Annotated in this window: 99 protein-coding genes and 1 riboswitch (2 of these 100 running past the window's edge); of the genes, 79 read left to right on the forward strand and 20 right to left on the reverse strand. The window is 41.1% G+C overall.

Annotated features, from left to right (window positions below; all coding sequences use genetic code 11):
* The 12 genes from iolB to iolE all read left to right on the forward strand — a co-directional run.
* A protein-coding gene (gene iolB, locus C1A12_RS15445; RefSeq protein WP_101845215.1) for a 5-deoxy-glucuronate isomerase crosses the window boundary here: on the forward strand, positions 1 to 714 show its 3' portion. 105 nt of this gene lie to the left of the window's left edge; 714 of the gene's 819 nt are visible here — the last part of the coding sequence; its start codon lies off the left edge, out of view; it ends in the stop codon at positions 712 to 714.
* Between the two features lie 48 nt (positions 715 to 762).
* Positions 763 to 2,676 (forward strand): 3D-(3,5/4)-trihydroxycyclohexane-1,2-dione acylhydrolase (decyclizing), encoded by a 1,914-nt coding sequence (gene iolD / locus C1A12_RS15450; RefSeq protein WP_101845217.1) that lies wholly within the window; start codon positions 763 to 765, stop codon positions 2,674 to 2,676.
* Positions 2,677 to 2,793: 117 nt separating this feature from the next.
* On the forward strand, positions 2,794 to 4,206 hold the full coding sequence (locus C1A12_RS15455; RefSeq protein WP_101845219.1) for a sugar porter family MFS transporter: 1,413 nt from the start codon (positions 2,794 to 2,796) through the stop codon (positions 4,204 to 4,206).
* Between the two features lie 18 nt (positions 4,207 to 4,224).
* A complete protein-coding gene (locus C1A12_RS15460; RefSeq protein WP_101845221.1) occupies positions 4,225 to 5,259 on the forward strand; it encodes a Gfo/Idh/MocA family protein in 1,035 nt (344 codons plus the stop codon).
* An 86-nt stretch (positions 5,260 to 5,345) separates the two neighbouring features.
* Positions 5,346 to 6,209 carry a sugar phosphate isomerase/epimerase family protein gene (locus C1A12_RS15465; protein ID WP_101845223.1) on the forward strand — a complete coding sequence of 288 codons (864 nt, stop codon included), beginning with the start codon at positions 5,346 to 5,348 and terminating at the stop codon, positions 6,207 to 6,209.
* Between the two features lie 81 nt (positions 6,210 to 6,290).
* On the forward strand, positions 6,291 to 7,133 hold the full coding sequence (gene iolI / locus C1A12_RS15470; protein ID WP_101845225.1) for a 2-keto-myo-inositol isomerase: 843 nt from the start codon (positions 6,291 to 6,293) through the stop codon (positions 7,131 to 7,133).
* Positions 7,134 to 7,151: 18 nt separating this feature from the next.
* Positions 7,152 to 8,030 (forward strand): class II fructose-1,6-bisphosphate aldolase, encoded by an 879-nt coding sequence (fba, locus tag C1A12_RS15475; RefSeq protein ID WP_101845226.1) that lies wholly within the window; start codon positions 7,152 to 7,154, stop codon positions 8,028 to 8,030.
* Between the two features lie 72 nt (positions 8,031 to 8,102).
* Positions 8,103 to 9,041 carry an aldo/keto reductase gene (locus C1A12_RS15480; RefSeq protein WP_101845228.1) on the forward strand — a complete coding sequence of 313 codons (939 nt, stop codon included), beginning with the start codon at positions 8,103 to 8,105 and terminating at the stop codon, positions 9,039 to 9,041.
* An 81-nt stretch (positions 9,042 to 9,122) separates the two neighbouring features.
* On the forward strand, positions 9,123 to 10,490 hold the full coding sequence (locus C1A12_RS15485) for a hypothetical protein (RefSeq protein WP_101845230.1): 1,368 nt from the start codon (positions 9,123 to 9,125) through the stop codon (positions 10,488 to 10,490).
* A gap of 212 nt (positions 10,491 to 10,702) precedes the next feature.
* Complete coding sequence (gene iolC, locus C1A12_RS15490; RefSeq protein WP_101845232.1) at positions 10,703 to 11,704, forward strand: 5-dehydro-2-deoxygluconokinase; 1,002 nt, start codon at positions 10,703 to 10,705, stop codon at positions 11,702 to 11,704.
* A gap of 59 nt (positions 11,705 to 11,763) precedes the next feature.
* On the forward strand, positions 11,764 to 13,230 hold the full coding sequence (locus C1A12_RS15495) for a CoA-acylating methylmalonate-semialdehyde dehydrogenase (RefSeq protein ID WP_101845234.1): 1,467 nt from the start codon (positions 11,764 to 11,766) through the stop codon (positions 13,228 to 13,230).
* Between the two features lie 301 nt (positions 13,231 to 13,531).
* Complete coding sequence (gene iolE, locus C1A12_RS15500) at positions 13,532 to 14,425, forward strand: myo-inosose-2 dehydratase (protein WP_101845236.1); 894 nt, start codon at positions 13,532 to 13,534, stop codon at positions 14,423 to 14,425.
* Positions 14,426 to 14,700: 275 nt separating this feature from the next.
* On the opposite strand, the gene C1A12_RS15505 is transcribed toward iolE, so the two are convergent.
* Positions 14,701 to 15,705: a tRNA-dihydrouridine synthase gene (locus C1A12_RS15505; RefSeq protein ID WP_101845237.1), complete on the reverse strand. Its 1,005-nt coding sequence runs from the start codon at positions 15,703 to 15,705 to the stop codon at positions 14,701 to 14,703.
* A gap of 417 nt (positions 15,706 to 16,122) precedes the next feature.
* Here C1A12_RS15505 and C1A12_RS15510 point away from each other — a divergent pair, with 417 nt between their 5' ends.
* The 28 genes from C1A12_RS15510 (at position 16,123) to C1A12_RS15640 (ending at position 53,490) form a co-directional block, all read left to right on the forward strand.
* Complete coding sequence (locus C1A12_RS15510; protein WP_101845239.1) at positions 16,123 to 16,638, forward strand: pyridoxamine 5'-phosphate oxidase family protein; 516 nt, start codon at positions 16,123 to 16,125, stop codon at positions 16,636 to 16,638.
* A 255-nt stretch (positions 16,639 to 16,893) separates the two neighbouring features.
* The gene (gene nagZ, locus C1A12_RS15515) at positions 16,894 to 18,555 is read left to right on the forward strand and encodes a beta-N-acetylhexosaminidase (protein ID WP_101845241.1); all 1,662 of its coding nucleotides are present in this window, start codon (positions 16,894 to 16,896) and stop codon (positions 18,553 to 18,555) included.
* A 242-nt stretch (positions 18,556 to 18,797) separates the two neighbouring features.
* Positions 18,798 to 20,183, forward strand: a complete 1,386-nt coding sequence (locus C1A12_RS15520) for an aspartate aminotransferase family protein (protein WP_101845243.1) — start codon at positions 18,798 to 18,800, stop codon at positions 20,181 to 20,183.
* 19 nt (positions 20,184 to 20,202) lie between these two features.
* On the forward strand, positions 20,203 to 21,063 hold the full coding sequence (locus C1A12_RS15525; RefSeq protein ID WP_101845245.1) for a MurR/RpiR family transcriptional regulator: 861 nt from the start codon (positions 20,203 to 20,205) through the stop codon (positions 21,061 to 21,063).
* Positions 21,064 to 21,399: 336 nt separating this feature from the next.
* On the forward strand, positions 21,400 to 21,768 hold the full coding sequence (locus C1A12_RS15530) for a metalloregulator ArsR/SmtB family transcription factor (protein ID WP_101845247.1): 369 nt from the start codon (positions 21,400 to 21,402) through the stop codon (positions 21,766 to 21,768).
* Positions 21,769 to 21,792: 24 nt separating this feature from the next.
* A complete protein-coding gene (locus tag C1A12_RS15535) occupies positions 21,793 to 24,378 on the forward strand; it encodes a heavy metal translocating P-type ATPase (RefSeq protein ID WP_101845249.1) in 2,586 nt (861 codons plus the stop codon).
* Positions 24,379 to 24,478: 100 nt separating this feature from the next.
* Complete coding sequence (locus C1A12_RS15540; RefSeq protein ID WP_101845251.1) at positions 24,479 to 25,291, forward strand: AraC family transcriptional regulator; 813 nt, start codon at positions 24,479 to 24,481, stop codon at positions 25,289 to 25,291.
* Between the two features lie 105 nt (positions 25,292 to 25,396).
* A complete protein-coding gene (locus C1A12_RS15545) occupies positions 25,397 to 26,548 on the forward strand; it encodes a Gfo/Idh/MocA family protein (RefSeq protein ID WP_101845253.1) in 1,152 nt (383 codons plus the stop codon).
* 14 nt (positions 26,549 to 26,562) lie between these two features.
* Entirely contained in the window at positions 26,563 to 27,747 is a 1,185-nt protein-coding gene (locus C1A12_RS15550; protein WP_101845255.1) for a dihydrodipicolinate synthase family protein, read from the forward strand.
* Positions 27,744 to 28,565 carry a sugar phosphate isomerase/epimerase gene (locus tag C1A12_RS15555; RefSeq protein ID WP_101845256.1) on the forward strand — a complete coding sequence of 274 codons (822 nt, stop codon included), beginning with the start codon at positions 27,744 to 27,746 and terminating at the stop codon, positions 28,563 to 28,565. The genes C1A12_RS15550 and C1A12_RS15555 overlap by 4 nt, the downstream gene beginning before the upstream one ends.
* 87 nt (positions 28,566 to 28,652) lie before the next feature.
* Positions 28,653 to 29,747, forward strand: a complete 1,095-nt coding sequence (locus C1A12_RS15560; RefSeq protein ID WP_101845258.1) for a Gfo/Idh/MocA family protein — start codon at positions 28,653 to 28,655, stop codon at positions 29,745 to 29,747.
* Positions 29,748 to 30,938 carry a Gfo/Idh/MocA family protein gene (locus tag C1A12_RS15565; RefSeq protein WP_101845260.1) on the forward strand — a complete coding sequence of 397 codons (1,191 nt, stop codon included), beginning with the start codon at positions 29,748 to 29,750 and terminating at the stop codon, positions 30,936 to 30,938.
* A 288-nt stretch (positions 30,939 to 31,226) separates the two neighbouring features.
* On the forward strand, positions 31,227 to 32,300 hold the full coding sequence (locus C1A12_RS15570; RefSeq protein ID WP_235001630.1) for a TRAP transporter substrate-binding protein: 1,074 nt from the start codon (positions 31,227 to 31,229) through the stop codon (positions 32,298 to 32,300).
* A 12-nt stretch (positions 32,301 to 32,312) separates the two neighbouring features.
* Complete coding sequence (locus C1A12_RS15575) at positions 32,313 to 32,822, forward strand: TRAP transporter small permease (protein WP_101845264.1); 510 nt, start codon at positions 32,313 to 32,315, stop codon at positions 32,820 to 32,822.
* Positions 32,813 to 34,120: a TRAP transporter large permease gene (locus tag C1A12_RS15580; RefSeq protein ID WP_101845266.1), complete on the forward strand. Its 1,308-nt coding sequence runs from the start codon at positions 32,813 to 32,815 to the stop codon at positions 34,118 to 34,120. The genes C1A12_RS15575 and C1A12_RS15580 overlap by 10 nt, the downstream gene beginning before the upstream one ends.
* A gap of 340 nt (positions 34,121 to 34,460) precedes the next feature.
* A complete protein-coding gene (locus tag C1A12_RS15585; protein ID WP_101845268.1) occupies positions 34,461 to 35,675 on the forward strand; it encodes an MFS transporter in 1,215 nt (404 codons plus the stop codon).
* 211 nt (positions 35,676 to 35,886) lie between these two features.
* Positions 35,887 to 37,335: a CDP-glycerol glycerophosphotransferase family protein gene (locus C1A12_RS15590; RefSeq protein ID WP_101845270.1), complete on the forward strand. Its 1,449-nt coding sequence runs from the start codon at positions 35,887 to 35,889 to the stop codon at positions 37,333 to 37,335.
* A 47-nt stretch (positions 37,336 to 37,382) separates the two neighbouring features.
* Entirely contained in the window at positions 37,383 to 38,786 is a 1,404-nt protein-coding gene (locus tag C1A12_RS15595; RefSeq protein ID WP_101845272.1) for a hypothetical protein, read from the forward strand.
* Between the two features lie 219 nt (positions 38,787 to 39,005).
* On the forward strand, positions 39,006 to 40,478 hold the full coding sequence (gene betB, locus C1A12_RS15600; RefSeq protein WP_101846478.1) for a betaine-aldehyde dehydrogenase: 1,473 nt from the start codon (positions 39,006 to 39,008) through the stop codon (positions 40,476 to 40,478).
* A gap of 153 nt (positions 40,479 to 40,631) precedes the next feature.
* Positions 40,632 to 42,314 (forward strand): choline dehydrogenase, encoded by a 1,683-nt coding sequence (betA, locus tag C1A12_RS15605; protein ID WP_101845274.1) that lies wholly within the window; start codon positions 40,632 to 40,634, stop codon positions 42,312 to 42,314.
* A 382-nt stretch (positions 42,315 to 42,696) separates the two neighbouring features.
* On the forward strand, positions 42,697 to 44,175 hold the full coding sequence (rlmD, locus tag C1A12_RS15610) for a 23S rRNA (uracil(1939)-C(5))-methyltransferase RlmD (protein ID WP_101845276.1): 1,479 nt from the start codon (positions 42,697 to 42,699) through the stop codon (positions 44,173 to 44,175).
* Positions 44,176 to 44,693: 518 nt separating this feature from the next.
* On the forward strand, positions 44,694 to 45,815 hold the full coding sequence (proB, locus tag C1A12_RS15615) for a glutamate 5-kinase (RefSeq protein WP_101845278.1): 1,122 nt from the start codon (positions 44,694 to 44,696) through the stop codon (positions 45,813 to 45,815).
* Between the two features lie 322 nt (positions 45,816 to 46,137).
* A complete protein-coding gene (locus tag C1A12_RS21140; RefSeq protein ID WP_159462209.1) occupies positions 46,138 to 46,305 on the forward strand; it encodes a hypothetical protein in 168 nt (55 codons plus the stop codon).
* A 211-nt stretch (positions 46,306 to 46,516) separates the two neighbouring features.
* On the forward strand, positions 46,517 to 47,674 hold the full coding sequence (locus C1A12_RS15620) for a Gfo/Idh/MocA family protein (RefSeq protein WP_235001631.1): 1,158 nt from the start codon (positions 46,517 to 46,519) through the stop codon (positions 47,672 to 47,674).
* Between the two features lie 40 nt (positions 47,675 to 47,714).
* A complete protein-coding gene (locus tag C1A12_RS15625) occupies positions 47,715 to 48,785 on the forward strand; it encodes a Gfo/Idh/MocA family protein (protein WP_101845280.1) in 1,071 nt (356 codons plus the stop codon).
* Positions 48,786 to 49,257: 472 nt separating this feature from the next.
* A complete protein-coding gene (locus C1A12_RS15630; RefSeq protein WP_101846482.1) occupies positions 49,258 to 49,887 on the forward strand; it encodes a 2OG-Fe(II) oxygenase in 630 nt (209 codons plus the stop codon).
* 189 nt (positions 49,888 to 50,076) lie between these two features.
* On the forward strand, positions 50,077 to 52,212 hold the full coding sequence (locus C1A12_RS15635; protein ID WP_101845282.1) for a type IA DNA topoisomerase: 2,136 nt from the start codon (positions 50,077 to 50,079) through the stop codon (positions 52,210 to 52,212).
* Between the two features lie 93 nt (positions 52,213 to 52,305).
* Entirely contained in the window at positions 52,306 to 53,490 is a 1,185-nt protein-coding gene (locus tag C1A12_RS15640; RefSeq protein ID WP_101845283.1) for a DHHA1 domain-containing protein, read from the forward strand.
* A gap of 63 nt (positions 53,491 to 53,553) precedes the next feature.
* Here the strand turns inward: C1A12_RS15640 and C1A12_RS15645 are convergent, their stop codons facing one another.
* Positions 53,554 to 53,751 carry a hypothetical protein gene (locus tag C1A12_RS15645; RefSeq protein WP_101845285.1) on the reverse strand — a complete coding sequence of 66 codons (198 nt, stop codon included), beginning with the start codon at positions 53,749 to 53,751 and terminating at the stop codon, positions 53,554 to 53,556.
* Between the two features lie 203 nt (positions 53,752 to 53,954).
* Between C1A12_RS15645 and C1A12_RS15650 the strand changes: the two genes are divergently transcribed.
* From C1A12_RS15650 to C1A12_RS21530, 3 genes are all read left to right on the forward strand, one after another.
* The gene (locus C1A12_RS15650) at positions 53,955 to 54,476 is read left to right on the forward strand and encodes a DUF1456 family protein (protein WP_101845287.1); all 522 of its coding nucleotides are present in this window, start codon (positions 53,955 to 53,957) and stop codon (positions 54,474 to 54,476) included.
* A 204-nt stretch (positions 54,477 to 54,680) separates the two neighbouring features.
* Positions 54,681 to 56,288: a C40 family peptidase gene (locus tag C1A12_RS15655; protein ID WP_159462210.1), complete on the forward strand. Its 1,608-nt coding sequence runs from the start codon at positions 54,681 to 54,683 to the stop codon at positions 56,286 to 56,288.
* A gap of 367 nt (positions 56,289 to 56,655) precedes the next feature.
* Entirely contained in the window at positions 56,656 to 56,790 is a 135-nt protein-coding gene (locus C1A12_RS21530) for a hypothetical protein (RefSeq protein ID WP_255408423.1), read from the forward strand.
* Positions 56,791 to 56,940: 150 nt separating this feature from the next.
* Here the strand turns inward: C1A12_RS21530 and C1A12_RS15660 are convergent, their stop codons facing one another.
* The 5 genes from C1A12_RS15660 to C1A12_RS15680 form a co-directional block, all read right to left on the reverse strand.
* Positions 56,941 to 58,044 (reverse strand): ABC transporter permease, encoded by a 1,104-nt coding sequence (locus tag C1A12_RS15660; RefSeq protein ID WP_101845291.1) that lies wholly within the window; start codon positions 58,042 to 58,044, stop codon positions 56,941 to 56,943.
* Complete coding sequence (locus C1A12_RS15665) at positions 58,041 to 59,318, reverse strand: ABC transporter permease (protein WP_101845293.1); 1,278 nt, start codon at positions 59,316 to 59,318, stop codon at positions 58,041 to 58,043. Before C1A12_RS15665 ends, C1A12_RS15660 begins: the two co-directional genes overlap by 4 nt.
* Before the next feature lie 11 nt (positions 59,319 to 59,329).
* On the reverse strand, positions 59,330 to 60,262 hold the full coding sequence (locus C1A12_RS15670; RefSeq protein WP_101845295.1) for an ABC transporter ATP-binding protein: 933 nt from the start codon (positions 60,260 to 60,262) through the stop codon (positions 59,330 to 59,332).
* A gap of 114 nt (positions 60,263 to 60,376) precedes the next feature.
* Complete coding sequence (locus tag C1A12_RS15675) at positions 60,377 to 61,012, reverse strand: response regulator transcription factor (RefSeq protein WP_101845297.1); 636 nt, start codon at positions 61,010 to 61,012, stop codon at positions 60,377 to 60,379.
* Positions 60,990 to 62,150 (reverse strand): sensor histidine kinase, encoded by a 1,161-nt coding sequence (locus tag C1A12_RS15680; protein WP_235001632.1) that lies wholly within the window; start codon positions 62,148 to 62,150, stop codon positions 60,990 to 60,992. Before C1A12_RS15680 ends, C1A12_RS15675 begins: the two co-directional genes overlap by 23 nt.
* Before the next feature lie 443 nt (positions 62,151 to 62,593).
* Here C1A12_RS15680 and C1A12_RS15685 point away from each other — a divergent pair, with 443 nt between their 5' ends.
* The 8 genes from C1A12_RS15685 to C1A12_RS15720 are packed head-to-tail and all read left to right on the forward strand — an operon-like array spanning position 62,594 to position 70,402.
* Entirely contained in the window at positions 62,594 to 63,043 is a 450-nt protein-coding gene (locus C1A12_RS15685; RefSeq protein ID WP_101845299.1) for a hypothetical protein, read from the forward strand.
* Between the two features lie 54 nt (positions 63,044 to 63,097).
* Positions 63,098 to 63,532: a Fe-S cluster assembly sulfur transfer protein SufU gene (gene sufU / locus C1A12_RS15690; RefSeq protein ID WP_101845301.1), complete on the forward strand. Its 435-nt coding sequence runs from the start codon at positions 63,098 to 63,100 to the stop codon at positions 63,530 to 63,532.
* Positions 63,525 to 64,502, forward strand: coding sequence for a GTP-binding protein (locus C1A12_RS15695; protein ID WP_101845303.1), 978 nt, complete (start codon positions 63,525 to 63,527; stop codon positions 64,500 to 64,502). Before sufU ends, C1A12_RS15695 begins: the two co-directional genes overlap by 8 nt.
* 57 nt (positions 64,503 to 64,559) lie before the next feature.
* Positions 64,560 to 65,675, forward strand: a complete 1,116-nt coding sequence (locus tag C1A12_RS15700) for an NAD(P)/FAD-dependent oxidoreductase (RefSeq protein WP_159462211.1) — start codon at positions 64,560 to 64,562, stop codon at positions 65,673 to 65,675.
* A gap of 10 nt (positions 65,676 to 65,685) precedes the next feature.
* Positions 65,686 to 67,338 (forward strand): FeoB small GTPase domain-containing protein, encoded by a 1,653-nt coding sequence (locus C1A12_RS15705; protein WP_159462212.1) that lies wholly within the window; start codon positions 65,686 to 65,688, stop codon positions 67,336 to 67,338.
* 56 nt (positions 67,339 to 67,394) lie between these two features.
* Positions 67,395 to 68,594, forward strand: coding sequence for a GTP-binding protein (locus C1A12_RS15710; RefSeq protein WP_101845308.1), 1,200 nt, complete (start codon positions 67,395 to 67,397; stop codon positions 68,592 to 68,594).
* A 20-nt stretch (positions 68,595 to 68,614) separates the two neighbouring features.
* The gene (dcd, locus tag C1A12_RS15715; RefSeq protein ID WP_101845310.1) at positions 68,615 to 69,166 is read left to right on the forward strand and encodes a dCTP deaminase; all 552 of its coding nucleotides are present in this window, start codon (positions 68,615 to 68,617) and stop codon (positions 69,164 to 69,166) included.
* Between the two features lie 54 nt (positions 69,167 to 69,220).
* Positions 69,221 to 70,402 carry a GTP-binding protein gene (locus C1A12_RS15720; RefSeq protein ID WP_101845312.1) on the forward strand — a complete coding sequence of 394 codons (1,182 nt, stop codon included), beginning with the start codon at positions 69,221 to 69,223 and terminating at the stop codon, positions 70,400 to 70,402.
* A gap of 100 nt (positions 70,403 to 70,502) precedes the next feature.
* Here C1A12_RS15720 and C1A12_RS15725 read toward each other — a convergent pair whose 3' ends face one another.
* The 5 genes from C1A12_RS15725 to C1A12_RS15745 all read right to left on the reverse strand — a co-directional run bounded on the left by C1A12_RS15725 (position 70,503) and on the right by C1A12_RS15745 (position 76,124).
* A complete protein-coding gene (locus tag C1A12_RS15725) occupies positions 70,503 to 72,065 on the reverse strand; it encodes an alkaline phosphatase family protein (protein ID WP_101845314.1) in 1,563 nt (520 codons plus the stop codon).
* A 222-nt stretch (positions 72,066 to 72,287) separates the two neighbouring features.
* Positions 72,288 to 73,208 carry a methylisocitrate lyase gene (gene prpB / locus C1A12_RS15730; RefSeq protein ID WP_101845316.1) on the reverse strand — a complete coding sequence of 307 codons (921 nt, stop codon included), beginning with the start codon at positions 73,206 to 73,208 and terminating at the stop codon, positions 72,288 to 72,290.
* Positions 73,209 to 73,233: 25 nt separating this feature from the next.
* Positions 73,234 to 74,676: a bifunctional 2-methylcitrate dehydratase/aconitate hydratase gene (locus C1A12_RS15735; RefSeq protein ID WP_101845318.1), complete on the reverse strand. Its 1,443-nt coding sequence runs from the start codon at positions 74,674 to 74,676 to the stop codon at positions 73,234 to 73,236.
* 54 nt (positions 74,677 to 74,730) lie between these two features.
* Positions 74,731 to 75,846 carry a citrate synthase gene (gene mmgD / locus C1A12_RS15740; protein ID WP_101845320.1) on the reverse strand — a complete coding sequence of 372 codons (1,116 nt, stop codon included), beginning with the start codon at positions 75,844 to 75,846 and terminating at the stop codon, positions 74,731 to 74,733.
* Positions 75,847 to 75,902: 56 nt separating this feature from the next.
* On the reverse strand, positions 75,903 to 76,124 hold the full coding sequence (locus C1A12_RS15745) for a hypothetical protein (RefSeq protein WP_101845322.1): 222 nt from the start codon (positions 76,122 to 76,124) through the stop codon (positions 75,903 to 75,905).
* Between the two features lie 163 nt (positions 76,125 to 76,287).
* Positions 76,288 to 76,490: riboswitch (cobalamin riboswitch) on the reverse strand.
* Between the two features lie 203 nt (positions 76,491 to 76,693).
* On the opposite strand from C1A12_RS15745, the gene C1A12_RS15750 reads away from it, so the two are divergent.
* From C1A12_RS15750 to C1A12_RS15780, 7 genes are read left to right on the forward strand one after another with little or no spacing between them, the layout of a single operon-like run.
* Positions 76,694 to 78,055 (forward strand): sodium/glutamate symporter, encoded by a 1,362-nt coding sequence (locus C1A12_RS15750; protein WP_101845324.1) that lies wholly within the window; start codon positions 76,694 to 76,696, stop codon positions 78,053 to 78,055.
* 20 nt (positions 78,056 to 78,075) lie between these two features.
* A complete protein-coding gene (locus C1A12_RS15755; protein WP_101845325.1) occupies positions 78,076 to 78,786 on the forward strand; it encodes a FadR/GntR family transcriptional regulator in 711 nt (236 codons plus the stop codon).
* 21 nt (positions 78,787 to 78,807) lie between these two features.
* On the forward strand, positions 78,808 to 79,707 hold the full coding sequence (locus C1A12_RS15760) for an alpha/beta hydrolase (RefSeq protein ID WP_101845327.1): 900 nt from the start codon (positions 78,808 to 78,810) through the stop codon (positions 79,705 to 79,707).
* On the forward strand, positions 79,691 to 80,590 hold the full coding sequence (locus C1A12_RS15765) for a DUF6282 family protein (protein ID WP_101845329.1): 900 nt from the start codon (positions 79,691 to 79,693) through the stop codon (positions 80,588 to 80,590). The genes C1A12_RS15760 and C1A12_RS15765 overlap by 17 nt, the downstream gene beginning before the upstream one ends.
* 35 nt (positions 80,591 to 80,625) lie before the next feature.
* Positions 80,626 to 82,017, forward strand: coding sequence for an FAD-linked oxidase C-terminal domain-containing protein (locus tag C1A12_RS15770; RefSeq protein WP_200816620.1), 1,392 nt, complete (start codon positions 80,626 to 80,628; stop codon positions 82,015 to 82,017).
* Positions 82,010 to 83,308: a (Fe-S)-binding protein gene (locus C1A12_RS15775; RefSeq protein WP_101845333.1), complete on the forward strand. Its 1,299-nt coding sequence runs from the start codon at positions 82,010 to 82,012 to the stop codon at positions 83,306 to 83,308. The genes C1A12_RS15770 and C1A12_RS15775 overlap by 8 nt, the downstream gene beginning before the upstream one ends.
* Before the next feature lie 33 nt (positions 83,309 to 83,341).
* Positions 83,342 to 85,216, forward strand: coding sequence for a nitrilase-related carbon-nitrogen hydrolase (locus C1A12_RS15780; protein WP_235001633.1), 1,875 nt, complete (start codon positions 83,342 to 83,344; stop codon positions 85,214 to 85,216).
* A gap of 215 nt (positions 85,217 to 85,431) precedes the next feature.
* On the opposite strand, the gene C1A12_RS15785 is transcribed toward C1A12_RS15780, so the two are convergent.
* Positions 85,432 to 85,989, reverse strand: a complete 558-nt coding sequence (locus C1A12_RS15785; protein ID WP_101846488.1) for a biotin transporter BioY — start codon at positions 85,987 to 85,989, stop codon at positions 85,432 to 85,434.
* A 431-nt stretch (positions 85,990 to 86,420) separates the two neighbouring features.
* Between C1A12_RS15785 and bioW the strand changes: the two genes are divergently transcribed.
* From bioW to C1A12_RS15810, 5 genes are all read left to right on the forward strand, one after another.
* The gene (bioW, locus tag C1A12_RS15790; RefSeq protein ID WP_101845335.1) at positions 86,421 to 87,200 is read left to right on the forward strand and encodes a 6-carboxyhexanoate--CoA ligase; all 780 of its coding nucleotides are present in this window, start codon (positions 86,421 to 86,423) and stop codon (positions 87,198 to 87,200) included.
* The gene (bioA, locus tag C1A12_RS15795) at positions 87,187 to 88,551 is read left to right on the forward strand and encodes an adenosylmethionine--8-amino-7-oxononanoate transaminase (RefSeq protein WP_101845336.1); all 1,365 of its coding nucleotides are present in this window, start codon (positions 87,187 to 87,189) and stop codon (positions 88,549 to 88,551) included. The genes bioW and bioA overlap by 14 nt, the downstream gene beginning before the upstream one ends.
* The gene (gene bioF / locus C1A12_RS15800; protein WP_235001635.1) at positions 88,532 to 89,710 is read left to right on the forward strand and encodes an 8-amino-7-oxononanoate synthase; all 1,179 of its coding nucleotides are present in this window, start codon (positions 88,532 to 88,534) and stop codon (positions 89,708 to 89,710) included. Before bioA ends, bioF begins: the two co-directional genes overlap by 20 nt.
* Entirely contained in the window at positions 89,711 to 90,397 is a 687-nt protein-coding gene (gene bioD / locus C1A12_RS15805; RefSeq protein WP_101845338.1) for a dethiobiotin synthase, read from the forward strand.
* Between the two features lie 215 nt (positions 90,398 to 90,612).
* Complete coding sequence (locus C1A12_RS15810; RefSeq protein ID WP_101845340.1) at positions 90,613 to 91,158, forward strand: CotY/CotZ family spore coat protein; 546 nt, start codon at positions 90,613 to 90,615, stop codon at positions 91,156 to 91,158.
* Between the two features lie 253 nt (positions 91,159 to 91,411).
* On the opposite strand, the gene C1A12_RS21145 is transcribed toward C1A12_RS15810, so the two are convergent.
* On the reverse strand, positions 91,412 to 91,567 hold the full coding sequence (locus C1A12_RS21145; RefSeq protein ID WP_159462213.1) for a hypothetical protein: 156 nt from the start codon (positions 91,565 to 91,567) through the stop codon (positions 91,412 to 91,414).
* A gap of 59 nt (positions 91,568 to 91,626) precedes the next feature.
* Positions 91,627 to 92,889: a tetratricopeptide repeat protein gene (locus C1A12_RS15815; protein ID WP_101845341.1), complete on the reverse strand. Its 1,263-nt coding sequence runs from the start codon at positions 92,887 to 92,889 to the stop codon at positions 91,627 to 91,629.
* A gap of 182 nt (positions 92,890 to 93,071) precedes the next feature.
* Between C1A12_RS15815 and C1A12_RS15820 the strand changes: the two genes are divergently transcribed.
* Together C1A12_RS15820 and C1A12_RS15825 are read left to right on the forward strand one after the other, a co-directional pair.
* Entirely contained in the window at positions 93,072 to 93,926 is an 855-nt protein-coding gene (locus C1A12_RS15820; RefSeq protein WP_101845343.1) for a hypothetical protein, read from the forward strand.
* A 70-nt stretch (positions 93,927 to 93,996) separates the two neighbouring features.
* Positions 93,997 to 94,317 (forward strand): hypothetical protein, encoded by a 321-nt coding sequence (locus C1A12_RS15825; protein ID WP_101845345.1) that lies wholly within the window; start codon positions 93,997 to 93,999, stop codon positions 94,315 to 94,317.
* A 177-nt stretch (positions 94,318 to 94,494) separates the two neighbouring features.
* Here the strand turns inward: C1A12_RS15825 and ppdK are convergent, their stop codons facing one another.
* On the reverse strand, positions 94,495 to 97,170 hold the full coding sequence (gene ppdK / locus C1A12_RS15830; protein WP_101845347.1) for a pyruvate, phosphate dikinase: 2,676 nt from the start codon (positions 97,168 to 97,170) through the stop codon (positions 94,495 to 94,497).
* Positions 97,170 to 97,988, reverse strand: coding sequence for a pyruvate, water dikinase regulatory protein (locus C1A12_RS15835; protein ID WP_101845349.1), 819 nt, complete (start codon positions 97,986 to 97,988; stop codon positions 97,170 to 97,172). The genes ppdK and C1A12_RS15835 overlap by 1 nt, the downstream gene beginning before the upstream one ends.
* A gap of 580 nt (positions 97,989 to 98,568) precedes the next feature.
* Between C1A12_RS15835 and C1A12_RS15840 the strand changes: the two genes are divergently transcribed.
* From C1A12_RS15840 to C1A12_RS15880, 10 genes are all read left to right on the forward strand, one after another.
* Positions 98,569 to 99,369 carry a TrmB family transcriptional regulator gene (locus C1A12_RS15840; protein WP_101845351.1) on the forward strand — a complete coding sequence of 267 codons (801 nt, stop codon included), beginning with the start codon at positions 98,569 to 98,571 and terminating at the stop codon, positions 99,367 to 99,369.
* Between the two features lie 79 nt (positions 99,370 to 99,448).
* Positions 99,449 to 100,294 (forward strand): 3-keto-5-aminohexanoate cleavage protein, encoded by an 846-nt coding sequence (locus tag C1A12_RS15845; RefSeq protein ID WP_101845353.1) that lies wholly within the window; start codon positions 99,449 to 99,451, stop codon positions 100,292 to 100,294.
* On the forward strand, positions 100,291 to 101,337 hold the full coding sequence (locus tag C1A12_RS15850) for a ketopantoate reductase family protein (protein ID WP_101845355.1): 1,047 nt from the start codon (positions 100,291 to 100,293) through the stop codon (positions 101,335 to 101,337). Before C1A12_RS15845 ends, C1A12_RS15850 begins: the two co-directional genes overlap by 4 nt.
* Positions 101,338 to 101,536: 199 nt before the next feature.
* Positions 101,537 to 103,096, forward strand: coding sequence for a sodium:solute symporter (locus C1A12_RS15855; RefSeq protein WP_101845357.1), 1,560 nt, complete (start codon positions 101,537 to 101,539; stop codon positions 103,094 to 103,096).
* Positions 103,097 to 103,142: 46 nt separating this feature from the next.
* A complete protein-coding gene (locus tag C1A12_RS15860) occupies positions 103,143 to 103,883 on the forward strand; it encodes an SDR family NAD(P)-dependent oxidoreductase (protein WP_101845359.1) in 741 nt (246 codons plus the stop codon).
* Positions 103,884 to 104,467: 584 nt separating this feature from the next.
* Positions 104,468 to 104,809: a hypothetical protein gene (locus C1A12_RS15865; protein ID WP_101845361.1), complete on the forward strand. Its 342-nt coding sequence runs from the start codon at positions 104,468 to 104,470 to the stop codon at positions 104,807 to 104,809.
* A 92-nt stretch (positions 104,810 to 104,901) separates the two neighbouring features.
* On the forward strand, positions 104,902 to 105,084 hold the full coding sequence (locus C1A12_RS15870; protein ID WP_101845363.1) for a YjzC family protein: 183 nt from the start codon (positions 104,902 to 104,904) through the stop codon (positions 105,082 to 105,084).
* A gap of 171 nt (positions 105,085 to 105,255) precedes the next feature.
* On the forward strand, positions 105,256 to 105,402 hold the full coding sequence (locus tag C1A12_RS21150; protein WP_159462214.1) for a hypothetical protein: 147 nt from the start codon (positions 105,256 to 105,258) through the stop codon (positions 105,400 to 105,402).
* Positions 105,403 to 105,570: 168 nt separating this feature from the next.
* On the forward strand, positions 105,571 to 106,434 hold the full coding sequence (locus tag C1A12_RS15875) for a VanW family protein (protein WP_101845365.1): 864 nt from the start codon (positions 105,571 to 105,573) through the stop codon (positions 106,432 to 106,434).
* Positions 106,435 to 106,641: 207 nt separating this feature from the next.
* Positions 106,642 to 107,055, forward strand: a complete 414-nt coding sequence (locus tag C1A12_RS15880) for a hypothetical protein (protein ID WP_101845367.1) — start codon at positions 106,642 to 106,644, stop codon at positions 107,053 to 107,055.
* A gap of 47 nt (positions 107,056 to 107,102) precedes the next feature.
* Here the strand turns inward: C1A12_RS15880 and C1A12_RS15885 are convergent, their stop codons facing one another.
* Complete coding sequence (locus C1A12_RS15885; protein WP_101845369.1) at positions 107,103 to 107,669, reverse strand: TetR/AcrR family transcriptional regulator; 567 nt, start codon at positions 107,667 to 107,669, stop codon at positions 107,103 to 107,105.
* Positions 107,670 to 107,943: 274 nt separating this feature from the next.
* On the opposite strand from C1A12_RS15885, the gene C1A12_RS15890 reads away from it, so the two are divergent.
* The 3 genes from C1A12_RS15890 to C1A12_RS15900 all read left to right on the forward strand — a co-directional run bounded on the left by C1A12_RS15890 (position 107,944) and on the right by C1A12_RS15900 (position 112,708).
* The gene (locus C1A12_RS15890; RefSeq protein ID WP_235001673.1) at positions 107,944 to 109,884 is read left to right on the forward strand and encodes an RND family transporter; all 1,941 of its coding nucleotides are present in this window, start codon (positions 107,944 to 107,946) and stop codon (positions 109,882 to 109,884) included.
* A 6-nt stretch (positions 109,885 to 109,890) separates the two neighbouring features.
* Positions 109,891 to 111,705 (forward strand): hypothetical protein, encoded by a 1,815-nt coding sequence (locus C1A12_RS15895; protein WP_101845371.1) that lies wholly within the window; start codon positions 109,891 to 109,893, stop codon positions 111,703 to 111,705.
* Between the two features lie 163 nt (positions 111,706 to 111,868).
* The gene (locus C1A12_RS15900) at positions 111,869 to 112,708 is read left to right on the forward strand and encodes a deoxyribonuclease IV (protein ID WP_101845373.1); all 840 of its coding nucleotides are present in this window, start codon (positions 111,869 to 111,871) and stop codon (positions 112,706 to 112,708) included.
* Positions 112,709 to 112,740: 32 nt separating this feature from the next.
* On the opposite strand, the gene C1A12_RS15905 is transcribed toward C1A12_RS15900, so the two are convergent.
* On the reverse strand, positions 112,741 to 113,631 hold the full coding sequence (locus tag C1A12_RS15905) for a fructose bisphosphate aldolase (RefSeq protein WP_101845375.1): 891 nt from the start codon (positions 113,629 to 113,631) through the stop codon (positions 112,741 to 112,743).
* Positions 113,632 to 113,923: 292 nt separating this feature from the next.
* Between C1A12_RS15905 and C1A12_RS15910 the strand changes: the two genes are divergently transcribed.
* Positions 113,924 to 114,766 carry an aldo/keto reductase gene (locus C1A12_RS15910; protein ID WP_101845377.1) on the forward strand — a complete coding sequence of 281 codons (843 nt, stop codon included), beginning with the start codon at positions 113,924 to 113,926 and terminating at the stop codon, positions 114,764 to 114,766.
* A gap of 378 nt (positions 114,767 to 115,144) precedes the next feature.
* On the opposite strand, the gene C1A12_RS15915 is transcribed toward C1A12_RS15910, so the two are convergent.
* Positions 115,145 to 115,343, reverse strand: the 3' portion of a protein-coding gene (locus tag C1A12_RS15915) for a hypothetical protein (RefSeq protein ID WP_101845379.1). Its footprint extends 65 nt past the window's final position; only the last 199 of its 264 coding nucleotides appear in the window; its start codon lies beyond the right edge, outside the window; it ends in the stop codon at positions 115,145 to 115,147.

Genomic DNA, 115,343 nt, shown 5'->3' on the forward strand with positions numbered 1-115,343 from the left:
AAAGTAGTGGACTTGGAAAAGGGTTCATTCTATGGTGAACAGTTGAATGATTCGGAGTGTTGTATAGTCGCTTTAACCGGCAAGGTTGATATCACTGCAGGCGAAGAAACATTTAAAAATCTCGGTACCCGTAACAGTGTATTTGAACAAAAACCAACGGATAGTGTGTATGTTTCAAATGATCGCATCTTTGAATTGAAAGCGGTTACTGACTCTCGGGTTGCTTTATGCTATTCACCTTCTGAAGAACAACTTCCCACTAAGCTGATTAAAGCGGACTCAATCGATGTGGAGCCTAGAGGGAAATACAACAACAAAAGAAAAGTACACAATATTCTTCCTGACAATGATCCCTCAGCCAACAGTCTTCTTGTGGTTGAAGTTTATACAGAGAGCGGAAACTGGTCATCCTATCCACCGCATAAGCATGATCAGGATAATTTACCTGAAGAATCTTTTTTAGAAGAAACCTACTATCATGAAATGGATCCTCAACAAGGTTTTGTATTTCAGCGGGTATATACAGATGATCGCTCCCTAGATGAAACGATGACAGCAGAAAATGGGGATGTTGTCATTGTTCCAAAAGGTTATCATCCAGTGGGAGTACCTGATGGATATACGTCCTATTATTTAAATGTAATGGCAGGACCTGTCCGGAAGTGGAAGTTCAATAATGATGATGATCACGAATGGATTGTAAATCGTGATTAAAAATCAATGAAAATATGAAACTAAAAAGAATGTAAAGGTGGACCGAATATGAAAGAAACGATTCGTTTAACAACCTCTCAAGCACTAATCAAATTTATAAATAACCAATATATTCATGTGGATGGAGAAGAGTTTCCTTTTGTAGAGGGGATTTTTAATATATTTGGTCACGGGAATGTTCTCGGGATAGGGCAGGCTCTTGAACAAGACTCTGGAGAACTGAAGGTCATCCAGGGAAAGAACGAACAAGGTATGTCGCTTGCAGCTATTGCCTACAGTAAAGAAAAACTCAGACAAAAAATCTATGCTGTCACAACCTCCGTAGGTCCAGGTTCGGCTAATACGGTTACAGCAGCAGCGACAGCTCTTGCGAATAATATTCCGGTATTGTTCTTGCCAGGTGATACATTCGCTACGAGGCAGCCAGACCCTGTTCTTCAACAGTTTGAACAAGAAAATAGTATATCGACTACAACCAATGATGCCTTGAAGCCTGTTTCTAGATATTGGGATCGTGTGACACGGCCGGAACAGTTAATGAGCAGTTTAATTCGCGCTTTTGAAGTTATGACTGACCCTGCAAAGGCAGGACCGGCGACAATATCAATCTCTCAGGATGTCGAAGGGGAAGCGTATGATTTCGATGCAGACTTCTTCAAGAAACGGATCCATTATATGGACAGGCCGATCCCGCGCGAACGTGAGTTAAAAGGTGCGGAAGAGTTAATCCGTAATAGTAAAAAGCCTGTCATTCTAGTAGGTGGAGGGGCAAAATACTCTCAAGCCCGTGAAATTCTAATAGATTTGTCTGAAAAGCATAATATTCCATTGGTAGAAACACAGGCAGGAAAGTCTACAGTAGAATCAGACTTCAAAAACAATCTAGGCGGTCTTGGTATTACAGGCACTCTGGCTGCTAATAAGGCAGCAAAGCAATCAGATCTCATTATTGGAGTAGGTACCAGGTACACCGACTTTGCTACTTCTTCAAAAACTGCTTTTGACTTTGAGAACACTCGCTTTCTTAATATAAACGTCAATCGAATGCAGTCCTATAAAATGGACGGATTCCAGGTAGTGGCCGATGCGAAACTTACTTTAGAGCAATTGCAGCCGATGCTGGATGGATATGAATCAGAATTTGGCCCGGAAATACAAGAGCTGAAATCTGAATGGCTGAAAGAGCGGGGGCGTTTGAGTGAAGTGGTTTACAACAGAGAATCCTTTGACCCTGAAATTAAGAACCACTTTTCACAAGAAGTTCTGAACGAATATGCAGATGTGTTGAAGACAGACCTTCCTCAGACAACTGCTCTGTTAAAGATAAATGAAACGATCGACCCGAGCAGTGTGATTATTTGTTCGGCAGGTTCTCTGCCTGGCGACTTACAAAGACTCTGGCATTCAACTGTACCGAATACTTACCATTTAGAATACGGTTATTCCTGCATGGGCTACGAAATTTCCGGAACACTTGGCTTGAAGCTTGCGAATCCGGATAAAGAAGTATATTCGATTGTTGGCGATGGAAGTTTTCTAATGCTTCATTCAGAGCTGATTACTTCTCTTCAATATCATGAAAAAATCAATGTTCTTCTGTTTGATAATTCTGGCTATGGCTGTATCAATAATTTGCAAATGGATCATGGCAGCGGCAGTTACTATTGTGAATTTAGGACAGATAAGAATGAAGTTATGAACATTGACTATGCGAAAGTGGCAGAAGGATATGGTGCGAAAACTTATAAAGTGCATTCCATGGAAGAATTAGAAGCAGCTTTGGAAGATTCAAAAAAACAGAAAGTCTCTACACTGATCGATATTAAAGTGTTGCCAAAGACGATGACAGACGGCTATCAAAGCTGGTGGAACGTAGGAGTAGCGGAAGTGTCCGAACAGCAAAGCGTTCAAAAAGCACACGAGTTTCGAATGAAGATGCTTGAGGAAGCGAAGCAGTATTAGTTGTTAAACCGGGGGAGTGGGGGCTCCATTCTCCTGAAAGTTTACTTATTTCAGCAAACGGTTACATTTTTAATTTTTCCAATATTAAAAATATGATAACTTTTGGAGGCCGAGGTAATGAAAAAAAATATGACCCCGCGGAAGTTTTTGTTTATCATCATTGCTTGTTCAACATTTGGCGGGCTTTTGTTTGGTTATGATACAGGCGTTATTAATGGGGCGCTCCCATACATGTCCGAAGAAAGTCAGCTTAATTTAACCCCCTTTCTTGAAGGGTTAGTGACTAGCTCGCTCTTATTCGGAGCAGCTATTGGAGCAATTGTTGGAGGCAGAGTATCTGATGGATTCGGTCGGAAGAAAACGATTATTTTCCTGGCAGTACTTTTCTTTATAGCTACGTTAGGGGTGTCTTTCGCACCGAGTGTAACTATCATGATCATCTTCCGATTTTTACTTGGACTTGCAGTTGGGGGAGCGTCTGTGACAGTTCCTACTTACTTGGCAGAAATGGCTCCATCCGAGAGCCGGGGACGGATGGTAACACAAAATGAATTGATGATTGTAACAGGGCAGCTTCTGGCCTTTACAATCAATGCTGTTTTAGGAAACATGGCTGAAGGAAACGATAGTATCTGGAGAATTATGTTATTAATAGCAGCTGTTCCTGCTGTGGTTTTATTCTTTGGTATGCTGCCGCTTCCGGAAAGCCCTAGATGGCTGATGAAAAATGAGAAAAAAGATCAAGCAATGGGTGTGTTGGACAAGATCCGCGAAAAATCAAAAGTGCGCGGGGAATATAACCAAATTGATGCCACAGTTATTATGGAAGAAAACATGGATAAGGCGACGTACAAGGACCTAACTGTTCCTTGGGTCCGACATATATTGTTTCTTGGTATAGGGATTGCGGTTGTTCAGCAAATCACCGGTGTTAACTCCATAATGTACTATGGAACCGTGATTTTAAGAGATGCTGGGTTTAGTACAAATGCGGCTTTAACAGCTAATATTTCCAATGGTGTTATCTCCGTACTTGCTACTTTTGTGGGAATTTGGCTGTTAGGAAAGGTCGGGCGCAAGCCTATGCTTCTGGTTGGCCAAGTCGGAACTTTAACGGCATTACTCTTGATTGGTATTTCATCTTTAGTTCTTGAAGGAACAGCTGCTTTACCGTATGTGGTTATCAGTTTAACGGTGATGTTCTTAGGTTTCCAGCAAGGGGCTATTTCTCCTGTTACCTGGCTGATGCTGGCGGAAATCTTCCCGCTGCGGCTGCGCGGTTTGGGAATGGGACTCTCGGTATTCGTTCTATGGATGGTTAATTTCGGGGTCAGCTTTGTTTTCCCTATTTTGCTTGCTGGGATCGGATTGTCTTCCACATTCTTTATATTTGCAGCTCTTGGAGTGTTAGCAATTGCGTTTGTGGCCAAGTTCCTGCCTGAAACAAAAGGTAAAACATTAGAAGAAATAGAGTCCTATTTTAAGAAACGAGAAAATCAAAAACAAAATATTAAAACAAAAGCTTTATAAAATTAGAGGAGGATTGCTATGACAATCAGAGTTGGAGTTATTGGAACAGGTGCAATTGGAAGAGAACATATCGACCGAATTGAGAACATTTTATCGGGTGGAGAAGTTAAAGCGGTTACAGATGTAAATCAAGAGTCAGCCTATAAAGCTGTAGAAGATTATAATTTGGATGCTGTTGTCTATCCTGACGATGTGGCTCTTGTAGGAGATTCAAACATTGATGCCGTTTTTGTAACAAGCTGGGGACCTGCTCATGAGCAGAGTGTTCTTCTAGCTATTGAAGCAGGGAAATATGTTTTCTGTGAAAAACCGTTAGCGACTACAGCTGAAGGGTGTATGAGAATTGTCGAAGCTGAACAGAAGCATGGGAAGCGTCTTGTGCAAGTAGGGTTTATGCGTCGTTACGATGAAGGGTACGTGCAGTTAAAAGCGGCATTAGACAATAACGATATCGGCGCTCCGCTGATGATCCGCTGTTCCCACAGAAACCCCGGGGTTGATGAGAATTATAAAACCAATATGGCAGTAACAGAAACATTGATCCATGAAATTGATGCCCTGCACTGGTTGATCAACGACAATTATCAATCGGTAAGAGTAGATTTCCCTAAAAAAACGAAGCACTCTCATGACGAGTTGCAGGACCCACAGGTCTTCACCCTTAAAACAAAGGGAGGCGTGCTGATTAATGCGGAAGTTTTTGTCAACTGTAAATACGGTTATGACATCCAGTGTGAAGTCATGGGAGAAGAAGGGATTGCTAATCTGCCGGAAGTAGCCAGCGTAGTTGTCCGTAAAGAATCGAAGCTGAGTTCAAACATCTTAAACGATTGGAAAGTAAGGTTTATGGATGCTTACAACAAAGAGCTGCAAAATTTCTTCGATTCACTGGAAAAAGAGGGACAACCTCAAGGTCCTACATCATGGGATGGATACATTGCGGCCGTAACTGCTGATGCTTGCCTGCAAGCCCAGGAAACGGGAGAAGAAGTAGGTATCAACCTTGAGGATACTCCGGATTTCTATAAAAAGGAAGCAGTTGTCCGAAATTAAATTATAATGAAATTTCATAAGAAAACCAGCTGGATATACAGCAAGTCAAGATGAATTCAAACCGTTTTAAAAAGGAGATGTTTACATTGCGTTTAGCATATGATCCATCACATTATCGTGACAATACAAATCTAAAAGATACGATCGATACTGTTGCTAGATTAGGGTATGAATATGTAGAGTTATCGCCGCGAAAAGATTTCATTTGGTTTAATGAATACCCTAAGGTGGATAAACAGCTGATTAAAGATTTAAAAAGATATTGTTCAGATGCCGGTGTCAAAATTTCTTCTGTACTCCCAGTTCAACAATGGTCTTCTCCTATTGAAGAAGAACGTCAAGCTGCAGTGCGAAATTGGAAACGTTGTATTGAAGTCACTTCTGAATTAGGGGTGGATTTAATGAACAGCGAGTTTGCCGGCGACAAAAGCCGTCCGGTTCAAAGTGAAGCGGCTTTTGTGAGGTCTATGGATGAGCTTATGCCACTTTTTGAAAAAGAGGGAATCAAACTTAATTTACAATCCCATCCACATGATTTTATTGAGTTAAATACAGAAGCTATTAAAATGATTCGGGCACTGGATAAAGAGTGGATTAAGTTAGTTTATTCTGTTCCGCATGCTTTCTTTTACGATGATGGAATTGGTGATGTTGAACAACACTTGGAGGAAGCGGGAGATTTACTTGACCATGTTTTAATTGCGGATACGCTCAATCATAAAGCTGCCTTTGGATTAAGGTATATTGTCAATCCACCTGATGCAAACGTTACGGTCCACCAGCATTTGAATCCTGGGGAAGGGGAAGTAAACTTTGAAGCACTCTATCGGAAATTAAGAGAAATGGAATTTGATGGGATTGTAACAAACTCAGTATTCTCTTACCCTGATAAACCTGAATGGTCCAATGAAGTCACTCTGAAATCGATTAAAGAGGGATTAAATATTTAATATTTGGAGATCCAGTCATCATTAAGAATTGGCGCGTCACATAGGCCGCCCCTATGTGACGCAGTTAAGGAGGAGCAGAGAATGAAATTGTGTTTTAACCAGGCGACAACGCTTGAAAACTCAAACCTTGAGAACGACTTAAATTATTGTGACAGGCATGGATATGATTACATTGAAATACGTGCAATGGATAAACTCCCTGAATACCTTGAATCCCATTCTTTGGAGGATTTAAAAAATTTTTTTCAGAACCATCATATTAAGCCATTAGCCTTAAATGCTCTGGTCTTTTTTAATAATCGGAAAAATGAAGAAGAAGTATTAAATGAGTTCACAAAAATGGTGGAAACAGGAAGCGAACTGGGTATTCAATATGTTGTTGCTGTTCCACTTGTAACAGAAGAGAAAATTTTGCTGAAGGACATTGAAGAAAGTTCAGTAAAAATGCTCAGAAAATTCTCTGACATTGCAGAACCTTATGGCATTAAGGTTGCTCTGGAGTTTGTGGGGCACCCAGAGTGCACGATTAATACATTTGAGCAGGCTTACGATATAGTGCAAAAGGCAGATCGTGAAAATGTAGGGTTAGTCTTTGACTGCTTTCATTTTCATGCCATGGGCTCAAGCTATGAATCTTTGAAAAAAGCAGACGGTAAAAAGATTTTTATTCTCCATATTGATGATACAGAAGATTTTCCAATTGGATTATTAAGAGATGAAGATCGTGTCTGGCCTGGAGAGGGTGCGATTGATTTAGATGGTCTCTTATCTACCTTGAAAGATATTGGTTATGAAGATGGAGTCGTATCTGTAGAGTTATTCAGACCTGAATACTATCAAATGGATGCAGAAGAAGTGATCAAGAAGGCTAAGGATACCACCTTGAACGTCGTATCAAGGCATTATGACACTCAACCAATTTAAATAAGAGGATTGATACCTATGAATACGAAAGAAAATGTGCTGTCTACTCTCGTATCTATGGAAGAGATGCTGTTAAAAGCAAAGCGGAAAAATTATGCGGTAGGCCAATTTAATATTAATCACTTGGAATCCATCCAGGCTTTTCTAGCTGCAGGAGAGGAAGAGAAATCTCCATTAATATTGGGAGCATCTGACCGATTGATCGATTATCTCGGCGGGTTTCAGACGGTAGTATCTATGGTGGAAAGCCTTGTCAAAGAGATGTCTATTACTGTACCGGTTGCCTTGCATCTTGATCATGGCAAGAGTATCGAACGCTGTAAAGCTGCTGTGGATGCTGGTTTCACATCCGTTATGATCGACGGCTCGCAATACCAAATTGATGAAAATATACAAATGACAAAAAAAGTAGTCGATTACGCTCATTCTAAAGGGGTTTCTGTAGAGGCTGAGGTTGGATCTGTCGGCGGAACGGAGGATGGCGTGGTCGGCGGGGTGAAATATGCTGATCCTGAGGAATGCTTAAAGCTGGTCGAAGAGACTAATGTAGATGCATTGGCAGCAGCTCTCGGTTCTGTCCACGGCCCTTACCAGGGGGAACCGAAGTTAGGTTTTGATGAGATGAAACAAATCTCTGAAATGACCCAAGTGCCGCTTGTGCTCCACGGAGGATCCGGCATTCCCGTTTATCAATTACAAAAAGCGATCACGCTCGGACACGCCAAGGTAAATGTCAACACAGAGTGTATACAAGCGTGGACGAACGCGGTTAGAAAAGTTCTGAATGCTGATGCGCAAGTGTATGAACCCAGACTTTTTCATACGCCGGCTAAAGAAGCGATGAAAGAGATGGCCAAAAGTAAGATGAGAGAGTTTATGAGCAGTAAGAAAGCATGAAGAGGAGGGGGCCTGTAATAGGTCGCCTTTTTAAATAGACATAAATACTTCTATTAGAAAGGGGTAAGTAAAATGGCTGAAAAAACTAGAATTGGACGCACAGACTTATATGTAAATCCCATCGGACTTGGAACCAACGCTGTCGGCGGCCATAACTTGTATCCAAATCTTGATGAACAGCAGGGAGTGGATATGGTAAAAGAATCTGTGGAAAATGGTGTAGATTTTCTGGATACCGCTTTTATATATGGTCCTGGATATTCGGAAGAGTTAGTAGGAAAAGCGATCAAAGAAATGGGCAATCGCAATGAAGTGGTCTTAGCTACGAAAGGTGCCCAAAAGTTTGTTAATGGTAAGGAAGTTCTGGATAACTCTCCTGCCTTTCTTAAGCAATCAGTGGAAGAAAGTTTGAAGCGTCTCCAGACTGATTACATCGATTTGTACTATATTCATTTTCCTGACGAAGACACTCCGAAAAGTGAAGCTGTAGGGGCTCTCAAAGAACTAAAAGACGAAGGTAAAATACGTTCCATTGGTGTTTCCAATATGAGCCTTGATCAGCTGAAGGAAGCCAATCAGGACGGGTACGTCGATGTATTTCAAGGGTTATACAATTTATTGCAGAGAGATTCAGAAAAAGAGCTCTTCCCTTACACTCTTGAAAATAACATTTCCTTTGTGCCGTTTTTTCCGTTAGCGTCGGGTCTTCTTGCAGGTAAATACGACAAACATACAACGTTCCCGGAGTCTGATTTGCGCTCCAGCATGCCTCATTTTCAAGGGGATGCGTTTATGAATAACCTGGAAAAAGTAGAGCAGCTGCATAAGATCGCGAATCAGAAAGGTATCGATATCCCTCATTTGGTGCTTGCCTGGTACCTGGCGCATGAGGCTGTGGATGTAATTATTCCCGGAGCAAAAAATGGAGAACAAGTAAAAAGTAATTTAAAAACGCTCGAAGTGGATATAAGTAAACAAGAATTTGATGAGATTGACAAACTATTTGCCTAGCATCTAATTAGCAGGCGAGGGGGGGCATCCTCCCCCTTCTGTATTGTTTATTCATACTCCTGATACATTGGAGAGGTTGATATGAAGCAAGGGTTGTCTGAGCGGCTGTTTATTTTATATTCCTTAGTTTTAGCTTTGTACTTGGTGGATGTGTTCCTGGTTATCACATACCTTAATTGGGCAGTAGCAATTTTAGCTGTTCCGATGCTATTGCTTTCATTTTTTTACGCAACCCGTTTGTTTCAAGTCCTGGGAGGTATATTTCTAACTGCTGGAAGCTTAATGTTTCTTACAGCCGGTATCCCCTTTCACTATTTCCCTTTGTACCTTATATCTAATATGAATCTCCTGGCTTTTTTAAGCATGCTGCCATGGATCAATAGTGCTGCTTATATTGGACGTTATGAGAAAAATATTAAAGGGCTTATGAAAGTGAATGTAAGTCACCTAGGTGATTTGTACCCTAAAAGTGTTTTTACAAGCGGCACTTTAATGATGTTCTTGAATTTATCAGCTGTGAACTTGTCCCAGGGAATATTGATAGATTCATTAAAGAGAATGGAAAAAAGAATTCGTGATCGATTTATTGCGAGGTCCACAATTCGGGCTTATGCCTTGACCATGATATGGAGTCCGATGGAAATTATCGTCGGGATCGTGGTTGATGCTACAGGGATCAGCTATCTCAGTTATCTTCCCTGGCTATTACTGATATCGTTCACCGTTTTAATCATCGACTTACAGCTGGAAAAGCACTCGTTTCGGTCAATTCCTTATAAAGGGGATGGATTAGCAGATAGATATAAGGCTAAGAAGGATATCTATTTGAAAATGCTCAAATTAATGATGATTTTAGGGTTGTTCTTAGCTGCGGTGATGATAACAAGCCAGTGGTTTCAACTTAGTTTTATTCTTGCTGTTACCCTTGTCATTTTTCCGTTTTCTCTTGTTTGGGCTTTCTTTATGAAAAAAGTTTTTCTTTTCTTAAGAATTGGATACAAAACATGGCGGCAGAAAACAAACCACTTGCAGAATTTTGTCGTCCTTTTTATTTCTTTATCCTTTTTTTCGAAGAGTCTTAACCAAACTGAGGCTCTTACGTGGATTCAATATCCCTTTACTACATTTAAAGAATACCCTGTGATTATTCTTGGTTTAATTTTATTCACTTACATAGGGATGGGTCTCCTGGGAGTACACCCGATTGCAACAATTGGTGTATTGCTTGAAATCTTACAACCGTTTTTTGAAGTCTTCAACCCTATGGGAATTGGAGTGATGTTGATTGTAGGTGCTTTGGCTACAGCAAGTTCTGGAACGTATGGGATTGTGGTTACTATGACATCCGTGAATACCCAGCAAAACCCATATGCCATTACATTGACGAACTTGCCCTTTACTTTGATTTTTGGCTTTATTGGAATAGTCGTTTCCTATTTTTTGATATGAGTAAGTTTAGAGAGGAAAAATCCTGTTTTATAGCTTTTGTTGGATGTGTTTGAGTAATTTTAGGTTAATTTTTGATTATATTATGTAACTTTTCGTTGCAATTATACTCAAAGTATTATATTGTAAAGTTAAGATATTTAAACGCTTTCAGTTGAATAAGCGAAGGAAGAGTCTACGATTCTTAAAAGTTATGAATTAATGGAGGGGATCACGTGTATAACTTAGATTTCAAAGAAGATCGACCCTTAGATCTTATTGGAATTGGAAGACTTTGCATTGATTTAAATGCAGACCAGTTTAACCGTCCAATGGAAGAAACAAAATCTTTCACAAAATATGTCGGAGGTTCCCCGGCGAATATTACTATTGGAGCTGCAAGACTAGGGTTGAAACCAGGATTTATCGGTAAGGTTTCAGATGATCAAATGGGTCGTTTCATTGTCGATTATTTAAAAGGAGACCAAATTGATACATCAAATATAGCTGTTGACCATACAGGAGCCGTTACAGGCTTGGCCTTCACTGAAATTAAGAGTCCAGAGGATTGCAGCATCTTAATGTATCGGGATAACGTGGCAGATTTAAAACTAAGCACAGATGATGTTTCTGAGGATTATGTAAAAAACGTAAAGGCCCTGCATATCTCTGGGACGGCACTTGCAGCAAGTCCTTCGAGAGAAGCTGTATTCCTAGCATTGGAATACGCCAGGAAACACGGGGTAGTGGTTATTTTTGATATTGACTACCGTCCATACACCTGGAGCAACGATAAAGAAACAGCTACGTATTATAACCTGGCTGCGGAAAAATGTGATGTCATTATTGGAACACGTGATGAGTTCGACATGATGGAACAGTTCGAAAAAGAAAAGAAAACAGACGAAGAGACTGCTTCAAAGTGGTTTAGTCATAACGCTGAAATTGTGGTGATTAAGCACGGATCAAAAGGCTCCTTCGCTTATACAAAAGACGGACACTCACATACGAGCGGTACTTTTAAAACTAAAGTCTTGAAAACCTTTGGTGCCGGCGACTCCTATGCATCCGCATTTATTTATGGTTTATTCCAACAGTGGGACTTATCAAAAGCGATGGAATATGGAAGTGCTTCTGCTGCTATTGTCATTTCAAGACATAGTTGTTCAGACGCAATGCCGACGGCTAATGAAATTGATAACTTTATGGCAAAAGCAGAAAGACAGGAGATTTCATAGTTTTTCTGGAATATAAAGAATCTTATATAAATCCATCATTATTTAAGGAGGATATTTAAATGAGTAATGTGACAAGTGAAGTAAAAACACTAAAAAATTATGTTGGCGGCGAATGGGTGGATGCGAAAAGCGACCAAACAGAAGAGGTTTACAACCCAGCCACTGGAGAAGTCATTGCCAGGGTGCCAATTTCCTCACATGAAGATGTAGATTATGCAGTGAACGTTGCTAAGCAAGCTTTCCAGGAGTGGAAAGAGGTGCCTGTTCCGAAAAGAGCGCGTATCTTATTCAAATATCAGCAATTGCTTGTCGATCACTGGGATGAATTAGCGGAATTAATTACGATAGAAAATGGTAAAAACTTAAAAGAAGCAAAAGGTGAAGTTCAACGAGGAATTGAAAATGTTGAATTTGCGACAGGGGCCCCGACTCTTATGATGGGTGACCAACTGCCATCAATTGCGAATGGTCTTGAATCAGGCGTGAGCCGCTATCCAATCGGAGTGATTGGAGGAATCACACCATTTAACTTCCCGATGATGGTTCCTTGCTGGATGTTCCCAATGGCCATTGCTACAGGAAACACCTTCATTATGAAGCCGTCTGAACGCACGCCGCTGCTGGCCAACCGCTTAGCTGAGCTTTTAGAAGAAGCAGGACTGCCAAAAGGCGTATTTAATATCGTTCATGGTGCTCACGACGTTGTAAACGGGCTTCTTGACCATAAGCAGGTTGCTGCAATCTCCTTTGTTGGATCTCAACCAGTAGCAGAATATGTTTATAAGCGTGGTACAGAAAACTTGAAACGTGTACAAGCTCTTGCTGGAGCGAAAAACCATTCTATCGTTTTAAATGATGCGAACCTTGATAATGCTTCAACTCAAATTCTTAATGCGGCATTTGGTTCAGCTGGAGAACGTTGCATGGCTGCCTCTGTAGTTGCTGTTGAAGATTCTGTAGCGGATGAGTTTATTGATCAGCTTCAGAGTAAAGTAGACGAGATCAAAATTGGAAACGGCCTTGAAGATGATGTTTTCTTGGGACCGGTGATTCGTGAACAGCACAAAGAACGTACGATCGGCTATATTGAAAAGGGTGAACAAGAAGGCGCGAAGCTTATCAGAGATGGTCGTCAAGATGTGACCTCCCAGGAAAAAGGTTATTTTGTCGGACCAACCATTTTCGATAATGTAACCACTGAAATGAAGATCTGGCAGGATGAAATCTTTGCACCTGTTCTTTCAATCGTACGAGTTAAGAATTTAGATGAGGCTGTAGAAGTCACGAATGAATCCCCATTTGCCAATGGAGCCTGCATTTTTACTAGAGATGGGGGCAGTGTCCGGCAGTTCCGTGAAACGATTGATGCAGGTATGCTTGGGGTCAATATTGGAGTTCCGGCACCTATGGCATTCTTCCCGTTCTCTGGTTGGAAAAACTCTTTCTATGGAGACTTGCATGCCAATGGCAAGGACGGCGTAGAATTCTTTACTCGTAAGAAAGTCATGACCACACGCTGGGTATAAGTCAGCGGAAAAAAGCTGGGACATAAGTTAAGCAGTAATGTCGAACAACGAACATTCGTATAAACGCAGATCATTAGCGTAGTCAAATAGGAAGAATCCTGTGGGAACAGCGCGAGCCGACCCGCAGGAAAGCGAAGTATTTTGACGGAGCGATGTTGTGGGTTCTCTTTACCATAAAATAATCCGAACCGATTTCTACAGAATCATTCGGATTATTTTATGATTTATTCATTTTTGTCCCAGTCTGTTTTTTCTGTATAAATTTGTAAGCGTTTATAAAAGGGTAGGAGGCTGATGGAAGATGTTTAAAGATCAGACGGTTCAACTGGGGATTTGCCCAATCGGCTGGACTAATGATGATATGCCTGAATTAGGGAGCGGGAATACTTTTGAACAGTGTGTCAGTGAAATGGCACTAGCAGGATTTGAGGGAACAGAAGTAGGTAATAAATATCCAAAGGATCCACAGCAGTTAAGGAAAGCACTTGAATTACGGCATCTGCAAATTGCCAGTGCATGGTTTAGTTCCTTCCTCACTACCCGTCCTTTTCAGGAGACAGAGGAAGCTTTCATAAAACATCGTGATTTTCTTCATGAAATGGGTGCTGAAGTTATAGTAGTATCTGAACAGGGGCGCAGTATTCAAAAAGAGGATGTTCCTTTATTTGAAGCTAAGCCTCATTTCAATGAAGAAGAATGGGAACGTTTAGCTGAAGGTTTAAACCTTCTCGGTGAGCATGCTCATGAGAAAGGGATGAATATTGTATTTCATCATCACATGGGTACAGGTGTACAGACAAAAGATGAAATCGATAAGCTGATGAATATCACAGATGAAGACAAGGTCTCTCTTCTATTTGACACGGGACACCTTTATTTATCTGGTGAGGATCCACTGGATGTGTTAAAACTGCATTTGCCCCGGATCAAACATGTTCATTTAAAAGATGTTAGAGATAATGTTGCAGCACAGGTCCGGCAGAAAAAGACGCCATTTCTTGAAGGCGTAAAAGAAGGGATGTTTACAGTGCCGGGAAACGGAGACATTGACTTTGGTCCGATTTTTGAAACGTTAGCCCACCGGGATTATAGAGGATGGATGCTGGTTGAAGCTGAACAGGATCCGGCAAAAGCCAACCCCCTGGAACAAGCTATTATTGCCCGGAATTATATAAGAGAAAAAGCGAAGATTTAGTATTGAATTTATTGAGTGTTAACAAAAAAAGTTTCTCCCTAGATAGAGAAGCTTTTTTGTATTTGTATAGATCATTTATCTTGGATAAAAAGTGTTGAATGAAGGTTAGTAAATATCAACAAGGACCTGAACGAGGTGGGGACTGCTTTATTCTGCACTACACATGCTTTTTTGTAAACGTTACTAACACTACGCTTAGTGGTTGGAATAGTCCCTTCTGCTCCTCTGCCAATAAAAGAGAGGAAAGCCCAATGGGCTTTCCTCTCTAAAAAGACTTACCTCGAAACAGAAAAACTTTTTTCTTCCGTTACTCCACCATATTCTTCTTTAAACTCATCAAGCAGTGCACGTACTTCCTCGGTGGATTTCGTGCTCATCAGCTGATTCCTTAACTCACTTGCTCCCCGGAAACCGCGGACATATATCTTGAAGAAGCGGAGAAGCGGCTTGAAAAGACGCGGCTCAAGTTCTTCGGAATATTTATCATGCAGATCGAGCTGCAGGCGAAGGAGGTCAAGTAGTTCTTCGCTTGTGTGCTCTTTCTTTTCTTTTTCAAAAGCAAACGGGTTGTGGAAGATGCCGCGGCCGATCATTACTCCGTCCACACCGTATTTTTCCACGAGTTCAAGTCCTTTCTGTCGATCAGGAATGTCTCCGTTAATCGTCAGAAGCGTATGAGGCGCAACTTCATCACGGAGCTTCTTGATCTCGGGAATCAGTTCCCAGTGAGCCGGGACTTTACTCATTTCTTTTTTCGTACGGAGGTGAATGGAAAGGTTTGCGATATCCTGTTCCAGGAGATGCTTCAGCCAGTCATGCCACTCGTCTACTTTCGAATAACCGAGACGGGTTTTCACACTGACGGGCAGGCCACCCGCTTTGGCCGCCTGGATGATGTCGGCTGCAACATCCGGTCGACGGATAAGTCCGCACCCTTTTCCTTTCGTTGCGACATTAGGTGCAGGACAGCCCATGTTGATATCAATGCCTCGATACCCCATCTCTGCCATACCGATACTCATTTGGCTAAAGTATTCGGGCTTATCTCCCCATATGTGCGCGACGATCGGCTGTTCATCTTCTGTGAACGTCAGCCGTCCCCGCAGGCTGTCTTTTCCTTTTGGGTGGCAGTAGCTCTCCGTATTCGCAAACTCTGTAAAAAACACGTCGGGTCTTGCGGCTTCACTTACGACATGACGAAAAACAACATCAGTTACGGCTTCCATCGGAGCCAGCACAAAAAACGGTCGCGGCAGCTCATGCCAAAAGTGATCTTTCATAATATATCTAAACCTTTCTTAAGGAACGCTGTTGTTCCAAAATTTAAAAGTGAAATGTTCCTGCTTTCTTATCTATAACCAGTTAGGATGGGTTTCAACCAGTATATACTTTAATAGTATCGACCGAAAAGTGCAAGGGGAATATGGGATGTTGTAAGCGCAGGAAAAGAGCTGGAAGGTTCTTATTCTTCTCTCCCATTAAGGGGTATCATAACTTATACCAAATTTAGCGTGTGAAAGCGACGTCGGGATATTTCTAAAAATCCCAATAATTATTTACCGGGAAAGAATTTTAACGAAAAAAATCTAACAATGAATGAGGGTTGGGAAAAGTGTAATTTTGTGGCTTTCCGGGAAAAGAAAAAAGAAGATATGATAGATGGCCAACTGCTTAAGACGAGAAGGAGGGAACCATAAATGGCTGATCAACCAACCGAAAACCAGGAAACCATTAAAAAAATCAAAGATTTGATTAAAGATGAGAAGGTGGCAATGCTGACTACGGTATCCCCGGAAGGCAAGCTGATGTCCCGGCCCATGCACACGCAAGAAGTAGAAATGGATAAGGAAGCGATTTGGTTCATTACAGAAAAAGACACAGAGAAATATAGGGATATCGACCATAACCCTGCGGTTAACTTAGCATACGCCGGCAAATCCTATGTATCGATCAGCGGCACTGCTGAATTTGTCCAAGATGACAATAAGAAGAAAGAGTATTGGAATAAGATTCTCGGTAAACTGCTGAACACTTCTGCCGACGACCCAAATGTTGTACTTGTCAAAGTGACACCTGAAATCGCTGAATACTGGGAATCCGGCATAAGCGTTAAGACCGTTAAGGAATTTGTGAAAAAGATGGCCAGCAGTAATTCATTAGAAGAGGACAATGATTTAAAAGATACTGTTCACTTTAATGAAAACAGGAAATAACATTTGTTAGGTATATTTAGAGAAAATCCGAGTGATATTAGAAGAAATAGTGGAAACAAATTAAAAAAAGTCTTCACATAATTTGATCCGAACCCCGAATAAAGTCACTTTTTTAAAAGTGTCTAATATTCGGGGTATAGTTCATAAGAGGCATTTATACATATAGTTGATTCTTCAAAAGAAGGCTGATCTCAAGCAGCGATAATGAAGGTAGAAATGAATACGGATTAAATGAAAAGCGCGGAGGAATTTACGATGTTCAAGCGTATGAACATAATTATTATCATTTCCCTCATCGTTCTTGGGGCAGCTTTCATTTTTATTACCTTTTCGGACGGTGATGAAAAGGACAAACAAGCAGGCGAACAACCACCCCCGGGTAATGGGGATGGAGAAGGCTCAGAACCATCTTTGGACACTATATTTGATCTGGCCGAACAAGGAAAAATCCCGGACAGCCCGATCGTGATTGGTGAAACGACTGCCAATGATGTCCAGGAAGCTTGGGGAAAACCAGAGGAGACCGATGACACGGATGCTGGTCTTTTTTTAAACTATTCATCACGTGACATTGATGTTGGTATTGCGGAAAATATTGTGTCCGATGTGCGTTCGTCAGAGGAAAAAGTGACCTCGTTCAATCTGGATACGATAAAATCATATAAGAAACCTGATGATACGCGATACTATCAGGACGAGGATTACGATCAGATCATTCTTGTTTATGATATTTCTGATGATTATGTTTTGAAGTGGGTGCTGCCGAAACCTGACGATGATGCTGATAATCCAGAGGTGAACCATATTTCGTTATCTAAAGAAATAAACGAAGGCGACAATTCTGATGATATGAGCCTTGATGAAAAGATCGGACAAATGATTTTTGGCGGAGTTAACGGAACTGGAATGAACGCCGACACAAGGAAGCTCATTGAGGAGTATCACATTGGAGGCCTCATTTTATTTGGCCATAACATCGAAAGTGCCACGCAAACCATCGACTTTTTAAATGATATGAAAACGGCTAATGCTGACAACCCTAACCCATTATTGCTGGGGGTCGATGAAGAAGGCGGCAGTGTAACACGCATGCCTGACCAAATAAAAAGCCTGCCGACGAGCCGTTCGATTGGGAAACTGAGCGATCCGGAGGTGGCCTTTAATGCCGGCACCATTCTCGGAGAACAGATGCAGGCACTCGGTTTCAATTTAGATTTCGCGCCGGTTCTTGATGTGAACAGCAATCCAAATAATCCTGTTATCGGGGACCGTTCGTTTGGAGACAACCCGGAGATTGTCACCCGGCTTGGCATCCAGACAATGAAAGGGATCCAGAGTGAAGGAGTTATTTCTGTTATAAAACATTTTCCAGGGCACGGGGATACCGGTGTGGATTCGCACTTGGAACTCCCACAGGTCGATAAAAGTTACGAGGAGTTAACCAAACTGGAACTTTTACCGTTCAAGAAAGCACTCTCAGAGGGTGCCGATGTAAGCATGATTGCTCATATCCTGCTGCCGCAAATTGACAAGGTTTACCCTGCATCTATGTCGAAAGAGGTAATTACGGGTATGTTGCGAGAAGATTATAATTTTGATGGTGTGGTCATCACCGACGACTTGACGATGGGTGCCATTACTGATCACTATAATGTCGCTGATGCTGCTGTAGAGACCGTTAAAGCTGGTGGAGATTTACTGCTTGTTGCCCATGATCCAGATTTGGTTGTTACTGTTTTTGAGGAATTAAAAGCGGCTGTGGAAAATGGAGAAATAAGTGAGGACAGGATTGACGAAAGCGTGGAACGCATTACCCATTTGAAAGAAAAATACCAGCTATCTAATGAAAAGACACCAGCCCCTGATTTCCAACCAATCAATGAGAAGGTAGAAGAGATTTTGCAGAAGGTCTCTTGAGCCGGGGGAAGCTGAAGATCATTACATTCAATGGTCTTCAGCTTTTTAAGTTGAGCTGTTTTGGAGATCCTTAATTGTCATCGTGCTTTAGTTATTTGATCCTGATCTTTTAAATTCATTAGTTCATTCACACTATTTATTTGACTTGCTATTTACATAAGCCCCCTCCAGCTCTATAATGAAACAAAAATTTCATTAATAATTATATTATGAATTATTTATTTCACAAGGAGCGGTTGATTATGGATAAAGAGGATGGATTAAACCGGGCTATAAAAAAGTACGTGGAGAAAACCCCTGGTTCTAAGGAATTTTTAAGTCAGACTAATGAAGTAATGCCTGGTGGAGTAACGGCAAATATTAAATCATTTGATCCCCATCCTGTTATTATGAAGAAAGGGATGGGTGCTTATTTATATGATGTTGATGGAAACGAATATATTGACTATCTTCTTTCTTATGGTGCGTTAATGCATGGACACGGACATCCGGAGATTAACAAGGCAATCCATACTCAAATTGAAGAAGATGGTACTAGTTTATTTGGCACCCCGCACGCACTTGAAGTAAAAATGGGAAAGAAAATTCAAGCATTATACCCGAGTTTGGAATTGCTCCGCTATACGAACTCAGGTACAGAAGCTACGCTTCTGGCCACTCGTATGGCTTATGCCTACACAGGGAAAAACAAAATAGCTAAGTTTGAAGGGCATTATCATGGTGGGTTTGATCAGGTTCTCCTCAGCGTGAATCCACCGATCGATGAAGTCGGGCTGCAGCATGAACCGAATGCTGTTATTGAATCAAGGGGCGTAGATTCATACCATGAGGAACATACAGTAATTTTGCCATTTAACGATCTGGAGGCAGCAGCTAATATTTTGTCAAAAAGAAGGGATGAAATCGCTGCTGTTGTCCTTGAACCTGTGCAAGGTGGTTTTATCCCTGCTGAACAATCGTTTATGGATGGACTGCGCAAAGTGACCGAAGAATTAGATATCCTGCTTATCTTTGATGAAGTGAAAACGGGGTTTCGGCTGGGGCTTGGCGGGGCTCAGGCCTTCTATAAGATCAATCCGGATATTACGGCGCTTGGTAAAGTGGTTGGCGGCGGGTTCCCGGTAGGAATGGTCGGCGGCAAAAAAGAAATCATGATGGTAAGTTCACCTAAAGCTTCTTCCGATGTGTTCGACTCGAGTCAAAGTTTAAAATCGAGTGCGAAAGATGTACTGTTTCATAGTGGAACTTATAATGGGCATCCAACTATCCTTGCTGCTGGACTGGCAACAATCAACCTTTTAGAAAAGGAGCTCCATAATGTATTCGCGGTAACTAATCAATTAAAAGAAGGGATTAACAAGCTGTTTGCAAAGCGGGGAGTTGCGATGCAGACAATTGGTTTGGGTTCCATCTTTAATGTAGTTATAACTGAGCAAGACAAAATTTTGAACTACCGTCAGCTGCAGCAATCGAATTTTAAAATCAGGAAAGAGATCGATTTTCGGTTGTTGTGTGAGGGAATTTATACCAAACCATTAAACCGTTATAGTCTGTCTACCGTTCATGGTGAAAAGGAAATCAACCGCACCCTGGATGCTTATGATCGGGTATTAATGCAGTTATTTTAACTTAGGAAGGGTTTGAAGGATGGGAAACGTCTACCAAAATATTGCCGGTAAAAAGGCAGCAATGAGCAAGTCCCAGTTAAAGATAGCAGAATATATATTAGAAAACCCAAATGCAGTGTCATTTTTAACAGTTGGTAAACTGGCGAAAGTTACGGGGGTAAGTGAAGCAACGGTTGTAAGGTTTGCAACGTTTCTTGGATATACCGGCTACACTGAATTACAGCAGGAAGTTCAAGCTTCTCTTCAACATCAATTAACCACTTCCGAAAGGCTGAAGATATCTAAGCAGGTCTATGACGAGAAAGAAAAGGGCGTAGACGAAGTTTTTCGTGATGATATGGCAAACATCAAAGCAACAATGGAAGAACTGGACGTAGAGGACTTTCATAAAGCAGTAAATTATATCTTGAACGCTGAAACGATCTATATTTTTGCAAATCGAAGCGCAATGTCGTTAGGTGTATTTCTCCATTATTATTTATCTATGATATTAGATGACGTGAAGCTGCTTCATTCTGTAGAGACTGCCTCTGACTCCCTTTACCATATAAATAAAGACGATGTTTCTATAGGTATCAGCTTTGCCCGTTATACGAAAAGTACAACTGAACTATTTTCCTTTGCACAAGAAAAAGGGGCAAAAACGATTGCCATTACAGACAATTTAGTATCTCCTCTTATTCCGTATGCTGACGTTCCGCTCAAGGCGAGCAGTCAAATGCCAACATTCATTGACTCATTTGCAGCACCCTTGAGTTTGATTAACGCATTAATAACATTTGTCAGCAGGGAAAAGCAAGAAGATATTCACGAGAGGTTAGAGGAATTGGAAGATATTTGGAGGCATTTTGATATTTTCCATTTAAATAAATCGGAATGACCGTGTGCTGAACCATGAAGCCTGTACCCTTCAACCTTGCTGTCCAGGTGTGCAATAAGCTTAAATGAAAACAATCTTCTTTTTTGAATAAGATTAGGGGGATTGATATGAACTAGTAACCCTATAAACGCTCGAATGAACCCTATTGTGATGTCGGCATTACAACAGGGTTCATTTTTTATACACAGTGAACTCTATTCCACAAGTTAAAAATATAGATTCAGTGGAAGACAATTCAACATTCAAGTAATTGTTTGAATAAAAAATTGACATACTTGTAACAGAAGCATACACTATAAACAAATAATCAAATTAATATTTGAATGAGGTGTGATTATGAGCGAAACTTTGAAGAAAACTTCACCTGATACCTGTGATACATTTTGTTACGACGAAGAAATCGTTAATCGAGTGCAGCCGGAAATTGAGAAAGTGGAAGGCGTGGAATTGATTTTTAAAGCTTTATCGGATGCAACACGGATGAAAATTGCATATGCCTTAACGCTTGAGAAAGAACTTTGTGTCTGTGATGTGGCCAATATTATCGGTTCAACAACTGCCACAGCTTCTCATCATTTAAGGTTATTGCGTAACATGAAGTTAGCCAAATACCGCAAAGAAGGAAAACTTGTATTTTATTCTTTGGCTGATGATCATGTTCATCAGTTAGTATCGATTGCTTTACTACACTCAAAAGAGGGTTGATGGGAATAGATAGGAGGGACACCGATGAGTCGCATAGAAAAAGAAGTACAATCAAGTTGTTGTTCAAGTCATGCGGAGCAGGAAGCCGCACAAGGTAATTCCTGCTGCTCTGAAGAAGGGACGAAAGAAGCAACTGTCACTTCAACATGCTGTGAAAGTGATACGAGCGCGAAAGAAGCTTCATCCACTTCAAGGTGCTGCGGTAATGATACAAATACGAAAGAAGAAGAAACCATTTCATCTTGTTGTAGTACGGGAGAAAGTAAAAACGAACAAGTGGATCCAGTGAAGCGTCAGCCAGAAGGGCAAAAAAACATGGAATACAAAATTAATGGAATGGACTGTCCTTCCTGTGCCGCAACCATTGAAAAAGGCCTTCAAAAGACTAAAGGCATTCAGTCGGTGCACGTTAATTATGGTACCGGGAAAATGGCTGTGGGTGCCGATGAGCGATCTGTATATGATGAAATTCCTAAACAGGTTCGCAAATTAGGCTTTGAAGCAGAGCCTTTAGGCAAAAACATGCAGACGTATAAAATCGAAGGCATGGATTGTGGCTCCTGTGCGATGACGATTGAAAAGCATTTAAGTAAAAATCCGAATGTACAAGAGGTTCAGGTGAATTTTTCTACAGGAAAAATGCAAGTGGATCATACGACGAATCAAAACGAAATTATAAAAGAGGTTCAAAGAGCTGGTTTTGACGCTTCCTTAGACTCAATAAATAACCAGAAAGAAGAAACCTCTGATAAAAAGAATAAAGGAATCTCAACCACCACCATATCCGGGATATTTCTGGCTCTTGGTTTCATGGGTTCTTTTACGAACGTAACCCCTGAGTTAATTACGGCCTTATATGCAGCATCGATTCTTATCGGTGGATTTAAACCAGCGAAGAGCGCCTTTTATGCCATTAAAAGCGGTTCCTTAGACATGAATGTGCTTATGGCCTCGGCAGCTATTGGAGCAGCTCTCATTGGAGAATGGTTTGAAGGAGCGATGGTTGTATGGCTTTTCGCCTTAGGGAACACCTTACAAAACAGGTCGATTGAGCGTACCAGAGACTCGATACGAAATTTAATGAACCTGACTCCTTCCGAAGCTACCGTTAAATCGGGGGATCAACTTATCCGGAAACCAGTCGAAGAAGTCGAAATTAATGATATTATTGTTATCAAACCCGGAGAGAAAATGCCGCTTGATGGAGAGGTTTTAGCTGGTGCATCAAGCATTAACCAGGCTCCCATCACCGGAGAATCCTTGCCCGTAGATAAACAGCAGGGAGATACGGTTTATGCAGGTACGGTCAATGAAAGTGGATCTTTAGAAGTTAAGGTTACGAAGTTAGTGGAAGATACAACGATTGCAAAAATCATTCATCTTGTCGAAGAGGCTCAAGGGAAAAGAGCCCCGACCCAGGCATTTGTGGATCGCTTTGCAAGTGTCTACACCCCTATTGTTTTTATTCTTGCTCTTCTTGTCATGGTCGTACCTCCAGTGTTTGGATTCGGATCATGGGGAGAGTGGCTCTATAAAGGTCTTGCATTATTAGTGGTTGCCTGCCCTTGTGCATTGGTTATTTCTACACCAGTGGCGATTGTGTCTGCGATTGGAAATGCAGCTAAAAATGGAGTCCTCATCAAAGGAGGAACTTTCTTAGAGAAGGCTGGGGCCATTCAGGCGATTGCTTTTGATAAGACAGGGACGCTTACAGAAGGTAAACCAAAAGTTGCCGAAGTCATTTCTCTTCAAAACAATAGAGATGAGTTAATTGGAATTACCCGAACCATTGAAGAACATTCAACTCACCCGATCGCTCAAGCCATCACCACTTATGCTGTCGAGCGAAACATCGGTGCCAGGAAAGGTGAAGACTTCAAAGCCATAGCGGGTAAAGGAGCCCAGGCTACAATTAACGGTACGACCTATTTTGCAGGAAATCCTAAATTGTTTAAAGACATGGAAGTTCCTCTTCATGAAGTTGAAGAACGTATTGATTCATTACAAAAAAACGGAAACACGCTTGTAGTGATAGGTACTCGAACCGAGGTTCTAGGTCTTATAGCTGTTGCGGATACCATCCGTGACATCACGGTCCAATCCATTCAAAAGCTCAAGCAAGTTGGAATGGATGAAATGGTCATGTTGACGGGGGATAATGAAGGAACAGCGAAAAAAATTGCAAATGAAACAGGTGTCGACCGCTACTTTGCTGAATTGTTACCTGAAGACAAAGTGACTGCTGTGAAGAAATTACAGGATGAAGGTAAGCGTGTGGCTATGGTAGGGGATGGAATTAATGATGCCCCGGCTCTTGCGACAGCGGATCTTGGAATCGCCATGGGTGGTGCGGGAACGGATACAGCCATGGAAACCGCCGATATTGTACTCATGGCGGATAATTTGGAAAAACTTCCGCATACGATCCGTTTGAGCCGAAGAGCCTTAAACGTTATTAAACAGAATGTCTGGTTTTCTCTGCTTACGAAACTGGCAGCGTTGATTTTGATTTTCCCAGGATTTTTAACCTTATGGATGGCTGTGTTAAGTGACACGGGTGCTGCTCTGTTGGTCATTCTTAACAGTATGAGATTGCTAAGACAGAAATAATCAACACAGAAAGATACCCCTCTTTTAAGAGGTGGTATCTTTTATTAAATTTGTATATAAAAGCAAAGTAATCATAATTCTAATCGTTGGGAGAGAGAATATGAGTGGACAAAAAGAAAACAATCGGTCAGCTATTATCTCGTTATATGAAAGCCAACATAACGAAAAAGATATGGTGAATTCTCACTTTCATCATACCCATCAGATTTTATACACCTTGGAAGGAGAAGGGACATGTATACTCAGTGAGCAGCAGCACGAAATAGCGAGGGATAATTATATTATTATTCCACCTTTAACTGAGCACTCGATTATGGCTAAGTCGAAAATGACTATTTTAGTGCTTGAATTTGATACCGGAGTATTAAGTGATGATGTCCAGCGGCAATTGATACCGACCGTTTTCCAAAAAGCACGTGTACAGAAATTAAGTACATTTGACAGCAGTGAACTTCGTCAGCTTCTTCGGAAAATGTTATATGAACAATCACATGGCGACCGTTTCTGGGAAATGGCATTAAAAGTGTATATGACAGAACTACTTTTTACAATTGCCCGTTCCTATCAAGAAACACCGCAGGCAGATACCAATACTCTCCGAGTAGAACGGCTGCGGCATTATATTGACACACGTTATTTTGATATCAAAAATGCAGAAGATATTGCCAACCGCATGGGGATGAGCAAGAGGTATATGCAAAGTATCTTCAAAGAGTATAACGATATCACCCCAATGCAGTATTTAACGGAAGTGCGTTTGGGTTTAGTCAAACAGCTGCTAGTTGAAACTGAGAAGGATATTGTGTCGATTTGCTTTGAAGTTGGCTTTGAATCCCTTTCTACTTTTTATCGTTTATTTAAGAAACATATCGGCGTCCCACCTAACATGTATCGAAAAACCCAAAGAGGGTGAGGGTACATTATTGATTTCCGAAACTGAGAATATGGTTCCTCTTTTAATAAGACAGCGCTTGTTGACAGCGTTTACACTGTTGGTAATCAATAGAGGAGGGATCAAATGGGTACACGTACGATTGGAATAATTATGAATGGTGTGACTGGACGTATGGGGACCAGGCAGCACTTAATTCGATCTATAGTTGCTATTCGAGAACAGGGAGGGGTTGACCTTGGAAATGGAGAATTTCTCATGCCGGACCCTATCCTTGTAGGACGTAATGAAGATAAATTAAAGTCACTTTCGGAGAAATATTCTATTGAACGCTGGACTACGAATCTATCAGAAGCTTTATCCGATGGGAACAATGTGATTTACTTTGATTCTCAAACCACCTCAAGACGAGAAAAAGCAATTAAACAGGCTATTGAGGCAGGCAAACATATTTATTGTGAAAAACCAACTTCGACATCTTTAGAAGGCGCTCTTGAACTTGCGAAGCTAGCTAAGGAAGCTGGAGTGAAAAATGGTGTGGTACAAGATAAATTATTTTTGCCGGGCGTTATGAAGTTGAAAAGATTATTGGATGCCGGTTTCTTTGGAGATATTTTGTCGGTACGGATGGAGTTTGGTTATTGGGTATTTGAGGGAGATTGGCAAGAGGGCCAGCGTCCTTCTTGGAATTACAAGAAAGAAGAAGGAGGGGGGATTATTGTAGATATGTTCCCTCACTGGCGGTATGTTTTAGATTATCTTTTTGGTTCTGTACAAGCGTTATCGGCCGTAGCGGCTACTCATATTCCAGAACGTGTAGATGAAGAAGGACAGACCTATAAGGCGACAGCCGATGATGCAGCTTATGCAATTCTTGAACTAGAAAATGGAGTAATCGCCAGTGTGAATTCTTCCTGGACTGTTCGTGTTAATCGTGATGATCTATTAACCATTCAGGTAGATGGGACAGAAGGAAGTGCCGTCGCTGGACTTAGAGACTGCAAGACTCAGCATAAGGTCAACACACCTAAACCTGTTTGGAATCCTGACTTAGAAAATACAATTGATTTTGAAGACCAGTGGGAGAAAGTCCCTGATAATCAAGTATTTGAAAATGCTTTTAAAATTCAATGGGAAATGTTCTTAAAGCACATCGACCAAGGGGAGAATTTTCCGTGGGATTTACTAGAAGGAGCTAAGGGGATGCAGTTAGCTGAGCTTGGATTGAAATCTTCTGAAAAACGCTGCTGGCTTGAAGTGCCGAGCTTGGAAGTGTAAAGGAGACTATGGATATGAATCATTCTATTTATCTACCCAAACAAGATGGAACGACTTATCACTATCAACTAACTCAAACAGAGGCATTGCCCCAACCTTCTAAAAGTACTTTCAAGTCAAGAGTAGCCTATTCTGCAGCTCATGTAGTGACAAATCCATTTGGCAGCAGCGATCCTGTTAAAGAACCAGCCATTGATTGGGAACAAACAATGAAATATCGTCATTATCTTTGGTCACTAGGCATGTCGGTAGCTGAAGCCATGGATACAGCGCAGCGGGGGATGGGGTTACAATGGTCTCATGCTAAGGAGCTCATTACCCGTTCAGTGCAAGAAGCAAAAAGCGTCGGGGGAAATATTGCCAGCGGTGCTGGGACAGACCATCTGACTCCGGATCCACAAATGACGATAGAGGAAGTTGTTAATGCTTATGAGGAACAAGTGTCCTACATAGAGGCAGCCGGAAGTAAAGTCATATTAATGGCTAGCCGGGCATTGGCTTCCTGCGCCCGGTCAGCAGAAGATTATGAATACGTATACGGCAGAATTTTAGATCAAGTTTCTCAGCCTGTAATTCTCCATTGGTTAGGCGAAATGTTCGATCCTAATCTATCAGGCTATTGGGGAAATGAGGATATAGACGAAGCGATGGAGGTTTTACTTCGTATTATTGAAAGACATGCAGATAAAATTGAAGGAATTAAAATCTCATTATTAGACGATCAAAAGGAAATAAAAATGCGAAGACGCCTCCCGCAAAGTGTAAAGATGTACACGGGGGACGACTTCAATTACCCATCTTTAATCGAAGGAGATGAGCAAGGGTATAGTCATGCCTTGTTAGGCATTTTTGATCCGATCGCACCGGCTGCAGCCTCTGCTATGCAGGACTTGGATCATGGTGACATTCAAAAATTCAGAGACAAACTTGATCGCACGGTTCCGCTCGCCCGCCACATCTTTCAAAAGCCTACGTACGCCTACAAAACGGGTGTTGTGTTTTTAGCTTATTTAAATGGTCATCAGCCCCATTTTCGAATGATAGCTGGTGCAGAAAGCGCCCGTTCGATTTTACACTTCGCAAAGCTTTTTGAGCTTGCAGATCAGGCTCAAGTTTTGAAAGACCCTGCACGGGCAGTCGAAAAGATGAAACCAGTTCTTCAATTAGCCGGGGTTCATCAGAGCGAGGTGATTAAATGAGCGAGAAGGTAGATCTTAACCGGTTAAGCTTGAATCAAATAACAACCGAAAACTGGTCATTAAAAGAATCCATTGATGGCTGTGTTCGCAACGAAATTCCAACGATATCTGTATGGCGTCATAAACTTGCTGAAGCTGGTTTAAAGGAAAGTAAAAGAATGATCCAGTCTGCAGGCCTTAGCGTTTCAAGTCTCTGCCGCGGTGGAATGTTTCCAGCTCCAACAGAATTAGAGCGCAGGAAACGGATTGATGATAATAAAAAAGCGATCGAGGAAGCTGCTGAATTAGGCACGGATGTACTTGTTTTAGTATGTGGTCCAGCTCCCAATAAAAATTTATCTGAAAGCCGTAAATGGGTCCAAGCTGGAATTGAGTCTATTATTCCTTTTGCTAAGCAGCACAGTGTGAAACTGGGTATTGAACCGTTACACCCTATGTATGCGGCTGACAGGTCAGTCATTACGACACTTGGAGAAGCCAATGTGATGCAAAAGTCGTTGGGCTCCTCTCAGGTTGGGGTCATCGTCGATGTTTTTCACGTATGGTGGGACTCGTTTTTATATGAAGAAATTGAACGTGCAAACGGGGCAATATTAGGATTTCATGTGTCTGACTGGAAGGTGCCGCTCCCTGATATCTTTAAAGGCCGCTCGATGATGGGAGAGGGAGTAATTGATATTCCCCGTATTCGACAGGCTGTAGAAGAAAACGGGTATCACGGTCCGATTGAAGTGGAAATTATTAATCAAGACATATGGGACATGCCTGGGGACGAGACATTGCAATGGATGAAAAAGAGTTTTGTTGAACACGTGTAAATTGTCTTAGAACGGGGCGTCATTTGCTCCGTTCTCTTTCATTATAAAGAGTGAGTGAATTAAAGGAGAAGGAGGGAGTCCATCGTCATGAGTTTCGTTAAATCTACGCAGCATACAAATTTTGAACCGGAACATCACCAGGAAGTCCCCGTAAAAGAAGGGGAGGTTTATATTGCAGTTTCTTGTTTAGAACACGGCCATATTTACAGTATGTGCCAGGGGATGAAGGAGGCGGGGGCTCTGATTCGCTGGGTATGGGACAAAGACCCCGAGAAGATAAGAGATTTTCAAAATGTCTTTCCAGAGGCAAAACGAGCTACCTCTTTTCAGCAAATTTTAGAAGATGAAACCGTCCATATGGTTGCTTGTGCAGCGATTCCTTCCGAACGGTGCGATACAGGGTTACAAGTGCTTGATGCTGGAAAACATTTTTTTTCAGCTAAAGCCCCTTTTACAACGATTGATCAATTAAGAGCAGCTGAACACAAAGTTAAACAAACAGGTCTTCGCTGGGCTGTATTTTACAGTGAGAGACTTCAAGTAGAATGTGCCGGTTTTGCGGAACAATTAATCCAAAAGGGAGCAATTGGAGAGGTGGTTCAAGTCATGGGATTAGGTCCACACCGGTTGAAAATTAATAATCGTCCTGAATGGTTTTTCTGGAAAGACACGTATGGCGGTATTATATGTGACATCGGAAGCCATCAAATCGAGCAGTTTCTATGGTTTGCAGGAGCTGAGGACGCTGAAGTATTAAGCAGTACGACTCGAAATCATGATCACTCTGAGTACCCTGAATTTGAAAGTTACGGGGACGCCCACTTAAGAGCAGATAATGGAGTTACCCATTACTTTCGAGTCGATTGGTTTACCCCTGATGGGCTGAGCAACTGGGGAGAGGGACGGACCATTATTCTTGGTACGGAGGGATACATTGAACTACGAAAGTACGTTGATATTCCTGATTCAGAAGGTGAGCGCTTATACCTGGTCAACCACGGAGGGGAAAGAAAATACAATGTAAGTGGAAAGGTTGGGTATCCATATTTTTATCGCTTAGCACACGATATTATTGAAGGTACAGATACTGCTATGCCACAAGAACATGTGTTCAAAGCAGCTGAGCTTTGTTTATTAGCCCAGCAAGAAGCCGATCAATTAATGGCGAGGAGAGTGGATTGAATGAAAACCACATGCAGCATTGTCCTAATTGGAATAGCGGGGTATGGTGAAAAATATCTAGAAGCTCTTCAAGACCAAGGTAGACTTTCCTGGGTAAAAGGCGTGGTTGATATTCGCCCAGAACAAAGTAGTTACTTTAAAACAATTATGGAAAAAGATATCCCTGTCTATTCGTCACTCGAAGATTTTTATCGAGCAGAAACGGCAGACCTGGCCGTTATTTCTACACCGATTCATTTACATGCACAACAGGCGGTTATAGCGATGGAAAATGGAAGCCACGTTCTCTGCGAGAAGCCAATGGCCGGCTCTTTGGAGGAAGCAGAACAAATGCGTAAAGTCCGGGATCGTACGAAACGGTTTTTAGCCGTGGGCTTCAACTGGTCATTTAGCAGATCGGTACAAAAGTTGAAGAAAGATGTCCAGGAAGGTTTATTTGGTCAGCCTATTTGTGCTCGGACACTTGTTCTATGGCCGAGGGGAGAGGATTATTATCAACGTTCAAGCTGGGCGGGTAAATTACGTGGCCCCAATGGGGAGCCAATTTTTGATAGCATTGCCAATAATGCAGCTTCTCACTTTCTTCACCATTTATTTTATGTATTAGGAGAAAAGGAAGAGCAAAGTGCTAAAATACAATCATTAAACGTAGAGCTGTATTGTGCAAATTCTATCGAAACATTTGACACCTGTGCAGTAATGGCCAGAACTGAAGCAGATGTTGAACTTTTATATTTGGCCTCTCACGCTATTAATCAGGAAAGTGGACCTGAATTTGAGCTGGAATTTGAAAAAGCCATCATTCGCTACAGTAATGGAGGGAACATAAAAGCTACCTGGGAGGATGGGAAAGAAAAGAGTTACGGGGACCCGGAGTTTGAACATATGCATAAGCTGGAGGTTTGCATACAGGCAGTATTAGATGGTTCAAGAAATATTCCCTGTGGAATAGAGGCCTCCTTTTCTCACTTGATAGCCATTAAAAGTATCCATAAAGCAGTGCCGGAAGTACCTGCTTTTCCAATAGAATATGTAAAGAGAAGTATTGAACCAACGATTACATACGTACCTGGTTTATCCGAGACGCTGAGAAAATGTTACAAAGAGAAAAAAATGCCAAGCGAAATAGACCCGCCCTGGGCCCAACCAGGAAAAAACGTTAATATTTCTGCTGACACCTATCCCTATTAGTGTGATAAATGCCCCTTATTCTCGAAAGGGGTTTTTTATTTGTTGTAAATCCCTCAATCAAATAGCGGCATTGGTCGGAAATGAATTCTCATGCCTGTTTATAACTATTGAAAAACGAACGATTCCGCTTTATTAAAATGTAAAGCACGCAAGTAAGGAGCAAAGCGTCTCTCTTATTTCTGAAAATGAGAAAAATTTTCTCATTCTAATAAGACATTAAAATTGAAAGCGCTTAACATAGTTAGTGAAGACAAGCTATGTAAAGCTTTAAGAATAAGAAGGGTTTCAATGCAACTATTAATGAATTCATTTGAAAGGGGTTACATGATGGGGAGAAGGCAGTTATTAAAAAGTAATTCAGCTGTGTGGGCTTTAATCGTTCTAGTACTGTTGGGGGCGTGCAGTGCAGAAAACGTTTCCTCTACAAGTAGTGAAGTATCCGCTAATGAAACACAGACTCTGACACTGGCCCATATTCACAATGATGCGAGTCCTGTTTATCAGAGTCTGGAGGAATTTGCAGATAAGGTAGAGGAAAAAACGGATGGAAGTGTAAAAATCAAAATCTATGGTGAAGGTGTCCTGGGGGGTGAAACCAAAGTCATGGAGCTGGTACAAAACGGAGTGATTGATATGACAAAGGTAAATGGTGGAGTAGTGTCAAATTTTGATGAAAAATTCTCTGTATTTACGCTTCCTTACGTTTTTCAAAACAGTGCCCATTTCCGGGAGTTTATGAACACTGATACCGTTAGAGATATGTATAAAGGGCTTGAAGAAGCTCAACTGCGAGGAATTACGTATTATGATGCAGGGGCACGCAGTTTTTACACGGCAGATAAAAAAATAGAAACGCCTGAAGATCTAAAAGGACTTAAGATTCGGGTGATGAACGATGTTACGTCGATTGAAACAATGGAAAAGCTTGGGGCCACACCAACTCCTATGGCAGCAACAGAAGTGTATACGAGTTTACAGCAAGGGATCATTGATGGGGCTGAAAGTAGCCCGATTGCTTTAACCGATGCCAATCACGGGGAGGTTGCTAAACAATTTTCAATTGATGAGCATACAAGAATCCCGGACTTTTTGATTATGAGCGATGATTCTTGGGACAAGTTAAGCGAGCCCGAACAACAGGCGTTGATAGAAGCGGGGCAGGAAACCACGAAAGATCATAACGAGCGGTGGGATGAGATGATTGCAGAAAGTAAAGAACAAGCTAAAGAAGAAATGGGAGTAGAGTTTCATGAACTAGATCAAACCCCATTTCGCAAAAAAGTAGAGCCGTTGATTGAAGAACGTCGAGAAAGCAATCCTGAATTAGATCGGATTCTTGAAGACATTGAGTTAAAAGAATAGGAGGTTTCTGTCTTGTATAAATTTAAGCGTTGGGTGGATTTAGTTCTCTTAACTGTAGCCAGTCTTCTAATATTGTTTTTGTTTACAGGAGCTATTTGGCAGGTATTCACACGTTTTGTACTTAAGGATCCAAGTATTATGACTCAGGAAGTGCTGAGGTTTTCTTTAATATGGATCGCTTTAATTGGAGCTACTTATGCTTTTGGTCAGAATGAGCATTTAGCTCTCACTTTTCTTAAGGATAAGCTGAAAGGGTCAGTCCATAAAGGTTTGCAGTGGTTCATTAATTTTTTAGTTATAGCATTTGCTTTATTTGTTTTAGTTATTGGAGGATTCAAAATTGCTGCCGCTACTATGGCGGAACTGTCTCCTATAATGGGTGTGCCCATGGGGTTGATCTACGGTATTCTGCCTGTATGCGGAGTAATTGTGGTTTATTATCAAATTGTGAATATGACTCTACGTAATGGAATAGAGCATCAAGATCTTCCAAATGAAGGAGGAGAACACGAATGGATTTAACCGTTTGGACAGGCATAGTGCTATTTGGATTGTTTTTCTTATTTCTTTTTATAGGAGTACCCATTTCTGTAAGCATTGCTATTGCCGCTTTTGCAGCCGTGTTAATTGTTCTGCCAATGACACCTTCTCTTTTAGTTATCTCCCAGCAATTGATTACAGGAGTGGATAGTACGGTTTTACTTGCACTTGTCTTTTTTATGCTTGCTGGCAGTATTATGAACAACGGAGGTATTGCAGAGCGACTGATTAATTTAGCGAAGCTGATTGGCGGGCGCATGGCTGGTTCATTAGCCCATACGAACATTATCGGTAATACCCTGTTTGGGGCGATCTCTGGTTCAGCGATTGCCGCATCGGCTACAATGGGACGTATAATGCATCCACAGGAAACTAAAGAAGGTTATGCACCTTCATATTCTGCAGCGGTTAATATTGCTTCGGCTCCTACGGGACTGATTATCCCCCCTAGTGGAATTCCGATCATTTTTTCGTTGCTAAGTGGAGGAACATCCATCGGCGCTCTATTTATTGCGGGGTATTTGCCAGGTATTTTAATGATCATTTTGTTAATGGTAGTAGCTTATATTCTCGCCAAACGTGCGAATTACCCTGTATCAGGTAAAACAAGTGGATCGGAAGCAGTCAGAGTAGTATTACAGTCGATCCCAAGTTTATTATTAATCGTTGTTGTTATCGGAGGGATTGCCAGCGGAATTTTTACAGCAACGGAGGGAGCGGCAGTAGCCGTTTTGTATGCAGGTATCCTAAGTTTGTTCTACCGCCAGTTAAAGCTGCCCGATGTTCCGAAGATTCTCAAAGAAACAGTTATTTATTCAGGGATTATCTTACTGTTAATCGGCACCTCCACAGCTATGTCATGGGTACTCGCCTATGCAGGCATACCTCAAGCGATCTCAGAAGCGATGCTTTCCATCACCGATAATGTACCTATGCTTCTATTAATAATGCTCTTTATACTATTAATTGTAGGTACTTTTATGGATGTGGCCCCGGCCTTGTTAATCTTTACGCCTATTCTATTTCCAGTTGCGATGCAAATGGGGATGGACCCTGTTCATTTTGGGACAATTATGGCTATGGCCCTTGCCATTGGTGTCACCACGCCGCCAATCGGAACCGTCCTATTCATTGGAAGCAGTGTCAGCGGTGTCAGTATTGAAAAAGTGATTCCAAAGCTGCTAATCTTTTACGTTCCGTTAGTCATAGCTTTAGTATTGGTGACATTTATCCCGGAGATCAGTTTGTTTCTCCCGAGGCTATTTGGTTTGGTAGAGTAAACTGAAATAGTACTGAACTTAGTAAAAACAGGACCCGCTGGTGGTCCTGTTTTTTTGCCTGTACTTGTCAGCCAAAAAATTCAGGGATCAAGCCATTCGGAGGTTGTCAGCCTTTAATCAAATGACCCTGGAGAGTAATTTTACAGCAATATTTTTCCTTGAAGACATAGGCAGCTTTCTGATAAGGGCCTAGTGTTAACCATCTCTCCCTTGATCGACTGCCATTTGAAAGAAATTCTTTCCTAAAATGAGAATGCAAGTGAAGGATTAGGAAGATATGTAGCTGAAAATTTTTTAACATAGTCTACAAGTCTTAAAACTTATATAGGAGAGAATTAATATGGAGCATGTTAAAAAGCGTCAAGCTTTGAGTGAAATTCCGATCCACTATAAACAAACTTTATTATTTGCAGGCATTGTTATTGTTGCAGCAAACCTTAGACCCGCTCTTACTTCAGTCGGCCCACTGATCCCTCTTATTCAAGGAGATATTGGTTTAAGCCAACTGGCAGCCGGTTCTTTAACAACACTCTCTTTACTTACTTTTGCTTTTATCTCTCCATTGGTACCTAATATAGCGGGGAGGAACGGGCAGCAGTACACTCTGCTGATTGGTCTGGGTGTTCTGTTTACCGGTATAGTGATTCGTTATTTCCCCCATGTGACCTTCTTATTGACCGGCAGTCTATTCATTGGGGCAGGAATAGCTATTTTAAATGTCATGTTGCCTGGAATCATTAAGGAGTCCTTTCCGTATAAAATTGGACGGATGACTAGTATCTATACAACGAGTATGGTATTGACTGCTTCTTTAGGTTCAGGTATTTCTATTCCTTTAGCTCAAGGAGCAAGTTGGGGATGGCAAATGGCTCTGTTTATTTGGGTTATCCCTGTAATCCTAGCTGCTTATTGCTGGTTTTTAATCGCTGGTCATCAAGAGGCTCGACTCAATAGGCAAACGAAGACTGTAAATAAAGGAAGCTGCGTCTATCGTTCACCTCTTGCCTGGCAGGTAACCATGTTCATGGGCTTACAATCGATCGGATACTATGTAACCATTACTTGGCTGCCGGAAATATTAAATCAATTAGGAAACCTTTCTTTATCCTATGCGGGATGGATGGTAGGACTTATGCAGGCAGCTAGTTTACCGGCAGCTTTTGCTGTACCCATAATGGCTGGGAAATTTAGAAACCAACGTGGGATAATTCTTATCATCGGTGCAATCGCTGTTAGTGGATTAATCCTATTATTACTAAGTTCGTCAAAATGGTTCTTAATAGTAGCTGTGGTTTTGATTGGTCTTGGTCAAGGAGGGAGTATCAGCCTGTCTTTAGCCTTGCTTAGCATGCGTGCCTCTACCTCACAACAGGCGGCAAATCTGTCAGGAATGGCTCAGTTTGTTGGATATTTCTTTGCAGCAATCGGACCTTTTCTGGGAGGAGTATTATACGATGTTACAGGCGGATGGTTACTAACAATTTGTATGTTGGTGGTCGTTTCCCTGGCCCAGGTTGCTGTAGGAATGGGGGCTGGAAGGGACCAGAGGGTATAATTGGAGACAATCTTTTGTTTCTCATGCATTTTTTAATTCTTAAATTCGTGGGGGACATTAAATGGGTATTGTATACACAATAATTCTCCACCTGAGACGGCCTCGATTAATAAAGTAATAGTAGAAAACTAGGTGACTTGCTAAACAAATCTAGTAATAAAGAATATATATAGGTATAAGGTTTTTAAGGATAAAGGACGGGAGGAAAAAGATGAATACATTTGAACGAAATATCTGGTCCTTGTACTATGAGTTTTTAGAGACTTTCAAAGTTTTAAAGTATAAAGGTTTTTCTATTCCCTACTTGTGCCATTTTCGTAGCCTTATTAGGAATAATAATAATGTTTACAATAACCTGTCATCAGAAGATTTTATAAAATCTTTAACTCATGAAGTAAAAGATAAACAGTCTTTTCAAGAGCTCTTTAATGCGTATAAACGCACGCATGTAAATAAAAGTAAAAGCAAATTACCTAAAAAATCAAACCATCCTGAAAAAAAGGTTGTTTTGTATGATGCAGCGAAGTTGCTCCGATTTCCAAAAGATACTATAAACAAATACTTTAAACCATCCGAAACCATTGCATTGTATGATTTCAAGCCGAAAAACAAAAAACGTAAAGTGATGAAAGGTATTCCAATAGAAGGGGTTCCTAAGCATTATTTAAATCAGTATAGGGCGAAGGTAAATTCAAATATCCAAATATTAAAGAGAAAAGCAGCAGAAATTATATCCACCTTCAGTAATCACCCGATGTTCAACCATAAAAAATTTAAGCCATATTTTGATAAGCAGATAGAGGGGATTGTTCATCGTATAGAGGAAGCTGGTAGATATTTTAGCAGAAACCCGGTTTCTTGTATTGTTTTTTCTTCTACCCACTATTATCAAAGCCGAACAATCGCGATGGTAGCAGCAGAAGTAGGAATTCCCACCATCTGTATGCAGCATGGAATTATTGCTAATGAGATTGGATATATTCCTCAAATAGCAGACGTAGAGGCGGTGTATGGTGACTTTGAAGCTGAGTGGTTTAAGCAACTAGGTATCTCTAAAAAATCTATAGAAGTTATCGGCCACCCTAGATTCGATACCATTCATAAAAAGCCTGCTGTATCAAAAAGGGCGTTAGAAAAACAGTTAGGCTTAAAACCCGGTAAGAAAATGATAGTAATGATAGTCAGGAACGATCAACAAATTAAAAAATGGCGCGAATTTATTAAAGCTCTTGGTAATAAGAGAGATTATAATATTGTGGTGAGAGATTATCCACGCTTGACTCCGCACCCGTTGACTACAAAGTACCCTTATCTTTACCCATCAAAAGATATCCAATTATATGATTTGATTCATCACAGTGATTTAGTGGTTACTTATTTATCCACTGTAGGACTGGAGGCCATGATAGCTGGAAAACCAGTATTTATCTTATCGACTCCTTTTCCAAATTACACCGGTTACTACGATTATCTGGGTGAATTGACGCAAACAGACCCTGTAAAAGTCTCTAAATTAATCAATAAATATTTCAGCGACACTAATATGAAAAAACTAGTTAATAAGAGAAGAAAGCGATTTTTAGCACGAGCATATCCAGCTGTTAAACCTTCTGGTCAAAGACTCGTAAATTTAATTAAGCGGTTGTCTAATAGGAAATAGGTGTTTAGTGGTGATAAGTATGAATTCACTGGAGGTAATAAATAGTAATGAATAATTTTGAACGTAATTACTGGGCCTCATACTGTGATTTTATTGATAAGTTTGGCTCATTATCGTATTTAGGTATTTCGATTCCTATAGTAAGTCCCTATTATGTGCTTATTCATGAAAATGCTATTAATAAACTGACCAGCAAATCTTTTAACAAATTTATAAGCACAAATATAAAACAGGAGAAAGGTATTCAATCCCACTTAGAGCAACGCCTTTCTCCTTATAAGAAGAAAATAAATAAGCGAAAAGGAAAAATAGTATTGTATGATACCGCTCTAAGAATCCCTGACCACATGCTGCAGGAGAATTTTTCACCATCGGAAACTATGATCCTTTTACAAAACACAACTCCAGCTGAGAATGCTCATTCAATCCCAGCTGCCCCTTTATTACAATTCTCAAATGTTGAGACGAAAGCGATTGATGCATTGCAGGAAAAAACAATTAAATGTTTAAATAAAGCAAAGTTTCATCCGATATATCGTGACGAAAAGTTTAGGAAAAGACTGATTAATCTTATTCCCAAAATTATGAGACAAATCTCTGCAGCTGTAAATTTTTTTGAAGTGACACCTGTTTCCTGCTTAGTATTAGGTACTACAAACAGTAGTGATACAAGAATTCTGGCCTTAGCAGCAGCTTTAAAAGGAATACCGACGATCTGTTTGCAGCATGGGGTTCCAATGCTTGAATTTGGATACCTTCCTAAGGTGGCAACATACTTATCTGTATATGGGAAGTATGATATAGAATGGTATGCTAAAAAAGGTGTACCCTTAGCCATGTTAAAAGACATAGGGCACCCCAGGTTTGACGAACTTTCCAGTAAGAATTTAATGGATAAAAAAACATTTCATTCCCATTTCAAATTAGATCCTAAAAGAAAAACGGTACTAGTGGTTATTCACTATGAAGAAACAGAAGTACCCCATGCCATAATTGCTCAGCTGAGGAAACAAGGAACAGTCAATATCATTGTCAAACCACGAAACGGCAAACAAAGAAGATCGGAAAAAACCGTTTTACTTCAAAAGGCGTTCCCTGATATAAGTTTTGCAGAGGACATGGATTTATACGATTTACTTCATAATGTAGACGCAGTCGTAAGCTATGAATCAACCATTGTGTTAGAAGCCTTGTTAGCGAATAAACCTGTTTTTATTTGGAAGTTAAAAAGTTTGATCCCAAGTTCAACGAATTATTATGGGCGACTAAATGACTATATCTTTAATAATCCCAATAGACTAGTCAAACATTTAACAACAACTTTAGAAGGTAATGGGGACATGGATAAATGGGAAAAGAATAAAAATGACTTTCTGGCTTATAAGTATTCTCCTCCATTGGGGACGTCTATTAATAAACTGAAAGCTTTAATACAATCCCTTACAATCTGAAGACTTGTCCCTTCATTTATCATAAAGCTGCCAAACCAGAGAGGCGATTTTCTATACAGAGAAATCGTCTCTTTTTGTTCATTCATTAGATAAGACGGCAGGGGAAGCATTTTTTGAAATTATTTTGACAGCATTATAAAGACATGTTAGTGTTAAAATTGTTAAATAAATTCTTAACAAACTTAACTTACTTCAAAATTGGAGTTGATCAAATTGGACCTGAACCTAAAACTAAAACAATATATTAATGGCAAATGGGTGGACGCAAACTCAGAGAATACACGTAATATTATTAATCCATTTAACCAGGAGATTATCGCCGTTGTTCCAGAAGGGGACGAATCAGATACAAAAGAAGCAATCGCTGCAGCAAGAGAAGCATTTGATTACGGAGAATGGCCTTCTACCCCGGCAACTGAGCGAGGGGCTGTCGTAAGGAAAATTACTGAATTTATTGAAAGAGATAAAGAAGAACTTGCTCATTTAGAGTCATTGGATACTGGTAAGACAGTCGAAGAGAGCCGTGGAGATATGGATGACATCGCTGGAGTGTTTCGTTATTATGCAGAAATTGCAGATAAAGATGGCGGCGAGCTCATCGATTCTCCAGTGCCGAATTCGATTAGTAAAGTAGTTCATGAACCAGTTGGGGTTTGCGGGCAAATTACTCCTTGGAATTATCCTTTACTGCAAGCGTCATGGAAACTGGCTCCAGCACTTGCAACTGGAAACACTTTAATTATGAAGCCGAGTGAAATCACACCGCTTACTCATATAAAAGTATTTGAACTAATGGAAGAGGCGGGAGTGCCTGCTGGTGTTGCCAACTTAGTTCTTGGCGCAGGCGATAAAGTTGGCGCAGAGCTTTCTAGTAACACGGATGTAGACCTTATTTCTTTTACAGGCGGCATTGTGACAGGTAAGAAAATTATGCAAGCAGCAAGCTCGAATGTGAAGAAGCTTGCCCTTGAGCTTGGCGGGAAAAACCCGAATGTAATCTTTGCGGATGCTGATTTTGATATTGCTGTTGATCAAGCATTGAACGGAGTATTTTTCCACGCCGGACAAATCTGTTCAGCTGGTACAAGACTGATTGTTGAAGAAAGCATTCACGATGAGTTTGTGAACGCGCTTGTTGAACGGGTGAAAAAATTCAAACTCGGAAGCGGATTTGATGAGGATACTCAAATGGGGCCGCTCATTTCAGCTGAACATCTTGCGAAAGTAGAAAAGTATGTAGAAGCAGGGGTTAAAGAAGGCGCGACTTTAGCTGTTGGGGGCAAACGCCCGGAAGATCCGGAATTGCAAAATGGCTTTTTCTACCTTCCTACGATTTTAACCGATTGCACAACCGACATGACGGTTGTTCAAGAGGAAGGGTTTGGGCCGGTTATTACGGTTGAGAAATTCAGTTCAGAAAAAGAAGCTGTAAAACTTGCAAATGATTCTATCTACGGACTTGCTGGCGGCGTTTTTACCAACGATATTGCCAAAGCTGAACGTTGTGCGGCGAAGATGCGCATGGGAACCGTTTGGATCAATGAATTCAACCTGTATTTCCCACACGCCCCTTGGGGTGGATTTAAGCAGTCTGGTATTGGACGTGAACTAGGCAGACTGGGCATTGAAGAATATACAGAAACAAAGCATATCTTCCAAAACCTTAACCCTGAAACGTTCAATTGGTTCTAAGCTGATACTCTACCTTTTTTAATAAAATGAGCTTCTGTTTAAGTAAATAGTAAAAATCGCGAACGATAGACTGAATTCGATAAATAAAGAAGGGATGATGTGTAATCCTTTTTAACCCTTCTTTCCAAATTTAACATCAAGGAGGAACAGAATATGAGTGAATTTTACGATATTGTAATCATTGGCGGCGGTAGTGCGGGTTCTGTACTCGGCAATCGTCTAAGTGAAGATGGGAAAAAAAGTGTTCTTGTTTTAGAAGCAGGACGCAGTGATTATTCATGGGATCTGTTGATCCAAATGCCGGCGGCTTTGCCGTTTCCGGCCGGCAAAAGCCTCTACGATTGGAAATATGAATCTGACCCAGAGCCTTATATGAATGGACGACGGATCAAGCATGCCCGAGGGAAGGTGCTCGGAGGTTCCAGTTCAATTAACGGTATGATTTATCAACGTGGAAATCCAATGGACTATGAACGCTGGGGATCTGACGAAGGTATGGAAACATGGAATTGGGCTCATTGCCTTCCATATTTCAAACGTCTGGAAAATGCTTTAGCCTCACCAGATGATGATCTTCGCGGCCATGATGGTCCTATTAAGCTGGAACGCGGCCCAGCTAAAAATCCTTTATTCCAGGCCTTCTTTAATGCAGGGGTGGAGGCTGGTTACTCACGCACTCCTGATGTGAACGGTTTTCGCCAGGAAGGGTTTGGACCGTTTGATAAGCATGTGTACAAAGGCCAGCGCATGTCTGCTTCACGTGCTTATCTGCATCCAGTAATGGACCGCGAGAATCTAACAGTGAAGACGCGTGCATTTGTTTCAAGTATTGACTTCGATGGTACTCGTGCGAAAGGGCTGACCTATCAGCGAAACGGGAAAACACACCAAGTTGAAGCAGGTGAAGTCGTCCTTGCCGGTGGTGCCATTAACACGCCGCAGCTGCTTCAATTGTCAGGTGTAGGAGATGCCGAACACCTCCGCTCACTTGGCATTAAACCGGTTGTCGACCTTCCAGGTGTAGGAGAAAACCTTCAGGACCACCTTGAAGTCTATGTACAGCATGCTTGTCCGCTTCCTGTTTCCGAACAGCCGAACTTGAGTAAAGCGCGTATGCCCTGGATCGGTTTGCAGTGGATGCTCGGACGTACAGGTCCAGCAGCGACGAACCACTTTGAAGGTGGAGGTTTCGTCCGTTCAAACGAGGAGGTTGACTATCCGAACTTGATGTTCCACTTCCTTCCTGTAGCGGTGCGATATGATGGTCAAAAAGCTCCAACTGATCATGGGTTCCAGGTACACATCGGACCTATGTACTCTGACGCCCGCGGATCATTAAAGATTCGCTCGAAGGATCCGAAAGAGCATCCGAGCATGGTTTACAACTATCTTTCCACTGAACAGGACAGACGCGAGTGGGTGGAAGCGATCAGAATTACTCGTGAAATTATGTCGCAGCCAGCTATGAAAACTTACAATGCAGGAGAAATTTCCCCTGGTCCTACCGTTCAAACGGACGAGGAAATTCTGGAGTGGGTGAAAGAAGATGCTGAGACTGCTCTTCACCCTTCTTGTACAGCTAAGATGGGACCTGCATCAGATCCGATGTCTGTCGTAGATCCTAACACGATGAAGGTTCACGGCCTCGATAATGTACGCGTGGTTGATGCATCTGCCATGCCTTACGTAACGAACGGCAATATCCATGCACCTGTATTGATGTTGGCGGAAAAAGCAGCAGATCTTATCCTTGGACGTAAACCACTGGATCCAATTGATGCTGATTTCTATCGTCACGGAGTACATTCGGCCGATGCTGGCACCGTAACTAAATAGCCCTGTTTATGAGAAGGTCTCTTTCTAAAATGTATTTGCTCCTAAAGCATGCATTTATGAACGAGTGCCTTCTCTTTTTTTGTCGGTGACTTAATAAAGGTAATATAGAATTGGCGAGCATTTGCTCGTCATCTATTTTCAGGAGAAGATTTTGACTTATGCTTTATATTATATACTGGGGCTTTGCTCTTCTCATGTTGAGCGAATCATTCGAGTATCCTTTGGTCACACTGGTGAAGGAGTATTTCTAAACTGTCTAAACATTTGAGAGTCGGACGTTTAGCTCACTATATGGAGCCATGGCTTATTATAATCGTTCGTTTTACCGTCAGCTTTGGGTAGTTTATAATGAGGGGCAAATAAGCAAAGACAGGAAGTGCCTATGAGTAAAAGAAAAAACCAAGGACACATGAAATCCAAAAATAAAACTAACAGTTCCGAGAAACACCGTGGGAAACAGAACACATCTCGACGTAAAAAATCAAAAGAAAATCATAAGGAAATCCATGGGCCTCCACGTGGACAGAAATCCATATCCTTAGTGGAAACTTGCACAGGCTTGAGCAAGGAAGGCAAAGGTGTTATTCAATGGCAAGGGAAGCAGTTGGAAGTGCCTTTTCTGCTGCCTGGTGAAAAGGCTGAGGTAAACGTGTTCCCAAAAGGACGAACCGTGGAGGCGGAGTTAAAGCGTGTAATCACTTCAGCAGAGGAACGGGTCGAACCTCCTTGTCTGTATTATTACGAATGCGGGGGATGTCAGCTCCAGCATATGAGCAATCAGGCACAGTCGCATTTCAAGCAGGAAAGAATAGATGCTTTGATGAAGCCGTTCGGAAAGCCGGAGCCTATTTTGACGATGGATCACCCGTATGACTACCGGAACAAGAGCCATACGACAGTCGGTCTCAATCACAAGGGTCAGGTCATTGGCGGGCTGTATGCTCAAAACACTCATGAAATCATCCCGATGGATAAGTGTCTCATTCATGATCCAAAAGCGGACGAAATCGTTCAGACTATTAAGGACTACTTGAAAAACTCGAAAATGGAGCCGTATAACGAAGACACCGGACGAGGATTCTTACGGCACGTGTTGGTTAAAGTGGGCAAGGTCAGCGGGGAAATCATGGTGGTGTTAGTTGCAGCATCCTCTGAGTTTAAAGGGAAAAAGAATTTTGTAAAAGCAATACGCAAAGCTCACCCGGAAATTACGACGATGCTGCTAAATGTTAATAGACGATCCACCAGCATAATTCTTGGAGATCAAGAACAAATCCTGTTCGGCAAGGGAACGATTACAGACACTTTGTGCGGATTGGAGTTCGAGATCTCAGCAAAATCCTTTTATCAGATCAATCCGGTTCAGACGGAAAAATTGTATGGAACAGCCATAGAAATGGCTGAATTGAATGGCAAGGAAACTGTGATCGATGCTTACTGTGGAATTGGTACAATTGGCCTGGTTGCCAGCCAAAAAGCAGGAAAGGTTATTGGTGTAGAAATGAATAAGGGTGCAGTCCGAAACGCTGTTCAAAATTCGAAACGTAACGGAGTACAAAATGCACGGTTTTACCAGGGTGATGCCGGAGAATTTATGGTAGAAATGGCAGCGCGTGGTGAAAAAGCCGATGTGGTGATTATGGATCCACCCAGAAGCGGGAGTGACGAAGCGTTCTTATCAAGCGTCGTGAAGCTTCAGCCGAAGAGGATCGTATATGTGTCCTGTAATCCGGAAACGCAAGCCCGGGATTTGAAGTACTTGGTGAAGAATGGGTATGAAGTTGAAGGAATTCAGCCGGTCGATATGTTTCCGCAGACTTATCATGTAGAATCAGTTGTAAAGTTAGTACAAAAGGTGTAACGGAATAAACACCCTCTTAAATAAAACACAACTGAATCCCGAGATGGATGTATAAGAACAGGACCAAAACACTCATCAATGTGTCAGTAACAATGCTTGACGCGAGAAATCATCTTTTACTTCGTTGAAGATGGAAATCGTATGAAATTTTTAAAAAATTCAGTTTGATTTTACATTGACTCCTAATTAAATTTAATTCATAATAATTTATTAATATAAAAGATGAACAAGTAAATATAAAATTGAAAGTAATGATAGGGAACTATTAGATAGTCCTCAGGTGAAAGAGAGTAAGATCCATCGGCTGAAAGATTTTACAACCTGCAATGCTGTTGAACCTCTCCCTTGAACTGTTAGGCAGCCTCCTAACCGATTTTCCTGCGTTAAAGGATACCCGAAAGTGGATATTAGCTGGATCTAATATCAATGAAGGTGGTACCGCGGAGACAATGCTCTTCCGTCCTTTGCAGAAGGATGGAAGGGCATTTTTTACATAAAAATTGGATGGTGAATGAGTAATGAACAAGAAAAGGATCGTTGTCAAAATAGGTAGCAGCTCCTTAACAAATGCAAATGGAGGACTAAGTAGTGAAAAGCTGCGTGAACACGTAGAGGCGCTTGCACGCTTAAAGCAGCTTGGGCATGAGGTGATTTTAATATCATCCGGAGCTGTAGCAGCTGGATTTACCGATCTTGGCTATTCTTCCCGTCCTGTAACCATTGCCGGTAAACAAGCAGCCGCAGCAGTAGGTCAGGGGCAATTATTAAGAGGTTATACGGAAGAGTTTAAAAAACATGGCGTTGTAGCAGCACAGTTACTACTAACGAGACAAAATTTCTTGTATAAAGACCAATATCAAAACGCACATGCCACCTTATCTGAACTTTTAAAGCGTAATGTAACCCCCATTATTAATGAAAATGATTCAGTCTCTGTTGATGAATTAACCTTTGGCGATAATGACATGTTATCAGCCCTGGTAAGCGGTCTTGTTCATGCGGATTTATTAATGATACTAACAGATATCAATGGAATATATGACCAAAACCCACGAACTCATCCAAATGCAAAAAAGTACAACTTCCTTCATGAGATTGAGGACCATTTAGTCAATGGCGCTTCTGAAGCCGGTTCAAAAGTAGGTACCGGCGGGATGAAATCAAAAATAGAGGCAGCCCGTACAGCACTGCTTTTAGGAGTGAAAGTATTTATTGGATCTGGTGCCGGGAATGAAAAACTTGTTGATATTCTAGCTGGAAAAGGGGATGGAACTTATATTGGTGGCAGTTCACATTCCAGTATGAATAATTCTAAACAGTGGCTGGCGCTCCATTCCATTCCTAGTGGGAAAATTGAAGTGGACCCAGGTGCAGAAGCTGCTATATTAAGACATGGTAAAAGTCTATTGCCTGCTGGTGTAACAAACATTATTGGCAACTTCAGGGTCAATGATGTTGTTGAGGTAGTTAATGTAAAAGGGGAACTCATTGGAAGAGGCAGCGTAAACTTTTCTTCTCATCAATTGTTAGAAATTAAGGGATTATCAAGCGCGGAGGCTATGATAAAGGCTAATAGCGATCAAAAGGTTGTTATTCATAGGGATTATTGGGTAAGTGATAATAAAAAGAAAATGAAGTAAGAGTGATTACAGAGACGAAATGTCCAGGCAAGGAAAATGTTCTTGCCTGGACATTTTTTATGTGGACATAACATATCCAAATAAACATTATTCAATTTTGAGTCAGTTTTCTCAAGGGGGAATTACGGCACAGAGATCACTAGCCTTTAAGTAAAAAAATGTTGTTTCTGTATCTTATCAAACCTAGTTATCGGAAAATTCATAATCATTTGTTGACTTACTGATATATACATAATAAACTAGCTAAAAGTTTTATGGATGAAAAAATATATTTACAGAGACAGGGGAGCCATTTAGATTTTAGCGGAGGGTGATTAAAGAAATGGATCAAGACAAACCGAACATTGTACTTATTATGGCAGACCAGATGGCGTCAGATGTAATCGGGGCTATAGGCCACGCGGCGGTGCAGACACCGAATATCGATCGGATGGTGAATGATGATTGTAATTCACCAATATGTGTCCCCGTCCCGGGCTTCGTTTGTTAGTGGAAAACATGTAAGTAAAATCGACGTATTTGATAATGCTTCAGATAGCCCTATAAAGGCTAACGCTGCAGGAGCAGTAAGGGTCAGTGTCGGGTATATCCTGTGTTTTGACTTGTTTATCTATAATTTCTAAGAGAATCAGGAGACATTGCGGTTGTTATTATACATTCTTGCAGAAAAAGCTAAAGTTTAAGCAAGGAAAGGTGAGTGCATGAAAAAAGAACTCAGAATTGGCATGATTGGCTATCAATTTATGGGAAAAGCTCACAGTCATGCCTACAGGGATTTGCCTTTTTACTTTGATTTAGAGTTCCAGCCAGTGTTGAAAGTGATATCTGGAAGAAACGATCATGCGGTAAAAGAAGCTGCAGAAAGAATGGGATTTGAAGAATATGTAACGGATTGGAAGAAGCTGATAGAGCGAACTGATATTGATATCGTGGACATCGTAACACCGAACCATACCCATGCAGAAATTGCTATAGCAGCCGCAAAAGCTGGCAAACATATTATTACGGAAAAACCCCTCGCCTTGACACTGGAAGAGGCCAAGGAAATGCATGAAGCTGTAAAAGAAAATAAAGTAAAGCACCTGATTTGTCACAACTACCGCTTCGCTCCTGCTGTGCAATTTGCAAAAAAACTGATAGTAGAAGGAAGGTTGGGACGTCTTTATCACTTCAGGGCTAATTATTTGCAGGATTTCATTATGGATCCTAACTTTCCTTTGATATGGCGTCTTAAAAAAGAAATATCAGGGTCGGGTGCCCTGGGAGATATCGGTGCTCACAGTATCGATTTATCACGTTTTCTGGTAGGGGAAATAAAGGAAGTTGTAGGGATGACTGAAACTTTTATTAAAGAAAGGCCGTCCGGAGAGATGGCTGGCGGTCTGAAAGCGACTGCGGATCAAAGCTCTTTAGGTGAAGTGACAGTAGACGATGCCGTTGCCTTTATCAGTCGTTTTGAAAATGGTGTGTTAGGAACCTTTGAAGCCACAAGGTTTGCGGCAGGGAACAAAAATAAAAACAAGTTTGAGATCAATGGAGAAAAAGGTTCGATCCGGTGGGATATGGAGGACATGAACAGGCTGGACGTTTACTTTAGAGATGACGAAGCAGGACTACAGGGTTTCCGTACCATTAATTGCACGGAAGAGGAACATCCATATGCAGGGGCTTTCTGGCCTGCTGGTCATATCATTGGCTATGAGCATACCTTTATTAACTTATTCCATGCTTTTCTTCAAGGGCTGGATAAAGAGGAGACAGCATACCCTGATTTTGAGGATGGTGTGAGAAACCAGGCTGTTTTGGCTGCAGTAGAAAAATCAGCGGAGACAAAACAATGGATCGAGATCAAAGTATAAATTGAAGTGGTGAGTAACACCCGAAATAAGGAGTGAATAAATGAATAAGAAATTGAAAGTAGGAATTGTCGGTGGAGGAGGTATTGCAAGAGGAGTCCATATTCCGAATTATTTAAAGCATTCAGATAAAGTAGAAGTAATAGCTGTGACAGACATTGTTAAGGAAACGGCTGAAGATTGCGCTGAAATGTTTTCCATTCCGCACGCTTTTACCGATTATAAAGAAATGTTCCGTAAATGTGATTTGGACGCAGTAAGTGTATGTACTCCAAATAAATTCCATGCAGAAGCTGCTATTACGGCTCTGGAAGAAGGCTGCCATGTTCTTTGTGAAAAACCTCCGGCAATAAATGTAGCAGAAGCGACAGCTATGGCAAATGCAGCAAAAGAAAATAATAAAATTTTGACATACGGATTTCATTTTCGCTTTTCACCCGAAGTTCGGACATTAAAACGGTTTACAGATGCAGGGGACCTCGGTGAAATATATGCTGCCAGTATTCAGGCCGTAAGAAGACGGGGAATACCCGGGTGGGGAGTCTTTACTAATAAGGAACTTCAAGGCGGAGGTCCTTTAATTGATATTGGAGTACATATGCTGGATGCAGCTCTTTATTTGATGGACTACCCAGAGCCTGAATCTGTTTTTGGCGCGACTTATCAAAAAATTGGAAACCGTAAAGGTGTAGGGTTGATGGGAGACTGGGATTGGCAAAACTTTTCAATAGAAGATATGGCAAGAGGGATGATCCGATTTAAAAATGGAGCGACTATTATGCTGGAGACGGCTTTTGCCGCAAATGTAGAAAAAGATGATGTGATGAATGTTTCATTAATGGGCGATGAAGGCGGAGCGGATGTATTTCCGTTAAAAATATATAAAGAAATACATGAGTCTCTGATTGATATCTCTCCCGCCTATTTGCCTAAGAAGGGGTATCACGAACTTGAATTAGAAAGTTTTATAAATGAATGCCTGACTGGTGAAGAATCGCTCAGCTCACCTGAACAAGGAATCATTATTCAAAAAATAATTAATGGTTTTTATGAATCTGCAAGAATAGGGGAAGCGGTCAAGATAGAAGATTCCGAAAAAGCTTCTAAGCTGTAGGATAACCTATCTTTTACCCAATTGTTTATCTTAGAGGGTATGAGGTTATCACGAATATAGAAAATTTCTTAAGGTGCTGTTGTTTGTATTCTCCCGTAGTAAGCCATGAATTCGAATGTTATTACAAGGAGTGAGCATAAACAAATAAGGCCAAGTCCAACTCTGCATGCATATTGTATTGAATGCTTCTCCATAAATAATTTCCTGGTAAGATGACTACTCACATAATTAGAATGGGTGGTCTTTTTTTGACATTTGGAATGAATTCTTTACTGTAATGTTGGGGAAGGACCCACTTTGAAATAAAAAGGGTCGCATTATTTGTGAACAAATTTGTAAATTTTAAGAAAATTAAAGGAAATATAGTAAAAAGGTGTTAAAATATATTTCATATCCTATAGTTTTTCGAGGATGTCCGCGTCTCTTTGTAAGCGTTTTATCAAATTTAGAAGAGGTTGATGAAAAAGTGACAATGCAAGTGAAAGAAGCTTCAATATTTGATCACACGGGAAACAAGATTATGACCGAAGACCGGGAGATAGCGATTATCGCCAAAATGGAAGACCCTAAAATCGTTATCCTGGGAAACGTGGTAAGTGAGGCAGAGTGTGAAGAGATCATTAGTCTTTCGAAAGATCGAATGAACCGATCAAAAATCGGTTCGAGACATGACGTGAGTGACATTCGGACGAGCAGCAGTACCTTTCTGACGGAGGATGATGTCACGAGCAGAATCGAAAATCGAATCGCGCAGATTATGAACGTACCCGTTGAACATGGAGAAGGACTTCACATACTGAATTATAAACAAGGTCAGGAATATAAAGCACATTACGATTATTTTAAATCAAAGGTCAGAGCAGTGAACAATCCTAGGATCAGTACGCTTGTTCTTTACTTAAACGATGTAGAAGAGGGAGGAGAAACCTACTTTCCTCAAATGAATCTATCGGTCTCTCCTCATAAAGGAATGGGTGTCTATTTTGAATATTTTTATTCAGATCCAGTGGTCAACGAACGTACCCTCCACGGCGGATCCCCGGTTACAGCTGGTGAGAAATGGGCAGCTACGATGTGGGTACGGAGAAAACAATACCGATAAAATTGCTGTGGTAGAGAGGGTATGACTGTACTACAGGCAGTGTTCAATTGTATTTAAATTATTTAAGAGATCAATTCAGACGAGGAATTGATCTCTTTTTGTGTTTTTAAGTAACCATCCCCTCACACCCCTTGCTTTCCTATTCTTCCCATAGTAATCTAAAAGTTCATTGAAGGGAGTGGAGAGACCGTGACACGAGTGGTCATCTTAGCCGAAAAACCCTCTCAAGCAAAAGCTTATGCAGAGGCTTTTACGATACAGGCAAAAACGAAAACATATATTCAATTAAAGCCGGATAAGACCTTTCCGGACGGCGCCACCATCACGTGGGGAGTCGGTCACCTGGTTGAATTAAAAGAGCCACATGACTATAAAACGGAGTGGAAGCGATGGAAGCTTGAGCAGCTGCCGATTGTTCCTGATCGTTTCTTAGAAAAAGTGTCTAAGGGAAAATGGGAGCAGTTTCAGGCCGTTAAGCAGCTGTTCCAGCAGGCGGACATCATCGTGAATGCAGCCGATGTCGACCGGGAAGGCTCGAATATTTTTTACAGCATTCTCCGCTTAACCGGTGTAAAGGGAAAGCCGATTCAGCGGTTGTGGATCAATTCCCTTGAAAAGGAAGAAGTTCGTAAAGGGTTTAAGAACTTACAAAATAATGAGAAGGACTTGCGTTTATTTGACGAAGCGAAAGCCCGGCAAATCAGTGATTGGCTCGTTGGGATCAATGCCAGCAGGTTGTTTACTTTGCTTTTGCAGAAGAAAGGGTATTCCAGCTATCTGTCGATTGGACGCGTCCAGTCACCCACCGTTTATTTAATCTATCAACGGCATAAGGAAATCGAAAACTTTGTCTCCGAGCCTTTCTATCAGATTGAGGGGCTTTTTCAAGCGAAAACAGGTTCTTATAAAGGGCTGGCTGAAATTAAGGAAAAGGATAAGGCGAAGGTGCAGGAACTTATGGACAAGCATGGGTTGAAAGAAAAGGAAGACTTAACGGGAATTGTCCAAAAGATTGATCAAAAGACCAAACATCAAAAATCACCGAAGCTGCATTCACTGTCTACCTTACAAAGTGTTGGGAACCGCCGGTGGAAATATACGCCGTCACAGGTATTAAAGACGATGCAGAAGCTCTATGAGAAGCGGCTGGTTTCCTATCCGCGGACAGACTGCAATTTTATAACAGAAAGTGAATTTGCTTACGTAGTGAACAACTTGAATGCCTATCAGGAATTGTTGAATGTCGCTTTTACCCCTGTGTCTTTAAAACCAAACAAACGGTTCGTCAACTCAAGTAAAGTTCAGGAACACTATGCGATTATTCCGACAAAATCCGTACCAACAGAGAAGAAACTGAATGGGCTAAGCCAGGAGGAGCGCAATATTTACAATGAAGTGCTGGCAACGACTCTTGCGATGTTTCACTCGGACTACGTATATGAAGAGACGGTGATTTTCACCCATGTTCACGATTTGCCTTTTAAATCTACGGGCCGAAGAGAAGTGAAAAGGGGATGGAAAGAGCTGTTTCCAAAGCTTTCTCAATCAAAACAGGAGAAGGAAGCTTTTCTTCCAAATGTTGAAAAAGGGGAAGAAACAGGGGCGCGTCTTCATATAAAAGAGAGTATGACACAGCCGCCAAAGCCTTATACTGAAGGTCAGTTGATCAATATGATGAAAACGTGCGGGAAACTCGTGAATGATGAAGAAGACGTGGAGATTTTAAAAGAAGTTGAAGGCCTGGGAACAGAAGCCACCCGCTCCAGCATTATTGAAACGATTAAGGCGCAGAAGTATATCGAAGTGAAAAAGAACAACGTATATGTTACAGATAAAGGAATTATGCTTTGTGAAGCGATTGAAGGGACGCTGTTATCAAGTCCTTCCCTTACAGCGAAGTGGGAATCGTATTTAAAGAAAATCGGAAGCGGCGAAGGTTCAAAGCAGGTTTTTCTTAAGCAGACAGGGCAATTTATTGAGAAATTAATTCAAGAAACCCCCGACTCGATTCAGCAGGTGTACGTTCGAGCGACTGAAGGGAAAAAGAAATGGAATGAACCGATCGCTAAATGTCCTGCCTGCGCTTCTGGCTCGATCATGGATCGATACAAATTCTACGCTTGCTCCAACTACAAAGAAGGATGTAAAGTGACATTTCCTAAGAGGTTAGCGGGAAAAACGTTAACGAACCATATGATTAAAACGTTATGCGAGCAGAAGCGTACCCGGGTGCTCAAAGGGTTTAAAGGAAAGAAAACGTTTAGTACTGCTTTAACACTTGATGAAGATTACAAGATTAAATTTGATTTTAAAAAGAAAGCTTGAATGTTGAGGCCTGGCTCCTGACGAATTTAGTTGGGATCAGGCATCTTCTATATATGTTACGATACCTCAAGGAAAACATAGGAGGAAATTACAATGACGAGAAAGCTCTACTACATAGATCCATATCAAATGGATTTTGAATCAAAGGTAATCAAAATAGATGAAGATGAGCGTGGTTTTTACGTCGTGCTCGAAGAAACAGCATTTTACCCAACGGGAGGCGGGCAGCCTCACGATATAGGAACGTTGAATGGAGTCAAAGTGTTCGATGTCGAAGAAGCAGAAGACGGGGTGCGTCATTATACAAAAGAAAAGCTTCCGTACGGTGTAGTAAATGTACATGGAAGCATCGATCAGGAGCGTCGAGTCGACCATATGCAGCAGCATTCCGGCCAGCATATCATTTCAGCGGTCTTCCATGACCAGTTCGGTATCCCGACAACGAGCTTCCATCTAGGAAAAGACACGGCGACGATCGATTTGGATACAGAGCATCTTAACGACGATCTTTTAAAGAAGGCAGAAGAGCAGGTGAACAAAATCATTCGTGATAACATGCCGGTAGAAACGAAATGGATGTCCGTTAAAGAGGCGGCGGGGTATCCACTTCGCAAACCGCTTGCCGTCGATGGGGAAGTTCGGCTTGTAGTGATTCCCGGCATTGATTACAACGGCTGTGGAGGCACACACCCGAACTTCACGGGGGAAGTCATGGCGGTTAAGTTCTTGGGATGGACCAAGAACAAGAAGCAGGTGCGTCTGGAGTTTGTCTGCGGCCAGCGTGTGCTGGATAAGCTCGGACAGAAGCATCAGGTAGTAACTGGAATGAAACGGATCGTGCCAAAACCGGAACATCAGCTTGTGGAGGAAGTCTACGAGATGATAAAGGTGAGCAAGGAGAAAGACAAGCGAATCGCCGAGCTTGAAGAGCAGCTGCTTCAGCATGAGGCCCGTGAAATTCTTTCAGCTTCACAGGGGGAAAGAGTAATCCAGCGTTTTTTCAAAGCTCGTTCGATCAAAGTGCTTCAGTCTTTGGGAAAAGCGATCATTGAAGAAGCCTCTAATGCCTATCTTATTCTTGTTAGTGAACAGGACCATCAGCTTCAGTTTGTGCTGGCTCATGGAGCAGACGTTAACCGAAATATGAATGAGGTTGCCCAACAAATCCTGCCCCTTATAGAAGGAAAAGGCGGAGGCAAACCGAATTTCGTACAAGGAGGTGGAAAAAAAGTTATAGACGGGGAGACTTTTGCTGAACGAGTTAAAGCCCTTTTATAATACAGTGCCTGATTCGCAGCAGAATCAGGCACTTTTTATATGTAACAGTATAATTAAGTTTTACTAAAACTTTCTTACGTGAACAGGATCTACTGTACTGGATAGAGGATATTTAACCCGGAACTTACGATTGATGGCATGAATTAACTCATGCTTTGCTTCCTCAGAGGCAATTTCTCCTTCTTTAATATCCTGATGGTTCATTCTTACTTCAAAGTCAATCTGGTGATGCTTGTAATGGATCTTCCCTGAAACAATCATTGTTTTCCTCCTTTTGAATCTACTAGGCTAGCTGAATTCCCTGCAGCAAGATAATACCCGAAGGTCTTTTTACTCAAACTCGCACCTGCCAATCCATGGACAAGGGCTGCTTAGAACTATTCAAATTAGGATAGACTAATTTGTGCTTTCACGTGTTATGATTAGGATCTTAATATTTTTCGAAGCGAATTGGAGGTTTATCTATGGATAATAATGATCTATTAATTAGAATAAGGTATGCTCTTGATATAAAAGATCGAGATATGCTTGAAATATTTAAACTTGGCGGCGTTGATTTAACAAAAGAAGATGTGTTAAAAGTACTTACAAAATCAGATGACAGCTATGAAGATGAGGACGATGATGAGGCAGAAGAGAATGAAGATCATATGAAGTGTACGAATAGTATGTTCGAATCCTTTTTAAATGGCTTTATTACGTTCAAAAGGGGACCGCAGGAGCCAAAACCTGGACAGCCGCACAAGCCCGATCGGTCAATAAAGAACGCAGCAAATGTAAATAACGTCATGCTAAAAAAAGTGAAAATTGCACTCAAGTTAACGAGTGAGGATATCATTGACATTTTAGATAAAGCAGGAGTCACCATCACAAAAGGGGAATTAAGCGCGTTATTAAGAAAAGAAGGTCACAAAAATTATAAGGTGTTCGGTGATCAATATGCGAGAAATTTTCTGAAAGGGTTAGCAATAAAATATAGAGGCTGAGAAGGCTGTTTAAGAAAAAATGCCTGGCCACCCTGGGATAACTATTTGACAAAGGGATGCCAGGCATTATGTCTGCAAAGGTGTTAACCGGCCATTAAAAGTTTGTTTACAAGATGTAATTTTTAAAGTGAGTTGTTTATGCTATCTTTAGAATGGTAATAAATTCTATAATTACTAATGATTTTTTCGTGGAGGCATGATGGAATGAAGCGACCCGCACCTTTGTTTTTCTTCCTTACGCTTTTATTTTTCTTATTTATACCGGGTGTATCTGAAGCTGAGGAAGTAGATGCTGCGGCTGATCTTGCCCTGGATTTGGTCGGTGAAAATGATCAAGGATATATTACATCTGAGCTTGTCCAGTATGTGTATAAAGAATCAAAGTCGATTTATCTCCCCAGGAGTGCCGCTGATCAGTGGGTGGAAGGAGAAGAGGTTGAAAGTCTTCAAGCTGGTGATGTGGTATTTTTTCAGGGGAGTCATTTAATGTCAGGGATTTACATAAACGACGGCCGCTTCGTAATCGTTACGAGCGAAGGGATTTCCGAGAGAAATTTGGAGACCAGCGAATATTGGTCCAATGCATATCAAGGGGCCAAGCGGCATTCGGAGGATAGTTCTCCCCCTTCCTCAGACAATGAGATTGTAGAGAAGGCGAAAAGCTTAATTGGGACTCCTTACAAACGAAATGGGTCCAGCCCAGACGAAGGGTTTAATTCAGGCGGTTTTGTTTACTATGTGTTTAAAGAGGTGACAGGAAGCTGGCTGTCGAAACGCCCCTCTTCACTACTTGAAGCGGGCATGGATGTGGAAAAAGATAATCTGAAGATAGGGGACCTTGTCTTTTTTGAAAATGACGAGCAGGAACAGATCTCAGGCATTTATTCAGGGGATAACCAGTTTATCATCGCCACTTCATCCGGGGTCCAGGAAAGGAATTTGAGATACCACAGTTATTATGCAGACCGTTATATAGGTGCTTCTCGTTTTACTAAAGAGATCCTGGAAAAATCTAATCCCGACATGTATTCGGACCATGGACACCCAGCCGTAAAAGAAGCGATGAATTATTTAGGAACGCCTTATTTATTGACAGGCAGCACTTTGGAAGCATTTGATTGTTCTTTCCTCGTACAAATGGTATTCCGTGACTCAATGGACATATATTTGCCCCGGATCACTTACAAACAGTGGAAAGTAGGCGAAGATCTCAATATTGATGAATATGAGCTTGGTAACGATCAGCTTACCCCTGGAGATGTGCTGTTTTTCTCAGGCACATGGCAGGAAGGGATTTCACACTCGGCGATCTATTTAGGTAACGATTACATTGTACATGCTACCGGTGAAGAAGGGCAGACGACCATTTCTTATATGAGCGAGTATTGGCGTGATCACTATACCGGTGCTAAAAGCTTTGATGATATTGCCATTCAATATGAAAGTGAAGCGGTTTATGAAGCGCTCCAGCTGGTAGGGACAAAGTATACTCAAGGAGGCGAATCGTCTGAAGAAGGCTTTGACACGGGCGGATTCGTTCAATATGTGTATAACGAAGCCTGGCAGTATGAATTGCCTCGGTATGGCAGGCAGCAATGGGAGGAAGGAACTAAAGTATCCAGAGACGATGCGGAGCCCGGTGATATTTTCTTTTTCCAGGGCGCAAGTATAATCCCGGCCATTTACGTTGGAAACAATCAAATGATAGTCGCGACTAATTCCTATGGAGTTGCCCTCATAGATTTAACAACGAGTGATTATTGGCCATCACGTTATATCGGTGCAAGAACGTATGATACGGAAAGTGAATAGAACTCTGTATAGGACCCAGCTTTACTAGTGAGATGATCCTCTTTTGATGATTTCTAAAAGACAAGACAGAACAAACCACCACCTCATGTGAAATTTTTTATGAGGTGGTGGTTTTTTTATGAAGAAGGGAATTTCTTATTCAGGAGAAGTGAGTGTTGTATGGGGGTGACTTCTTATCTATCATTAATTCACCTTGGAATTGAGTACAATTTTTTCTCTTTCTAAAGCTAAAGGTGTTTTATATTAAATGAGAAATTAACTTCAGTAGATTAAAGGGATGAACTGGTTTTTGTTTAATATGTAGGTAAGAGGGTTAAAGTGATCTTTCCTTTTCTAAATAGAGTGATAATATTCGGAGGGATAATCAATGATTAACGTGCTAATAGTTGAGGAAGTTCAACTAGTAAGAAAAGGGTTGTTGTTTGCTTTACCGTGGAGTGATTTCAATATTCAAGTTGTAGGTGAAGCAAACAATGGAAACAAGGAGCTATCGAGGAAGTGAAAGAGGAAACCTCACAAAAAAGGATGAACAGTAGATCTAATAACTTAATTGTGTTTTGTTTGCTTAGAGATAAGGGTACAAAAAACCATTTAGATAAGGAATATCTAAATGGTTTTAACTAATCTTATGTGAGGAAACCATTATTAAAGGTCAATTCGATCTGCGTTCCACGAGATTAATCCCGATTCCCATAGCAATAACTCCGATAAGAATCATTAATATAAGAGGCTGGGTGATGTCGCTCCAGGTTCCATCATGCATGACAACGCTTAAGATCGCATCCATTGCATGGGAAAGTGGAAACAGGTCACCAATAAATATCAGAACACGGTTGTTAATTGTTCCCGGCATCATATAAGCTCCGCTAATTAATGGAATAATCGGAATAACCGATGGATAAACGGCGTAAAATTGTTCAGGTTTCTTAATGATCCCTGTCAATAATGTGGCGACACTTACCATACTAAAGGTAAAGAAGGCAATAATGATAATTAACAGGTCTAGTCGTTCACCAATGTCATAGTTTAAAACATATTTAAAAATGAGAATCACACTCAGCGTTTGAACAAAACCGATAAAGCAAGCGTAAGCAATGTATGCTGCATACATACCCGTTTTTGAAACAGGTGATAAAATCATCCGATCCCATAAGCCATACACTTTATCTTTCATAATATTGTTCACTCGAAAGCCGATGATAAACATGGCAACTAACAGGGTAAAGGCAAACATTAATTGGGTTGCCATATCATAACTGGAAAGTTCGTCACCTGTTGTAGATACAACTTCCATTTTTAACGGGGGGTCATCGAGCTTTGTCGTAATATCGGTTCTTAAACCATCAGGATCTTCCGCCTGTTCAACAGCTGCTTGGATGTATGCTTCTTTTTCAAAGACTTTTCTTACATGTTGCTCAACGTAGGGAACTGTTGGTAAATTAGATGTTTTAATAAGTTGATAATCATCTTCAAATAGCTTCACGGCCGCGTCCGAGCGTCCTTCTTGGACATCCTCTCTTGCTTCTGCTGGATCTGTTGTGATGAATTTCAGATTATTTTCTTCATTTAAAAGGGGCTCCCATTTTTCCTCAATAGCTTGTGCATTATCTTCTTCACTAAATATTGAGATCGAAGTAGGCGCCTGCGTTCCATCTGTGAAAATGAGCGTTACTCCAATACTAGCTGCCATAAATATAATGATCAGAAGCGGGTTGCGGCGTTCCTTCACCAGTTGTGCTAAAAACACTGAAATCATGAGGTTTCCCCCCTTTTAGGGTATAACATTATACTCACTAGTATGGAGATCAGGGTAATGCTGAGTAAACTAATGGCGGGCATCCAGAGGATTGATAAATCTTCGAATTGGAACCACTCCATTAACACGGACAGCGTCAGACCATTCGGCGTCCATTCGCCGATTTCCTGAAGCCAGTTAGGCAGCACATAGACAGGAATGAAATTTCCTCCTATGGTCCCGAAAAACATAATAATCGCCATAAAAATCCCGTTCGCTGTATCCGGGTTTTTTAACCGTAAGGAGATCGATGTCAAAATAGATGATAAACCTGCAATTGCAAAAGAATAAACGGATGCCATAAGGATTAATCCCATCCAAAACATAAAAGAACGCCCTGAGAACACCCCTAAGATCGCATGTGAACCAATAAAGATCAATAGGATTTGAAGCCAGGAAAGGATAAAGGTCGCGAACGTTTTACCAAATAAAAAGTGGAAGCCTGGTGCATTTGTTAAAGCAATTCGATTAAACGTATGCTCGCGTTTTTCAACCCCTGTACGGGTAGCAACCGTACTAGCCATAAATAAAACAAACAATGCTCCCATAGATAAAGTGAAATATTGATCGATTGAAAGCGTGAAGGATTGATCGTCTTCCATCATTTCCGTTCCGCCTTCAGGCCGTTGGATTTCACTGATATTAATATCACTGCCTGATGCAGATATGGCATACTGCAGGTTCATTTGCTCCAGGAAACCCTCAATAACATCATGAACCATATCCACTTCAAATGATGATTTTTCTGCTGAAAAGCTTAACGCATGTTCACTTCCTTCATTAAGGTAGAGGGTTTTTAATAATTGTGCGGTGTAATTCTCTGGAATGATGAGACTTGCATCCAGATCCCCATTTTCAACCCCATTCTCAGCCTCGTTTCTTGACATGGTTTGAACAGTCATCCAATCTTCTAATTCAGGACCGGTTAAAAATTCCGTTAATAATTCCACTGGTGGGGCTTCTTGAGCGCTGCGTATCAGCTCTTGCTTCCTTTCATCCGGAATTTGTTCTGATTGAGTGACAGAAACTTCAAATTCTTCTATCGCTTCCTCTTGATTCTCTTCTATCACTAAGCCTAAAGATAAATCGAAATTCATGCTTTGATCTTCCTCAAATATCCCAGACATTGAGACACTGAGCACCACTACTAATACGAGTGGTAAGATGATGACGGTTAGGACTTCTTTGCGATCGCGCCAAAATAATAGTAAATCTTTAATTAAAAATGTCAGCATTCAGACACCCCCTAATCCCTCAATGTCCTGCCGGTTAAATGGAGAAAAACATCTTCAAGGCTTGGATTTTCCATTTGGAAATTCAGGATCTTAATGTTTTCCTGATCCGCGATTCTCACAAGAGTGCTTATGATATTCGCTGATTTTTGGGCAATAATTTTGATCCCGTCTCCTGATTCTTCAACTTGCCGGACCACATCTATGTTTTGTATTGCATTTATGAAATTATCATGTATTTGGTTTAGTTGAACCCTCATTGTATCTTCATTGGAAAGAATGCTTAATAATTCTGAGTGGGTTCCAGAAGCAATCACTTTTCCGTGATCCATAATGTAGACACGGTTACAAAGCTGTTCAACTTCTTCCATATAATGACTCGTGTAAAGGACCGTGGTTTGGCTGTTTTCATTTAATTGGCGGATCATTTCTAATATATAATTGCGTGACTGTGGGTCGATTCCCACTGTTGGTTCATCGAGTATCAAAATACTTGGATTATGCAGCAAGGCTGAAGCAATATTGATGCGGCGTTTCATCCCGCCTGAGAAGGTCTTAATAATGTCTTTCTGACGGTCTTTAAGTCCTACGAGTTCAAGCGTTTCTTGAATGCGTAATTCTAATTGATCTTTTGGTACTCGGTAAATACGTCCGAAAAATTTCAAATTTTCATAAGCAGTAAGCTCTTGATATAAGGCAATTTCTTGTGGGACGACACCGAGCACTTTTCTTAAATCACTGGGGTTACTGATCATACTTTTCCCGTGTAATTTCACGTCACCGGATGTGGGCTTCAATAAAGAGGAAATCATGGATATTGTCGTTGATTTTCCTGCTCCGTTCGGACCGAGCAAACCAACAGATTCCCCCTTATCTAAATAAAGGTCTACATCTTCGACGACCGTTTTTCCCTTGAAAGCTTTACTCAGCTGTATCGTTTCAATCATAGCCGGACCCTCCCTGGTCATTATGGTTATTTATAAAATAAATGAAAAAGACTAGAGCCGCTACTGACTCTAGTCATTTCATCACTGATACCCGTGACTTCCGTCATTATTTAGTTACACAAGGTGGTGGCGGATTGCATAGATGGCCAACTGCGTGCGATCACGTAAGTCAAGTTTATCAAGAATGTGACTCGTATTATTTTTAACCGTTCCGACCGATAGCCCGAGACGAGTAGATATTTCTTGATTATTCAGTCCTTCGCCGATGCATTTTAAGATGGATCTTTCCCGCGGTGTCAGGCTTTCATCTGCTTTTTGGGGAGAGGATTGTTGGTTTAATAATGCTGGCATAACTTTAGCGGCAACGTGATCTTCTATGGATAATCCGCCTGATAAGGCACTTTTGATTGAGCGTATGAGAGATTCTGTATCTCCGTTTTTTAACATGTAGCCGTTCACACCAATTTTGAGGGAATCCATGACATATTGATCATCATCAAAGGTAGTCAGCATCAATATTTTTAAAGAGGGCCATCGTTCCCGCATAATTCTTGCTGCTTCAATTCCGTCCATGACAGGCATGCGAATATCCAGGATGACCAGGTCAAATGCCTGTTGTTCGCAAAGCTTAATCGCAGATTTTCCATCATCCGCTTCACCGGTTATTTTAATACCTGGCTCCGATTCAATCATCACTTTCAACCCTTGTCGCACCATAATCTGGTCTTCAGCTAAGAGTACTCGAATCATGAAGATTTCCCCGTCCTTTCAATTTTACCCAGCCGCGTAAAATAAATTGTTTTTCACTACGCTGAACCTCCAGGCCCCCGCCGAGCTTTTCCAACCGTTCCCGCATGGATATAAGACCATAGTCTTCTTTAAAAGTGTAGGCTTCTTTAATTGGATTGATGATTTCAAATCTAAAAATGCTCCCCCCGGGTGCCTCGAATGTAATTTGAGCTTCTCTTGCATGGCTATGCTTCATAATATTCGTCAGTCCTTCCTGAACAGCACGATAAATGGCAAAGGATTGTTCACCAGTCAAAGGAGCAGCAAAAGCCCCATGGTGCACAGAAAAATGAATGCGGATAAAGCTTTCCAGCTCCAGCTTCCGAATCAGACGCATAACCCCGTGTAAGCCTCCAATTTCCTCCTGCTTAAACGTTTTTACTGCGCGGCGTGTTTCTTCCAGGCTTTCATTAGCTAATTCTTTCAAACGTTCTATATGCGGAAGTTCCTTCGTTTCTGATTGGATTCTGTAGGCTTCTAACTGCATGATAAGGGAAGTTAATTTATGTCCCACGGAATCATGAATTTCTCTTCCGATCATCTGCCGTTCTTCCTGTCTGGCGCTTGCTTCGTCCTGGGCCACGCGCTTTTTGAGAATTCGGTATTCACTGTGCAGGTGGTCATATTGCGAGGAAAGCTTCTGATGATGAATATCTTTTATTTTATAATAAATGATTCCGGATACGACCAGCATGACAAACAATATTATAAATAATGTGGTCATGGTCGAAACTTTTCCGAATACTACGAAACTCATGATGGATAGCAGGCTGAGAAGGGAGGGGAATATCAGGTATCTGCCGGGTAACCGTTCAGCTGCTTCAGCTATAAGAAGCATGTAAGTTAGTAAAACCAGTATATTAAAGTCGTAAGCTTCATTTGGGAAAAATACGAAACAAACGATGACAGCATTTACACAAAACAAGAGTGTTAAATATCCTGTATTCTTTTTGAAAAGCGGAGTTATAAAAAAGAAGCAGAAATAAACCGCGACTCCTGCCAACCGCCATAAATACTGGTCTGTATCCTTAAATAAAGGGTACGTCAAGGCGGCCCAGACTACCAAGTGTAAAGCTAACCATATTAAAAATGATTTCATTAGTATCACCCGTTTCCCACCTAAAGACTCTTTCACAATATGAATCCTTTACATCCAATTAACTTGCCTGAGGAAAGACCCTGTGTCATAAAATTACGTCAACCCCTTGTGTGAATTCACAATTCAGTGGCTTTATTATCTTATTTCATATAATCAACCATATGAGTGACTTTCCAGACTTACACGCTAGTCGTATCTTAACACAATTCATCTAGCCACAAGTATCATTTCTGTATATGTTTATAAGCCTTAAACAGCTGAAAAAATAAATCAGACTCCGAGGAGCTGCAGAAGACTTATTATCTTTAATGAATATTTTTTCCTTTAGTTAATAATCTTTCTCTTGAATTTTAAGGAATTAAGTGATAAATTAATTCTCAAACATAAATAGTAATGATTACTATTTAAGGTTAGGGGGAAATGTAGGAGCGTTAAGAAATGGAATGACTAACTATAAGTATTCAAGCCAAAAAACGAAACTTTATTTCAGTATTTTCAAGATGTGTGAAGTCCATAGATTCTCAGAGGTGAAAAAATTGAGTGATTATTTAATTAAGTTGCTAACGGACAAGATTGTTGGAACCCTGACGAAAGACCAAAAAGAAATATATAATTACGTGACACAAATGGAGGAGGACGTGGCTGAGGAAGTTACTACTGAACAAGATTTTTTGGTCCGACTCAAAAGTGACTCCCCCCATGAACGTGCTGCCAGGCACTTTGATATGACATTTCTTGAATTAATAAACAAGATTAATCGCATCGATGAAGAAATTGCCAGACAGCTGGAAACGAAATTAGATTTAGTTAGGTGGATAGACTGTACGGAGTTAGTTCGTTCTAAGGTAAATATAAATAAGAATCAAAAAGTATTCTTTTTGTCACTTCCTTGATAAATCATTTTATACTCACAAGAAATACCGAATCCTTTTTAAGGAGGTTGTATCATGTTGGATGATTTGTATCGTCAGGTTGTCATGGACCATTCCAAATACAAACGTAATTATGGAACATTATGTGGTGAAAATAATATAAATAAAGTTCACTATAAAAACCCAACTTGCGGAGACATAATGGTTTTATATATACGGGTGGGACCAAAAGGTATCGAGGATTTATCATTCGAAGGAGAAGGATGCAGCATTAGTATGGCATCATGCTCAATGATGACAGACCTATTGAAAAATCAAACAGTGGAAGCCTCTCGTAAAAAAAGAGATGCCTTCGAGCGATTGATAAGGGAAGGAAAAATAGAGGAGAATATTGATTTAGGGGATGCAGAGTCTCTCCAAGGAGTACACAACCTACGAGCTAGACATAATTGTGCCCTTATGCCTTGGCAAGCCTTTGACAAATGGTTAAAGGAGCAAGAATATGAATGAAAATGAGCCAAGAATTCCTGTAACGATTGTAACGGGGTATTTGGGGTCAGGAAAGACGACGTTTATTAACCATATTCTCAAGCATACGGAAGAGAAAGTTGCAGTCATCGTTAATGAATATGGAGATATAGGAATTGATGATCAGCTGATTGAACAAACAGAAGAAGAGATTATTGAAATTAATAGTGGATGTATTTGCTGTAATGTTCGTAAAGACTTAATAGATACGTTATCGATGCTTGCCATCTCAAGAAAAGAAAAAATGATAGAGTTTGACCGAGTGGTAATAGAGACGACAGGACTCGCTGATCCTGCCCCGGTTATCCAAACGTTCTTGATGGATAAGGAGATGGTTAATGATTTTCTCATAGATAGTGTGTGCTCCTTGTTGGATGCTAAACATATTTCCAGGCACTTAGAACAAAGGGGTGAGGCACTAAGCCAAATAGCTTTTGCAGATATAATCCTTATCAACAAAACGGACTTAGTGACAAACGCCCATCTAACCAACTTAATCAAACGATTAGAAAAAATTAACCCTGCAGCTTCCATGTGTTTATGTGAAGACAGCCAGGTTGATTTGGATAAAGTCTTAGGTATCTACTCTTTTGACTTGCAGGAAAAAGTAGAATTAAACCCTGAATTTTTAAATAATAACCATCATTATCATGACGACGAGATCTCATCCTTATCCCTGCAAGAAAAAAGGCCGCTTGATTTACGAAAACTTAATCTCTGGATTTCTTTCCTTGTTCAAATGCAGGGAGAAAGCTTATACCGTTATAAAGGTGTGCTGAATATAGAGGGCATAGATAAGCGGTTTGTTTTTCAAGGGGTGCATATGCTCTTTGCAGGAGAGGAAAAAAGCGTCTGGGGAAGCTGTTCACGGGTAAGTGAACTAGTATTTATCGGGAAGAATTTGAATAAAAAAGAACTGGAGCAACAGTTTAGAAGATGTGTGTCGGACTAAAAAATTTTTGCTTGATTTTAAATAGTAATGATTACGCTTAATATCAGGAGGAGTTCCGTGAATAAACATTACGACGTACTCATTGTTGGAGCAGGAGCTTCTGGAATTGGAGTAGGAATACTGATGAAGCAGATGGGCTGTGATAGTTTTTGGCTTATAGATCGTGGTGAGATAGGAGCCACATTTCGTAAATGGCCGAAAGAAATGAGGTTTATAACTCCATCCTTTCCTTCACAAGGATTTGGTCAGACAGACCTTAATGCAGTTGTTCCAAAAACGTCTCCAGGTTATACGCTGAACGAAGAACATCCAACAGGAGAAGATTATGCAGAGTATTTAGAGCTGCTGGTCAATCACTATGAATTACCTGTGAGGACCGGCGTAGAAGTGAAAGAAGTAAGAAAACTGGACCGACAATTATTTAAAGTGAACACGGCACAGGAAACCATCACCAGCAGGTTCGTAGTTTGGGCAGCTGGCGAGTATCAGTATCCAGACTTAGGGGTTTTCCCGGGTGCAGAACTATGCATTCATAACAGCCAAATTCATTCCTTTGAAAAAATGAAAGAAGATGATTATCTAGTCATAGGGGGTTATGAAAGCGGGCTTGATGCTGTGTACCAGCTGAATAAAATTCAAAAAAAGTCTCGTCTTATAGCTAAAACACCTACCTGGAAGATAGATAGCAGTGATCCAAGTGTTATTTTATCACCCTATACCTTTAGTCGAATGAAGGAAGCGATACCTGAAGGGAGGATTAAAGTTTATGAGCAGCAAATAGTAAACTCTGTGAGAAAGGAAAAGGCTCATTACTATGTGAATACATTAGAAGGTCATCAATTTATCTCTCATACACCGCCTATATTAGCGACGGGCTTCAAGGGCAGTACATCTATCATTTCAAATCTTTTCGAATTTGGGGAGCATGGAAAACCTTTAGTAAATGATAAGGATGAATCTACGAAATGTGAAGGTTTGTTCCTGTGTGGTCCTGAATTGCGGCATGACAGTCATGTTTTTTGTTATATATACAAGTTTAGACAGCGGTTTCCTGTTCTTGCTAAGGAGATTGGGTCTCGTCTTAATTTGAATTTAGAGATCCTTGACCTATACAGGAAGGAAAACTTCTATTTAGATGATCTTTCAGAGTGTGGAGAGCGCTGTGAATGTTGAGGGAAGCAGTGTGAAAACTGTAATTAGCTTAGCGGGACTTGAGTCTGTAGGTAAGTCTGCTCTCTTCCGGCATTTGACGGGTCATCAAACAGGAATAGAAACCAATGTTAAAGGATCAACTGTCGTTCTCTCACGTGGAGAATGGCAAAGAGATTCCAGCGTAAAAGTAGTTGATACGCCAGGGATGCGTTCTAAAGATGATAGCCTTACTACCCAAATGGCCCTGGATGAAACTAAGTCCTTGGAAGAGATCATTTTAGTTGTAAAAGCGCCTCATTTAAAAAATGAACTTCTCCTATTAGAAGATCAGCTGGATTTAAGAGGGAAGAAAGTTATCGTCGTGGCGACTCATAAAGATAGATATGACCCCTGTGACGAAGAGAAACTTTTTATTAAAGAATTGTTAAACGTTCCAGTCATTTGGTGTAATACTCGTTCAATGAACCAGGCGGAGCAGGAGGACCTGGGGGAAGCTATTCGGGGGCCCTCCTCACGTTGGGAACTTAATCGTCATATACTTAGTTTTCTTCCAGACCTAAACGAAGAAAGAAGCACAAAATGGCTGGAACAAATACTTTTCAAAAACATTGCTGGGCCTTTGCTAGCTTTGTTTCTGGTTATATGTATGTTTGGGGTTCCAGTATTTATCTCCTATTCGTTTTCTAATTACCTTCAGTCTGTATCTGAAAAGTTATTTGTAGAACCATTAAATCAAAACCTTATGAATCTGCCGGAATTTATCCAGGAGTTATTAATCGGTAATTATGGAGCATTAACCTTGGGATTGTATTCATTCATATGGGCGTTTCCTGTAGTTTTTCTTGTCGGATTTAGTGTAGCAATCACAGAAGAAACGGGTCTCCAGGAGCATATAACACATGCCCTAAACCCATGGCTTATGAAAATCGGTTTAACGGGAAGAGACTTGATCCCTGTTATAACTGGATTTGGCTGTAATGTTATAGCGGTTATGCAAAGCCGAAGCTGCAGCAGCTGTACAAGAAGTAATTGTATTTCTATGATTTCATTCGGTTCTGCTTGCAGTTATCAGATCGGCGCGTCCTTATCATTATTTGGGTCAGCTGGACAGCCATTATTGTTTCTGCCCTACATTTTCGTTTTGTTCATCGTAGGGGCCATCCATACAAGGGTGTGGGAGAAGAGTTCTTTGCCACTGAATACGGTATCTTCTCTTCCTTACTTGCAACCTGTTACATGGAGAGGGACAGTATTTCGTCTAAAAGGTATTCTTAAACAATTTATAGCCCAGGCTATGCCGATTTTCATAACGATTTGTTTGACCGCTTCAGTTCTTAACTACTTGGAAATAATGAAAGGACTGGCCTATCTTATTTCCCCTTTATTAACACTGTTATCATTACCTGCTGATGTTGCACCCGGTGTGATTTTCTCCATCTTCAGGAAAGATGGAATGATGGTATTGAATGAGGGGGAAGGATCTCTTCTTCAAAACTTGGAAATTTGGCAGTTGTTTATAACGGTATATCTGGCTTCCACCTTGTCTTCTTGTCTAGTAACTTTATTTTCAATCTATAAAGAAATGGGAGGAACTCACGCCTTCAAAGTATTAGGGAAACAAATGATTACTTCTATCATAAGCACATTCCTTTTAACAATGATTTTAACTGCTTTTTTTAAGTAGCTATGTTTAACGTAGACCTAATGTTTCCTAAGTATACAAATTGAGGAGGATAAACCATGAGCGATAAAATACCTGTCACAGTATTAAGCGGTTATTTAGGTTCAGGGAAAACTACTCTGCTCAATCACATACTAAACAATCGTGATGGGCAAAGAGTCGCTGTTATTGTTAATGATATGAGTGAGATTAACATCGATGTAGATTTAATAGAGAAGGGAGGGCATTTTTCAAGAACGGAAGAGAATTTAGTGGAGATGTCCAACGGCTGCATTTGCTGTACATTGAGAGAAGACTTACTGGTTGAAGTCGAAAGAATTGCAAAGGCTGGTAACATTGACTGCATTGTCATCGAGTCTACGGGGATTAGTGAGCCTGTACCAGTCGCCCAGACATTCTCTTACATCGATGAAGAGCTGGGTATTGACCTTACTCAATATTGTCGGCTCGATACGATGGTTACTGTCGTTGATGCCTTTCGGTTTTGGCATGATTACGAATCTGGAGATCGACTACTTGATCGAAAGCAAGCCATTGGGGAGGAGGATGACCGGAACCTTGCCGATTTACTTATCGATCAAATAGAATTTTGTAATGTTCTCTTACTAAATAAATGTGACTTGGTAACGGCAGAGCAGTTGGATTCATTAACGAATGTGATTCAAAGCTTGCAGCCTGAAGCCGAAATTATTCGTACAACATTCGGGGTGGTTGAGCCAGAAAAAATCTTGAACAGTTACTCCTTTAACTTTGAGACGGCTAGTCAATCGGCTGGATGGCTTAAAGAACTAATGGCAGGTCCCAGCGATCACACACCGGAAACCGAGGAGTATGATATTCACTCTTTTGTATATAGACGAAGACTTCCCTTTCACTCTCAACGTTTCTACAATTGGATCAGCCAGATGCCTGCTTCAATCGTACGTGCTAAAGGCATTGCATGGTGTGCGACAAGAAATCAATTAGCACTTCTACTATCCCAAGCAGGACCCTCAGTCTCCATTGAACCTGTCTCATATTGGGTAGCTTCACTTCCAAAAGTACAAAAAGATCGTACGATTAAGCAAAATCCTGAACTATTAAACGATTGGGATGTAGAATTCGGGGACCGAATGATTAATCTTGTATTTATAGGGGTTCATCTTGAGAAGGAAACCATAATTAAAGAACTCGATCAATGTTTATTAACACCTGAGGAAATGGACAACGAATGGTCGGAGATGCAAGATCCGTTCACCTGGGAGGTCGCTGTTCAATAAGAGAAAAGAAGGTGTAGGAAATGATAATGTCAAGTCAAACCATTCTTAATAATTTGGAGAAAAAAGAGCTGATTATTGATCCATTAACCCGTTCTCATATCCAGCCGGCTTCTGTAGATCTAACGCTTGGAAATCATTTTATATCATTGGAAGAACATAGCACACGCACACTTTCAATGAGGGAAAAAGCTTACTATCGCGACATTTATATAGGAAATCGAGAAACTATTATTATTCCACCTCACTCCTTTTTGCTTGCCACAACAAAAGAGTGGATAAAACTGCCCAATTATCTTACAGCTTTCGTAGAAGGCAGAAGTTCTATCGGTAGAATGGGGATGTTTGTTCAAAATGCAGGATGGGTGGACCCGGGATTTGAAGGATGCCTTACTCTTGAATTATATAATTCAAACCGTTCCCCTATTGAATTGGTGGAGGGATGGAGAATCTGTCAATTGGTTATCGCTGAAATGGATCTGCCCACAAAGCGATATAACGGTAAATATTCAGGACAATCGAGTACAACTGCCAGTGCTGCTCATAAGGATACGGAGAATCAGGGTCCTACATAGAAAGGAAAGGTGATAGGAGTAACGAAAACATTGTGAAAAAAGGAGGAATTAAAATTGCCAAGTAAAGTCCCGGTCACCGTACTGAGTGGGTATTTAGGAGCGGGAAAAACTACGTTATTGAATCATTTGCTCCATAATAAAGAGGATCGTAAAATAGCTGTGATCGTCAATGATATGAGTGAAGTAAACATTGATGCTGATATGGTCAAAAAAGGCGGCTTCAGCCGGACCGAAGAAAAGTTAGTCGAATTACAAAATGGGTGTATTTGCTGTACCCTTAGAGATGACTTAATTAAAGAGGTAGAGAAGCTCTCGATGCTCGATATTGATTATATTGTGGTTGAATCGACGGGGATATCCGAACCGATTCCAGTAGCACAAAGCTTCACCTATGAAGATGAAGAGCTAGGAATCAACCTTGGTGAGCACTGTATATTGGATACGATGGTTACAGTTGTAGACGCAAGTCGTTTTTGGGAAGATTATGGATCAGGAGAGACTTTACTAGATCGATATCAAGGAGCCGACGAAAAGGATAATAGAGATGTTATTGACCTTTTAATTGACCAGGTGGAATTCTCTAATGTAATTCTTTTAAATAAAGTTGATATGATTGGCACTATAGAGAAACAACAATTAATAGCTGTACTTGAGCAACTAAATCCTGGGGCCCAAATAATCGAAACAATCTATTGCGAAGTTCCGCTCGGAGCTGTAATGAATACAGGGTTATTTGATTTTGAAAAAGCAAGCCAGGGGGCTGGATGGATTAAAGAATTAAATGAAGAACACGTTCCTGAAAGTGAGGAGTACGGCATAGGTTCCTTTGTTTATCGTAGGAAAAGGCCGTTCCATCCTGAGCGTTGGATGGAATGGTTAGAAGGTTGGCCGGTCGGTATTGTTCGAGCCAAAGGTTTCTTTTGGCTGGCTTCAAGAAATGAGATGTGTGGTTTACTATCCCAGGCTGGGACATCTCTTGCCATTCAAGGTGCAGGAAAATGGATGGCAGCTTATCCAAAACAGGAGCGAATGGAATATTTGAGAGAAGATCCAGATTTAGCAAAGCGCTGGGACGATGAGTTCGGAGATCGTATGACTGAATTAGTGTTTATCGGAATGGAGCTGAATAAAGAGAACGTTATCAGGGGATTGGATCAATGCTTGTTAAAAGATGACGAAATGGAAATGGACTGGAGTAAATTCGTTGATCCATTGCCAGCATTTACTGAATTTTAATTTTTTAATACTATTTTTCGAATGTTTTTCTTAGCTACTATAAAAGAGCCGGGGCCAAGCAGTTGACCCTGGCTCGATTACAGGCTGATAGAGCTAAACTTTATGATGAAAGTAATTGAATAAACCACTTTTTTAAATCAACGATCCTCATATATACAGGTCGGGTATCGGTTCCGGTTACAATCATGGGAATCAACGAATCTGCTTCATGCAAGGAACCGTGAGAGGCACCTCCTTTATGTGTTGGACTTCCCTCTACTGCAAACTCATATCCCGGCTTTGCATCTACAATCAGAAAGTCCCCGTCATGTGAATAGAAGGCTGCCATCAACCTTGAGAAAGGGTCGGGGTATTTTCCATATTCCAACTGCTGTTTGTCATTAATGGTTACGTCTAACACTCCAGGTTCTCCTTCCATGTCCCACATTTGCTCATATGTGTCTTTGTATTTTTGTCCTTTTCTAAAGGACAAGGTCTTTGGTTGTTCTGAGGATGCTGCTTTGATCTCTTCTCCTTCACGCCAGGCGACAAAACCGATCCTTTCATCTTTCTTAAGTTTATCGACGACAGAGGCTGATTGGATGCTTGGATCGAGTACATACACATAAGCCATACGCTCATTAAGCCCAAGTACGATTTGAGCGTCTTTTTTCACATGTGAAGCCAATTTGGGAATACGATATTCTTGCAGTAAAGAAGGTAAATCAATTAAATTCTCGGGTTGATTCCCGATAGGGGCATGTCCGCTATCTCCCATAATCACCCATTTGCTGCTCCTTAAAGCTTCCTCCCATAATTCAAAAGTATCTAGAATTCTTTGAAGTTCATGATCGGCTTTCTTGATGCCGTTGATGTTCCCCGGCCCTTTTTTATGAACGCTTTTGTCATTGTTCGGTAAATAAGCGATTGTAAACTTTGGTAAAGAGTGCTGCTTCATTAAATAGATTAGTTCGTCTACACTAAATTTATCGTTAAAACCAAAAGACTGCCAAAAGTGGCTGAAGCGATTATGTGGATTCAATTGCGATAATGCACCAAAAGAAAAAAGCGACGTTCCTTTGGTATGGATTACAGGTGGTGTAAAGTTGAAGGTTGTCAGCAATTTGGGAGGTATGAGCTGCCTGCTTTCGCTTCCTCTATACACGAGAGCGTTAATGGATGCTGACTTGTAATTCTCCCGGTCCAATTCTTCATGTATCGTTGCAACCTCTGAGCTGATGTGTTTATTGTTTAACTCATCCAACGCATTATTTAATACGTTCTTAACCCCCAGCATCATGATTTCTTTCCTGGCGCTTCCGTAGCTGATCAGGCGGTTGCTTTTGGTATCATACCAGACGAGCCCGGGAATCCTATGCTGATCGGGATACGTTCCTGTAAGCAAAGTGGTATCGATGGTCATCGACATAGTTGGATACGCACTAACTACATTCGGAAAGTATTGGCCTTTTTCCATTAAAAACTTTAAAGCAGGGGCATTCCCGTCTTTTATCGCTTTTTGTAAGGGCTGGTCCATTAAGGAATCAATTACGATTGTAATTAATCGATCTGAACCCTGGGCTAATGAAGGCAGGTCAGCCTGTTCTTTCTTTCGTTTCCGTGTAATGTACCAGCAAATGCTGGCTAATAGTAAAGCAAACAATATAAACAACAAAAGTTCCATGACATCCCTTATTCCTTTCTTTCCTCTAATCAAATTCTAATCGGCATTAGTGGTATTATTATCAATTACGAGGGACATATATTCGAACTATATTAAAAAAAGAGGGAAGTTTGTAAAAGGGCAGGAGGGAGCGGTAGGATTTCGAAGCAAGCGGAACGCATCGATAAGAAGCCTGCATGACAATAAAAAAGAGAGAGGAGACTAACTCCTTCTCTCTGTTTATCACTTATTTTCTTTTCCTATCTCCGGGAGGACGGTCTTCGCTACTTTTTCGTCTAATGCTTCATAATCATAATACTTAATGGTTTCATACAGTTCCTCACGCGACTGCATATCTTCGAGTTTGTCCTTCTGCGTATCGTTTTTCATTATTTCGGTAAATATCCGCTCATAGGCTTTAGCTGCTGCACGAAGGGAAGTAACAGGGTAGATCACCATCTCCATTCCAAATGAGCGGAAGTCCTCTCCAGTAAAATAGGGTGTCTTCCCGAATTCTGTCATATTTGCGAGCAGAGGAGCTTTGATCGCCTCTGAAGCTTGCCGAAAGTCTTCTTCACTTGTGAGGGCTTCTGGAAATATAGCATCAGCACCAGCTTCAGTATACTGGTTGGCCCGCTCGATGGCTTTCTTCATACCTTCAACTGATTTTGCGTCTGTTCGCGCTACAATAACCAGCGTAGGGGCAACCTCTTTAATGGTACGGATCTTCTGCATCATTTCTTCGGGATCAATTAGTCTTTTTCCGTTTAAATGGCCGCATTTTTTCGGCAATAGCTGATCTTCAATCTGAACTGCAGCCACTCCGGCTTCCACCATTTCGCGCGCAGCACGTGCTACGTTGATCACCCCGCCATAGCCGGTATCAATATCAACGAGTAAAGGGAGGTCTGAAGCTCGTATAAGCTCTTGTGCTTTTTCGGCCATTTCGTTCGAGTAGATGAGACCAAGATCTGGGAGTGCCCGGCTGGCTGTATAGGCGGCTCCGGATAAATAAATGGCTTTAAAGCCGATATCTCTTGCGATTTTCGCCGACATGCCATCGTGGGCGCCGGGGATTTTTAATAATTCTTGGTGTTCAATTAACCGTTTAAAGACTTCTGCTCGCTCTGGCTGAGTTGATTTTGGTTCAACAATCCATGACATCGATAGTCCTCCTTACACAACTGAGTTAAATACGGAACTGCTCCATGAATTGATTGACAGGTGTGTCTGTCAGTTCATCATAATCCTCACACAGATTAAGAATGCGGTTCACTTGGCGGAAAGGGAAGCGTGTTTTCAAATTAGCCTGGAATTTGTTCAAAAGCAGCGGCAGCCCCTCTTCGCGACGACGCCGGTGGCCGATTGGATATTCTATCGTTACTTGTTCGGTATGGGAACCGTCATTGAAGAATACCTGGACGGCGTTTGCAATAGAGCGTTTATGAGGATCAAGGTAATCTTTACTGAATTGCTCACTTTCTATTGTTTCCATTACATTTCTTAAACGGTCGATTTCTGGGTTGCGGGCTACTTCATCTTCATAATGATCCGCATTCAATGATCCGTATAGGAGTCCGATTGCGGTAATGTATTGTAAACAGTGATCTCGGTCGGCCGGGTTATGAAGAGGTCCTTCTTTATCGATAATCCGGATAGCCGATTCATGAGTCGTAATCGTGACTCGTTGGATGTCCTGGATTCTTCCTTTAATCTGTCCATGTAGTTCGATTGCCGCTTCAGCTGCTGTTTGCGCATGAAACTCAGCGGGGAAAGATATTTTGAACAAAATGTTTTCCATCACATATGAATTAAAAGGGCGTGCCAGGGTCAATTCTTTTCCGCCGAAAAGTACATCCTGAAATCCCCATTCTGGTGCAGACAAAGCTGTCTTATATCCCATTTCTCCGTCCATCGTCATTAAGGCCAGGCGTACGCCGCGGCTTGTCGCATCACCTGCTGCCCACGACTTACGAGAGCCGGTGTTTGGGGCGTGACGGTATGTCCGAAGGCTGGAATTATCGATCCACGCTTGAGAAACAGCATTGGCGACGTCTTCTTTGCTGCCGCCTAACATGGCCGTTACTACCGCAGTAGTTGCAACCTTTACGAAGAGAACATGGTCAAGTCCCTCGCGATTAAGACTGTTTTCAAGGGCTAATACTCCCTGGATTTCGTGTGCTTTAACGATATTCTCCAGAACGGCATCCATCTTCAGCGGTTGTTTTCCTTCGGCAATCCGGGTCCTGCTGATGTAATCAGATATCGCTAGAATTCCTCCCAGGTTGTCAGAAGGGTGCCCCCATTCTGCCGCCAGCCATGTATCATTGTAATCCAGCCAGCGGATCATGCATCCAATATTGAAGGCTGCGTGCACAGGGTCAAGTTCGTAGGATGTACCTGGTACGCGGGCACCATTTGGTACGATGGTTCCAGGTACAATAGGTCCTAAATGCTTGGTACATTCAGGATATCGCAATGCCAGGAATCCACAGCCTAGTGTATCCATCAAGACATATTGGGCGGTTTCTAAAGCTTCCTCGCTGGTGATTTCTCCATAAACAGCGTATTCAGCAATACGCTCTAGTACCTGATCTGCCGTCTGTGACGTATTTAGTTTTACTTCTGGCATTTTCTTCTCCACCTTTCTATGATATGTAAAGTTTCTTAAATCCGGTGATAACTTCTAAGGATGCAGACCGCGTGGACCGGTATAAAGAACTCTCGGTCTGAACAATTTGTTGTTGGCGTATTGTTCGGACACGTGGGCGCACAACCCCAGAGTACGGGCTGCGAAGAAAACCGGTGTATACAAATCAATCGGTATACCTAACAAGTAGTAGACGGGGGCTGCGTAGTAATCCAGGTTCGGGTACAGTCCTTTTTCTTCTTTTATCAATTGTTCTCCTGCTTCGCACATTTCAAAAAGATCTTCGCGTTTTTTAGATGCAGCCAGTTCACGTAATGCTTCTTTCATGAGCGCGGCCCTGGGGTCCATCTTCTTCATATAAACACGGTGTCCAAAACCCATCACTTTTTCTTTATTTTTTAGCTTTTCATAGAGAAGATGACGGAATCCGTCCGTCGTTCGGCCTTCTAACAGCATGTGCATGACGGCCTCATTTGCTCCTCCGTGGAGATTTCCTTTTAAAGAAGCAACCGCTCCGGTAAGAGCTCCATAAAGGTCAGCGTTGGTTGAAGCTATAACTCGGGCGGTAAAGGTTGAATTTGGCATTTCATGTTCACTGTATACCATTAAGGACTGATCGAAATAGCGGGCTTCTGATGGGCTCGGCTCTTTTCCTGTAATCATGTATAAGAAATTCGAACTGTAAGGCAGCTCATGTTTCGGTTGAATAACCGTTTCATCGTGAAGGATATGGTAACTATTTGCCACAATGTTGGGGATCTTCGCTAATAGCCTGAGAGAGGTCTGGATTATCTTTTCTTCCCCGCGTTCATTTAAATTTTTTTCATAGCCTGCCAGTGCAGAAATTCCTGTCCGAAAGGCATCCATGGGATGGGTTTCTTTCGGAAGTTTGCTGAACAGCGAGAAAAAACGATTCGGGAGGTCATATTCATTTTTTAATTCCTGTTCAAGAGAGGAGCGTTGTGCCTCATCAGGCAGCTCTCCTCTGAGCAATAGCTGAACTATATCCAGATATTTCCTGGTTTGGGCAAGTTCTATCAGGTCATATCCCCGAATAACAATTTCTTCCGCATCTACATCCAAATAAGAAAGCTTTGTTTCTGTGGCAATCACTCCGTCTAAACCCGGTTTATAGGACTTTTGCTTTGGCATAAGAATCCTCCTAATTGCTTAAATAGTAAACGCTTTCAAAAAAAGAAGAAAAGGCATCACTCTTTTAAAGACACTAACTGCTTACCCGAGATTTCCTCATGGACACGTTTATACGCTAGCTCAAGGTTTTCAAGTTCCTGGTTACGGCCGTCCTGGCTGATAATATCCTCTTTTATTTGTGAGTAAGTCGTTTCAAGTGAATGGGGAATAAAAGAAAATAAGTGGTTCATGACACAAGATTTGAACTGATTTACGTAATCCTCAATTGAAATGGTCAAATATATACACCTCTAGTCAAATAGAAATGAAGACAATAAAAAAACAACTTCGTAGAGAAGTTGTTAAGTTGAGATCACAGCTATCCAGAGAGAGCAGGACTCATAATACACACTTGTCCATACTCTTTCTACTCGCACTTAACACCCCCTATCCTCGTAGGTATTGATGTTCGTTGAGACAGGCAGGTCTCCTGGCTTATGATCAACGCTCCCTGGATCCTTCCCACTCTCACTACTGGCGAGAACAGTGGCATTCCAGTTCGCTCCCAAATACAGTTGCGGGACAGCATCGGATTATCACCGATTTCCCTTTTAAGCAGATAAACGCGAATACCGTTTATCTGTACCTGAATCAAAAACGTATTCAGTTTGACTTTTTCAATATAACAAAAATTTTGAAAATAAACAAATATTTCTATTATTGAACCTTTGAGAGGTTAAAAGTTGTTTGTAAATAAATTTTTTGAAATTTATTAATATTTTATATTTACACGGTCGATTATCATGTTGTATATTTATCATACAAATTATGATAGCGCTTTCTTTTTTAGCGTTAAGGAGGTAAGAAATTGTCCATATGGGATTTGGCCATTGATGTAGGATTGATTTCAGTTTTATTGTTAGTTGGAGTGATATTACGGGCAAAAATTAAAATCGTACAAAAGTTGTTTATTCCAGCTAGTATCATAGCTGGAGTGGCGGGGTTGACTTTTGGACCTAATGGATTTGATCTGCTGCCTTTTTCGAGTCTTGTGAGTGATTATCCAACCGTATTGATTGCTGTTATTTTTGGTGCGATTCCAATTGGAGCGGCTAAAGTAAATTGGAAGAAAACGTTTGGACGAGTAAGAAATATGTGGATATACTCGATGCTCCTGACCATGCTTATGTGGGGCGGGGGAGCGATGATTGCTTACATACTTTTAGCTAACGTGTGGGATATTCCGAGCGGCTTCGGGTTGATTCTGGGGGCTGGTTTTCTCGGTGGCCACGGAACGGCCGCAGCCGTAGGTGAAGCTTTTAGCGGGCTTGGATGGGAAGAAGCCACAGCTCTTGGTTATACTTCAGCTACCATTGGTTTGATTTGTGCTATTCTCGGCGGTCTGCTGCTTATTAAGATGAACGCACGTAATAATCAAACCAACTTCATTTCCGACTTTGAAGACTTACCAAATGAATTACGAACGGGGTTAGTTCCTGCTAAACTTCGTCAATCATCAGGTAGTGATACCGTTTCGAGCAATTCGGTGGATCCGTTATTTTTCCATATTGCCTTACTTGCTGTTGTTGTAATGTTTAGTTATTTCTTACAGGAAGGAATACAAGCGATATTCCCGCAAGTCAGCATCCCGTTACTAAGCCTCTCATTCGTGGTCGGCTTACTGATTCAATTGTTCTTAAATACAACCAAAGCTAATGAATATGTGGACAAACGTGTAATTGACCGCATAAGTGGAACCGCAACAGACTTGATTGTTGCGTTTGGGATTACATCTATTAATCTAGCTGTTGTAGCAGCTTATGCCTGGCCTCTTATAGCTCTCTTTATTTTTGGAGTGATATGGGCCTACTGTATTTTCAGGTTTATTGCACCTCGTGTCTTCCACCGTCACTGGTTTGAAAATGCCATTTTTGGATGGGGATGGAGTACAGGAACCGTCGCCATGGGAATTGCCTTATTGAGAATCGTAGATCCCAAAACTAAAAGCAGTACCCTGGACGACTACGCTTTGGGATATATTGGCATGGTACCAGTCGAGATTTTAATTATTACTTTTGGTCCTATCATGATGATGGCCGGGACTGGTGGTTTATTCTCTCTCATTTTATTGGGAGCGAGTGCGGTGCTTATTATCATTGCCGCTAAGTCAGGCTGGCTGACTTCAATTCAGGAGACTAGAAATATTAGCAGAGATTCTAATGTTTCATAAAGAAAGGATGATCCTCTTCTATGAAAATAGAACGAAAAAAAGTGTCGATGCAGGTTTTTGATCGTATCAAAGAATACATCCATAAGGAGAATATGCAGCCTGGTGATCGGTTACCTACCGAAAAGCAGCTTTCCGAGATGTTTGGGGTCAGCCGTACTCCAGTCAGAGAAGCGTTAAGCGTACTCGAAGCAAGTGGATTAACCGTTTCGAAGCAAGGTGGAGGCAGTATTATACAGGCAGCTTCTTTAACTAATTTAATAGAAGAAATACAATTTGAATTCGTAGATTCGGAGGAAATATTAAACTTACTGGAAACAAGGATCATTCTGGAAACCGAAGCTGCTCGCCTGGCCGCTGAACGTGGCACAGCTGATGATAAGTTAATCATTAAGAAAAAACTGGAGGAGCTTCGCAGTTCACAGCATGATAATCGTGTGGGAGATAAAGAGGATATCGCCTTTCATAATGCTATTGCACAAGCTTCCCATAACCCGATTCTTGTTCACAGTGTCGAGAACCTCACTACTCTCTATGACAAAGCAATTCGTTTTTCCCTTAAGAAAAATATGGGGATTTCCGAAAAGCGGGCTCAAGTACTAAGTGAGCATGAACGCATTTATACAGCTATTCGATTGGGCAATGGAGAACAAGCCAGGGAGGAAATGTACCAACACTTAAGTAATGCATGTCAAAAATTCAAGCATTCATTTGACCAGGCATTGAATTCTTAATTTATAAAGGGAGAGAGAATGATGATCGAAAAATCCGTACAATTTTACAGTGAAGGCTACAAGTTACAGGGGACCATTTACTTGCCCGACGATTATGAGAGTAAAGGAAACCATCCGGCGATTATTGCTAATTCAGGATATCAAGGAGTAAATGAATTCTATCCAAAAATGTTTGCTCAGGCTTTGACGGAAAAAGGATATATTTGTTTCGGCTTTGATTATCGAGGATTCGCTGACAGCGAGGGGGACCCTGCTCGTGTCATACTTGAGGAACAGGTGGCTGATATTCGGAATGCCTTGACCTTTTTGCGTGCTCAAAGTGAAGTTGATCATGAACGAATAGGCTTGATTGGATGGGGAATGGGGGGATCGAATGTTGTTCGTGCAGCAGAGAAAGAAGATGTGGCAGCAGTTGCCGCTCTGAATGGTTTTTATAATGGAGAGCGCTGGCTGAAAACTATCCATTCTTATGAAAATTGGCTTAAAGTTTTGGAAGTCGTATATGAAGATCGAATAAGACGTGTAACGACTGGAGAATCACAACCTGCAGATCCATTTTTACACTATCCTTTAGACCCTCCTACGCGTGAATACGTGCAAAAAGAGCTGGCTTCTAAGAAAGGGTTCGGGGGACAGACTCGTATTCAATTCACAGATTCGATTCTGGAGTTGGATGCGGAGGCAGCAGCTGAAAACATGGAAGATACTTCGTTGTTTGTAGCTCATGGTAAAGATAATGTGCTCCATCCGGTTGAAGAATCTGTATCCCTGTACAATAGGGCTTCTTGTCCAAAAAAATATTATGAAATAAATGGGATGCATAACGATTTTATGTACAGCGATCATCCTGAGTTCACTGCATTAGTCGAAGAACTTCATCTATTTTTTGAAGAGGCGTTAAGCTATGAATATTCCAAGTAAGGCTCAAAATAAATATCATCCATTATTAAAGGGAGCTTATGAACTTCATGTTCATAGCTCTCCTAGTGCTTTTCCAAGGATCCAGACCGATTGGGAACTCGTAGAAGAAGCAAGGAAAGCAGGCATGAAGGGACTGGTAATAAAAGCGCATGAAGGAGTCAGTTATGATCGAGCCACCCTTATTCGCTCCCAAATGCCAGATATGAAAGTCTATGGAGGTTTAGTTTGTAATCTTTTTACAGGCGGATTGTCTTCTCATGCGGTAGATATGGCATTGCGTATGGGGGCAAAAATCATCTGGATGCCAACCATATCAGCGGAACAGCATGCCAAGTATTTTGCAGAATATAGTCAGGAACGATTTTTCAATAGTGAAACCCCTCTTGGCGATTCTGATTCTTGCTTAACGATTTTAAATGAAAGTAATGAAGTGAAGGATGAAGTCAAGAGAATTCTGTATTTAATTGCTTCTTACGATGCCGTTCTTGCAACGGGCCACCTTTCTCCTCATGAAGTTGATCTTTTAGTAGAAGAGGCTTTAGACATCGGGGTCAGGCGGATATTGATTCAGCATGCTGACTTAGGCATTGCCCAAATTCCGATGGATTTACAGAAGAAACTGTCGTCTCAAGGGTGCTATATTGAAAAATGTTATTTAGCTTGCGGGGAAGATTTTAATAATATTACAATTCGTCAAATGGCTGAATCTATTCAAACACTGGGCTCAAAATCTTGTATTCTCGTCACAGACTACGGACAGCCTCATAATCTCCCGCCTGTCCAGGGGCTGAGTGAATTTGTTACTGAGTTATTGAATGAAGGAATAAGTGAAGACATGGTAAAAGAAATGATAGCAGCCAATCCTGAATCGCTATTATTTTAGTGTGCTGAAAAGGAGCGTAAAGTGTGAGTAATTGGATGGAAGATCTCAGAGAAGTAATACCAGGCCATCAAATAATGACTGAAATAGCAGATCGATATAGTTATAGTTTTGATGCTTCTTTTGGTGAATATCTTCCTGACGCAGCTGTTCAAGCTAAAAATAAGCAGGAAGTGGTCCATATCGTGAAAGTTGCCAACCAATTCAATATCCCTATTTATCCTCGAGGGCAAGGAACGTGTTTAAGCGGGGGGCCTCTCCCAGTTCATGGCGGAATTGTACTGGACCTTTCACAATGGCCTGAAGAAATCGAACTGAATGCTGACGATTTGACCGTTAAAGTATCCCCTGGTGTGCTAACTGCTCGTATAAATGAAGAAGCAGAAAAGCACGGCCTCATGTATGCGCCTGATCCAAGCAGTGCCCATGTAGCTACCATAGGGGGGAATCTTGCTGAAAATTCAGGGGGGCCTCGTGGTCTGAAATATGGCGTGACGAAAGACTTCGTATTAGGACTGGAGCTTGTGACCCCTGAAGGAGAAGTGATACGGACAGGCGGACAAACCATAAAAAATGTGACAGGGTTTGACCTTACTAAGCTGATTGTAGGCTCAGAGGGAACGCTTGGCGTGATCACGGAAGCAACGTTGAAGCTTATGCCTAAGCCTCCCGCAGTACAAACCGTTATGGTCGAGTTTGAGAACGTCAGAACGGCTGGAGAAGCGATATCACGTACGTTAACTTCCGGGATACTGCCTTCAAAAATGGAGTTTATGGATAAAGCATGTATACAAGCTGTTGAAAATTTTCAACCATCAGGCCTGCCTGTTGATGCAGAAGCCATTGTAATCATTGAGTTAGATGGACACCCAGAAACACTCAAACTGGAAACAGTGTTGATCGAAAACATTATGGAGGAAATTGGCGCCTCTAATGTCAGTATACCTGCAACAAGCGAAGAAGCTGCCAAAATATGGCATGCAAGGAAACAGGTATCTCCTGCGATTGCTAAAATCAAGCCGACAAAGGTATCGGAGGATGCTACTGTGCCGAGAAGTAAAATTCCTGATATGATGGACCGTTTGAATGAAATTAAAGAAAAATACCAGGTGGAAGTAGTTGTGTTCGGGCACGCCGGAGATGGTAATCTCCATCCTAACATTTTGTGTGATAAGCGGGATCAAGAAGAAATGATCCGTGTCGAAAAAGCTGTGGAAGAAATATTTCAGGCGGCAATTAATCTAGGAGGTACACTATCAGGCGAGCATGGGATCGGCACGATGAAAGCTCCGTTTATGGAACAAGAACTAGGGGCTGTCGGTTTAGAGATGATGAAACGAATCAAGGATAGCTGGGATCCGAAACGAATAATGAACCCAGGCAAAATATTTCCGGAAAAAGGGCAAAAGCTGGTGTTGCGAAATGAGTAAGCTTCAAGCGCTGCAACAGAAAATCAACTATGACAAGACCTTTGATTGTGTGCAATGTGGTTATTGTCTGCCTGCCTGCCCCACCTATGAAACGATGGAGAAGGAAACTCATTCTCCAAGGGGACGCATTAATCTAGTTAAGATGGTGGCGGAAGGAAAAGCATCTATTGATGATTTGCAAAAACCAATTGAAAAGTGTCTGGGGTGCATGGCGTGCACTACTGTTTGTCCTACTAATGTTCAGTATGGACAAATATTAGAAGGTGCTAAGGAAGTGATTGAAGACCACCAGGTAAAATCGACCTCCCGAAAGAAAATGGAAGACTTTCTGTTCGGTTCCTTTTTCCCTTCTGCAAAATGGATGGACACACTGGGGAGCTTAACTTGGTTTTATCAAAAATCCGGCCTTCAAACCTTTGCCAATCTGCTGCGTTTAACAAAAGCCGCTCCGCTTCATTTAGATAAATTTGAACAAGTAATCCCAAAGCAGCCTTCCCCTAAAGAGCGTGCCAAACGAACCAAGCGATATATACGGACAAGACCTGCACGAGCGAAAGTAGCTTTCTTTACAGGTTGCGTAATGGACAGCGTATTCTTTCAAACGAATCAGAATACCATCGAGTTACTTTTACGCTGGGGGTTTGAAGTTGTCCTCCCGGAAGAACAAACTTGTTGTGGTGCACTGCACGCGCATTCGGGGAAGGTCCATGACTCAATACACCTTGCCAAACGAAACATTGAGGCTTTTGAGGAAGAAGAAGTAGATTACATTATCAACAACGCCGGGGGCTGTGGTGCTCGTATGGTTGAGTATCACCACTTATTTGAAAAAGGGACATCCTGGCATCAGCGGGCTGAACAGTTTGTTTCCAAAATGAAAGATATATCGGAGGTTCTTGTAGAGGTTGACCATGTCTATTTTAATAAATCAATTGATAAAACGGTAACCTATCAACCCTCATGTCATATGACTAATGTCCAAAAGGTAGTTTCCCCGCCGCTTGAATTAATGAAGAAAGTCCCCGGACTTACGCTGAAAGAATTAGACCGGCCGGATTTCTGCTGCGGTTCAGCTGGAATCTACAATATTATCAATTACGAAGATTCTATGGATATATTAGATGTGAAAATGAGAGACGTGTGTAATGCAGGTTCAGAAACGGTGGTAACGACTAACCCCGGATGTCTATTGCAAATGAAGCTCGGGATAGAGCGAGAAGGAGTAAATCACACGATGGGTGCTGAGCATCTTGTGGATCTATTATTGGAAGCAGACCCTCAGCAAAAGTAAGGCTTTTCGAAAATCATATTTTGAGGTGGTAGGTTGAACTATAAAGCCCTATTTGTCGTTTTATTTCTTTTTTCATTCGTTTTTGCTCCCTTTCAGACAGAAGCCGTCACTGATAAATCTTCAGATAAAAGGGGCCATAAGCAAGAGAAAAAGTTGAGCGAACCGTTTAAAGCGGCTTCGATCCAATTTAATCCTGAATTAAAAAAGCCTGAGAAGAACATAAAAGAATTATACAAAGAAACCGAAAAAGCTTTTAAGAATGGGGCAAAGTTAGTGGTAGCTCCAGAAATGGCAACGACAGGGTATATGTTCGAAAGTCGTGAAGATATTGCTCCTTTTGTTGAACAGATTCCCGGTCCAACTACAGAAATATTCAGTGAGTTAGCCGCTGAATATAACAGTTACATCGTTTTCGGTATGCCTGAAGTAGATCCAGGTACCGATCTCTATTATAATTCATCTGTTCTGATCGGACCTGAAGGTTTAATAGGGAAGTATCGAAAAATGCATTTGTGGGAAACCGACGCTTACTGGGCTGCTCGCGGTGATTCAGAGGTCCCCGTGTACGATACAGAATTGGGAAAAGTGGCTATGAATATATGCATGGATTCCGCATACTATGAAACAGCCAGGATAGCGGCCGTTAAAGGAGCAGATATTTTAGCTTTTCCAACGAACTCGTCCGCACAGACTATTTCCGCTTTGCCTGCAAGAGCTCAGCAAAATGGTTTATACGTGGTCAGCTCGAATCGTTCAAATACTGAAGAAGGATTTCATATGGCAGGTGGGAGTGCTATATGGTCGCCCCACGGGGAAAAGTTAGCTGAGGCCCCTTATTCGCCTGACGAGGATAACGACATTGACGAAACAAAAGTTATTTATGACGAGGTAGATCCTGAACACTATCAAAATGACAATAAAGAACTGCTAAAGGAAAGACGTCCTGAGTTGTATAAAGAACTAAGCCAATATATTCAACCATGGGACAGTAGAGCAACTACTGAATCTAAAAAAGTGAAGGCTATGGCTTTGCAGTACTCTCCAAAACTGAGTGATAAAAAAACAAACCAAAAGAAAGTTTCTAAGCTTATAGAAGAAGAGGTGTCAACTTCTAAGGATACGGATTTGATCGTACTGCCAGAGCTCTCTTTCACCGGACCAGTCACCGATAAAAGTATAAATTCCATTTATTCTTTATCAGAAAAGGATCAAGGAAACACTTATCAATTTATATCACAATTAGCAAAGAAGCATAATATCAATATCGTTTATGGACTGATAGAAAGAGAAAACGATCAAATGTACAATTCTGCAATATTAGTAAATGAAAACGGTGAAATAAAAGGCAAGTATCGAAAAACTCATCTTGACCATAATGAAAAACGGTGGGCGACACCAGGTTCCAGTCTGCCTGTATTTAATATAGAGGGACTGGGGAAAATTGGTTTGTTAATCGGTGATGACGTTAGGTTTCCTGAGGCATCTGGAGTATTGAGTGTCAAAAGAGCGGACATGATTGCAGTGCCCGTTTCCTGGAGTGGAGAATATAGCGGCAATATGGAAATCAATAAAAACATCTCCGAAAATCAATATCCGGATCATTCAGTAGTTCTCTGGGATGCTGTGGCGATAGGCGCACAAGCTTATACAATTTTCGCTAACTTTGTTGGATCAGAGCATGAGTTTAAAGGAAGCAGCGGTCTTTATACTTTAGATCCATTATACGGGTTGGACCAGCCTGTTATAGGATCCTCTACAGATGAAGAAGCGGTCCCTTTTGAATTTAAAACGATACAAGCTGAACATTGGTTCAACCAGGAGAAATTGTTACAGTCAAGACACCCTGTCTATTATGACTCACTTATCAGAAAACAAAACATAAATCATAATCTGCCTGAAGCCCAATAATGATACGCTAAGTAATTGACATAAAATTTGATACCTTCCAATACGAAGGGACTAAATAATTTATGTGGACTCTGAACATAAGCCCTCTGAAGTCAATCAAACTTTAGAGGGCTTTATTGTTAGTACAAGGTATGAGTCTGTTTTTGAAAAAATATCAATGAGAAAGTTCTATCTCGGTTCCTTAAAAGCAATGGACACAAGATTTGTCCATTTTTTTAAACATAATTTCTTGTTTCAGTATTTTTATAATTATTTTGTAAACTTTTTTTCTTTGGATGCATTGTTTTAAAAAGAGGGTATAGACGTGTTGCCAACAGGCTTGTGAAAATAGCAAGCGCTATGTCAATGCCTACGGTACTAAACAATCCTGCAGCCAGTACATGTGACAAATTAGTGGGTTCGCCCATCCATAGGTTTAATGCCAGATAAAGATAAGGCACCCCTATTGCATAAATAACCCCTGTTCCAATTAAGTTGGCGGCAATAAAATGTTTACGAGCAGGCTGCTCGAAGCGTTCAATAATGAATCCGATGACATAGGCACCTACTGTAAAGCCTATTAAATATCCAAACGTCGGCTGCATTACGTATACAAGTCCTCCACCTTGAGTAAAGACTGGAACTCCAGCTAAACCAACGAGAAGATAGACAAATTGACTTTGTAACCCTCGCTTGCTTCCTAATAATGCCCCCGCTAAAAACACCACGATAATTTGCAGTGTAAAAGGAACAACGGGTAGCGGAACTTTAATGAAAGCGCCAATCGCAGTCATTGCGGCAAATACTGCAACTAATGTAAGTGATAGAGTTCTGGATTTTTGCAAGTTAGTCACTCCTTTCTTTAATATCCCCTGGGTAGCATCTGTTAATAGAATCCATACTTAAAATTCTCGCTATTCATAGAAATAAGCATAGAAGAAAGAGTTTAAATATGTCAACTCATAAAAAATGAAGTTAACATAAGTGGCGAGACATATTCTGCACCCAATCTTCCAGTTGCAAAATAATGATCAGCAATACAACTTTGCTATAATCCAGTCTTGTTCCCTAATTTTGGAATACCACACGATATATTCTAGGAAATTCAGCCTTCTTGAAAAATTGAATGAAAAATGTAAACTTGTAATTATGTAGGTTAACATTTATTGCGAATGGAGAAACTTTTAATTTATGTATTTTCATTTGGAGGAGGTTAATAGAATCTATGCACGATAGTGACTTATACAGCATAAGAATGAGAGCTGCACTAGGCGGACCCCATGAAGATGGGGGAAAGCATATATCAGGAGGGGAACACCTTTCTACAAAATCTGAGATGCAAATAAAAGCACTCGAACTTATGGATAAGGCCTATGCCCATTCACGAGGTGAACCAACTTTCTTCCAACTGACGATTGATAAGGTAGAAGAGGATGGACAAACGATCAAGCCGCTACCTGTCTCTACCTTTGATTCGACCGATGCAGCACAGGGGAAAAGAATAGCATGCTCTCTCCTTGCCGATCACGGAATATCAGAAGAAGTCATCAAAAAAGCTATGAACCTATTAGAAAGCAGCAATGAAACCAGCGGAGCTCTGATTATCAATGCAAAAACTGGAGAGCGTCTTGATGATAGGAAGGAAAAGGGCATTCGCGTTTCCCGCCTGGAATGGAAACAAGAGAATTTTGAAAAATGGTGTAAGCAAAAAGGGCTGGCAGCAAACCAACGGATGAAGGAGGCCCTGACTCTGGCAACAAAGGTTTGTGCCCACCCATTAACCATAGCAGAGCTGTGCTGGAGTGATGATCCTGATTATATTACAGGGTACGTTGCTAGTGGTTTAAAAGGTTATCAGAGAATTACGAAGCTCAAGGAATATGGTGACGAAACGGGTGTACGTTTATTCTTCGTCAAGGGTGTCCGGCCGATTGATTCGTACATACACTATTTAAAGAAAATACCGGTTTTAATAGAAACGGAGGAGAATTATGAACTTAGTTGATAAAAGTAAAAAGTACTTGTGGCTGCCGTTTACACAAATGAAAGATTATGATGAAAACCCACTAATTATTGAAAGCGGAAAAGGAATAAAAGTGAGGGATATTAATGGAAAAGAATATTACGATGCTTTTTCTTCTGTATGGTTAAATGTACATGGCCATCGTAAGAAAGAGTTGGATGAGGCTATTCGCGAGCAATTAAATGAGATCGCACATTCCACCTTACTTGGAATGACGAATGTTCCCGCTACAGAACTGGCGGAAAAATTAGTCAAAATCGCTCCTGATTCCTTAAGCAGAGTCTTTTATTCGGACAGTGGGGCAGAAGCCGTTGAAATTGCTGTAAAGATGGCCTATCAATATTGGCAAAATATTGGTGAAACGAACAAACAGAAATTCATTTCGATAAAGAATGGATATCACGGGGATACAATAGGGGCAGTCAGTGTTGGTGCCATTGACATTTTTCATAAGGTCTATGGTCCTTTAATGTTTGAAGGGTTTAAAACAACGGTTCCTAATGTGTATCGATATCCTGCAGAGGATCCTGAAAAATGCCGTGATGAAGCTCTTGACTCTCTTGAATCGTTATTAAAGGAGCATCATCAGGAAATTGCGGGGTTAACCGTTGAATCGATGGTCCAGGGTGCCGGGGGGATGATTGTTATGCCAGATGGTTATTTAGCCGGCGTACGGGAGCTGTGCACTAAATATAATGTTCTTATGATAATTGATGAAGTAGCTACCGGATTTGGGCGTACCGGGAAGATGTTTGCCTGCGAACATGAAGGTGTTGAACCTGATCTCATGGCAGCAGGGAAAGGAATTACTGGGGGTTACCTGCCTATTGCAATTACATATACAACTGAAGAAATTTATGAGGCATTTTATGATGACTACACCAATCTGAAGACTTTTTTTCACGGGCATTCCTATACCGGCAATCAGCTTGGCTGTGCAGCAGCATTGGCCAATCTCAAATTATTTGAGAAGGAGCATACCCCTCAACAGGTAGCTGAAAAGTCTAAGTATTTACATAAGTTATTTGAAGAAATGATTGACCTTCCTCATATCGGAGACATCCGTCAGCTTGGGTTTATGTGCGGGATTGAGCTTGTATACGACAAAAAAACAAAAGAGCCTTTTCCTTTCGAAAGAAGAACAGCCTATAAAGCATCATTAAAGATGCGGGAATTAGGTCTTTTAACAAGACCCACCGGAGATGTAGTCGTTTTTATGCCGCCTCTAGCGAGTACTGATGAAGATTTAAGGGAAATGGTTCAGATTATGAGAGAAGCTATTGATAGTGTTACAACAGAGGAGGCGCTTCAGGTTGCTGCGACAAACTCCTGATTGGCTCGCACAGGAAGTAGAAACGATTAAGAACCAGGGACTATACAGACAGCTTCGAACCATCTCTCCCTCTCAGACATCAGGGAAATCTTACATAGATGGAATGAAGAGTATAGTAGCTTCTTCTAACAATTACTTAGGTTTAGCAGAAGATCAAAGACTGACCGATGAAGCTGTGAAGATTATGAAAGAGTATGGGGTCGGAAGCACAGGCTCGAGACTGACCACCGGTAATACAATCTGGCACGAGAAGTTGGAGCAACGTATTGCTGAATTTAAAAAGGATGAAGCTGCACTCGTCTTCTCAAGTGGATATCTTGCTAATATTGGGGTGATTTCCAGCCTGGCAGGGGAAGGGGATATGATCTTAAGCGACCAGCTAAATCACGCAAGTATTATTGATGGGTGCAGGCTCAGCAAGGCGAAGACAAGTATTTACCGTCATATAAATATGGAAGATTTAAGAGAAAAATTAATGCATAGTCAGCACTATAGACGGAGGTTTATCGTAACAGATGGGGTGTTCAGTATGGATGGGGACATTGCTCCATTGCGTGAGATTAAAACCTTAGCACACATTTATAACGCTTATGTCATTGTAGATGATGCTCATTCCACAGGGGTTTTAGGTGAAAACGGCAGAGGGACAGGTGATCACTTTGACGTAGCTGTAGACGTAACGATAGGAACATTTAGTAAATCCATCGGTACCGAAGGAGGGTTTGTCTCTGGGTCAAGGTCGCTGATTGACTATTTAAGGAATCGGGCAAGATCATACATTTTTCAAACAGCCCTTCCGCCGAGCATAATGGCAGCAACCATTAAGGCTATTGATATTATCGAAAGCAGTCCGCAGCTCCAGGTTCATTTGCAACACTTAAGTCGCTCCATTCGAAATGAATTCCTCGATTATGGCTTTAATGTTAGAGGGGAGCAAACTCCTATTTTACCTATTGTTATTGGGGATACTGAACAAGCAATGGCTTTTTCTAGAGAACTCGAAAAAAATGGAGTATTTGCTCCGGCCATTCGGCCTCCAAGTGTTCCGCAAAGAGAAAGTCGGATTCGAATGACGGTCATGGCGACACATACTGAAGAAGATATTCAGCAAATCTGTAAGGCCTTTTATAAGGTTGGAAAACAACTCGAGGTGATTTAATTGGCTCAAGGAATTTTTGTTACAGGTACGGACACAGGAATCGGAAAAACGTTTGTAGCAGCGGGAATAGCGGCGGCGTTGTCAAAAAAAGGGGTGGATGTCGGTGTTTTTAAGCCGATGTTAAGCGGTGACAAACGAGAAGATCCTCAAAGTGACACGATGATCTTAAAATCCATGTCTGGTGATCCTTCCCCACCATCGGATATCACCCCCTTTCAGTTCGATGAACCATTAGCACCCTATCTCGCTGCTAAACGTCAAAATATTTCAGTTAAACAATCAGATGTGATAAATACCTGGAATCATATCAAGCATCGCCATTCCTTTAATATTGTAGAAGGAGCAGGCGGCATTGCAGTACCTTACGGAGAAGACTTTCTCGTCAGTGACATTATGAAGGATATAAATCTACCGGTGCTTATAGTAGCCGGCCCAAATCTAGGTACAGTTAACCACACTTTTCTGACAGTAGACTATGCGCGTAGATGCGGATTAAATGTGATCGGTGTGATCATAAATGGGTTTAACTCCACAAAATTAGAAGTGGCTGAACATACCAATCCTGAACTGATTGAGCAATTCTGCAAGGTACCGGTGCTCGGAATCATTCCGCAAACTGAAAAAAAAGACAAGAAGACGATTGTTGAGTTATTCCAATCTACAATAAATTTATCACTTTTAATATAGACAGAGATTGGGTGTTAAAAAGTTTCTCGGCTGTCCTGTTTTAACAATCAACGCTATATTACGTGTCGGCCCAAGTAGTGGGAAGAAAAATGTATGGCTGTTTTACACTGATACAGCACGAATAACGCTTTTCAAAAATAGGCATTCATGCAACCATTAATTCCTCTTAACCATACACTATGAATTATCTGGTTAATGAAGGAGACTAATTTATAATGAGTTGTGGAAAAGGAAAAGGTTTTGACGCATGTGTTTGTGAGACTGTTCGCAAGATTGTCCGAGCTCAAGATGAAGTCGCAGATGGTTGTTTCACAGGGTGTGCGGAATCAATAAGAGACTTAGTATCCCCAACATCAAATGACAATGGTCCTGCGACTAGTATTCCATTCGCCCTTTATTGTAAGGGTGACTGTTCTCCATTTATAGGAAGCGGGATTTTCAGTTCTCCACTTGGGGATTCAGGTATGAGTGCTTTACGTTGCGTGAAAACGCCTATCTTCCGGGCGAAAAAATTTGTGGATGAAGAGGAGTGCTGTGTTCAGTTAGAATTACTTCTGCCAGTTACTATGGGAGGGTCTACACCTGGACCAAGTGGAAAAGGGAAGCAAATATGCGATTACTTCCCGGGTAATAGTATAAGAAATTTACAAGCAACGGGGATCTGCATAACGGTTGATTTGGATTGCTTCTGTGGTATCGTTTGTTTGGATCCTGTCACCCCTCTGCCTGCCTCAGAATTTAATATGGATGACGAGGATTGAGGACTATACTGAAGGGTGAGCGAATGTGATACCAATACTGCAAAATGGGCCGATACCTAAAGAAATGGCGCGATTCATTGCGCCCTTCTTATGAAATTCCAGGCCGTCCTCTCCATAGTTGGTGAACAAGAAATATTCTGAATAACCTTCGAAAACTACTGTTAATCATACAGTTGATACTGCTGATCGGATGAAATAAAAGCTGGACTCTTCTTGACGTCCAGCTTTTTTCAATTCATAAAACTCCCATAAGTTAATTAGGATCCATAATCTCATCGTCAAGCGGCTGAATTAACTCATTAGGGTCCTCTTCCTCAATAGCTTCGTTCGAATTGGCATCAGCATTTACTACAGCCATATTTCCTAATAATGTGATACTAAGGCATCCTGTAATAAACAATTTCTTCATGGTATCCCTCTCCTTTTCTATAAGTAAAAACATCCATATCTTACCATATAAGTGTCAGATTATAAATTGTTCGTGTGTTCACTTATTTCTAAAGCTCGTTTAAGGTAATAAGTCGCTTTCTTATAGGAGCCATTATTTTCGTAATAGTTTGCGATTATCTTTGTATAGTTGATTAACTGACGATATTCTTTCTTTGTTTGCAAGAAAGGATAAAATTCATTCGTTACATACCCTTCCCATTCATTTTGAGGCTTTGAGAGAAAGAATAAGAAAAACAAAAATTCTTTCACTTGGATTGTCTCACGTGAAAGCTGGTCCGGGAGGTGGCTGTACTCTTTTAATAAGCACTGAATTTCTTTTGTATAATCCATTTCATAGTAAATGTTCAAAAGCATATTTAAAGAGGTTAAGAAGCGAATGTTATTGTTCTTTTTATGCTTCATTGCGTCTTTTAAGAGATTAACTGCTTCTTTTTTATTATTCATACGAAAATTGGTGGTGGCAATATTGTGTTCGATGATTCCTATCTCTACATCCTGGTGGAGAAGTTCTGCCAGCTCTTTAGCTTGTTCATAGTTAGATAATGCAGATGGAAAATCTCGAGCTCGACTGTAACAAGATCCGAGCAGCACATGGATTTTTAGACATGGTTTCGTTTTATACCTTGATTGGAATATCTGTAATGCAGAATTTGCATATGAAAGGCAAAGTGACTCCTTATTTGTTTTAAATAATGCACTGGCATATAAAAGGTGCAAATCCGCGAGCTCTAATTTTTCCAGGTGTACTTCCGTAAAGTCGAGCGCAGCTTTAGCGAAATGAGTTTCCGCTTTCTCAAAATTTTCTGCGTAGAATTCATAATTTCCCACATGTTTGTGGTAAAAAAATCGGTTCCTGCTGGTCAATCGTTCATAGAAATCATCGAGAAAAACTATACAATCATTGACTTTAGATAATTCTTTCTGAAGGATAAACAGACGGATCGATTTGATATGATATTCAAGTTGCAGCTGAATCTCAACCATGTCGGTTACAAGAGGAGAGAGCTTTATGTAAATCTGATGAGATTTTTTACGTTCATTATGAAGGAGCGGCTTCTCCCATTCCTGCAATAACTGTTTGATTGTTTTCGTGTTGCTCGTCTGTTTTCTATAATCTACCCCTACTTTTTGAAAAAGGAGTTTGAGAGTTTCTTCATCCGCCTCTGTCTTATCATTTTCAATTCTTGAAAGATAAGAAGGCGAAACCACAGAATCAGCCAATTCTTCCTGACTCATTCCCAGTTCTTTTCTGCGTTGTCTAAGAATCTTCCCATTCCTCATAGAATTCGACTCCTTCTATAAAACTTGCGCAAGTTTCTTCGTGAAATTTATAAAATTAAGAGAGATCATAGTAAAACATGCGAAATACAAATATTAGTAAAGTGATGATACCATGAATTATTAATAGGAGGAAGGGAGGGTGGGCTTTAAAACCATACTAAAACTAAAAGGAGGATTTTTTAATGAAGAAATACTTTATTAGGACTTTTGTATTAATATTAGGTCTTGTAGGCTTCACATTATTTTCCGGAGGAACTCTATTCGCAGAAGAGGATTCTGAAGAAAAGGAAGTGTCAGAGTCTACACTAAATGAATGGTTAAAGGAATCAGGAGCTCCTTCTCAAGTGATAGAACGTTGGAGTTATGACCAAAAGCTTTCTTTATATGAAGAAGGAGATGAAGTGGAATATGTCACTTCAGAAGTTGTAGATCTTTATAAAAATGAAGATGGGGAGTTTCTAACACTCAATGAACTTAAAGAAGAGCAGGAAACCGACGGAGACTTCTCGACAATGGCAACAATACCGGAAAGTGATTTAAAAGTATCCCACGATATTTGGAGAACTTACGACGGCTCTTCGGAAGAAAGATATACTTTCTATGCAAACTATGAATGGCAGACTACTTCGACACGTTCCTTCTTTAATGGAAGTGTGGAAAATGATAAAGTAGGTATAGCATTACCTTCCGGATGGGATATCGTTGCAGGAAGTGACGAATGTAAGGAGTTCCAAAGTGGAATAGGACCGGGTATGGGGAACGGAACCTCTCAACATGGCAATTGTAATGGTGGTTTATATGATGCGAACTTCTATGGATATGCTTGGAGCTTAACTGGTGACGATGACGTATGGCATTCAGGATGGGTAAGCCTTAAAGCTGCGAGGACGTCAAGTTCAGCTAATATAGAAGCAATTAGTCAATACGCTCAAGCAGCTGGCACTAGTACCTCCTTTGGTGTTAATTGGGGACCACTATCCCTATCATTTACATCGTCTAGTGACATAGACAAAAGGACTTGGCACACAGAAAAATAATATACTGTGCTATTACATAGAATAAGAGCGATTCCCCATCCTAAGTAACTTTAAAGTAGGGTTGAGCAGAATGAAAAAAAAGACTCTTGTGTTAGTATCTTTTCTTACTATTACCATCATAGCTTTTTTTGTAATAGGGGACGGAAATGCTGAGAACACAAGCTATGAGCATACTTCTTCGATGATAGTAATTACGGATAAGTTTGTTGAAGAAGGTAAATTTTATATTGAAGCTTATGATCCTAATAGTAGTACACGTGAAGAAAAAACAATGGAAGTGGAATCTGAAGATGTATACTATTTACTTGAGCTAAACAAGGAGTATTTAAGCACCTATACCTTGATGGCTGATAAAAAAATCAGAGTAGATGAAATAAAATTACCTGAATAACTTTTTAGGAAGCAGTGGAGTACTGCTTCCTTTTTTATTGTGAAGGAAGGTTAATTTAGAAGATTGATAGGCTATTATAAAAGGACTGGCCGTATTTTAAAGAATGGTGTGCACTTCTCTTTATGATAAAAAAAGAACCCTAAACAAAATTGGAGATTTGTTTAGGGTTTTCTTCTCTTAATTAAGTTGAGGTTCTTTTAGGCTATTCCTTTGTTCGTTGCGAATAGTAGCCTGGGCTGCTGCCAGTCGTGCAGCAGGCACGCGGAAAGGGGAGCAGCTTACATAATCGATTCCTGAATCATAGCAAAATTGGATCGATTCTTTTTCTCCACCATGTTCCCCGCAAATCCCTGTTTTCAGTGAAGGTTTTGTTTCTCTTCCCAGTTTGACCCCGCTTTCTACTAGTTTTCCTACGCCATCCTGATCCAGCGAAACAAATGGATTTTGCAGAAGCACGTCATTTTCAACATAATGCTGCAGGAATTTGCCTTCTGCATCGTCACGGCTGAAGCCAAAAGCAGTCTGCGTTAAATCGTTGGTTCCAAAAGAGAAAAAGTCTGCCTCCTGTGCAATTTGATCGGCTGTAAGGGCAGCGCGCGGCGTTTCAATCATCGTTCCAATAAGGTAGTCAAACGCTTGTCCTTTCTCTTTTTGAATCTGATCACCGGCATGGATGACCAACTGGCGCATTTCTTTAAGCTCATTTACATGGCTCACCAAAGGAATCATGATTTCGGGATGAACGTTGATTCCTTTTTTCATAATGTTGGACATGGCATAAAAAATGGCTTTTGCCTGCATTTCATAGATTTCTGGATGCATCATTCCGAGGCGGCACCCACGATGGCCTAACATGGGATTCGATTCCTCTAATAGTCTAACTTTACGTAAGAGATTTTGCTTTTCTTGTAATTCATGTGAGTCCGAATTTGTCATTTGCAGCTTTGTTACATCAACCAACAGTTCTTCTTTATCCGGCAAAAACTCATGGAGGGGCGGGTCTAATAACCGAACAGTAATCGGATGTCCCTGCATCGTTTCGAAGATTTTCTCAAAATCCTGCTGCTGCATAGGCAGGAGCTGATCGAGAGCCTCTTTACGTTCCTCCCTGGTTTCAGAAAGGATCATACTTTGCACCGTTGGGATACGAGAGGGATCCATAAACATATGCTCTGTGCGGCAAAGTCCAATTCCTCCTGCTCCAAATTCCAGAGCTTTCGCAGCGTCTTCTGGGTTATCAGCATTTGCTCTTACATCCATCTTAGTCTCTTCATCTGCCCAGCTAAGCAGCAGTTGAAATTCGTCTGAAAGTTGTGGTTCGATCATTGGAATTTTACCGAGGAAGATTTCTCCTGTAGACCCATCAATCGTAATTGTATCTCCATGGTTGACAGTCGTAGATCCTGCAATAAACTGTTTTGATTCTAAATTTATTTTTACGGCTTCACAACCGCATATGCATGCTTTTCCCATACCTCTAGCAACAACGGCGGCATGGCTTGTCATTCCTCCGCGGCTTGTAACAGTTGCCTGGGCTGCCACGATGCCGTGAATATCGTCAGGTGTGGTTTCAGGGCGGACAAGAATAACTTTCTTCCCGTTTTTTGATAGCTCTTCGGCTTCATCGGCATCAAAAACGACTTGCCCTGTGGCTGCGCCTGGAGAAGCTGGGAGACCTTTAGCGAACTGTGTTTCTTTATGGGCAGGATCGATCCGGTGATGAAGCAGCTGGTCAAGCTGGTCAGGATCTACTCGTAAAAGAGCTTCTCGTTTATTCATAATGTTTTCTTTTACTAATTCAACAGCAATTCGAATGGCAGCCTGGGCGGTGCGTTTTCCATTTCGCGTTTGGAGAATAAATAATTTTCCGCTTTCTACTGTAAATTCAATGTCCTGCATATCCTGATAATGACTTTCTAAAAGCTGGCACGTATCAATCAATTGTTGATAGACGTCCGGCATATCTTCTTGAAGCGCAGCAATTGGCTGCGGTGTCCGAATTCCTGCCACCACATCTTCTCCTTGAGCATTAATTAAATATTCTCCATAAAGTTTAGACTCGCCGGTAGATGGTTTGCGAGTGAAAGCAACTCCCGTACCCGAGTCATCCCCCATATTTCCAAATACCATGCTCTGAATATTGACAGCAGTACCAAGGTGGCCTGGTATCTGGTGAAGACGCCGGTACAACACAGCTCTTTGGTTATTCCAGGAATCAAAGACAGCATTGATGGTAAGGAATAATTGTTCTTTAGGGTCTTCAGGAAATCTTCGTTTCGCTTGATTCAGTACAATCTCTTTGAATTCCTGGATCACTTGCTTCCATTCCTCAGCTGTTATTTCTGTATCGGAATGGTAGCCCTTTTCTTCGCGGATATATTCTAATCGTTGTTCGAAATGGTGGTTATCGACATCCAGGACGACATCGCTGAACATTTGAATAAATCTGCGGTAGGAATCATAAGCAAACCGCGGATTGTTTGTAAGCTCTGCCATTCCTTTTACAGTTTCATCATTCATTCCGAGATTCAATACCGTATCCATCATTCCGGGCATGGAATGGACGGCACCTGAGCGCACGGAAACGAGAAGTGGATTGGATGGATTACCTAACTGTTTGCCTGTTTTTTTCTCAAGGGCCTGCAGTGCTTCCAGTACTTGAAATTCGGCTTCTGCCGGAATTACCTGGCCTGCATCGTAATAGGAATTACAAGCTGCCGTAGTAATTGTAAAACCATAAGGAACGGGCAAACCGATACGTGTCATTTCGGCTAGATTGGCACCCTTCCCACCTAAAAGTTCCTTCTTTCCGCTGCCGGATTGATCAAACATGAAAACAAATTTCTTATCCATTATGCAAAACTCCCCCTTTTGTTAAACATCGCTAAGATGACATCAGCTGTCTCTTCGATGGCCTTATTGGATACGTCAATGATAGGACAGCCGATTTTTTTCATAATTTGTTCAGCATGGTCTAGTTCTGTAAGGATTCTGTCTAATGAAGCATAATTCGCTGGAGTCGTTAACCCCAGACTTTTTAATCGTTCTTTGCGGATGCTGTTTAATTTTTCAGGTGTAATGATTAAGCCAACACATTTTTTTCTTGGAATTGTAAAAAGCTCTTGAGGAGGTGGGATTTCCGGGATGAGAGGAACATTGGCTACTTTGAATTTTTTATTGGCTAAATACATGGAAAGAGGGGTCTTTGATGTTCGGGAAACTCCTACGATGACAATGTCTGCTTGTTTTAACCCCCGTGCTTCCTGTCCATCATCATATTTCACGGCGAATTCAATCGCTTCCACCCTTTTGAAATAGTTCTCGTCCAGTTTTCTCATTTGTCCCGGCTGGTGATTGGGTTCGATGTTAAATTTTTGAGTGAACGCATCCAACAGTGGGTGCATCAAATCAACCGCAGTAATTCCCTCTTCCTCAGCTCTTTGATCAAGATATTGCTTTAACGATGGAAGAACGATGGTGTAAGCAATAATGGAGTGAGTATACTTCGACACAGTGATGACATTATTAATGTCCTGCTGGTTCTCTACATAGGAAAAATGCTTAATCTCAACATCCTGCCCAAGAAATTGACTCATCACAGCTTTAACCATCATGTCAGCTGTTTCCCCGACTGAATCTGATACGACATATACAACTTCTTTATTTGACACTATTAATCTCCCTATTCTTTAAGTAATAAAAGCTGCCGTATGGAACGGCAGGTATAAGTACACGTGTAATCAAATTACTATGGATCGCCTCCCTTTATGGATTTGCTCTGCTAAATTAATATGACATACTATTAATCTGATTTATTTTAATGTGTCATACTTTTTGATTGAATAGTATAGTATCATTATTTGAGGATTGTTACAACAGAAAGATAGTTTTATTTGAAGAAATTTTTTCGGTTTTCAATAGGAAATAAGAAGAGGTTTAATAATATCGGAGATCCTTTGGATGTAGAATGTAGGAGCCAATAGGTTTATATAGAAGTATGAGTTATTGGATAGAAATAGTATAGATTTCTGTTTGTATGAAGCGAGTTTTAATCATTTCGCTAAGAGCTGCAGCCTATTGAGGCAGCAGCTCTTATCATTTACATCCACATTAGGGTAGAGGGGGATTACGTCCTTAGAGGGAATAGAATGACTTAGAATTTTCAAAATATATTGACAAGTTAACTACCTGAGTAGTAAAGTTGTACGTAATAATTATACTACCTTTGTAGTAAAAAAAGAGGGATTAAGCATGGAAGAAATTATAAGCACTCTAAAAGAATTTGGAATGACAGAATATGAGGCAAAAATTTACATAACTCTTTTAAGCCATCAACCATCTAACGGAAATACAATTGCAAAATTATCTGGAGTACCAGCTCCAAAAGTATATGGGGTCTTACAAAAAATGAAAGAACATGGTTTGGTATTCACTGTGTCTGGAGGAGATAACGGAAAAAAAGTCCGTTACAGCCCTCTCCCTTATAAAGATCTATTGAAATCAAAGAAGGATACATTCATGGAGCACCTGGATTTTCTTGATCAATCACTTGAAGAGGTTTCTTCACGTAGTGACGTAGAATGGTCGGAATTGTTTCTGATAGAGGGGTATTCATCTTCAATGGAAGTAGTGCAAACAGCCATTACAGAATGTGAATCTCAAGTGATTATAAGCTGTTGGAAAAGAGAGTTTGATCTGTTGAAAGAATTTCTTCTCAAGACACATCAACGCGGTGTAAAAGTAGTTACCTTGATTTTTGATGACGAGCCGGAAGAACTCCCCTGGAATAGTTTTACCCATTATAAAGAAGGGGTAGCTCTAGGTCGGCATAGGGGAGAATTGTCCATTGTAGTGGATGATAAAAAAGCAATTTTGCTTCAATCCTTAGAGGAGTCTCCGCATTCAGTCGTTTCAAGCCACCCCGTAATGGTTTCTACAACTAGAAATTATATTAGACATGATATTTACGTAAATAGGATGATTAATGACTTCGAGGAGCCTATTACTGAATATTACGGGAAAAGTCTGGAAAATCTTATTAACGATTTTTAGGATCATAACAAAGGTTGAAATTTTTAATTTTTTGAAAGCGTTTGTAATTTATTTAAAAAGATATAGGGAGGAATTTTAAATGGAAAAATTAATAATCACAGTGGCTCCTACAGGGGCACAGACCACACGGGAACATAATCCGCATGTGCCTTTATCACCAAAAGAAATAGCAGATTCTATCTATGAATCATGGAAAGCCGGGGCTGCGATTGGTCATGTACATGTAAGGGATGTAATGGGAGAAAATACAATGGATCTGGATGTTTACCAGGAAGTAATTGATCGTGTTAGAGAAAAATGTGACATTATCTTAAATTTAACTACGGCTGGTGGATTAGAAACGACCGAAGAAGAAAGGCTTCGTGTATGTGAACTCAATCCAGAAATGGCCACTTTTGATGCGGGATCTATGAATTTTGGTTCAGGTGTGTTTTATAATACTCCAACCTTTTTAGAAAAGCTTGCCTCTGAAACCCAAAAACGAAACATAAGGCCTGAAATTGAAGCTTTTGATGTAGGTATGATTGATAATGCTTTGCGTATCGCGAAGAAAGGACTTATGGATGCTCCTTACCATTTTCAGTTTGTTCTAGGGGTGGCTGGAGGTATGCCTGCAACACCAAAAAACTTGATGCATATGGTTGAGAGCATTCCTGAGGGGTCTACTTGGTCAGCAATTGGAGCAAGCAAGCATCAATTAACGATAAATACAATGAGTATTTTATTAGGCGGGCACGTCCGAGTAGGGATGGAGGATAGTGTATATTTTCGTAAGGGTGAATTAGCCAGAACAAATGCTCAATTTGTCACTCGTATTGTTGAATTAGCAGAGACTTTAGGGAGAGAAGTAGCTACACCAGATGAAGCGAGACAGATCTTAAAGCTGCAGACGAATAACATGGACAGGGTAGGAGGAAGAGTATGAAAATCGCAGTACTGGGTGCAGGATCCTTAGGAATAATCGTCGGTTCTTTAATAAAGAGGGGTGGTTACGATGTAGATTTAATTGATGTGAATCAAGAAAATATAGATGCATTAAATCAAGAAGGAGCGAAAATTACGGGTTTTTTAGACGTAACGATTCCTGTTACAGCAAAACACCCGAAAGACTTCGATGAAAAATATGATCTTGTCTTTTTACTTACGAAGCAGGTTTTCACAGAAGCTTCCTTACAACCTATTCTTCCATTTCTTCATAAGGAGAGCATCGTTTGTACACTTCAAAATGGTGTTCCTGAAGAAAAGGTGGCTTCTATTGTAGGAAGAAGCCGGACAATGGGTGGAACTGTGGGCTTTGGAGCTACTTGGGCGGGTCCTGGTGTTTCTAATCTGACCACAGAAGTCCGAACGATGAAGAAATATGCTTTTGACATTGGAGAAATCGATGGGGAAATAACGGATCGTATTGGAAGAGTCAAAGAAATATTAGATACAGTAGGCCACTGTGAAATCACTCCAAATATCCGCGGAGTGAGATGGTCAAAATTACTTATGAATACAACATTCAGCGGCATGTCTGCTGCTCTTGGCTGTAATTTTGGAGCTGTATTAAAAAGTTCCGATGCTATGAAAATTTTAGCTAATCTTGCTGATGAAACGATCAAGGTGGCTCATTCCCATCAAGTTAAACTAGAACTTATGCAAGGGAAAGATTTCGAATTTTTGGAACTGGAAAACCAGAGCGAGATTCCCGGTAAACTTGATTTTTACAATGAAGTCTGGGGACCGCATGCCAATCTGAAAGCAAGTATGCTGCAGGATTTGCAAAAAGGGAAGCCGACTGAAATTAACTATATTAATGGCCATGTAGTAAAAAAAGGAATACAGGCGAATGTACGGACCCCCTTTAATCAACTAGTATGTCAACTCGTCCAGGAAGCTGAAACGGAGAAGAGAGTGCCGGATTTTGAAGAAAATTTGGTTAAATTTAATAAGTTCTTAAACAAAAATGTAAACGCATTCAATTAAAGTCAATAAGCTTATGACCAAAAAATGAAGGTGGGGTAATGTAGATGATTATTGCCTTAATGACTTGGTTTGCTACTATTATTTTTTCATTGGTGCTCGGTACATATTTATGTTTTAGGATTGAAAAGCATGGAGTCAAACGTTGGGGCGCTACAGGAAGATTGTATCAATATAAGCAAAAGGGAGAGGAGTGACTGTTATGGTCTACTTAATCGTTCTTGGCTTTTATGTTGCTTTCGTTATATGGACCTCAATTAGAAGTCTAAGACATGCTGAATCTATGTCAGATTTTACTACCGGCGGCCACCGAATGGGACTATTATTAGGAATTGGCACAACTACAGCTACATGGGTGAGTGTTGCTTCTGTTATGGGCGTTCCCGGCTATCTCTATAGCAATGGAGTTTCAGCTATCATCGGATGGGTAGCTGGATGGTTTCTTGCCACAGCTCTTATGCCGATAGTAGCTTATAAAGTCAGAAGACCAGAAACCCCGGCTCGCACCTTCCCTGAGTATATTCATCTAAGGTTTGAACCCTTCAAAAAGGTAAGTCACTTAAGAACAATTGTAGGAGCTATCATGTTTATTGGATATTTTTTATTTGTTCATTTACAGGTAGTTGGTTTTGGTATTGTATTCTCCACGATTACTGGATTCGAATATCAGTATGCGATATTCGCATTTTTAATTTTTTTGCTTTTCACTAGCATAGGAGGATTTTGGTCGGTTGCAGCAACAGACACATTAAATACTACATTAATCGTTATTGGTGTCATTTTAGGTGGAGGTTCTGTGTTAGTGGCAACAGGAGGCTTCGGGAATATTATGGATACCATTTCCGTAACAACTCAACCTACAAACTTAGGTGGAAGTGAAATACCTGAAGGGTCAATGATATCTCCGGTTGGCACATTCGGTTTAGGGGCTTTGCTTGCTATTTTTATGTCTAACGCAGTAGGGTCTATTGTTTCTCCTCACTGGGTTACAAGAATGCTTGCTCCTAAAAATGTCAAAGTTGCTGTATTGCAAATCATGTGTTCACTTCTGGTATTAATCGCAATTTTTGTACCATTAATCATTATGGGCTTGGGTGCAAAGACTTTGATTCCTAGTTTACCTGCTGATCAGACTACTGATTATATCATCCCGTTAATCGTACAGGAGTACACACCGCCTTTAGTTGGTGCTCTAACATTAGTAGCATTATGTGCCGCTGCGGTCTCTTCAGCAAATTCAATGCTTTTACATTGTGCAACTTCTGTCTACTATGACGTTTATTTAAACATTTTTTCGAATAAGAAAATAAGCGAAAAGAAATTCAATATGAATCTTAGAATTGGGATGTTTGTCATTGCGGTCATTGCTGTGATTAGCGCAATTACGCCACCTTGGTTCTTAGCCATGGGCTTCACTTATGTTTATGGAGGCTTTGGAGCAGTGTTTTTTGCTGTCGTCATCCTGGGGCTGTATTGGAAGCGAATGAACAGAGCTGGAGCTTATGTATCGATGCTTGTTGGGTTTTTTTCGTATATTACCGCTCAATTGTCCAATGCCACCAACCCTTTCCTAATTGCTTTATCAGCTTCCCTAGTTTCTGTTTTCCTCGTTGTATTTTTCACCAAGAAATCACCAATTGAAGCATATGAGCCTTATTTTAAAGCAGAAATAAGTCAATCAACAAAACAAACAATTCTTAGTGTACAAAAAAATGAAACTGATCCAAGTGTCATGAGAGACGATTCAAAACTGGCAAAGTAAGTCGCATAATCATTATTTAATTATCTCTAGTTTCGAGGTGGAATTGATGAATTTAAAAAATAAGACAGCTGTTATTACAGGCGGATGCCAAGGGATAGGCTATGCTACCGTAATAAAATTTTTAAAAGAAGGCGCTCAAGTAGTTATTGTTGATTTAGATAAAAAAGAAATAGAAGATACAGTGATTAATTTGAGACAGTACGAGGGACAGGTGAAAGGAATTGCAGCAGATGTATCTGACAAATCCTCGGTGGATGAGGCCATCCAATATACTATAGACCATTTTGGTTCCATTGATATAGTAGTCAATAACGCAGGTATCGTACAAGATGCTCAATTATTAAAAATGAAGGAAGAAGAATGGGACAAAGTAATTGATGTCAACCTTAAAGGTATATTTCTCGTGACACAGGCAGCGGCTTTAAGAATGAAGGAGCAAAAGAGCGGCGTTATATTAAATGCCTCTTCAGTAGTAGGTCTTTATGGAAACTTTGGCCAGACAAATTATGTTGCTTCTAAATCCGGTGTGAATGGGATGACAAAAACATGGGCTAGAGAACTGGGGCGTTACAATATTCGTGTAAATTCTATAGCTCCTGGTTTTGTGTTGACTCATATGGTGAAAGAAATGCCAAGTCATATAGTAAATATGATGAAGGAAAAATCTCTATTAAATGAGATAGGTAAACCTGAGGATATAGCAAATGCTTATGCTTTTCTAGCATCTGAAGAAGCTCGATTTGTAACAGGAACCGTCTTGAGCGTAGATGGAGGATTAGTAACTTAATCGATATCTAGCTGGGAGCTACTTATCGAATAAAATGGGAAGAATAATTAGGATAAAGAAAGTTTCTATGGTTCCAGCCTTTCCTCATTCTTACTCCTGTCTATAAGAATTAGCTGCTTCCCTCACTCCAGAAACTATAACGGTATAATAACTACCAAACCACACTCTGCGTGTGGTTTTTTATAGTTCCTCTTTTAGTCTATTTGTTCGGATGAAAGCTCATCTACTAGCTATGAAGAGGTGAGATATACAATTTAAGGTTACCTACAGACAAATCATACTAAAGTCTCCCTGTTAAGAATCATGACAGGTAAAAAGTAATGATTAGTGTTTCGTATACTATTCTGAAATACTAATAAGAAGAGGGGTCAGTGGTGGTGAGGATGCAAATGAATACTATCCAGGATAAAGAAAAGTCAACAGGTAATAAGAGGCAATTATTATTAATTTTTAATTACCAATATTTCGGTGATTTTACAGTTGAACAACTGAGAATACTTTAAAGTTTAACTTAAATGAAAAAAGAGAATTTGTATTTATGTAGCAATCAAAAAACCCTAAAAATTTGAAGGAGGATAGATATCATGGCTAAGAACAATAACAACAACAGAAACACAATGAGTGTAGAAGAAGCAGGAAAAAAAGGCGGAGAGAAAGTAAGTCAGAAATACGACCAGGAACATTTTGAGAATATCGGTCAAAAAGGTGGAGAAACCACTTCTCAAGAACATGGCCAGGAATTCTATGAAGAAATTGGTCAAAAAGGCGGCGAAACAACCAGCCAGGAATATGACCAGAAACACTTTGAGAACATCGGCCAAAAAGGTGGGGAAACCACTAGTGAAAAATACGGTGAAGAACATTATGAAAAAATCGGACAAAAAGGCGGCCGTAACTCAAGCAGCGGATCCAACCGAAGCTCATAATTACAGCCGCAGTGACTCAAATGTAAAAGTCGAATAAATTGGTTACTGGCATAAACAATTTATTCTCTAAATTATAACGGAGGTGCTTAATCATGGCAAATAATAAACAGTACAAAACAGGTGAAAAAGCTCCAGAAAGCGGTAAGTATAAAGTAGACAAGCTGCAAAACGGTAATTCCAGTCAGGACAATACAGAAATCAATCTAAATGAAGGCGATCAGTTCCCGCCTTCTCCTTCAGAGAATGAAGCAGCTTACTGGGTAAAGTCTTCTTAATGTCCTGATTGAATCCCCTCCTGGATAGTTACACGGGAGGGGATTGCTTTTTTGTTCGCACAAACACGATACAACAGAAATAAAACGAACACGCGGTGGTAAACAGGCAGACTTGAATAGAAGAGTCAATTTACTTCCGAAAAGAGTTATAAACGATTGGAGGGAATCCTTGTGAGTAACAATCATAAAGAAGGAAAATCTCCAGAACATAAAAAGAAAGAAAGAGATCCTAACCAGGATGTAGATCCTCAACGTGAAGTTCTTGAAGATCGAAATAAAAATAAAGATAGTGAAAAAAATCCAGATGACTTTGAATGAATGAACTGAGCTGTTTTAAAAGAAATCTCCATGTTAAAACAGCTTATTTTTTTATGGTGTTTTTTGAAATTGCTTTAAAAACTCTGGGCAGGCTAAGTAAGTATTTTACAAGATGTTCCACATGATTATTCACCCTTTTACTCATACTAGCAGTAGGAGGATTCAGTTATGAAAATTGCACTTTTATCTTTATGCTTACTCTTAGTCCAACCCTCTGTACAAAAAGATGACGATCATCTCTCAATAACTGAGGATAACAAAGAAATTATTAATGTGAATCGGAAGGATTTCGAAGCAGAATTCATCGGTTGGCCATTTGTAGACCAGCTTAAAATTCAGCAGCTCATCGATCAGCTGGATGACCAAATCAGCCAGGAACCTGTGAATGCCAAAATAGCCGGGTCTGGGGAAATCATTCCAGGCGAGGATGGATACAAAGTATATCAAATGAAATTCATGGAGAAATTTTATCAGTATCTTTATGACGCCGAGGTAGACACAATCTCGGTGCCGAAGATTTCTATCAGCCCTAAAGTCGATAGTGAATTGCTTGCTGATATCCGTACTCAGCAGATCGGTCATTATGTCACCTATTTTAATTCGAATAATAAAAAGCGTTCTCATAATATTCGTTTGGCTGCTGAAGCCCTCGATAGTCATGTCGTATTTCCGGGCGAGATTTTTTCTTTTAATAAGGCTGTGGGGAAAAGAACAAAGGAAAAGGGATATCAAAATGCACCGGAGATCGTGAAAGGCAAATTAACCGAGGGGATTGGCGGAGGTATTTGTCAGCTGTCTTCAACGCTGTTTAACTCAGTGGATAAGGTGGGAGTAAAGATTGTAGAACGTTTCTCTCATAGTAAGAGAGTGCCCTATGTTCCTCAGGGACGAGACGCGACAGTGAGCTGGTATGGACCCGATTTCACATTTAAAAATCAGTATAATCAGCCGCTTCTTATCCGGGCAAGGGTGGATGGCGGGCAAGTGAGTGTTACGATTTATTCTTCGGATGTAATTGATTTAGATCAGTAAAGAAGTGAAAGGAAGGCTGGGCAGCAACCCCTGCCTTCTTTTTTTACCGACTTCCGCCCTTGAACTTGGCAGAAAGCTAAGCTTTTCTAATGATTAAAAAAATATCTGCCAACGCTAAAAACAGTCAGAAGTCTACAATCTTCATCGCAGGAATCACGTTACTTTTATAGAATTTAAAAGTTAAGCTAACGACATGGAGGGCGATGTATGAAAAAATATTTAGCTATATTTGGCTTAGCTGCTCTAATTGGGTGTGCTGCAGACACGAGCGCGACGGATAATGAGGAAGATGAACAACCTTCTGAGCAGGAGTTGGAAGAGCAGCTGCGAGAGGACGCGGTGCCGGTTGAATTTGCATCTGTCAATGCCGGGGAAGTGGAAGCGGGCGAGAAGGTATTCATTCAAGGAGCAGTTTCTGCTGAAGAGCCTTCTGAGGAAGGAACTGTACTTACCGTAACAACGAAAGAAGAAAGCGGGTATGGAACATACGCGGTAGAGAATGATGAGGATGGGGCAGAGGTTATGGTTGAAGATGTTGTAGAGGTTTACGGTACGTACCAGGGGACAGATGAAGAAGGAACGCCGGTAATTGAAGAGGCGATTATTGAGATCGTCAAATAATGAGCTAAACCCAAACGTAAACAATGATTTGCGTTTGGGTTTTTTTGTTAATTCAAATATGAGAATCCATAGTTAATAAAGCTGTTGATCATCACAGCCATTTCCTTCGGCGATCGGTCCATATCATTCTCCAGCCAGTCTTTGATAACGTGGATGGCACCGCTGATGACAAAAGTGCTTAAATACTTCGATTCTTCTCTTTTTCCATAGTTATCCATCATCCAGTTGTTCATCATAAACTGCCTGGTTAATTCCATCATTCGTTTCTCAAAGGACGGGGCTGCTTCTTTGTTAAGCAGGGTTTGAAACATGAGTTTGTTTTCTGTCACGTACTGGAGGATCTTTTCAGTCATTTGAATAGATTCTTCTTCGAATTCGTAGCTGCAGCTGTATAAGTATTGATTCATATCTTCCATGATTTCTTCTTCAATCTTGCTGAGTAAGTCATAATGATCGGCATAGTGGGAATAGAAGGTCGAACGATTAATGTCAGCGAGTTCGCACACTTCTTTTACCGTGATGTCGGTTATTGGCTTCTGGGACAGCAGGGTAATAAGGCTCTCCTTCAGCACTTTTCGTGTGTATTTTCTCCGTCGGTCTAACTTTTCGTTCATTAATGGCTCTCCTTTTTTGTTACATTTCTGTGAAAACCCAACACAAATAGGTGAATGTGTTGGGGAACTTACAGAATTTGCAAAACTGTTTGTTGAATATCCAACACGGTGTCTAATAAAATATAAAGGGTATGGAATGGATTTGCAAGAGAGGTGAAGCCTTATTAATTGGACATCACAAGTCATAAAGCATAGAAAAAGCATAGTAATTTTATTTATAATACTTACTTTGATCAGTACGATTGTTCAATTTGCCGTATCTGTTAATTACAATATGGCTGATTATCTTCCGGAGGATTCCCCGTCTATTCAGTCGATGGACTTGATGGAAGAGGAGTTTGAGGAGCCAATTGAGAATGCACGGGTGATGGTCCATGATGTTTCGCTTACGGAAGCACTTGCTTTTAAAGAAGAATTAAAATCGATCGACGGAGTTAGTGAAGTCACGTGGCTCGATGATATGGTTGATCTAAAAGTACCGCTTGAAACTGCAAATAAGGATACTGTGGAATCTTACTATTTTGATGATTCAGCTCTTTTCTCCATTACGATTCTCGAAGGAGATGAAGTGGAAGCAGTCGATGAGATCTACGAACTGATTGGCGAAGAAAATGCCGTAGCTGGCGAAGCGGTTAACACGGCAACTTCTCAAAAAATGGCGGGGAGTGAGTCTTTTCACGCAGGCGCGTTATTAGTGCCGATTATCATATTAATCTTAATTCTATCCACATCTTCATGGATGGAACCTGTTTTCTTTTTAATCGCGATCGGGGTCTCGGTACTGATTAATTTAGGAACGAATATTTTTATTGGTGAAATTTCCTTTGTCACTCAGTCCGTGGCCCCTATTCTACAGCTGGCTGTGTCTCTGGATTATGCGATTTTCCTTCTGCATAGTTTTTCTGATTACCGCAAGCAAGTCAATGATCCTTCTGAAGCCATGCAGCTGGCGATGAAGCGTTCATTTCCGGCAATTACGGCCAGCGCGTCGACAACTTTCTTCGGGTTCACGGCATTAACGTTTATGGATTTCGGCATTGGCGCAGATTTAGGCTTGAATTTGTTAAAAGGGATTATGCTGAGTTTTATTAGTGTGATCGTCTTCCTGCCTGCACTGACGCTCATGTTTTACCACTGGATTGACCGCACACAGCACCGCTCTCTCGTGCCTGATTTCAAGAATGTCGGAAAACGAGTCATGAAGCTGAGAATACCGAGCCTGCTCATCGTTATGGTTATCATTGTTCCGGCCTTTTTAGCGCAGAGTAACACATCCTTCATCTACGGCAACGGAGAACATCCGGAGAATACGAGAGCAGGGCAGGATGAGGCGGCAATTAAGGAAGAGTTCGGACAAAATATGCCGATGGTTCTGCTTGTACCGCAGGGGGATCGGGCTAAAGAGGAAGAGCTGGTGTATGAGTTAGAAGAACTGGAGAATGTGTCCAGCGTTATGTCTTACGTTAATACAGTCAGCACAGCCATTCCGCCAGATTATTTAGATGATTCAATGACCGCAGCGTTCTATTCTGAAGACTATGCACGCATCACGCTGTATACAGAGACGAAAGCGGAAGGAGACACGGCTTTTTCACTGATTGAACAGGTTCAGGGGATTGCCGACACTTATTATGATGACACTCACTTAGTCGGTGAGAGTGTAACGATGTACGATATGAAAAATATTGTTCAGGATGACAATACGTTAGTGAACTGGCTGACAATTATTACCGTCGCTATTGTCCTTCTGATCACTTTCCGCTCCCTATCGATTCCGGTGGTGCTGCTGCTGACCATTCAGGCCTCAGTATGGGTCAATTTATCGGTTCCCTATTTTACGGATACATCACTTGTGTATGTCGGCTACCTGCTGATCAGTACGATTCAACTTGCCGCAACCGTCGACTACGGCATACTATTTACGGAAAATTACTATCATTTAAGAAAAGAAATGCCAGCTGTTCCGGCGATTAAGAAAACGATAGATGAAAAGATATTTGCTATATTTATTTCGGCTTCGATCTTATCCAGTGTCGGGTTTATTCTGTGGATCACGTCGAGCAATCCGATTGTTTCATCGATCGGATTACTGCTCGGAAGAGGCGCATTGCTGGCATTTGTAATGGTCGTATTTCTTCTGCCTGCACTGCTCGTAGTCCTGGATAAGGTGATTGAAAAAACCACGTGGAAAGCGAATTTTTATAAGGAGAAGTGATGGGAAATGAAACGAATCTTCGCTCTGTTCATGTTAATTCTTCTCATCATGCCTTCGTTTCTCGTTTCAGCTGAGCAAAACGAGTCTTCAAAGGATGAGGAGAATTCTGAAGAAGAAGGCAGCTATTCAAGTAAGCATGAAGTGGTATATTCCACATTGAATGCTGTCGGTGACCAGGAGGAAATGTACGTTATTAATAACTTCAGTATTGAAGAGCCCGGCAAGATCGTGGACTATGGGCCATATACAAACGTTCAGAACTTAACAAACGTTTCAGAAATTATACAAGAAGACGAACGGGTGCAAATGAAGGCGCAGGAAGACGAGTTTTATTATCAAGGAGATTTAGAAGATAAGCCGCTTCCCTGGACGATTGATGTTACCTATCAGCTTGATGGGGAAGAGATGATTCCTGAAGATCTATTAGGGGAAGACGGCGAACTGCAGCTGCAAATCAATACGGATAAAAATGAAGACGCTGACCCGTTTTTCTTTGAAAATTATCTCTTACAGATGACGATTACGCTTGATTCGGATCGGTATGACAATATTGAAGCGCCGGAGGGAACGGTAGCCAATGCCGGAAAGGATCGACAGGTAACGTTTATGGCGATGCCTGATAAGGAAGGCAGTTTCAGTATTAACGCGGATGTAACAGACTTGGAAATGGAAAGCATTGAAATAGCGGCAGTACCGCCTTCTATGGCAATTGACGCTCCCGACACAGGAGCGATGACAGATGATATGAGCTCCTTATCCGATGCCACTGCTGAAATTCACCGCGGGGTTGGTGAGTTGAAGCAGGGGATTGCAGAACTTAACAATGGTGCTGCCAACTTATATGATGGTTCTTCGCAATATAACAACGGGGTTCAAGAGCTGAATACCGGATCCACCGAACTGGTTGAAGGCTCTGCTGCCATCCAATCCTCTCTTGCAACAATGAGTGAACAGGTTGGAAGCTCTACAGGAGATATGAATGTAGAGGACCTGCAAGAGCTTGAAGAAGGATTAAACCAGCTCTCCGGTGGACTTAAGGATGCCGATACGAATTTGGCCAACTTGAAAGATGAGTTCGGAGAGGCCTATGAGGCGCTTGATCAGGCAATCGAAGCGATTCCTGGGTATGATATTTCCGATGAAAACATCGAAGCGTTGTATGAAAGTGGGGCAGATGAAGAAGTGATTAATCAGCTGGTAGAAACTTATCAGTCTGCCCAAACGGCAAAACAAACCTATACGAATGAAAAAGAAGCTTTCAGTGATGTAAGCTCTTCTCTTGAAACAAACGCTGGTTCTATAAGTGAACTGAGTGACCGCCTGCTTAATGTGGTGAATCAAGCAAGCGGAAATCTCGAAGGAGTAGACTTTGCTGACTCCATTCAAGAACTTCAGCAGGGACTGCAGGATCTGTCGTCCCACTACAATGACTTTCACTCAGGATTGGTGGAGTATACGGACGGAGCCTCTGAGCTGGCGAATTCTTATCAGGAAATCCACGGAGGAATCTCTGAATTGACAGATGGAACCACTGAACTCGAACAAGGGGCAAGTGAACTGCATGAAGGTACAGGGGAACTTGCGGCTTCCACTAGTGACATACCTGAACAGATGCAGAGCGAGATTGACCAGATGGTAGAAGAATATGATAAATCAGATGTGGAACCTGTCTCCTTTGTCTCCGGTGAGAATGAGAAAGTTGAGTCTGTCCAGTTTGTGATTAAGACAGATAGCATTAAAAAAGAGGAGGAAGAGCAAGCACCACCCGAAGAAGAAGAGGAAAAAGGCTTCTGGGACCGCCTGCTTGATTTGTTCCAATAAGATTTTATTTAATAGGAGCACAGTCTTCTTTCACTAGAGGGAGGGCTGTTTTTTTATGGAAAGGGATAAAGTGTGGCGGTAAACCAAGTTTTTCTTATGATGAATTGGAGGATATAGGGAATCCTAAGCATCATTACATCCATCATAAAAGGGAGGGGGTTTAATGATTTTTGGCAGTCACGTTTCGATCAGGGATGGTTACTTAGGAGCAGCTAAGCGGGCTGCGGCCCTAAATGCTGACGCTTTTCAATATTTTCCGAAAAACCCGAGAAGCTTATCGGTGAAATCATTTACGAGAGAGGATGCCGAGCTCTGCCAGGACTTCTGTATTCGAAATGGACTTGTATCTGTCGCCCACGCGCCCTATCCGACCGCGTTAACACCATCAGGTGATCATAAAAGGGAACAGGTTACCGCTTCACTGCTCAATGACCTGGCGATAGCTGAAGCGTGCGGTTCTCTCGGGGTCGTTGTCCACTTTGGTAAAGATATTTTCAAAGAAGATCAACTGGCGAGTTACCGATTAATGATAGACGTGCTGAATGAAGTGCTCAGTCAGTGGGACGGAAAAGGCAGAATCCTTTTAGAAAACATGGCCGGGAAGCCGGGAGCAATGGGAACAACTTTAGAAGAATTAGTGAAACTCCGGGAGTTATGTGATTATCCGGAAAAGATTGGCTTCTGCTTCGATACGTGCCATGCATTCGCGAGCGGTCTGTGGAACGGTGACAATTGGGCACAAGTGGAATATCAAGGTGTAGAGAACGGGTATTTTGAACATTTAGCCGTGATCCACTTTAATAATTCCAGGTATGGTACAGGTTCAGGCAAAGATCGTCATGCGAATATTTTTGACAATGGACATATAAAGGAAGGTCAATTTGCTGAGCTGGTGGCCTCGACTCAATTAATTAACGTTCCCTTCATCTTGGAAACCCCTAAAGAGATCATCCCTCATCAAGAAGAGATCCGGCAGTTGCAGCAGAAATGGGGCAAAAAATAAAGGTACGCCATAGAGCGTACCTTTGTGCGGCCTTATTTTTTATTTACTGATGCATCGTATATCGTATCTACTGCACTCTTTAATGCTTGATCGAACTCGTTTTCAGACTGATTGGCATTTAAGTCGGAGGCCAGTGCACGGGAAAAGCTGGCGATCAGTCCTTCATTTTCCTTCAGCTTCTCATTCGCCTCATCACGGGAATAACCTCCGGAAAGAGCGACGACACGGACAACGCGCGGATGATCAATCAATTCTTTGTAAGCATTAGCTTTCGTTGGGATCGTAAGTTTGAGCATCACGTTTTCGTCTTCTGATAAATTGTTTAGGTGTTTAAGAATTTCTTCACGCAGAATTTCTTCGCATTGTTCCTTATCCTCACTGTGAATATTAACTTCAGGCTCGATAATCGGGATAAGGTCAGCGGCTATAATCTGTTTTCCGATCTTGAATTGCTGGTCAACGACCTCTTTAATGCCGCTTTGGTTTGGTTCATGGATGACGGAGCGCATTTTCGTACCGAAGATATTTCGTTCATTAGCACGGCGCAGCTTTTCATCTAAATCGTCAATCGGCTTCATAAGCTGAACACCGTTTTCCTGCTCGGCTAATCCTTTGTCTACTTTAAGAAAAGGAACAACGCCTTTTTCAGCCAGATAGTCCCCGGTATATTTCCCATCAATCTCGCGGTCCATCGTCTGCTCGAAGAGAATAGCGCCGATGATACGGTCGCCGTCAAATGCAGGAGAAGTAATGATTCTTGTTCTCATCTGGTGAACCAGATCGAACATTTCGTCCTCGCCTGAATAAGAATCTTCAGGCACTCCATACCCTGCTAATGCTTTAGGTGTACTTCCTCCACTCTGGTCAAGTGCAGCGATAAATCCTTTTCCCTCTTTGATTTTCTCGAATTGACTGTTATTCATGATTCCACTCCTTTTTTCAAATATGGAACATTTCCATTTATTACTCTTCCCTTTATGTCTTAGACTTTAACATTGAAAGTTATAGAAGAAAACCCACTCTTCCTGTGCTGGGGAATCGGGTCTTCCTCTATATTATAAGTTATTGCTTGTAGTAGAAGCGGAGCAGGATCCAGACCCAGCAATTGCACATCCCCTTGAATATTCCCTGACCGTAAAGATTCTAACCGCTTTGTTTGGAAAACTTTTCATTTAAATGATACGCTATAATTAGTATTGAGAGGAGTGAGTAGTGATGAATACATACATTCCAGAGATTACTCTAAATGATGGGGTTACTTTACCGGCTATCGGGCTCGGCACCTATAAACTGAACGGAAATGCAGGTGCCCAAGCGATTGACACCGCGATTGATACGGGTTATCGATTGATTGATACAGCGTATAATTATGAAAATGAAGGAACAGTAGGCGAAGCCATTCGCCGCAGTTCGGTCTCAAGAAAAGATTTAATCATTACATCTAAATTGCCAGGACGTTATCAAACGTATGATAAAGCGGTTAATGCTATCCAGGAATCTTTGTATCGGGGGAACTTGGATTATTACGATCTATATTTAATTCACTGGCCCAATCCTAAACGGGATGAATATGTAGAAGCGTGGCAAGCGTTGATTGACGCGAAAAAATGGGGGTTGATCCGTTCTATTGGCGTTTGTAACTTCCTGCCTGAGCACTTGGAGCGTCTGGAAAAGGAAACGGGAACGAAGCCAAGCCTTAATCAAATCGAGTTGCATCCATTTTTTAACCAGGAAGATCAAAGGATATGGCACGCAGAGCATGATATCAAAACACAGTCATGGAGTCCATTAGCCCGGGCGAGCGAAGTGTTACAAAATGAAACCCTTCAAGGGATAGCGGACCATCATAATAAGACGATATCACAAATTATTCTGCGCTGGCATCATCAATTAGGGGCAATCCCAATTCCTAAGTCTTCCTCACCAAAGCGGCAGCTTGAAAACATTTCAATTTTTGATTTCTCTCTTACGGATGCTGAAATGGGCAGGATTGCAGAGCTGACTCGTGAGGACGGCCGAATCAACGATCAGGATCCGGCGGTTTATGAAGAGTTTTGATCAGTGTAAGCAGAATAGCCAATTCATCGACAGGTGAATTGGCTTTTAGCTTGTGGAGAAATCCCTGTTTTTTCCGAGGCCACTGAAAAAGTCCTTTCTGCTTTTAAAGTTGGTTGTTACTTCTCACGAATCGCTTATCGGTTGATGCTTGCCGCGGTCACGGCCTCAGCTAACTTGGTCAAGAAGATCACTTGACCAAGTGGGTCTTCTGCCCTCACTGTTCCTGCGATACATCGGACGTGCTAGTGTCGATGTTGGCCACAGGACGTGGCCGGTTTTAATCGACCAGGAGTCACCACCGAACGCTCATTGTGGCATCAACAGAGGTGAAACGAAAAAGAGTGATTTTCTTTGACACTTCTACTAAAAAATAAAGAATCAATGAAACAAAGATCTGATTTGATTCAAGTCCTCTACAAATTGATCGGATTCTTCTGGGCTCAATCGGACGAGCATTTGTTCATTCAAGGTTAATATTTGGCCGTCCATCTCATGCTTGTGACGGCTTAAATAATTGTAGATCGAATTAAACTGTTCCTGATTCAAAGCAGTAGTTGTTGAAAGATGCTTAACTTGA

This window comes from Halobacillus sp. Marseille-P3879, from assembly GCF_900240285.1.
Lineage (GTDB): Bacteria > Bacillota > Bacilli > Bacillales > Halobacillaceae > Halobacillus_A.

What these genes read in the sequence shown, in the direction of transcription:
- iolD (WP_101845217.1), top strand. Translation starts at nt 763, where the DNA reads ATGAAAGAAACGATTCGTTTAACAACCTCTCAAGCACTAATCAAATTT.
- C1A12_RS15455 (WP_101845219.1), top strand. Translation starts at nt 2,794, where the DNA reads ATGAAAAAAAATATGACCCCGCGGAAGTTTTTGTTTATCATCATTGCT.
- C1A12_RS15460 (WP_101845221.1), top strand. Translation starts at nt 4,225, where the DNA reads ATGACAATCAGAGTTGGAGTTATTGGAACAGGTGCAATTGGAAGAGAA.
- iolI (WP_101845225.1), top strand. Translation starts at nt 6,291, where the DNA reads ATGAAATTGTGTTTTAACCAGGCGACAACGCTTGAAAACTCAAACCTT.
- fba (WP_101845226.1), top strand. Translation starts at nt 7,152, where the DNA reads ATGAATACGAAAGAAAATGTGCTGTCTACTCTCGTATCTATGGAAGAG.
- C1A12_RS15480 (WP_101845228.1), top strand. Translation starts at nt 8,103, where the DNA reads ATGGCTGAAAAAACTAGAATTGGACGCACAGACTTATATGTAAATCCC.
- C1A12_RS15485 (WP_101845230.1), top strand. Translation starts at nt 9,123, where the DNA reads ATGAAGCAAGGGTTGTCTGAGCGGCTGTTTATTTTATATTCCTTAGTT.
- C1A12_RS15495 (WP_101845234.1), top strand. Translation starts at nt 11,764, where the DNA reads ATGAGTAATGTGACAAGTGAAGTAAAAACACTAAAAAATTATGTTGGC.
- iolE (WP_101845236.1), top strand. Translation starts at nt 13,532, where the DNA reads ATGTTTAAAGATCAGACGGTTCAACTGGGGATTTGCCCAATCGGCTGG.
- C1A12_RS15505 (WP_101845237.1), bottom strand. Translation starts at nt 15,705, where the DNA reads ATGAAAGATCACTTTTGGCATGAGCTGCCGCGACCGTTTTTTGTGCTG.
- C1A12_RS15510 (WP_101845239.1), top strand. Translation starts at nt 16,123, where the DNA reads ATGGCTGATCAACCAACCGAAAACCAGGAAACCATTAAAAAAATCAAA.
- nagZ (WP_101845241.1), top strand. Translation starts at nt 16,894, where the DNA reads ATGTTCAAGCGTATGAACATAATTATTATCATTTCCCTCATCGTTCTT.
- C1A12_RS15520 (WP_101845243.1), top strand. Translation starts at nt 18,798, where the DNA reads ATGGATAAAGAGGATGGATTAAACCGGGCTATAAAAAAGTACGTGGAG.
- C1A12_RS15525 (WP_101845245.1), top strand. Translation starts at nt 20,203, where the DNA reads ATGGGAAACGTCTACCAAAATATTGCCGGTAAAAAGGCAGCAATGAGC.
- C1A12_RS15530 (WP_101845247.1), top strand. Translation starts at nt 21,400, where the DNA reads ATGAGCGAAACTTTGAAGAAAACTTCACCTGATACCTGTGATACATTT.
- C1A12_RS15535 (WP_101845249.1), top strand. Translation starts at nt 21,793, where the DNA reads ATGAGTCGCATAGAAAAAGAAGTACAATCAAGTTGTTGTTCAAGTCAT.
- C1A12_RS15540 (WP_101845251.1), top strand. Translation starts at nt 24,479, where the DNA reads ATGAGTGGACAAAAAGAAAACAATCGGTCAGCTATTATCTCGTTATAT.
- C1A12_RS15545 (WP_101845253.1), top strand. Translation starts at nt 25,397, where the DNA reads ATGGGTACACGTACGATTGGAATAATTATGAATGGTGTGACTGGACGT.
- C1A12_RS15550 (WP_101845255.1), top strand. Translation starts at nt 26,563, where the DNA reads ATGAATCATTCTATTTATCTACCCAAACAAGATGGAACGACTTATCAC.
- C1A12_RS15555 (WP_101845256.1), top strand. Translation starts at nt 27,744, where the DNA reads ATGAGCGAGAAGGTAGATCTTAACCGGTTAAGCTTGAATCAAATAACA.
- C1A12_RS15560 (WP_101845258.1), top strand. Translation starts at nt 28,653, where the DNA reads ATGAGTTTCGTTAAATCTACGCAGCATACAAATTTTGAACCGGAACAT.
- C1A12_RS15565 (WP_101845260.1), top strand. Translation starts at nt 29,748, where the DNA reads ATGAAAACCACATGCAGCATTGTCCTAATTGGAATAGCGGGGTATGGT.
- C1A12_RS15570 (WP_235001630.1), top strand. Translation starts at nt 31,227, where the DNA reads ATGCAACTATTAATGAATTCATTTGAAAGGGGTTACATGATGGGGAGA.
- C1A12_RS15580 (WP_101845266.1), top strand. Translation starts at nt 32,813, where the DNA reads ATGGATTTAACCGTTTGGACAGGCATAGTGCTATTTGGATTGTTTTTC.
- C1A12_RS15585 (WP_101845268.1), top strand. Translation starts at nt 34,461, where the DNA reads ATGGAGCATGTTAAAAAGCGTCAAGCTTTGAGTGAAATTCCGATCCAC.
- C1A12_RS15590 (WP_101845270.1), top strand. Translation starts at nt 35,887, where the DNA reads ATGAATACATTTGAACGAAATATCTGGTCCTTGTACTATGAGTTTTTA.
- C1A12_RS15595 (WP_101845272.1), top strand. Translation starts at nt 37,383, where the DNA reads ATGAATAATTTTGAACGTAATTACTGGGCCTCATACTGTGATTTTATT.
- betA (WP_101845274.1), top strand. Translation starts at nt 40,632, where the DNA reads ATGAGTGAATTTTACGATATTGTAATCATTGGCGGCGGTAGTGCGGGT.
- rlmD (WP_101845276.1), top strand. Translation starts at nt 42,697, where the DNA reads ATGAGTAAAAGAAAAAACCAAGGACACATGAAATCCAAAAATAAAACT.
- proB (WP_101845278.1), top strand. Translation starts at nt 44,694, where the DNA reads ATGAACAAGAAAAGGATCGTTGTCAAAATAGGTAGCAGCTCCTTAACA.
- C1A12_RS21140 (WP_159462209.1), top strand. Translation starts at nt 46,138, where the DNA reads ATGGATCAAGACAAACCGAACATTGTACTTATTATGGCAGACCAGATG.
- C1A12_RS15620 (WP_235001631.1), top strand. Translation starts at nt 46,517, where the DNA reads ATGAAAAAAGAACTCAGAATTGGCATGATTGGCTATCAATTTATGGGA.
- C1A12_RS15625 (WP_101845280.1), top strand. Translation starts at nt 47,715, where the DNA reads ATGAATAAGAAATTGAAAGTAGGAATTGTCGGTGGAGGAGGTATTGCA.
- C1A12_RS15630 (WP_101846482.1), top strand. Translation starts at nt 49,258, where the DNA reads ATGCAAGTGAAAGAAGCTTCAATATTTGATCACACGGGAAACAAGATT.
- C1A12_RS15640 (WP_101845283.1), top strand. Translation starts at nt 52,306, where the DNA reads ATGACGAGAAAGCTCTACTACATAGATCCATATCAAATGGATTTTGAA.
- C1A12_RS15645 (WP_101845285.1), bottom strand. Translation starts at nt 53,751, where the DNA reads ATGATTGTTTCAGGGAAGATCCATTACAAGCATCACCAGATTGACTTT.
- C1A12_RS15650 (WP_101845287.1), top strand. Translation starts at nt 53,955, where the DNA reads ATGGATAATAATGATCTATTAATTAGAATAAGGTATGCTCTTGATATA.
- C1A12_RS15655 (WP_159462210.1), top strand. Translation starts at nt 54,681, where the DNA reads ATGAAGCGACCCGCACCTTTGTTTTTCTTCCTTACGCTTTTATTTTTC.
- C1A12_RS21530 (WP_255408423.1), top strand. Translation starts at nt 56,656, where the DNA reads ATGATTAACGTGCTAATAGTTGAGGAAGTTCAACTAGTAAGAAAAGGG.
- C1A12_RS15660 (WP_101845291.1), bottom strand. Translation starts at nt 58,044, where the DNA reads ATGATTTCAGTGTTTTTAGCACAACTGGTGAAGGAACGCCGCAACCCG.
- C1A12_RS15665 (WP_101845293.1), bottom strand. Translation starts at nt 59,318, where the DNA reads ATGCTGACATTTTTAATTAAAGATTTACTATTATTTTGGCGCGATCGC.
- C1A12_RS15670 (WP_101845295.1), bottom strand. Translation starts at nt 60,262, where the DNA reads ATGATTGAAACGATACAGCTGAGTAAAGCTTTCAAGGGAAAAACGGTC.
- C1A12_RS15675 (WP_101845297.1), bottom strand. Translation starts at nt 61,012, where the DNA reads ATGATTCGAGTACTCTTAGCTGAAGACCAGATTATGGTGCGACAAGGG.
- C1A12_RS15680 (WP_235001632.1), bottom strand. Translation starts at nt 62,150, where the DNA reads ATGAAATCATTTTTAATATGGTTAGCTTTACACTTGGTAGTCTGGGCC.
- C1A12_RS15685 (WP_101845299.1), top strand. Translation starts at nt 62,594, where the DNA reads ATGACTAACTATAAGTATTCAAGCCAAAAAACGAAACTTTATTTCAGT.
- sufU (WP_101845301.1), top strand. Translation starts at nt 63,098, where the DNA reads ATGTTGGATGATTTGTATCGTCAGGTTGTCATGGACCATTCCAAATAC.
- C1A12_RS15695 (WP_101845303.1), top strand. Translation starts at nt 63,525, where the DNA reads ATGAATGAAAATGAGCCAAGAATTCCTGTAACGATTGTAACGGGGTAT.
- C1A12_RS15710 (WP_101845308.1), top strand. Translation starts at nt 67,395, where the DNA reads ATGAGCGATAAAATACCTGTCACAGTATTAAGCGGTTATTTAGGTTCA.
- dcd (WP_101845310.1), top strand. Translation starts at nt 68,615, where the DNA reads ATGATAATGTCAAGTCAAACCATTCTTAATAATTTGGAGAAAAAAGAG.
- C1A12_RS15725 (WP_101845314.1), bottom strand. Translation starts at nt 72,065, where the DNA reads ATGGAACTTTTGTTGTTTATATTGTTTGCTTTACTATTAGCCAGCATT.
- prpB (WP_101845316.1), bottom strand. Translation starts at nt 73,208, where the DNA reads ATGTCATGGATTGTTGAACCAAAATCAACTCAGCCAGAGCGAGCAGAA.
- C1A12_RS15735 (WP_101845318.1), bottom strand. Translation starts at nt 74,676, where the DNA reads ATGCCAGAAGTAAAACTAAATACGTCACAGACGGCAGATCAGGTACTA.
- mmgD (WP_101845320.1), bottom strand. Translation starts at nt 75,846, where the DNA reads ATGCCAAAGCAAAAGTCCTATAAACCGGGTTTAGACGGAGTGATTGCC.
- C1A12_RS15755 (WP_101845325.1), top strand. Translation starts at nt 78,076, where the DNA reads ATGAAAATAGAACGAAAAAAAGTGTCGATGCAGGTTTTTGATCGTATC.
- C1A12_RS15760 (WP_101845327.1), top strand. Translation starts at nt 78,808, where the DNA reads ATGATCGAAAAATCCGTACAATTTTACAGTGAAGGCTACAAGTTACAG.
- C1A12_RS15765 (WP_101845329.1), top strand. Translation starts at nt 79,691, where the DNA reads ATGAATATTCCAAGTAAGGCTCAAAATAAATATCATCCATTATTAAAG.
- C1A12_RS15770 (WP_200816620.1), top strand. Translation starts at nt 80,626, where the DNA reads ATGGAAGATCTCAGAGAAGTAATACCAGGCCATCAAATAATGACTGAA.
- C1A12_RS15775 (WP_101845333.1), top strand. Translation starts at nt 82,010, where the DNA reads ATGAGTAAGCTTCAAGCGCTGCAACAGAAAATCAACTATGACAAGACC.
- C1A12_RS15785 (WP_101846488.1), bottom strand. Translation starts at nt 85,989, where the DNA reads ATGACTGCGATTGGCGCTTTCATTAAAGTTCCGCTACCCGTTGTTCCT.
- bioW (WP_101845335.1), top strand. Translation starts at nt 86,421, where the DNA reads ATGCACGATAGTGACTTATACAGCATAAGAATGAGAGCTGCACTAGGC.
- bioA (WP_101845336.1), top strand. Translation starts at nt 87,187, where the DNA reads ATGAACTTAGTTGATAAAAGTAAAAAGTACTTGTGGCTGCCGTTTACA.
- C1A12_RS15810 (WP_101845340.1), top strand. Translation starts at nt 90,613, where the DNA reads ATGAGTTGTGGAAAAGGAAAAGGTTTTGACGCATGTGTTTGTGAGACT.
- C1A12_RS21145 (WP_159462213.1), bottom strand. Translation starts at nt 91,567, where the DNA reads ATGAAGAAATTGTTTATTACAGGATGCCTTAGTATCACATTATTAGGA.
- C1A12_RS15815 (WP_101845341.1), bottom strand. Translation starts at nt 92,889, where the DNA reads ATGAGGAATGGGAAGATTCTTAGACAACGCAGAAAAGAACTGGGAATG.
- C1A12_RS15820 (WP_101845343.1), top strand. Translation starts at nt 93,072, where the DNA reads ATGAAGAAATACTTTATTAGGACTTTTGTATTAATATTAGGTCTTGTA.
- C1A12_RS15825 (WP_101845345.1), top strand. Translation starts at nt 93,997, where the DNA reads ATGAAAAAAAAGACTCTTGTGTTAGTATCTTTTCTTACTATTACCATC.
- ppdK (WP_101845347.1), bottom strand. Translation starts at nt 97,170, where the DNA reads ATGGATAAGAAATTTGTTTTCATGTTTGATCAATCCGGCAGCGGAAAG.
- C1A12_RS15840 (WP_101845351.1), top strand. Translation starts at nt 98,569, where the DNA reads ATGGAAGAAATTATAAGCACTCTAAAAGAATTTGGAATGACAGAATAT.
- C1A12_RS15845 (WP_101845353.1), top strand. Translation starts at nt 99,449, where the DNA reads ATGGAAAAATTAATAATCACAGTGGCTCCTACAGGGGCACAGACCACA.
- C1A12_RS15850 (WP_101845355.1), top strand. Translation starts at nt 100,291, where the DNA reads ATGAAAATCGCAGTACTGGGTGCAGGATCCTTAGGAATAATCGTCGGT.
- C1A12_RS15855 (WP_101845357.1), top strand. Translation starts at nt 101,537, where the DNA reads ATGGTCTACTTAATCGTTCTTGGCTTTTATGTTGCTTTCGTTATATGG.
- C1A12_RS15860 (WP_101845359.1), top strand. Translation starts at nt 103,143, where the DNA reads ATGAATTTAAAAAATAAGACAGCTGTTATTACAGGCGGATGCCAAGGG.
- C1A12_RS15865 (WP_101845361.1), top strand. Translation starts at nt 104,468, where the DNA reads ATGGCTAAGAACAATAACAACAACAGAAACACAATGAGTGTAGAAGAA.
- C1A12_RS15870 (WP_101845363.1), top strand. Translation starts at nt 104,902, where the DNA reads ATGGCAAATAATAAACAGTACAAAACAGGTGAAAAAGCTCCAGAAAGC.
- C1A12_RS15875 (WP_101845365.1), top strand. Translation starts at nt 105,571, where the DNA reads ATGAAAATTGCACTTTTATCTTTATGCTTACTCTTAGTCCAACCCTCT.
- C1A12_RS15880 (WP_101845367.1), top strand. Translation starts at nt 106,642, where the DNA reads ATGAAAAAATATTTAGCTATATTTGGCTTAGCTGCTCTAATTGGGTGT.
- C1A12_RS15885 (WP_101845369.1), bottom strand. Translation starts at nt 107,669, where the DNA reads ATGAACGAAAAGTTAGACCGACGGAGAAAATACACACGAAAAGTGCTG.
- C1A12_RS15890 (WP_235001673.1), top strand. Translation starts at nt 107,944, where the DNA reads ATGGCTGATTATCTTCCGGAGGATTCCCCGTCTATTCAGTCGATGGAC.
- C1A12_RS15895 (WP_101845371.1), top strand. Translation starts at nt 109,891, where the DNA reads ATGAAACGAATCTTCGCTCTGTTCATGTTAATTCTTCTCATCATGCCT.
- C1A12_RS15900 (WP_101845373.1), top strand. Translation starts at nt 111,869, where the DNA reads ATGATTTTTGGCAGTCACGTTTCGATCAGGGATGGTTACTTAGGAGCA.
- C1A12_RS15905 (WP_101845375.1), bottom strand. Translation starts at nt 113,631, where the DNA reads ATGAATAACAGTCAATTCGAGAAAATCAAAGAGGGAAAAGGATTTATC.
- C1A12_RS15910 (WP_101845377.1), top strand. Translation starts at nt 113,924, where the DNA reads ATGAATACATACATTCCAGAGATTACTCTAAATGATGGGGTTACTTTA.